Source organism: Curtobacterium sp. 24E2 (genome assembly GCF_016925595.1).
Classification (GTDB): Bacteria; Actinomycetota; Actinomycetes; order Actinomycetales; family Microbacteriaceae; genus Curtobacterium.
Map to the genome: position 1 here is coordinate 3359805 of NZ_CP068987.1, position 115343 is coordinate 3475147.

Annotated in this window: 105 protein-coding genes and 18 pseudogenes (1 of these 123 only partly in view); 61 read left to right on the top strand and 62 right to left on the bottom strand. The window is 71.0% G+C overall.

Features of this window, described 5'->3' with window-relative positions; translation table 11 throughout:
• Window positions 1-31: 31 nt before the first annotated feature.
• On the top strand, window positions 32-331 hold the full coding sequence (locus JN350_RS16440) for an excalibur calcium-binding domain-containing protein (RefSeq protein WP_240347376.1): 300 nt from the start codon (window positions 32-34) through the stop codon (window positions 329-331).
• 81 nt (window positions 332-412) lie between these two features.
• Here JN350_RS16440 and epsC read toward each other — a convergent pair whose 3' ends face one another.
• The 3 genes from epsC to JN350_RS16455 form a co-directional block, all read right to left on the bottom strand.
• Window positions 413-997 carry a serine O-acetyltransferase EpsC gene (epsC, locus tag JN350_RS16445; RefSeq protein ID WP_235035942.1) on the bottom strand — a complete coding sequence of 195 codons (585 nt, stop codon included), beginning with the start codon at window positions 995-997 and terminating at the stop codon, window positions 413-415.
• Window positions 994-1932 (bottom strand): cysteine synthase A, encoded by a 939-nt coding sequence (gene cysK / locus JN350_RS16450; RefSeq protein WP_111084370.1) that lies wholly within the window; start codon window positions 1930-1932, stop codon window positions 994-996. The genes epsC and cysK overlap by 4 nt, the downstream gene beginning before the upstream one ends.
• 260 nt (window positions 1933-2192) lie before the next feature.
• Complete coding sequence (locus JN350_RS16455) at window positions 2193-3230, bottom strand: dipeptidase (RefSeq protein ID WP_205462858.1); 1038 nt, start codon at window positions 3228-3230, stop codon at window positions 2193-2195.
• Window positions 3231-3274: 44 nt separating this feature from the next.
• Here JN350_RS16455 and JN350_RS16460 point away from each other — a divergent pair, with 44 nt between their 5' ends.
• Window positions 3275-3850, top strand: a complete 576-nt coding sequence (locus tag JN350_RS16460) for a GNAT family N-acetyltransferase (RefSeq protein WP_205462859.1) — start codon at window positions 3275-3277, stop codon at window positions 3848-3850.
• A 17-nt stretch (window positions 3851-3867) separates the two neighbouring features.
• Window positions 3868-4230: pseudogene (locus JN350_RS19825) on the top strand (SRPBCC family protein); the annotation flags it as partial.
• Between the two features lie 22 nt (window positions 4231-4252).
• On the opposite strand, the gene JN350_RS19830 reads toward JN350_RS19825, so the two are convergent.
• The 6 genes and pseudogenes from JN350_RS19830 to JN350_RS16490 all read right to left on the bottom strand — a co-directional run bounded on the left by JN350_RS19830 (window position 4253) and on the right by JN350_RS16490 (window position 11451).
• A complete protein-coding gene (locus tag JN350_RS19830; RefSeq protein ID WP_240347377.1) occupies window positions 4253-5152 on the bottom strand; it encodes a MurR/RpiR family transcriptional regulator in 900 nt (299 codons plus the stop codon).
• Window positions 5149-6408, bottom strand: a complete 1260-nt coding sequence (locus JN350_RS16470) for an allantoate amidohydrolase (RefSeq protein ID WP_205462861.1) — start codon at window positions 6406-6408, stop codon at window positions 5149-5151. The genes JN350_RS19830 and JN350_RS16470 overlap by 4 nt, the downstream gene beginning before the upstream one ends.
• Complete coding sequence (locus JN350_RS16475; RefSeq protein WP_205462862.1) at window positions 6405-7637, bottom strand: pyridoxal-phosphate-dependent aminotransferase family protein; 1233 nt, start codon at window positions 7635-7637, stop codon at window positions 6405-6407. The genes JN350_RS16470 and JN350_RS16475 overlap by 4 nt, the downstream gene beginning before the upstream one ends.
• A gap of 43 nt (window positions 7638-7680) precedes the next feature.
• A pseudogene (gene allB / locus JN350_RS16480) lies at window positions 7681-9074 on the bottom strand (allantoinase AllB).
• Window positions 9071-9835 carry an aspartate/glutamate racemase family protein gene (locus tag JN350_RS16485; protein WP_205462863.1) on the bottom strand — a complete coding sequence of 255 codons (765 nt, stop codon included), beginning with the start codon at window positions 9833-9835 and terminating at the stop codon, window positions 9071-9073. The pseudogene allB and the gene JN350_RS16485 overlap by 4 nt, the downstream one beginning before the upstream one ends.
• 56 nt (window positions 9836-9891) lie before the next feature.
• Window positions 9892-11451, bottom strand: a complete 1560-nt coding sequence (locus JN350_RS16490) for an NCS1 family nucleobase:cation symporter-1 (protein ID WP_205462864.1) — start codon at window positions 11449-11451, stop codon at window positions 9892-9894.
• A 176-nt stretch (window positions 11452-11627) separates the two neighbouring features.
• Here JN350_RS16490 and JN350_RS16495 point away from each other — a divergent pair, with 176 nt between their 5' ends.
• Window positions 11628-12383: an SGNH/GDSL hydrolase family protein gene (locus JN350_RS16495; RefSeq protein WP_205462865.1), complete on the top strand. Its 756-nt coding sequence runs from the start codon at window positions 11628-11630 to the stop codon at window positions 12381-12383.
• 116 nt (window positions 12384-12499) lie between these two features.
• The gene (locus JN350_RS16500) at window positions 12500-13087 is read left to right on the top strand and encodes a VOC family protein (RefSeq protein WP_240347379.1); all 588 of its coding nucleotides are present in this window, start codon (window positions 12500-12502) and stop codon (window positions 13085-13087) included.
• Between the two features lie 4 nt (window positions 13088-13091).
• Here the strand turns inward: JN350_RS16500 and JN350_RS16505 are convergent, their stop codons facing one another.
• From JN350_RS16505 to JN350_RS16515, 3 genes and pseudogenes are all read right to left on the bottom strand, one after another.
• Entirely contained in the window at window positions 13092-13595 is a 504-nt protein-coding gene (locus tag JN350_RS16505) for a GNAT family N-acetyltransferase (protein WP_205462866.1), read from the bottom strand.
• 4 nt (window positions 13596-13599) lie between these two features.
• Window positions 13600-14954, bottom strand: a pseudogene (locus JN350_RS16510) (LLM class flavin-dependent oxidoreductase).
• A 112-nt stretch (window positions 14955-15066) separates the two neighbouring features.
• Entirely contained in the window at window positions 15067-15435 is a 369-nt protein-coding gene (locus JN350_RS16515; protein WP_123338764.1) for a VOC family protein, read from the bottom strand.
• Between the two features lie 62 nt (window positions 15436-15497).
• On the opposite strand from JN350_RS16515, the pseudogene JN350_RS16520 reads away from it, so the two are divergent.
• From JN350_RS16520 to JN350_RS16540, 5 genes and pseudogenes are all read left to right on the top strand, one after another.
• Window positions 15498-15961: pseudogene (locus JN350_RS16520) on the top strand (MarR family winged helix-turn-helix transcriptional regulator).
• Window positions 15962-16013: 52 nt separating this feature from the next.
• On the top strand, window positions 16014-16256 hold the full coding sequence (locus JN350_RS16525) for a hypothetical protein (protein ID WP_240347380.1): 243 nt from the start codon (window positions 16014-16016) through the stop codon (window positions 16254-16256).
• Window positions 16257-16308: 52 nt separating this feature from the next.
• On the top strand, window positions 16309-16884 hold the full coding sequence (locus tag JN350_RS16530; RefSeq protein WP_205462867.1) for an HdeD family acid-resistance protein: 576 nt from the start codon (window positions 16309-16311) through the stop codon (window positions 16882-16884).
• A 60-nt stretch (window positions 16885-16944) separates the two neighbouring features.
• On the top strand, window positions 16945-17376 hold the full coding sequence (locus JN350_RS16535; protein ID WP_205462868.1) for a GNAT family N-acetyltransferase: 432 nt from the start codon (window positions 16945-16947) through the stop codon (window positions 17374-17376).
• Window positions 17377-17392: 16 nt separating this feature from the next.
• Entirely contained in the window at window positions 17393-17545 is a 153-nt protein-coding gene (locus tag JN350_RS16540; protein ID WP_165901119.1) for a hypothetical protein, read from the top strand.
• A 7-nt stretch (window positions 17546-17552) separates the two neighbouring features.
• Here the strand turns inward: JN350_RS16540 and JN350_RS16545 are convergent, their stop codons facing one another.
• From JN350_RS16545 to JN350_RS16575, 7 genes and pseudogenes are all read right to left on the bottom strand, one after another.
• Window positions 17553-17807 (bottom strand): GNAT family N-acetyltransferase, encoded by a 255-nt coding sequence (locus JN350_RS16545; RefSeq protein WP_205462869.1) that lies wholly within the window; start codon window positions 17805-17807, stop codon window positions 17553-17555.
• Between the two features lie 110 nt (window positions 17808-17917).
• Window positions 17918-18367, bottom strand: coding sequence for a Fe-S cluster assembly sulfur transfer protein SufU (gene sufU, locus JN350_RS16550; protein WP_123338759.1), 450 nt, complete (start codon window positions 18365-18367; stop codon window positions 17918-17920).
• The gene (locus tag JN350_RS16555) at window positions 18364-19656 is read right to left on the bottom strand and encodes an aminotransferase class V-fold PLP-dependent enzyme (protein WP_205464493.1); all 1293 of its coding nucleotides are present in this window, start codon (window positions 19654-19656) and stop codon (window positions 18364-18366) included. Before JN350_RS16555 ends, sufU begins: the two co-directional genes overlap by 4 nt.
• Window positions 19657-19790: 134 nt before the next feature.
• Window positions 19791-20045 (bottom strand): antitoxin, encoded by a 255-nt coding sequence (locus tag JN350_RS16560; protein ID WP_374102075.1) that lies wholly within the window; start codon window positions 20043-20045, stop codon window positions 19791-19793.
• Window positions 20046-20099: 54 nt separating this feature from the next.
• A complete protein-coding gene (locus JN350_RS16565) occupies window positions 20100-21383 on the bottom strand; it encodes a chloride channel protein (RefSeq protein ID WP_205462870.1) in 1284 nt (427 codons plus the stop codon).
• A gap of 60 nt (window positions 21384-21443) precedes the next feature.
• Window positions 21444-23557 (bottom strand): annotated as a pseudogene (locus JN350_RS16570) (alpha-galactosidase).
• A gap of 14 nt (window positions 23558-23571) precedes the next feature.
• Window positions 23572-24555 (bottom strand): magnesium and cobalt transport protein CorA, encoded by a 984-nt coding sequence (locus tag JN350_RS16575; protein WP_240347381.1) that lies wholly within the window; start codon window positions 24553-24555, stop codon window positions 23572-23574.
• A gap of 490 nt (window positions 24556-25045) precedes the next feature.
• On the opposite strand from JN350_RS16575, the gene JN350_RS16580 reads away from it, so the two are divergent.
• Window positions 25046-25846 (top strand): tryptophan-rich sensory protein, encoded by an 801-nt coding sequence (locus tag JN350_RS16580; protein WP_205462871.1) that lies wholly within the window; start codon window positions 25046-25048, stop codon window positions 25844-25846.
• A 251-nt stretch (window positions 25847-26097) separates the two neighbouring features.
• Here JN350_RS16580 and ald read toward each other — a convergent pair whose 3' ends face one another.
• From ald to JN350_RS16600, 4 genes and pseudogenes are all read right to left on the bottom strand, one after another.
• The gene (ald, locus tag JN350_RS16585; protein WP_205462872.1) at window positions 26098-27198 is read right to left on the bottom strand and encodes an alanine dehydrogenase; all 1101 of its coding nucleotides are present in this window, start codon (window positions 27196-27198) and stop codon (window positions 26098-26100) included.
• Between the two features lie 128 nt (window positions 27199-27326).
• Window positions 27327-28713 (bottom strand): annotated as a pseudogene (locus JN350_RS16590) (FAD-binding oxidoreductase).
• A 52-nt stretch (window positions 28714-28765) separates the two neighbouring features.
• Entirely contained in the window at window positions 28766-29725 is a 960-nt protein-coding gene (locus JN350_RS16595) for an AraC family transcriptional regulator (RefSeq protein WP_205462873.1), read from the bottom strand.
• 48 nt (window positions 29726-29773) lie between these two features.
• Complete coding sequence (locus JN350_RS16600; protein ID WP_240347382.1) at window positions 29774-30736, bottom strand: sugar-binding domain-containing protein; 963 nt, start codon at window positions 30734-30736, stop codon at window positions 29774-29776.
• Between the two features lie 191 nt (window positions 30737-30927).
• Between JN350_RS16600 and JN350_RS16605 the strand changes: the two are divergent.
• Window positions 30928-32669: pseudogene (locus JN350_RS16605) on the top strand (glycerol-3-phosphate dehydrogenase/oxidase).
• Between the two features lie 147 nt (window positions 32670-32816).
• Here JN350_RS16605 and JN350_RS16610 read toward each other — a convergent pair.
• Together JN350_RS16610 and ykgO are read right to left on the bottom strand one after the other, a co-directional pair.
• Window positions 32817-33472: pseudogene (locus tag JN350_RS16610) on the bottom strand (histidine phosphatase family protein).
• Window positions 33473-33500: 28 nt separating this feature from the next.
• Entirely contained in the window at window positions 33501-33623 is a 123-nt protein-coding gene (ykgO, locus tag JN350_RS16615) for a type B 50S ribosomal protein L36 (RefSeq protein ID WP_022905672.1), read from the bottom strand.
• A 57-nt stretch (window positions 33624-33680) separates the two neighbouring features.
• On the opposite strand from ykgO, the gene JN350_RS16620 reads away from it, so the two are divergent.
• Window positions 33681-34364 carry a hypothetical protein gene (locus tag JN350_RS16620; RefSeq protein ID WP_205462874.1) on the top strand — a complete coding sequence of 228 codons (684 nt, stop codon included), beginning with the start codon at window positions 33681-33683 and terminating at the stop codon, window positions 34362-34364.
• Entirely contained in the window at window positions 34361-34708 is a 348-nt protein-coding gene (locus JN350_RS16625) for a CobW C-terminal domain-containing protein (protein ID WP_205462875.1), read from the top strand. The genes JN350_RS16620 and JN350_RS16625 overlap by 4 nt, the downstream gene beginning before the upstream one ends.
• 250 nt (window positions 34709-34958) lie before the next feature.
• On the opposite strand, the gene JN350_RS16630 is transcribed toward JN350_RS16625, so the two are convergent.
• Complete coding sequence (locus JN350_RS16630) at window positions 34959-36491, bottom strand: MFS transporter (RefSeq protein WP_205464495.1); 1533 nt, start codon at window positions 36489-36491, stop codon at window positions 34959-34961.
• A 210-nt stretch (window positions 36492-36701) separates the two neighbouring features.
• Here JN350_RS16630 and JN350_RS16635 point away from each other — a divergent pair, with 210 nt between their 5' ends.
• A complete protein-coding gene (locus JN350_RS16635; RefSeq protein WP_205464496.1) occupies window positions 36702-37226 on the top strand; it encodes a DinB family protein in 525 nt (174 codons plus the stop codon).
• A 198-nt stretch (window positions 37227-37424) separates the two neighbouring features.
• Here the strand turns inward: JN350_RS16635 and JN350_RS21190 are convergent.
• Window positions 37425-38267, bottom strand: a pseudogene (locus JN350_RS21190) (sugar-binding transcriptional regulator); the annotation flags it as partial.
• 69 nt (window positions 38268-38336) lie between these two features.
• Window positions 38337-39164, bottom strand: coding sequence for an SDR family oxidoreductase (locus tag JN350_RS16645; protein ID WP_275897997.1), 828 nt, complete (start codon window positions 39162-39164; stop codon window positions 38337-38339).
• A 105-nt stretch (window positions 39165-39269) separates the two neighbouring features.
• On the opposite strand from JN350_RS16645, the gene JN350_RS16650 reads away from it, so the two are divergent.
• The 4 genes from JN350_RS16650 (at window position 39270) to JN350_RS16665 (ending at window position 43976) form a co-directional block, all read left to right on the top strand.
• The gene (locus JN350_RS16650; RefSeq protein ID WP_205462876.1) at window positions 39270-40400 is read left to right on the top strand and encodes a zinc-binding dehydrogenase; all 1131 of its coding nucleotides are present in this window, start codon (window positions 39270-39272) and stop codon (window positions 40398-40400) included.
• Between the two features lie 95 nt (window positions 40401-40495).
• A complete protein-coding gene (locus JN350_RS16655) occupies window positions 40496-41743 on the top strand; it encodes an MFS transporter (protein ID WP_205462877.1) in 1248 nt (415 codons plus the stop codon).
• Between the two features lie 11 nt (window positions 41744-41754).
• A complete protein-coding gene (locus JN350_RS16660) occupies window positions 41755-43497 on the top strand; it encodes a dihydroxyacetone kinase family protein (RefSeq protein WP_205462878.1) in 1743 nt (580 codons plus the stop codon).
• Entirely contained in the window at window positions 43494-43976 is a 483-nt protein-coding gene (locus JN350_RS16665) for a ribose-5-phosphate isomerase (protein ID WP_123672440.1), read from the top strand. Before JN350_RS16660 ends, JN350_RS16665 begins: the two co-directional genes overlap by 4 nt.
• 164 nt (window positions 43977-44140) lie before the next feature.
• Here JN350_RS16665 and JN350_RS19840 read toward each other — a convergent pair whose 3' ends face one another.
• The 3 genes and pseudogenes from JN350_RS19840 to JN350_RS16675 form a co-directional block, all read right to left on the bottom strand.
• Window positions 44141-44383 (bottom strand): acetate and sugar kinases/Hsc70/actin family protein, encoded by a 243-nt coding sequence (locus JN350_RS19840; RefSeq protein WP_240347384.1) that lies wholly within the window; start codon window positions 44381-44383, stop codon window positions 44141-44143.
• Between the two features lie 112 nt (window positions 44384-44495).
• Window positions 44496-45611 (bottom strand): annotated as a pseudogene (locus JN350_RS16670) (FGGY family carbohydrate kinase); the annotation flags it as partial.
• Window positions 45612-45658: 47 nt separating this feature from the next.
• Complete coding sequence (locus tag JN350_RS16675) at window positions 45659-46543, bottom strand: Abi family protein (RefSeq protein WP_205464497.1); 885 nt, start codon at window positions 46541-46543, stop codon at window positions 45659-45661.
• Between the two features lie 305 nt (window positions 46544-46848).
• Between JN350_RS16675 and JN350_RS16680 the strand changes: the two genes are divergently transcribed.
• Genes JN350_RS16680 through JN350_RS16695 form a run of 4 tightly spaced genes read left to right on the top strand, consistent with a single transcriptional unit; the run spans window position 46849 to window position 49784 of the window.
• Window positions 46849-47421, top strand: coding sequence for a hypothetical protein (locus JN350_RS16680; RefSeq protein ID WP_205462879.1), 573 nt, complete (start codon window positions 46849-46851; stop codon window positions 47419-47421).
• 23 nt (window positions 47422-47444) lie between these two features.
• Complete coding sequence (locus tag JN350_RS16685) at window positions 47445-47924, top strand: hypothetical protein (protein WP_205462880.1); 480 nt, start codon at window positions 47445-47447, stop codon at window positions 47922-47924.
• 44 nt (window positions 47925-47968) lie between these two features.
• Window positions 47969-48925, top strand: a complete 957-nt coding sequence (locus JN350_RS16690) for an ABC transporter ATP-binding protein (RefSeq protein WP_205462881.1) — start codon at window positions 47969-47971, stop codon at window positions 48923-48925.
• Window positions 48912-49784: an ABC transporter permease gene (locus tag JN350_RS16695; protein WP_205462882.1), complete on the top strand. Its 873-nt coding sequence runs from the start codon at window positions 48912-48914 to the stop codon at window positions 49782-49784. The genes JN350_RS16690 and JN350_RS16695 overlap by 14 nt, the downstream gene beginning before the upstream one ends.
• A gap of 51 nt (window positions 49785-49835) precedes the next feature.
• On the opposite strand, the gene JN350_RS16700 is transcribed toward JN350_RS16695, so the two are convergent.
• The 6 genes from JN350_RS16700 to JN350_RS16725 form a co-directional block, all read right to left on the bottom strand.
• Window positions 49836-50897, bottom strand: a complete 1062-nt coding sequence (locus JN350_RS16700; protein ID WP_205462883.1) for an NADP-dependent oxidoreductase — start codon at window positions 50895-50897, stop codon at window positions 49836-49838.
• A 225-nt stretch (window positions 50898-51122) separates the two neighbouring features.
• Window positions 51123-52037 (bottom strand): metallophosphoesterase, encoded by a 915-nt coding sequence (locus JN350_RS16705; RefSeq protein ID WP_205462884.1) that lies wholly within the window; start codon window positions 52035-52037, stop codon window positions 51123-51125.
• A gap of 88 nt (window positions 52038-52125) precedes the next feature.
• A complete protein-coding gene (locus tag JN350_RS16710; RefSeq protein ID WP_205462885.1) occupies window positions 52126-52314 on the bottom strand; it encodes a hypothetical protein in 189 nt (62 codons plus the stop codon).
• Window positions 52315-52337: 23 nt separating this feature from the next.
• A complete protein-coding gene (locus JN350_RS16715; RefSeq protein WP_205462886.1) occupies window positions 52338-52595 on the bottom strand; it encodes a hypothetical protein in 258 nt (85 codons plus the stop codon).
• Window positions 52596-52673: 78 nt separating this feature from the next.
• On the bottom strand, window positions 52674-53015 hold the full coding sequence (locus JN350_RS16720; RefSeq protein ID WP_205462887.1) for an L-rhamnose mutarotase: 342 nt from the start codon (window positions 53013-53015) through the stop codon (window positions 52674-52676).
• Window positions 53012-54367: an MFS transporter gene (locus JN350_RS16725; protein WP_205462888.1), complete on the bottom strand. Its 1356-nt coding sequence runs from the start codon at window positions 54365-54367 to the stop codon at window positions 53012-53014. Before JN350_RS16725 ends, JN350_RS16720 begins: the two co-directional genes overlap by 4 nt.
• A gap of 438 nt (window positions 54368-54805) precedes the next feature.
• On the opposite strand from JN350_RS16725, the gene JN350_RS16730 reads away from it, so the two are divergent.
• The 12 genes and pseudogenes from JN350_RS16730 (at window position 54806) to JN350_RS16780 (ending at window position 70809) form a co-directional block, all read left to right on the top strand.
• Window positions 54806-55816: a LacI family DNA-binding transcriptional regulator gene (locus JN350_RS16730; protein ID WP_205462889.1), complete on the top strand. Its 1011-nt coding sequence runs from the start codon at window positions 54806-54808 to the stop codon at window positions 55814-55816.
• Between the two features lie 77 nt (window positions 55817-55893).
• Window positions 55894-56979, top strand: coding sequence for a LacI family DNA-binding transcriptional regulator (locus JN350_RS16735; RefSeq protein ID WP_205462890.1), 1086 nt, complete (start codon window positions 55894-55896; stop codon window positions 56977-56979).
• Between the two features lie 385 nt (window positions 56980-57364).
• Window positions 57365-58729 (top strand): ABC transporter substrate-binding protein, encoded by a 1365-nt coding sequence (locus JN350_RS16740; protein ID WP_205462891.1) that lies wholly within the window; start codon window positions 57365-57367, stop codon window positions 58727-58729.
• 4 nt (window positions 58730-58733) lie between these two features.
• Window positions 58734-59669 carry a carbohydrate ABC transporter permease gene (locus tag JN350_RS16745; RefSeq protein WP_240347385.1) on the top strand — a complete coding sequence of 312 codons (936 nt, stop codon included), beginning with the start codon at window positions 58734-58736 and terminating at the stop codon, window positions 59667-59669.
• A gap of 5 nt (window positions 59670-59674) precedes the next feature.
• Window positions 59675-60547, top strand: coding sequence for a carbohydrate ABC transporter permease (locus tag JN350_RS16750; RefSeq protein ID WP_205464498.1), 873 nt, complete (start codon window positions 59675-59677; stop codon window positions 60545-60547).
• 120 nt (window positions 60548-60667) lie between these two features.
• Entirely contained in the window at window positions 60668-62074 is a 1407-nt protein-coding gene (locus JN350_RS16755; RefSeq protein ID WP_275897999.1) for a family 78 glycoside hydrolase catalytic domain, read from the top strand.
• Complete coding sequence (locus JN350_RS20320) at window positions 62002-62994, top strand: alpha-L-rhamnosidase-related protein (protein ID WP_461963236.1); 993 nt, start codon at window positions 62002-62004, stop codon at window positions 62992-62994. The genes JN350_RS16755 and JN350_RS20320 overlap by 73 nt, the downstream gene beginning before the upstream one ends.
• Window positions 62995-63423: 429 nt before the next feature.
• Entirely contained in the window at window positions 63424-64596 is a 1173-nt protein-coding gene (gene rhaI / locus JN350_RS16760; protein WP_205462892.1) for an L-rhamnose isomerase, read from the top strand.
• Window positions 64597-64600: 4 nt separating this feature from the next.
• A pseudogene (locus tag JN350_RS16765) lies at window positions 64601-66699 on the top strand (bifunctional aldolase/short-chain dehydrogenase).
• A gap of 21 nt (window positions 66700-66720) precedes the next feature.
• On the top strand, window positions 66721-68196 hold the full coding sequence (locus JN350_RS16770; protein WP_205462893.1) for a rhamnulokinase: 1476 nt from the start codon (window positions 66721-66723) through the stop codon (window positions 68194-68196).
• 128 nt (window positions 68197-68324) lie between these two features.
• Window positions 68325-69518, top strand: a complete 1194-nt coding sequence (locus JN350_RS16775) for an alpha-hydroxy acid oxidase (protein WP_240347752.1) — start codon at window positions 68325-68327, stop codon at window positions 69516-69518.
• Between the two features lie 436 nt (window positions 69519-69954).
• On the top strand, window positions 69955-70809 hold the full coding sequence (locus JN350_RS16780; protein WP_240347386.1) for a family 16 glycosylhydrolase: 855 nt from the start codon (window positions 69955-69957) through the stop codon (window positions 70807-70809).
• Window positions 70810-71527: 718 nt separating this feature from the next.
• On the opposite strand, the gene JN350_RS16785 is transcribed toward JN350_RS16780, so the two are convergent.
• Both JN350_RS16785 and JN350_RS16790 read right to left on the bottom strand, forming a co-directional pair.
• Window positions 71528-72286 carry a GAF and ANTAR domain-containing protein gene (locus JN350_RS16785; protein WP_205462896.1) on the bottom strand — a complete coding sequence of 253 codons (759 nt, stop codon included), beginning with the start codon at window positions 72284-72286 and terminating at the stop codon, window positions 71528-71530.
• Window positions 72287-72300: 14 nt separating this feature from the next.
• A complete protein-coding gene (locus tag JN350_RS16790) occupies window positions 72301-73014 on the bottom strand; it encodes a GAF and ANTAR domain-containing protein (RefSeq protein WP_205462897.1) in 714 nt (237 codons plus the stop codon).
• A gap of 256 nt (window positions 73015-73270) precedes the next feature.
• Here JN350_RS16790 and JN350_RS16795 point away from each other — a divergent pair, with 256 nt between their 5' ends.
• Window positions 73271-73429, top strand: a complete 159-nt coding sequence (locus JN350_RS16795) for a hypothetical protein (protein WP_205462898.1) — start codon at window positions 73271-73273, stop codon at window positions 73427-73429.
• Between the two features lie 162 nt (window positions 73430-73591).
• A complete protein-coding gene (locus JN350_RS16800; RefSeq protein ID WP_205462899.1) occupies window positions 73592-73792 on the top strand; it encodes a hypothetical protein in 201 nt (66 codons plus the stop codon).
• Between the two features lie 117 nt (window positions 73793-73909).
• Here JN350_RS16800 and JN350_RS16805 read toward each other — a convergent pair whose 3' ends face one another.
• Window positions 73910-74446: a hypothetical protein gene (locus JN350_RS16805; protein WP_205462900.1), complete on the bottom strand. Its 537-nt coding sequence runs from the start codon at window positions 74444-74446 to the stop codon at window positions 73910-73912.
• An 83-nt stretch (window positions 74447-74529) separates the two neighbouring features.
• Window positions 74530-75063, bottom strand: coding sequence for a hypothetical protein (locus JN350_RS16810; protein ID WP_205462901.1), 534 nt, complete (start codon window positions 75061-75063; stop codon window positions 74530-74532).
• Between the two features lie 57 nt (window positions 75064-75120).
• Here JN350_RS16810 and JN350_RS19850 point away from each other — a divergent pair.
• Window positions 75121-75792, top strand: a pseudogene (locus tag JN350_RS19850) (NUDIX hydrolase); the annotation flags it as partial.
• A gap of 302 nt (window positions 75793-76094) precedes the next feature.
• Here JN350_RS19850 and JN350_RS21195 read toward each other — a convergent pair.
• Entirely contained in the window at window positions 76095-76973 is an 879-nt protein-coding gene (locus tag JN350_RS21195) for a hypothetical protein (RefSeq protein ID WP_461964501.1), read from the bottom strand.
• A 132-nt stretch (window positions 76974-77105) separates the two neighbouring features.
• Here JN350_RS21195 and JN350_RS16825 point away from each other — a divergent pair, with 132 nt between their 5' ends.
• The 7 genes and pseudogenes from JN350_RS16825 (at window position 77106) to JN350_RS16850 (ending at window position 84280) form a co-directional block, all read left to right on the top strand.
• Complete coding sequence (locus tag JN350_RS16825) at window positions 77106-78182, top strand: ABC transporter substrate-binding protein (protein ID WP_461963240.1); 1077 nt, start codon at window positions 77106-77108, stop codon at window positions 78180-78182.
• A gap of 5 nt (window positions 78183-78187) precedes the next feature.
• Window positions 78188-78361 (top strand): hypothetical protein, encoded by a 174-nt coding sequence (locus JN350_RS21200; protein ID WP_461963242.1) that lies wholly within the window; start codon window positions 78188-78190, stop codon window positions 78359-78361.
• Window positions 78362-78372: 11 nt separating this feature from the next.
• Window positions 78373-79320 carry a carbohydrate ABC transporter permease gene (locus tag JN350_RS16830; RefSeq protein WP_205462904.1) on the top strand — a complete coding sequence of 316 codons (948 nt, stop codon included), beginning with the start codon at window positions 78373-78375 and terminating at the stop codon, window positions 79318-79320.
• Window positions 79320-80225, top strand: coding sequence for a carbohydrate ABC transporter permease (locus tag JN350_RS16835; RefSeq protein WP_123291961.1), 906 nt, complete (start codon window positions 79320-79322; stop codon window positions 80223-80225). Before JN350_RS16830 ends, JN350_RS16835 begins: the two co-directional genes overlap by 1 nt.
• Window positions 80226-80329: 104 nt before the next feature.
• Window positions 80330-81988, top strand: a pseudogene (locus tag JN350_RS16840) (glycoside hydrolase family 13 protein).
• A gap of 145 nt (window positions 81989-82133) precedes the next feature.
• Complete coding sequence (locus JN350_RS16845) at window positions 82134-83060, top strand: ABC transporter ATP-binding protein (RefSeq protein ID WP_123338726.1); 927 nt, start codon at window positions 82134-82136, stop codon at window positions 83058-83060.
• The gene (locus JN350_RS16850) at window positions 83057-84280 is read left to right on the top strand and encodes an ABC transporter permease (protein ID WP_205462905.1); all 1224 of its coding nucleotides are present in this window, start codon (window positions 83057-83059) and stop codon (window positions 84278-84280) included. The genes JN350_RS16845 and JN350_RS16850 overlap by 4 nt, the downstream gene beginning before the upstream one ends.
• Here JN350_RS16850 and JN350_RS16855 read toward each other — a convergent pair.
• The 3 genes and pseudogenes from JN350_RS16855 to pnuC all read right to left on the bottom strand — a co-directional run bounded on the left by JN350_RS16855 (window position 84277) and on the right by pnuC (window position 85766).
• Window positions 84277-84666, bottom strand: coding sequence for a hypothetical protein (locus tag JN350_RS16855; protein ID WP_205462906.1), 390 nt, complete (start codon window positions 84664-84666; stop codon window positions 84277-84279). The genes JN350_RS16850 and JN350_RS16855 overlap by 4 nt on opposite strands.
• Window positions 84663-84986 carry a hypothetical protein gene (locus JN350_RS16860; protein WP_205462907.1) on the bottom strand — a complete coding sequence of 108 codons (324 nt, stop codon included), beginning with the start codon at window positions 84984-84986 and terminating at the stop codon, window positions 84663-84665. The genes JN350_RS16855 and JN350_RS16860 overlap by 4 nt, the downstream gene beginning before the upstream one ends.
• Window positions 84987-85101: 115 nt before the next feature.
• Window positions 85102-85766 (bottom strand): annotated as a pseudogene (pnuC, locus tag JN350_RS16865) (nicotinamide riboside transporter PnuC).
• Window positions 85767-86122: 356 nt separating this feature from the next.
• Between pnuC and JN350_RS16870 the strand changes: the two are divergent.
• From JN350_RS16870 to JN350_RS16895, 6 genes are all read left to right on the top strand, one after another.
• On the top strand, window positions 86123-86677 hold the full coding sequence (locus JN350_RS16870) for an alternate-type signal peptide domain-containing protein (protein WP_205462908.1): 555 nt from the start codon (window positions 86123-86125) through the stop codon (window positions 86675-86677).
• A 152-nt stretch (window positions 86678-86829) separates the two neighbouring features.
• Window positions 86830-87426, top strand: coding sequence for a TasA family protein (locus JN350_RS16875; protein WP_205462909.1), 597 nt, complete (start codon window positions 86830-86832; stop codon window positions 87424-87426).
• Complete coding sequence (locus JN350_RS16880) at window positions 87423-88319, top strand: hypothetical protein (RefSeq protein WP_205462910.1); 897 nt, start codon at window positions 87423-87425, stop codon at window positions 88317-88319. The genes JN350_RS16875 and JN350_RS16880 overlap by 4 nt, the downstream gene beginning before the upstream one ends.
• Complete coding sequence (locus JN350_RS16885; RefSeq protein WP_205462911.1) at window positions 88316-88993, top strand: signal peptidase I; 678 nt, start codon at window positions 88316-88318, stop codon at window positions 88991-88993. Before JN350_RS16880 ends, JN350_RS16885 begins: the two co-directional genes overlap by 4 nt.
• Window positions 88994-89004: 11 nt before the next feature.
• On the top strand, window positions 89005-89532 hold the full coding sequence (locus JN350_RS16890; RefSeq protein WP_205462912.1) for a hypothetical protein: 528 nt from the start codon (window positions 89005-89007) through the stop codon (window positions 89530-89532).
• A gap of 17 nt (window positions 89533-89549) precedes the next feature.
• The gene (locus JN350_RS16895; RefSeq protein ID WP_165901085.1) at window positions 89550-89690 is read left to right on the top strand and encodes a hypothetical protein; all 141 of its coding nucleotides are present in this window, start codon (window positions 89550-89552) and stop codon (window positions 89688-89690) included.
• 49 nt (window positions 89691-89739) lie between these two features.
• Here JN350_RS16895 and JN350_RS16900 read toward each other — a convergent pair whose 3' ends face one another.
• Together JN350_RS16900 and JN350_RS16905 are read right to left on the bottom strand one after the other, a co-directional pair.
• Window positions 89740-90273 carry a hypothetical protein gene (locus JN350_RS16900; RefSeq protein WP_205462913.1) on the bottom strand — a complete coding sequence of 178 codons (534 nt, stop codon included), beginning with the start codon at window positions 90271-90273 and terminating at the stop codon, window positions 89740-89742.
• A gap of 50 nt (window positions 90274-90323) precedes the next feature.
• Complete coding sequence (locus tag JN350_RS16905) at window positions 90324-90935, bottom strand: hypothetical protein (RefSeq protein WP_205462914.1); 612 nt, start codon at window positions 90933-90935, stop codon at window positions 90324-90326.
• A 71-nt stretch (window positions 90936-91006) separates the two neighbouring features.
• On the opposite strand from JN350_RS16905, the gene JN350_RS16910 reads away from it, so the two are divergent.
• Entirely contained in the window at window positions 91007-91504 is a 498-nt protein-coding gene (locus JN350_RS16910; RefSeq protein WP_205462915.1) for a hypothetical protein, read from the top strand.
• Between the two features lie 196 nt (window positions 91505-91700).
• On the opposite strand, the gene JN350_RS16915 is transcribed toward JN350_RS16910, so the two are convergent.
• Window positions 91701-91925, bottom strand: coding sequence for a cold-shock protein (locus JN350_RS16915; RefSeq protein WP_205462916.1), 225 nt, complete (start codon window positions 91923-91925; stop codon window positions 91701-91703).
• A 365-nt stretch (window positions 91926-92290) separates the two neighbouring features.
• Here JN350_RS16915 and JN350_RS16920 point away from each other — a divergent pair, with 365 nt between their 5' ends.
• Window positions 92291-92710 carry a DUF6578 domain-containing protein gene (locus JN350_RS16920; RefSeq protein WP_205462917.1) on the top strand — a complete coding sequence of 140 codons (420 nt, stop codon included), beginning with the start codon at window positions 92291-92293 and terminating at the stop codon, window positions 92708-92710.
• A gap of 78 nt (window positions 92711-92788) precedes the next feature.
• Window positions 92789-92992 (top strand): hypothetical protein, encoded by a 204-nt coding sequence (locus JN350_RS16925; protein WP_205462918.1) that lies wholly within the window; start codon window positions 92789-92791, stop codon window positions 92990-92992.
• A gap of 282 nt (window positions 92993-93274) precedes the next feature.
• Here JN350_RS16925 and JN350_RS16930 read toward each other — a convergent pair whose 3' ends face one another.
• Entirely contained in the window at window positions 93275-93808 is a 534-nt protein-coding gene (locus JN350_RS16930) for a GNAT family N-acetyltransferase (protein WP_205462919.1), read from the bottom strand.
• Window positions 93809-94090: 282 nt separating this feature from the next.
• Here JN350_RS16930 and JN350_RS16935 point away from each other — a divergent pair, with 282 nt between their 5' ends.
• From JN350_RS16935 to JN350_RS16955, 5 genes are all read left to right on the top strand, one after another.
• Complete coding sequence (locus JN350_RS16935; RefSeq protein ID WP_205462920.1) at window positions 94091-94630, top strand: hypothetical protein; 540 nt, start codon at window positions 94091-94093, stop codon at window positions 94628-94630.
• A 27-nt stretch (window positions 94631-94657) separates the two neighbouring features.
• Window positions 94658-95020: a hypothetical protein gene (locus JN350_RS16940; RefSeq protein ID WP_131879510.1), complete on the top strand. Its 363-nt coding sequence runs from the start codon at window positions 94658-94660 to the stop codon at window positions 95018-95020.
• A gap of 38 nt (window positions 95021-95058) precedes the next feature.
• Entirely contained in the window at window positions 95059-96534 is a 1476-nt protein-coding gene (locus tag JN350_RS16945; RefSeq protein ID WP_205462921.1) for a cryptochrome/photolyase family protein, read from the top strand.
• Window positions 96535-96563: 29 nt separating this feature from the next.
• Window positions 96564-97883, top strand: coding sequence for a GNAT family N-acetyltransferase (locus tag JN350_RS16950; RefSeq protein ID WP_205462922.1), 1320 nt, complete (start codon window positions 96564-96566; stop codon window positions 97881-97883).
• 133 nt (window positions 97884-98016) lie between these two features.
• Window positions 98017-99063: a squalene cyclase gene (locus JN350_RS16955; protein WP_205462923.1), complete on the top strand. Its 1047-nt coding sequence runs from the start codon at window positions 98017-98019 to the stop codon at window positions 99061-99063.
• Here the strand turns inward: JN350_RS16955 and JN350_RS16960 are convergent.
• The 13 genes and pseudogenes from JN350_RS16960 to JN350_RS19870 form a co-directional block, all read right to left on the bottom strand.
• Entirely contained in the window at window positions 98996-99994 is a 999-nt protein-coding gene (locus tag JN350_RS16960; RefSeq protein ID WP_205462924.1) for an ABC transporter permease, read from the bottom strand. The genes JN350_RS16955 and JN350_RS16960 overlap by 68 nt on opposite strands.
• Window positions 99991-100926, bottom strand: a complete 936-nt coding sequence (locus tag JN350_RS16965; RefSeq protein WP_205462925.1) for an ABC transporter permease — start codon at window positions 100924-100926, stop codon at window positions 99991-99993. The genes JN350_RS16960 and JN350_RS16965 overlap by 4 nt, the downstream gene beginning before the upstream one ends.
• Window positions 100923-102663: pseudogene (locus JN350_RS16970) on the bottom strand (dipeptide ABC transporter ATP-binding protein). Before JN350_RS16970 ends, JN350_RS16965 begins: the two are co-directional and overlap by 4 nt.
• Window positions 102660-104327 carry an ABC transporter substrate-binding protein gene (locus JN350_RS16975; protein WP_205462926.1) on the bottom strand — a complete coding sequence of 556 codons (1668 nt, stop codon included), beginning with the start codon at window positions 104325-104327 and terminating at the stop codon, window positions 102660-102662. The pseudogene JN350_RS16970 and the gene JN350_RS16975 overlap by 4 nt, the downstream one beginning before the upstream one ends.
• A 173-nt stretch (window positions 104328-104500) precedes the next feature.
• A complete protein-coding gene (locus tag JN350_RS16980; protein ID WP_205462927.1) occupies window positions 104501-105469 on the bottom strand; it encodes a hypothetical protein in 969 nt (322 codons plus the stop codon).
• A gap of 506 nt (window positions 105470-105975) precedes the next feature.
• On the bottom strand, window positions 105976-106440 hold the full coding sequence (locus tag JN350_RS16985) for a DUF2510 domain-containing protein (RefSeq protein WP_205462928.1): 465 nt from the start codon (window positions 106438-106440) through the stop codon (window positions 105976-105978).
• 88 nt (window positions 106441-106528) lie between these two features.
• Complete coding sequence (locus tag JN350_RS19860) at window positions 106529-106888, bottom strand: D-arabinono-1,4-lactone oxidase (protein ID WP_240347387.1); 360 nt, start codon at window positions 106886-106888, stop codon at window positions 106529-106531.
• A gap of 17 nt (window positions 106889-106905) precedes the next feature.
• Entirely contained in the window at window positions 106906-107802 is an 897-nt protein-coding gene (locus tag JN350_RS16990) for an FAD-binding protein (protein WP_240347388.1), read from the bottom strand.
• 17 nt (window positions 107803-107819) lie between these two features.
• Window positions 107820-109347, bottom strand: a pseudogene (gene araA / locus JN350_RS16995) (L-arabinose isomerase).
• Complete coding sequence (locus JN350_RS17000; RefSeq protein ID WP_205462929.1) at window positions 109344-110087, bottom strand: L-ribulose-5-phosphate 4-epimerase; 744 nt, start codon at window positions 110085-110087, stop codon at window positions 109344-109346. Before JN350_RS17000 ends, araA begins: the two are co-directional and overlap by 4 nt.
• 4 nt (window positions 110088-110091) lie before the next feature.
• Window positions 110092-111818 (bottom strand): annotated as a pseudogene (locus JN350_RS17005) (xylulokinase).
• A gap of 760 nt (window positions 111819-112578) precedes the next feature.
• A complete protein-coding gene (locus JN350_RS19865) occupies window positions 112579-113193 on the bottom strand; it encodes a substrate-binding domain-containing protein (RefSeq protein WP_240347389.1) in 615 nt (204 codons plus the stop codon).
• Window positions 113190-113591 carry a LacI family DNA-binding transcriptional regulator gene (locus tag JN350_RS19870; protein ID WP_240347390.1) on the bottom strand — a complete coding sequence of 134 codons (402 nt, stop codon included), beginning with the start codon at window positions 113589-113591 and terminating at the stop codon, window positions 113190-113192. The genes JN350_RS19865 and JN350_RS19870 overlap by 4 nt, the downstream gene beginning before the upstream one ends.
• Window positions 113592-113763: 172 nt before the next feature.
• Between JN350_RS19870 and JN350_RS20325 the strand changes: the two are divergent.
• Together JN350_RS20325 and JN350_RS20330 are read left to right on the top strand one after the other, a co-directional pair.
• Window positions 113764-114894, top strand: a pseudogene (locus JN350_RS20325) (glycoside hydrolase family 127 protein); the annotation flags it as partial.
• 124 nt (window positions 114895-115018) lie between these two features.
• Window positions 115019-115343: the start of a glycoside hydrolase family protein gene (locus JN350_RS20330; protein WP_275898047.1), read on the top strand. The gene runs 488 nt beyond the window's last position; only the first 325 of its 813 coding nucleotides appear in the window; its start codon is at window positions 115019-115021; its stop codon lies beyond the right edge, outside the window.

Genomic DNA, 115343 nt, shown 5'->3' on the forward strand with positions numbered 1-115343 from the left:
GGCGGCCACACACCTGTTCCAGGGGGAACCCGTGCGCATCATCCGTACCCTCGGCATCGCCGCCGCCACCGCAGTCCTCGCCACCACCGTCGTCGTCGGTGGGGCCTCCACCGCGCAGGCCGCCCCGAAGACCTACGCCAACTGCACCGCGGTGCAGAAGGTGTACTCCGGCGGCATCGCGAAGAAGTCCGTCACGCAGAACAAGGTCGTCTCCGGCGGCAAGACCACGACCCGTGCGCTCAAGGGCACGGTGAAGAAGGACGACGCCCTGTACAAGGCGAACGCGAAGCTCGACCGCGACAAGGACGGCATCGCCTGCGAGAAGAGCTGAGCGGAGGCCGCGGGCTGGCGGCGTTCCGCGCGGACGCCGGCGTCTCAGCAAGCCGCCGCACGCAGCAGCGGCGCGCACCCGTCAGAGCGTCGGGACGCCCTCGTGCCCGGACCTCGGGCGGGCGGTCCCGGCGACCCCGGTGACGACCGATCCTGCAGGGACGTCCTTCGTCACCACGGTGTTCGCACCGACGACGGAGTCCTGCCCGATGCTGATCGCCCCGATCAGGGACGATCCCGCGCCCAGCACGACGCGGTCGCCGACCACCGGGTGCCGTCGGGCTCCTGGACCGTGGTCGCCGCCGCGCCCGCCGAGGGTCACCCCGTGGAAGAGCACGACGTCGTCCCCGATCACCGCGGTCTCCCCGATCACGACGCCCATGCCGTGGTCGATGAAGAACCGTCGGCCGATGCGGGCGCCCGGGTGGATCTCGATGCCCGTCACCGACCGCGCTGCCTGGCCGATGACCCGTGCGACGAACCGCGACCCGGGCAGGCCCCTGGCCAGCCAGAGCCGGTGCGTCACGCGGTAGGTCCAGATGGCGTGCAGCCCGGAGTAGACGATCGCGTTCTCGAGGTCACCACGGGCGGCGGGGTCGCCGCGGCGTGCTGCGGCCAGGTCCTCCCGGACCGTCCGCAGCACGCCTCGTCGGACGGGACGACTCACGCAGTGAGTCCCTCGAAGAGCACCGTCGACAGGTAGCGCTCCCCGGTGTCGCAGACGATCGCGACGATGCGCTTGCCGGCGTTCTCGGGTCGTGCGGCGATCTCGAGCGCGGCGTGGATGATCGCGCCGGACGAGATGCCGGCGAGGATGCCCTCGTCGGTCGCGAGCGCCCGCGCCACACGCAGGGCGTCGTCGAGCTCGACGTCGAACACCTCGTCGATGACGGACTGGTCGAGGACCTCGGGGATGAAGTTCGCGCCGATGCCCGCGATCTTGTGCGGTCCGGCCTTGCCCTCGGTCAGGAGCGGGGAGTCCTTCGGCTCGACCGCGACGATCTGCACGCCGGGCACGCGCTCCTTGAGCACCTGGCCGACACCCGTGATCGTGCCACCGGTCCCGACACCGGCGACGAACACGTCGACGTGCTCCTCGGTGTCGCGCAGGATCTCCTCAGCGGTGGTCTTCCGGTGGATCGCGGCGTTGGCGGCGGTCTCGAACTGGTGGGCAAGGATCGCTCCGGGCGTCTCGTCGACGATCGCAGCTGCTCGTTCGACCGCGCCCTTCATGCCCTCGGGACCCGGGGTGAGCACGATCTCGGCCCCGTAGGCGCGCATCACCGCACGCCGCTCGACGCTCATCGTCTCCGGCATCGTGATGATGACCTTGTACCCGCGGGCCGCTCCGACGAGCGCGAGGGCGATGCCGGTGTTGCCCGACGACCCCTCGACGATGGTGCCGCCCGGCTGCAGGTCGCCGGACTGCTCGGCCGCGTCGATGATCGCGACGCCGAGGCGGTCCTTCACGCTGGCGCCGGGGTTGTAGAACTCGAGCTTGGCCAGCACCTCAGCGCCGCCCGCCTTCGGCAGCCGGTTCAGCTTGACGAGCGGGGTGTTGCCGAACGCCTGGGAGATGTTGTCGTAGATCGTGCCGCTCATCCGGTCCGTCCTCATCGGGTCAGGTCGCGCATCGCTCTTCCTGGAGGCGCGGTGTGCGCCCGATCCTAGCGACCGGACCCCAAGTGGTCCTGTCCACGGCCGTGCACCCACACCGCGTTCGCCGCAGCTCGCTCCGCCGCGGCGCGCTCCGGCAAAGCGACACTGTGCCGCCAACCTTTCGCGGGAGTGAGTCGCTTTCGCGGGACAGACAGGGGTCACGAGCGCGAAACCGTCGCTTTCGCGGCGCGGACCGGCCGGGGTCAGCGCACGAACGCCGTCCGCGCGAACCGCTCGTCGGTCGCCTCGAGCACCCGCAGCACGTTGCCCCCGGCGAGCGCCCGCAGGTCATCCGCTCCCCACCCGCGCCGCTGCAGCTCGGCGGCGAGCACCGGGTACCGCGACACGTCGCCGAGGTCCGGCGGCAGCACCGGGGTGCCGTCGTAGTCCCCGCCGAGGCCGATGTGCGCTGCGCCGGCGAGGTCGCGGGCGTGCTCGACGTGGTCCGCCACGTCCGACACCGTCACGAGCGGCGGCTCCCCCACCGAGCCGGCGTCCTCCCAGTCCGCCCAGTCGCGTGAGACGAACTTCGGCACGAACGTGATCATCACGATGCCGCCGTTGTCCGACAGCCGGGCGAGCACGTCGTCCGGCACGTTCCGCGGGTGGTCGTCGACCGCGACGGTGGAGGAGTGGCTGAAGACGACGGGCTGCGTGGCGACGTCGAGGGTGTCCCGCATGGTCGCCGGCGCGGTGTGGGACAGGTCGACGAGCATGCCGATCCGCTCCATCTCGGCCACCACCTGGCGGCCGCGGTCGGTCAGCCCGCCGTGCGGGCGCGAGCCCGTCGCCGAGTCAGCCCAGGGGGTGTCGTCGTTGTGCGTGAGCGTCATGTAGCGCACGCCGAGTCGGGCGAAGTCGCGGAGCACCGCCAGGTCGTCGCCGATGGAGTGCCCGCCCTCGGCGCCGAGCAGCGACGCGATCCGGCCGGACTCGACCGCCGCCCGCACCTCGGTCGCCGTCCGGGCCAGTGCGAGCGACTCCGGGTACCGCTCGATGATCCGGTGCGCCAGGTCGATCTGCTGCAGCGTCGTCCGCACGGGGTCCGGTTCGTCGACGGGCACGAAGACCGACCAGAACTGGCCGACGACACCACCGGCGCGGAGCTTCGGCAGGTCGGTGTGCAGCGAGTCGACCTCGGTGTCGATGCCCTCGACCCCGGAGTCGTGGGTCTCGCGGCGCTCCCACGGCAGGTCGTTGTGGCCGTCGATGACCGGGAACGAGATCGCGTCGAACGTCATGCCCCCGACGCTACCGCGCACGTCCCCGTGGCTAGGCTCGGTGCGTGGACCCCGTCACCCTCCGGACCGATCGCCTGGTGCTCTCCGTGCCGGTGCCCGCCGACACCGAGGACGTCATCGCCTACGCGAACGACCCGGACGTCATCGCGTTCATCGCGATGCCCGAGCCGTACGGGCACGCTGAGGCGCACCGGTGGCTCACCGCGGTGGTGCAGGACGGCTGGGCGACGGACACCCGCTACGAGTTCGGCATCCGTCGCGCCGGTGACCCGCGCCTGCTCGGCACGGTCGGGCTCTTCGGCATCGACGGTGGCGGTGCCGAGATCGGGTACGCGACGCACCCGGACGCCCGTGGTCAGGGCCTGGTGACCGAAGCGGCCGAGCGGGTGCTGCAGTGGGCGTTCGCACCGGCTGCGCAGGGACTCGGACTCGTCCGGGTGCAGTGGCGGGCGAAGGCCGAGAACACCGGCTCGATCGCGGTGGCCCGCCGACTGGGCATGCGGTACGAGGGCCGACGGCGCTCAGCGGTCCTGCACCACGGCGTCCGGCACGACGAACTACTCGCCGCGGTGCTCGTCGACGACGACCGCTCGGCCGGGACGGACTGGCCCACATCGTGACGGTGACGTTCCGCGTGGTGACCGAGCTCGCGGCACCGCCCGAGCGCGCGTTCGCGCTGTCGCTCGACATCGGCGCGCACGAGCGGTCGATGGCTGCGACCGACGAACGCGCCGTCGCCGGCACGACGTCCGGCACGATCGGCCTGGGCGAGTCGGTCACGTGGCGCGCACGGCACTTCGGGATCGTCTGGCGGATGACGAGTGAGATCACTGCTCTGGAGGGTCCGCACCGGTTCGTCGACGAACAGGTGCGTGGGCCGTTCGCCCGCTTCCACCACGAGCACCGGTTCGAGCCGTCGGCCGGCGGCACGCGCATGGTCGACACCATCACGTTCCGCGCTCCGTTCGGCCCGCTCGGTCGTCTGGCCGAGGTCGTCGCCCTCGAGCGCTACCTGCCGCGGCTCATCCGGGAGCGCAACGCGTCGCTCGCCACCGAGCTGCACGTCGACGGCCGCGACGGCCGCGACGGTCAGGGCGCTGCGAGCTCCCCAGCGCGTCGTAGGCACTCGCCACCGCGTCGACCCGCGCGCGGCCGGCCGGCCCCGAGGCTTCGTACACGTCGTTCGCGATGGCCGCGACGACCGCGAACAGGGCCGCCATCGAGTCGAACGCCGCCGGCGAGTCGACCGGGCACAGGATCGCGGTGTTCGCCGGTGCCGCGATGACGGCTGCGGTCGGGTCGCCCAGCACGACGACGTCGGCGCCGGTCGACACGCAGTGCCGCACGATCCGGTCGACCCCGGCGGTGTGCCGACGCACGGTCACCAGGACGACGAGGTCACGGCGGTCGAGGTCGGCGACCTCTTCGCCGAGCCGCTGCCCCGGTGCCGGACCGACCCGGACGTCGGATCGGACCTGGGCGAGCTGCGCGCGGAGCTGCAGCGCCACCGGGTAGGCGCCACGCTCCCCGAACACGAGCACGCGACGGGCGCGGACGATGCGGCGCGCGAGTCGCGGTCGATCGGCACGGGCCAGCGAGGCGAAGGCCGCGTCGAGGTTGCGGGCCTCGACGGCGCGCTGGTCGACGTGGGCGGCGTCCTCCGCCACCCACGGCAGGCCGGAGCCGCGTGCGGACATCAGGTTCTGCCGGACCTCGGCCGCGTCCTGGAACCCGAGCGACCGGACGAGCCGGGACACCGTGGCCTTCGACGTGCCCGACTCGGCGGCGAGTTCGGCCGAGGTGCCGACGAGCAGGAGTTCCGGGTCGTGCCGGACCATCGCGGCGACGCGTCGTTCGGCGGGCGAGAGCTGCTCCCAGACGGAGTCGATGCGGGCGCGGACGTCCGGTCCGGCGGTGCTCATGCCCGGGCCACCTGCTCCACCGCGACGGCGAGCGCGTCGAGCCCGAGGGCGATGTCCGGCGTCGAGACGAACTCGTCCGGGTGGTGGCTGATGCCGTCCGGGTTGCGCAGGAACAGCATCGCGACGTCGGTGACGAGCCCGAGCGACATGGCGTCGTGGCCAGCTCGCGAGAACAGCTCCATCGGCGCGGCCTCGCCCGTCGACTCGATGCCGGCGCGGACGGCGTCCATCAGCCGCGGCGCGCAGAACACCGCCGGCGCGCGGTGCACCTCGGTCGGCGTGACGCTGACCCCGCGTCGTTCCCCGATCAACGCGAACGCCTTCGTGAGCTCGTCCCAGACCGCGTCGCGGCCGTCGTCGAACTCGCCGCGCAGGTCCACCGAGAACCGCGCGAGCCCGGGGACCACGTTCACCGCGCCCGGTTCGACGGTCATCGTGCCGACGGTGCCGACGTGGTGCGACGCCCGGCAGATCCGTTCGACGGCCAAGGCAGCCTCGGCCGCGGCGAGCAGCGCGTCGTGGCGACGCTCGTAGGGTGTTCCGCCGGCGTGCCGGGCCTCGCCGACGGCCTCGACCGAGAAGCGTCGGGCGCTCGCGATGCTCGTGACGACGCCGAGCGCCTGACCGGCCTGCTCGAGGTACGGGCCCTGTTCGATGTGCGCCTCGAGGTACCCGGCGAGCGTCGTCGGGTCGACCGCCGCATCACCCACCCGGGCCGGGTCGAGCCCGAACCGGGTGAAGGCCTCGCGTAGGGTGACGCCGTCGCCGTCCGCCAGGTCCCACCAGGACTCGTCCCACACCCCGGCGACGGCGGACGACCCGAGCAGGGCCTTGCCGAACCGGGTCCCCTCTTCGTCGGAGAACGCGATGACCTCGAGCGCGACGGGCAACGGTCCCGCGGCCGTCAGTCGCGCAGCGGTGCGGACGGCCATCAGGACCCCGACGATCCCGTCGTAGCGGCCGGCGTCCACCACGGTGTCGAGGTGCGAGCCGAGCAGCAGCACGGGGGCGTCGGGCGTCGCGCCGTCGACCCGTCCGTGCAGGTTGCCGGCGGCGTCCTGCCAGGTGGTGAGTCCGGCGTCCTGCATCCACCCGGCGACGATCCCGTTGACGCGGGTGTGCTCGGGCGACAGGTACACGCGGGTGATCCGACCGGTCTCCTCGGTGACCAGGGCCAGCTCGTCGCACCAGCGCGCCACGAGCTCGGCATCGGCGGTGCCCAGGGCGGTGGCGGTCACGACCGGGGCCGCGCTCACGCCGGCACCCCGACCGGCGCACCGGAGAAGACGTCGAGGGCCGCGTCGACCCCACCGCCGTGCGGGACGGCGTGCCCCGCCCGGCGGAGCGCGTGCTCGAGGGCGGCGAGGGTCGTCACGACGGTGTCCTTGCGGGCGTTGTAGCCCATGGTGCCGATGCGCCAGACCTTGCCGTGGAGCGGTCCGAACGAGGTGCCGATCTCAATGCCGTGGTCGTCGAGCATCGAACCACGGACCTGGTCGCCGACGACGTCGGACGGGATCTCCACCGCGACGACGTTGTGCATCTTGTGCGCGACGTCGCCGAACACCCCGAGCCCGAGCGCCTGCACGCCCTGCAGCATCGCGCGCCCCGCGAGCTCGTGGCGTGCGATCGCCTGCTCGCGCCCTTCGTCGAGCAGGATGCGAGCGCACTCGTTGGCGGCGTAGAGCATCGACGCGGCCTCGGTGTGGTGGTTCAGCCGCCGCGGACCCCAGTAGTCCAGGATCATCGCGAGGTCGAGGTAGTTCGAGCGGATCGGCTCGTCGGCGACGTCGTCACCGGGTTCGCGGATGCCCGCCTCGACGCTGCGGCGCTCGTCGAGCACGGCGGTCGCACGCGGCGAGACGGTGACCGGCGCACTGCCCGACGGCCCGCCGAGGCACTTCTGCAGGCCGGCGCTGACCGCGTCGATGCCCCAGGCGTCGACCTCGAGCGGGTTGCCGCCGACGGTCGCCGTGGCGTCGGTGTAGAACAGCACGCCGTGCCGCTCGCAGATCGCGCCGAGTTCGTCGAGCGGCTGGTTCATCGTGGTGGAGGTGTCGCCCTGCACGATCGCCAACACCTTCGGCCGGACACGGACGATGGCGTCCTCGATCGCGGACGGTGTGAAGACCTGACCCCACGCGGTCTCGATGGTGTGGACCTCGGCCCCGGCACGTCCGGCGATCTCGGCGAGCAGGTGTCCGAACCGGCCGAACACCGGCACGAGCACACGATCCCCGGGTGCGAGGAGCGACACGAGCACCGCCTCGATCCCGGCGCGCGAGGTGCCGTCGACGAGCACGGTGGCGTCGTTCCTGGTGCCGAACACACCGCGGTAGAGCTCCTGGGTGTCGTTCATGGCGGAGGTCATCCACGGGTCGTACTGCCCGACGAGCGGGGTCGACAGGGCGCGGAGCACACGCGGGTCGGCGGTGATCGGGCCGGGGCCCATGAGGAGGCGGGCTGGCGGGTTCACGGGGTACATGGTTGGTCCTTCCGTTCCGGTCACGAGCGTACCGGAACGATCGTTACAGACGTGTTTCGGTGACCCGAGCGTCCGCGGTCACGGGAGCAGCGACGAGCTGCCCCTCGACGGAGGGGACGCCAGACGCGGTGGACGCCACCACGCGCCCGCGCAGCCAGGTCTCGGTGACGCGGCCACGGGCCTCCAGGCCGGCGAACGCGGAGACCGGGTTGCGGTGTGCGAGGCCGGCCACGTCGATGACCGCCGTGGCGGACGGGTCGAACACGGCGAAGTGGGCCAGCGCGCCGGGGGCGATGACCCCGCGGTCGGCGAAGCCGACGAGCGCTGCCGGACCGGTCGTGAACAGTGGCAACAGCGCCTCGAGCGGGACGCCGCGGCGGAGGGCCTCGGTCCAGACGGCCCGGAAGCCGACCTGCAGGCCGGCGATCCCACCCCAGGCGAGGCCCCAGTCGTCGACCTTGAGGTCGGCGGTCGACGGCGAGTGGTCGGAGACGATCATGTCGATCGTGCCGTCGAGCACGCCGGCCCACAGGGCGTCGCGGTTCGCGTCGTCACGGATCGGTGGGCAGCACTTGTACTCGGTCGCGCCGTCGGGGATGGAGCCCGCTTCGAACGACAAGTAGTGCGGGCAGGTCTCGACCGTGATCCGGACGCCGTCGTCCTTCGCGGCGCGGATCATCGGGATCGCTCCGGCGTCGGACAGGTGCAGGATGTGCACCCGCGCGCCAGTGGCCCGTGCGCCGTCGATGACCCGCGCGATGGCGGACCGCTCGGCGTCGACCGGGCGGGTGGCGAGGAAGTCCTCGTAGTGCCCGCCGAGCGCGGCGTGGTCGACCAGGAACTCGGGGTCCTCGGCGTGCACGATGAGCAGGGAGTCGATCCGGGCGACCTCCTCGATCGCGGCGCGCAGTTGGTCGGCGTCCAGGTGCGGGAACTCGTCGACCCCGGACGGCGCGGTGAAGCACTTGAACCCGAAGACGCCCGCGTCGTGCAGTGCGCCGAGCGCGCCGGCGTTGTCGGGGACCGCCCCGCCCCAGAACCCGACGTCGACGGCGACCCGCCCCTCGGCACTCGCGCGCTTCGCGGCGAGCGCCTCGACCGTCGTCGTCGCGGGGATCGAGTTGAGCGGCATGTCGATGATGGTCGTGACCCCGCCGAGCGCGGCGGCCCGGGTCGCGGACGCGAACCCTCCCACTCGGTGCGTCCGGGTTCGTTGACGTGCACGTGGGTGTCGACGAGGCCGGGCAGCAGGACCTGGTCGTCCGGCACGGTGCGGTCGTCGACGGCGGCCACGGGTGCGTCGACCGGCAGGACGGTGTCGACGCGGCCGTCGCGCACGACGACCGCCGCTGGGCGGAAGGCTCCGTCGATCCACGCGCGGTCGGCGCGCAGGACGAGGTCCGCGATGGTGCCGGCGGCGGCCGGGAGGCCCGTCATGCGCCCGCCCCGACCGTCGCGCCCGCCGTCGGCTGGCGTTCGAAGCCCGCCAGCAGACCCGACATCGCCTTCGTCGGCGGGGTGGCGTACTCGCCGTGCTTGCCCGTCGAGAGCCCGAGCCGCACGAGCGACTCGGCGAGCACGGTCGCCGCGGCGACGCCGTCGACGACCGGCGCCCCGATCGCCCGCGAGACCTCGGCGCAGAAGTCCGCCATCCCCGCGCAGCCGAGCACGACCGCGTCGGCTCCGCCGGCGATGACGGCCCGGCACTCCTCGATCACCAGGGCTCGTGCTCCCGAAGCGGGGTCGTCCAGTTCGAGCACCGCGACCTCACACGCCCGGATCTCGGTGACGAGCGAGGCGAACCCGTAGCGCTCGGCGAGCTCGTGGGCCCGGCCGGTCGTCCGCGCCAGGGTCGTCACGACGCCGAACCGGCGCCCGAGCATCGCCGCCGCGTGGAAGCCCGCCTCGGCGATCCCGATGACCGGCCCGGAGGCGAGCTCCCGCGCGGCGTCGAGCCCCGGGTCACCGAAGCAGGCGACGACGTGGGCGTCCACGCCGTCCTGCTCCCCGAGCGCGATCTGCTCGAGGAGCCCCGGCACCGCGAGCGCCTCTTCGTAATGGCTCTCGATCGACGCGGGGCCCATCGTGGGGTTCACCGCCTCGACGATGGTGCCCGGGCCGGCGACCGCGGTGGCGGCGACGCCGATCGAGCGGGTCATCGAAGCGGTGGTGTTCGGGTTGACGACGCGGATGCGCATCGGGGTCCTTCCGGCGGTGCGGGCGGTGCGGGTGTCGCTGGTGGTGCGGGGGCGTCTCAGGCTCGCCCGATGGCGGCGCCGTCGTCGACCGTCGGGTCGTCCGAGGCGAGTTCCGGCATGCTCGGCCGGATCCGCTCGAGGCCCCAGAAGACCACGAGTCCCAGGCCACAGCCGATGAACCAGCTGTAGTTGTTCAGCCCCGGCAGGATCCCGAGCGCGGGCGGCAGGACCGCACTGGCGACCGAGACCACCCCGGTGACGACGAGGGTACCGATGGCGTTCGGGTTGAAGCCGCCGCGGTACCAGTACCGGGCCGAGGTGTCCTTCGTGTACATGTCGTCGACGGCGATACGCTGCTTCCCGACGATGTAGTAGCCGGCGATCAGGATGCCGAACAGCGGGCCGATGAGGGCACCGAGCACCCCGAGCGTGTACAGGATGGCCTGGTCGTTGCCGTACCAGTTCCACGGGGTCAGCAGCACGGAGCCGACCGCGGCGATCATGCCGCCGGCTCGCCACGAGATCCGGCGCGGCGCGACGTTCGAGAAGTCGAACGCGGGGCTGATGAAGTTCGCGACGATGTTGATGCCGACCGTCGCCGTGACGAAGGTCAGGCCGCCGAGCAGGATCGCGAACGGGGCGCCGATCGCCTGCACGGTCTCGATCGGGTCGGTGATGAGCTTGCCGAACACCGGCACGGTGGCACTCGCACACAGCACGGTGAGCGCCGAGAAGAACAGGAAGTTGATCGGCAGGCCCCAGAAGTTGCCCCGCTTGACCGCCGCGAAGGACTTGCCGTAGCGCGAGAAGTCACCGAAGTTGAGCATCGGGCCGGAGAAGTAGCTGACCACCAGGGCGACCGCGGAGAGCATGACCGGGATCGATGCGCCGAAGGACAGCGGCTCGCCCACCGACAGCGTGAACGAGATGTTGCCGATGCCGGCCTGGCTGACGAGGTAGATCGCCAGGGCGATCATCACGACGTACACCGCCGGGCCCGCCCAGTCGATGAACTTCTTGATGGCCTCCATGCCCATCCAGAACAGGGCCCCCTGCGCGACCCACAGGATCGCGTACGAGATCCACCCGAGTGCCGACAGCCCCAGGAACCAGTGGTCGAGCAGCCCGGCCGAGGCGGGGATGAACTTCAGGAAGATGATGTTGAGCGACTGCGCGGCGAGGAACGTCTGCACGCCGTACCAGGCCATCGCGATCAGCCCGCGGATGATCGCGGGCACGTTCGCCCCGAGCACCCCGAACACCGCACGGTTGATGACCGGGTAGGGCACGCCGGTGCGCTGCGACGGCTTGGCGACGAGGTTGGCGAAGACCTGCACGATCAGGATGCCGACCACCAGGGCGATGAGCACCTGCCAGCTTGCGATGCCGAGTGCGAAGAGCGACCCGGCGGTGACGTAGCCGCCGACCGAGTGCACGTCGGACATCCAGAAGGCGAAGAAGTTGTAGCTCGTCCAGCTCTGCTTGCGCAGCGGGGCGAGGTCCTCGTTCGTGAGCGCCGGGTCGTACCCGGGCTTGACGACGCCGGCACCGGCGGGTGCGGCGGTCGTGGTGGGGGCGTGGGGCGCTGCGACGGGTGTCACGAGATCGGTAGCCATGGCGTCCTCCGAGGGAGTGGGGTGGGGAGGCGGTGATCGCCTCCACCGAAGAAGCTGAGGGAGCCTCTTCGCGCCCGCCGTTTCCCTCGTGTAACGGTCGTGTGTCGTGGGTGCCGTCCTGAAACGCTCGTTCCGACTCGCGGAACCTGCACAGGCGTGTGCAGGAAGATGCGTCCATGCCCGACACCATCCGTTACGTCGCGATCGGCGACAGCTTCTCGGAGGGCATCGGCGACGCCGGCGCCGTTCCGTTCCCCGGTTGGACCGGCCGACTCGCGAGCGGCATGGCCCGAGCGCACGACGCAGACGTCCGGTACGCCAACCTCGCCGTCCGCGGTCGCCTGCTCGCCGGGGTCCTCGGAGAGCAGCTCGACGCGGCGCTCGCACTCGACCCCACACCGACCCTGATCACGTTCTGCGCGGGCGGCAACGACCTGCTCCGGCCACGGTTCGACGCCCACGCCCTCATCGCCCCGCTCGAAGCGGCGGTCGCCACGGTCCTGAGCCGCGGCGTCCGGCTGGCGCTGCTGAGCCCCGCCGACCCGAGTGCCCGGCTCCCCCTCGGACGCCTCATCAACGCGCGCGGCGACGCCTGGGCGGATGCGCTCGCCGACCTCGCCGACCGGTACGACCTGCCATTCGTCGACGTGTCCCGTGATCCACACCTGCGCCGTGCAGAGTTCTGGTCCGACGACCGACTGCACATGAACGCGACCGGCCACCAACGCGTCGCCGACCTCGCCCTGCACGCGATCGTGAACGGCCCCCTGCCCGGAACGCCGGTGTCGGAGCCGACCGGTCGCACCCGACTCCCCGAGGAACTCCGCTACTACCGCGAGCACGTCCTGCCGTGGGTGCAGCGTCGCGTGACCCGACGGTCGTCGGGCGACGGGCGCTCGGCAACGTACCCGGCATGGACCGCCGTCGACTGATCGCGCACGATCGCGGCGGTTCTCCGCAAGCGACTGGTTGCCCGCTTGTCGCGCGGCAGACTGAGCGCTCTACTCGGTGGGATCACGTCCGAGCCGAACTCAGGGGAGACGGCACCATGACCACTGCGCCACGCCCATCCGGCACCACCGCGACACGCACCCCGACCGTCAGCACCCCGACGGGCACGCCCAGCACCGCACACGGCATCGACCACATCGGGCTCACCGTGCCCGACATCGACCAGGCCACCGACTTCTTCGTCCTGGGACTCGACGCCGTCCCCCTGTACGACCGGTTCCTCCGGAGCGAACCGCTCCGCGGTGAACCCGACGTCCAGCGCCGCCTCGGCATCCCGAAGACCATGGCCCAGGGTGCGCTGCGGATGCTCGCGCTGCCGAACGGTCCAGGGCTCGAGCTGTTCGAGTACCACGGCCCGGACCAGCGATCGGCAGCTCGGGCCAGCGACCTCGGCTGGCAGCACGTCGCGTTCTACGTCGACGACATCGACCACGCGCTGTCGCACATCGAGACGGCGGGCGGCCAGCGGTACGCCGACCCGCGGGACCTCGGCGGCAACGAAGGCGGATCGGGCAACCGGTTCGTGTACGTCGGGACGCCGTGGGGATCCACGATCGAGTTGATCACCTACCCGACCCGGCAGTCGTACGAGGACCACGCCCCGCGACCGAAGTGGCGGGTCTGAGCGGTCAGCGCACCGAGGCCGCGGCGACGTAGGTCCGCGTCGGCTTGCCGGTGAGGGCATGCGGGAACTCGACTCCGTCCGCCCGGAACCCGCCGGCTTCGTAGAGCCGCAGCGCCCGCTCGTTGCCGGCGAGCGCGTGCAGGACGACCGCGGAGTGTCCCGCCGCCGCTGCTGCGTCGACCGACGCGGCCAGGAGCGCACGCCCGACACCCCGCGCCTGCACGTCCGGGCGGACGGCGAGCAGCGACAGGTATGCGGCGTCGGACGGGTCGGTCGACCGTCCGGACCCCGGCGCCGTCACGAGCGCGAAGCCGTCGACCGCGCCAGCCGCTCCGGTGGCGACGACCAGGGCGACGCGCGGCACGGCGAACTTCGACGCCGCACGGGCACGCACCGCGTCGGATTCCGGGACGCCGTCCCGTGCCGCGACCGCTGCGACCCACAGGTCGACGCAGGCCGACACCTCGTCCGGGGCCGCTGGACGCACGGACACGGACGGTTCGATCACCCGGTCAGCCTACGACCGCGCTGCTGTCGATCCTGAACGACGCCCCACGGTGCTCGTCGGGCAGCCGGTCGCCGCGGCCGTGCAGCTTGTGCCGCAGCGATCCGGGCTCGTAGCCGGTCGGGTACGCCCCGCGGGCACGGAGCTCGGGGATCACGAACTCGATGACGTCCTCCCACGTGCCCGGGGTCACCGCGTACGCCAGGTTGAACCCGTCGACGTCGGTGCGTTCCTGGATCTCCTGCAGCCGGTCGGCGATGGTCGCTCCCCGCCGACGGCGACCGGCCCGAGGCCGCCGATCGCGGTGTGCCGGGCGAGGTCGCGGATCGTCCACGAACTGCCGTCCTCGCCGGTCGCCGCTGCGATGTTCGCCGCTGCCGACTGGATGGCGTTCGACTCCACGTCGCCGAGGGGCTCGTCGAGGTCCCACTGCGACAGGTCGACGCCCATCCAGCCGGAGTTGAGCACCAGCGCACCGAGCTCCGACGCGTACGACAGGTAGTCCTCGTACTTCGCCTGGGCCAGCTCGTCGGTGGCGTCCGTGATCACGGTGAGCAGTGTGTAGACGCGAGCGGCGTAGCGGTCGCGACCAGCTGCCTCCAGGGCGTCACGGACCTTCGCGACGGTCGACGCGAGCTGCTCGACGGTCGGTGCGCCAACGAAGACGGCTTCGGCGTTCTCCGCTGCGAAGCGGATGCCGCGCGGCGACGCGCCCGCCTGGTAGATGACGGGCGAACGCTGCACCGACGGCTCGGACAGGTGGATGCCCGGCACGTCGAAGTGCTTGCCGTGGTGCTCGATCGGGTGCACCTTCGCCGGGTCCGTGAAGACGCCGGACGCTCGGTCGGCGACGACCGCGTCGTCCTCCCACGAGCCCTCCCACAGCTTGTAGAGGACCTCGAGGTACTCGTCGGCAACGTCGTAGCGGTCGTCGTGCGACAGCTGGTCGGTCTGGCCCATGTTCCGCGCGGCGCTCGGCAGGTACCCGGTGACGACGTTCCAGCCGACCCGCCCCTTGGTCAGGTGGTCGAGCGTGGAGATCCGCCGGGCGAACGGGTACGGGTGCTCGTACGCCGTGCCGGCCGTGATCCCGAAGCCGAGGTGCTCGGTCACCGACGCCATCGCCGACACCAGCAGGATCGGATCGTTGACCGGCACCTGCGAGCCGGTGCGGAGTGCGGCCTCGTTCGAGTCGCCGTAGACGTCGTACGTGCCCAGGACGTCGGCGATGAAGATGCCGTCGAACGCCCCGCCCTCGAGCGTCTTCGCCAGGTCCGTCCAGTACGTCAGGTCGCGGTAGTCGCGCGATCGGTCGCGCGGGTGCCGCCACAGCCCGGAGGACTGGTGCGCGACGCAGTTCATGTCGAACGCGTTGAAGCGGATCTGCCGGGGTTCGCTGCTGCTGGTCACGCCGTGACGCTACGTGCGGGGTCTGCGTCCGTCATCCATCGTGACGAAGCGTGACGCCCGCAGCTCAGGCGCGGTCGTGCAGCGTGACCTGGTAGCCGTCCGGGTCGGCGAAGGTGAACGTCCGACCGAACGGGCCGTCGATCGGCGCCGCGACGATGGTGTGGCCGTCGGCCACCAGGGCGTCGTGGATGGCCTGCACGTCGGTCGCGTGCAGCCAGATCGCCGCGCCGATGCCCGGCTGCGACACCGCGTCGAGGTCGGTGCCGGGGACGACGTCCCGCAGCGCGAACGCGATCGGCGTGGTCTCGAAGACGACGGCGTGCGGCGGGCCGGCCTGCGAGCGGACCAGACCGAGGTACTGCTCGTAGAACGCCTGCGACGCCGTCAGGTCGCGGGTCTGCAGGGAGATGAAGTCGGGGCCGGTGACGGGCATGTGGAGCTCCTTCGTTTCGTGTCAGTCTTCTGACACAGAGCAACCTATGTCAGACTCCTGACATGAGTCAAGACGGAATCGACCTCGAGACGTCCCTCGGGTACCTGCTCAAGGAAGCCGCGAGCGCCCTCCGCGCCGCGATGGAGGCCGTGCTGCGCCCGCTCGGCATGACGATGACGCACTACTCGTGCCTCGAACTCCTGGCACAGCGCCCCGGACTGTCGAACTCCGAGCTCGCACGCGGCGCCTTCGTCACGCGGCAGTCGATGAACGTGCTGCTGCAGGCGCTGGAACGGGACGGCTTCGTGACGCGGGCCACCGAAGCACCGGTCGGCAAAGCGCTCCCGACGCGGTTGACAGCGAGCGGCCGCGCGAGCCTCGAGCGTGCGAGTGCGGCGGTCCGTGGCGTCGAGGTCCGCATGCTCGACGGACTGTCGGACGAGCAGCAGGTCGCGGCGCGGGGGCGTTGCGCAGCATGGTGCGCTCCCTCCGTCGCACCACCGACGACGGGGCCGCCACGGTCTGACGACGCGCTACCCTTCGGCTCGTATTGACGTATCTCTCGAAGGGAACTGTTCGTGCACGAGGACTTCACCGGCCTGTACCTGTCGAGCCTCTGGCTCAGCGTCGCGATGCTCGCCGGTGGGTACGCCCGGACCCGGAACCGATCGGCGTGGACCTGGTTCCTCCTGACGCTGCTGTTCGGCCCGCTCGCGGTGCTCCTGCTCGTCACGTGGCCGGCGCGCCCGCCGAGCCGGACCGACCCCGCGCGGACCGATGCGTCCGCATGGGCACCGGACACGAGCGGTTCCGAGGAGTAACCCTGACGCAGAAGCGCGCAGGACCAGATCCTCTCAGGGAAGGGCGGACACCATGGCGCTGCAGGACGACGTCGTCGCCGACGTCGGCGGGGATCGACGACTGCGGACCGCGCTGCTGATCGTCGGCATCGTGGCGATCCTCGTCGGTGTCGCGGCGCTCGTGCTCCCGCACGCGACGCTGTTCGCGGTCGCGTGGGTGTTCGGCATCTATCTGCTGGTGTCCGGCCTGTCGATGATCGTCCGTGCGTTGGCCCGCGGGATCGGCACCGGCCGCCGCATCGGCTTGGTCGTCCTCGGTGCGCTGATCCTCGCCGGGGGCATCGTGGCGCTCGTCGCCCCGCCGGTCGGGGTGCGGTGGATCGCGTTCGCGATCGGCTTCGCCTGGCTGGTCGAGGGCATCACCCTGCTCTACGCCCCGACACCGACGAACCGTGCCCTGACGATCGGTGCCGCGGTGCTCAGCATCGTCATCGGCGTGCTCGTCATCAACCTGCCGTCCATCGGGGCAGCGCTCGCCGTCGTCGCCATCGCGGGCTTCCTGATCCTGTTCGGCATCGTGCAGATCGCCCTCGGGATCACCGTCGGACGCACTGACCGATCCGCCGCGACCGCCGGTCGAGCGGCCTGACCGCAGCTCCTGCGCAGGGGTCCGTCACGGATCGGTGCCGACGACTCCTAGGCTCGACGGATGCACGTCGCACTGCGGAACAGCATCCCCGAGGACGTCGAGTGGCTCGTCGAGCTGCGTGCGCAGGTCCTCCGCGCCGACCTCGAGCGTCTCGGCCGCTTCGACGCGGTCCGGGTCCGCCGACGGATGCGTGATGCCTTCGCGCCCGAGCACACCCGGGTCGTCGTGGTCGACGGGCGCGACGTCGGCTCGATCACCACGCGGGTCGACGACGACACCCGCTGGGTCGAGCACTTCTACCTCGCGCCGGAGGTCCAGGGGCGGGGCGTCGGATCGACAGTGCTCCGGACCGTCCTAGCCGAGCCCCACGCGGGTGCGACGCGACTCAACGTCCTGCAGGGCAGCGCCGCGCGCCGGCTCTACGAACGGCACGGTTTCGTCGTCGACACCGAGGACGACATCGACGTCTTCATGACGCATCGTCACGTCTGAACGATAGGTTCGACGCATGAGCCACGTTCTGCGATCCATCGGCCGGGTGGTGCTGACCACGCTGCAGTACCTGGCCGCCGTACTGAGTGCCATCGGTTCCGGCGGTGCCACCGCCCCGGCCCAGCCACCCACCCGATCCACGAAGCCGCGGGACGAGTACCGCCCCTGAGCAGGGCCTACAGCACCTTGGCGTACCACCGGCCGGAGTACGGGTCGTCGTTGAACTGTGCGACCCGTACGAACCCGAGCCGTTCGCAGAGCGCGCAGGCCTCGGCGAGCTCAGCCCGGGTGTCGAGACGCAGCGACATGGTCCCGCGCTCCCGGCAGACCGCCTCCACGTGTCGCAGGAGCGCCGATCCGACACCCCGACCGCGGCGCTCCGGCAGCGTGAAGACCTTCGTCAGCTCACCGACGGCACCCACGAAACGCACGCCGGCCTTTTTGGGCCCGGTCGGCGACCAGCTGCGGACGGGAGGCGCGGGGCGGGCCGGCCACGGGCCTCCTGGCCGTCACGTGGTCGCGATCGCGAGCCGCACCCGGCTCAGCGGGACGCCGTCGCCTCACGCGCGGCGGCTTCCGCCGCGACCCAGGCGAGCATGCCGCACTTGACCCGCATGACGAACTTCGAGACGCCGTGGAAGGCGATGAGGTCCTCGAGGACGTCCTCGTCGGGCTCGCCGACGCCGCGGGAGCGCATCATCGTGCGGAACTCGTCGGTCAGTGCGAGGAGCTCCGGGACCGTGCGACCCACGGCCATGTCGGTGAGGACCGATGCCGAGGCCATCGAGATCGAGCAGCCGTCGCCCTGCCAGGCGAGACCGGCGATCCGGTCGGTGCCCGGTTCGAGGCGGATGCGGACGGTGATCTCGTCGCCGCACGTGGGGTTGCGCTCGAAGTGCGAGGCGTCGGCGTCGGGCAGGTCGCCGTCGCCGTGCCGGGCCTTCGCGTGGTCGAGGATGACCTGCTGGTACAGGCTGTCGAGGGCGTTCACACCGTCGCTCCGAAGTAGCCGCGGACCTCGCCGACGGCCGCGATGAACCGGTCGACGTCGTGCTCGGTCGTGTAGACGTAGGTGCTCGCGCGGCTGGTGGCGACCAGGCCCAGGCGGCGGTGCAGGGGTTGGGCGCAGTGGTGCCCCGAGCGGACGGCGATGCCCTGCGCGTCGAGGTACTGCGACACGTCGTGGGCGTGCACGCCGTCGACGTCGAACGACACCAGGCCCGATCGCGGGACGCCGACCGGCGGACCGACGACGCGGATGCCGGGGACGGCGGCCAGGCCGTCGAGCATGCGCCGGGCGAGGTGCTCCTCGTGCGCGCGGACACGCTCCATGCCGATGCCCTGCAGGTAGCGGACGGCCTCGGCAAGGGCGACGGCCTGCGACACGGGCTGCGTGCCGGCCTCGAACCGCTCGGGCGCCGGCATGAACTCCGACGCCTGCATGGTCACGGTGGTGATCATGGACCCGCCGGTGCGGAACGGCGGCAACGCGTTCAACAGCTCACTGCGGCCCCAGAGCACGCCGATGCCGTTCGGACCGAGCATCTTGTGCCCGGAGAACGCCGCGAAGTCGACGCCGAGCTGCTGCACGTCGAGCGGCCGGTGCGGCGCGGACTGGCAGGCGTCGAGCACGACCAGTGCGCCACGGGCGTGGGCGAGCCCGACGATCTGCTCGACGGGGGCGACCATGCCGGTGACGTTCGAGACGTGCGCGAACGCGAACACCTTGGTGCGGTCGGTGATCAGGGCCGCGGCGTCCTCGGCGGTCCAGGTGCCGTCGTCGGCGACCGGGACCCAGCGGAGGGTCGCACCCGTCAGCGCGGCGAGTTCCTGCCACGGCACCAGGTTCGCGTGGTGCTCGGCCTCGGTGACCAGGATCTCGTCGCCCGGTCCGATGCGGAAGCGAGCGGCGTCGACCCCACCGCGGCCACGACTGGCGTTCGCGATGCCGTAGGCGACGAGGTTGAGGGCGTCGGTGGCGTTCGCGGTCCAGACGACCTCGCTCGGACCGGCAGCGCCGATGAAGTCGGCGACGGTGGCACGGGCGTCCTCGTAGGCATCGGTGCTCAGCGCCGCGAGCGTGTGCGCCCCGCGGTGCACGGCGGCGTTGTCGTGCTCGAGGAACCGGCGTTCGGCGTCGAGGACCTGGGTCGGGCGTTCCGCCGTCGCCCCCGAGTCCAGGTACGCCAACGGTTGCCCGTTCACGTCCTGCGCGAGGATCGGGAAGTCCGACTTGATCGTCTCGACCTCGGCCTCGGTGAGCGGCTGGTTCGGCGCCACGACTGTCACGTCTCGTCCTCCTGGTGTTGCTGTCCGGAGCAACCCGTCAATGGTGGCCGTTGTTCCCGACGGCGTCCAGTCGGCACGGCAACGGCCCAGGACCGCGCCGGGTCCTGGGCCGTCGCACGGTGGGGCTACTCGTTGCCGATCTTCTTGTCCGCAGCGTCGCGGGCACCGTCGATCTTGTCGTCGTACTTGCCGCCGGTGGCCTTCTTGACCGCGTCGGCGACACCCCCGAGGACCTTGTCGCTGATGTCCTCGGCCTTCTCGCTCTTCAGGGCGTCCTGGACCTTGTTGTCCTTCAGGAAGTCCTGGGCCTTCTTCGTGATGTCGTCGAACCCCGCCATGGCCTGCTCCTCAGCTCGGTGCGGAGCCCGTCGCTCCGTCATGCCGCAGATGGTAGGCCGCGGAGCCGTCGTCTGTCCCGGAAGGTGACGAAGTGTTCACACCATCTGGGCGCTGCGTCGACGCGCCAGGACGTACCCGACCGCGACCGCCCCCGACACCGCGAGGAGCGACGGGATGAGGATGTCGGTGCCCTCCTGCGTGAACTCGACCACCAGGACGAGCGCCGTGAACGGGGCCCGCATCGTGGTCGCCAGGAACGCCGCGGCGCCGACGAACGCGAAGGCCGCCAGGCCGGCGCCGTCAGCGGGCCAGAGCAGGAGCCACGCGCCACCGAGGCCGCCGCCGATCGCCGAACCGATCGCGATCGACGGCGTCAGGGTGCCGCCGACCGCGCCGGCACCGATGGTGGCCGACGTGGTGATCGTGCGGACGACGCCGAGCAGCAGGAGCAGCACGATCGGCGCCAGGCCGGCGACGGTGCCGTCGTCGAGCGAGGCGTTCATGGCGACGAGGCCCAGCGCCCGCCCGTTGCCGAGGATCTCGGGGAACGGCACCGCGATGAGCCCGACCATCGCGAACACCACCGGCAGCACGACGAGCAGGTGCCAGCCCTTGGGCGCGATGCCCTGCAGCCGGTTGGTGAGCTTCACGAACCCGACGCCGGCCAGGCCGAGGACGGGCCCGACGACGATCGCCCAGACGAGCAGTGACGGCGACATGTGCATCGCCGGCACGTGGTAGAGCACCTCGTCCGGGATCACGAGCCGGGCGACGAACGCGGCGACGGCACTCGTGGCGAACGCGGGCAGGGCCGTGGCGAAGCTGATCTCGCCGAGCAGGACCTCGACGGCGAACAGCGCCCCACCGAGCGGGACGTCGTACACCGCGGCGAGGCCCGCCGCCGCTCCGCAGGCGACCAGGATCTTCGTCTCGCGCGGGGTGAGACCGGCACGACGGGTGACGAGCTGGGAGAGCCAGGCGCCGACCTCGCGCGGAGCGACCTCCTTGCCGATCGAGGCACCGAGACCGACCGCCAGGATCTGCACGCCGGCGTTCGCCAGGGTCGCGAGTGCGGGCATCCGCTTGCCGCCGACCGCCGCGGTGACCGACACGATCGGACGCCCCCAGCGCCGGAGCGCCCACCAGGCGAAGCCCGTCAGGACACCGGCGGCCACGAGCGCGAGGAACCGGTTCAGCGCCGACGGTGCGTCCGCCGCCTCGAGGTGCCCACCGAAGCCGTACCCGAAGGCCACGAACTGGATGAGCTGCAACGCGAGCCACACGGCGATGCCGGCGATGCCGCCGGAGACGCCCACCAGGGCGGTGACGACGGCGAGCTTGAGCGCCCAGACGGGGGTCGCGTGTCCGGAGCGCGGCATGTCGAGAACCCTAGCGGCTCCGATCACCGGCACCGGGCCTCCCGGTCGTCCCATCTGCCGTCAGACGGCCGTGAGACGGAACGGGACCACGCAGTCGGCGGGCATGAGCGGCGGGTGCAGGCCGACCGTGCCGAGCACCCGACCGCTGAACACCCGTGCGCCGCTCCACCAGTCCGGTCGGACGATCCCGTGCCCGTCACCGACCACGATCGGGTCGACGCGGTGCGAGACGTCCGGGTCGAGGTCGCGGAACGTGACCCGACCGGTGCCGGACACCTCGGACCGCCCGATGCTCGCCAGGAAGAAGACCGCCTGCTGCCGGTCCGGTGTGACCGTGCCGTACACGAGCCGGGAGTCGTCGACCTCGTCCATCCGCACCAGGTCGCCGCCGTGCAGCAGCCCGCGCAGCTCCTTGTACAGCGCGATCCACTCCGCCAGCGACGCCGACTCCTCCGCCGTCGCCTCGGTGAGGTCCCACTCGATGCCCAGGTGCCCGACGAGCGCGGTACCGGCCCGGAAGGCCAGGTCGTGCACGCGGCCCGTCGAGTGGTTCCTGCCGCTCGCGATGTGCGCGCCGAGGAGTTCCGGGGGCAGGAGCTGCTGCGTCCACCGGTGCATCTGCTGCCGCTCGAGGGGGTCGATGTCGTCGGACACCCAGACGCGGTCGGTGTGCTCGATCACGCCGAGGTCGACCCGTGCGCCACCCGACGCGCACGACTCGATCTCGAGCGTCGGGAAGCGATCCTTCAGGGTCGCCATCAGGTGGTACGTCGCCAGGGTCTGCTCGTGCACCGCCGCGCCGCCACCGGGGAACCCGGCCTCCACCAGGTCGCGGTTGTGGTCCCACTTGACGTACTCGATGCCGTACTCGCCGATGATCGCCGTCATCCGTTCGAGCACGTGCTCGTACGCCTCGGGGATCGCCAGGTCGAGCACCTGCTGGTCGCGGGACCGCATCGGCAGTCGGCCGCCCGCCTGCATGATCCACTCCGGGTGGGCGCGGGCGAGGTCGCTGTCCTCGTTCACCATCTCGGGTTCGAACCACAGGCCGAACTCCATGCCGAGGGCCCGGACGCGGTCCACGATCGGCCCGAGCCCGTCGGGCCAGACGTCCTCGTCGACGTACCAGTCGCCGAGCCCGAGGTGGTCGTTCCGGCGCCCGCGGAACCACCCGTCGTCGAGCACGTACCGCTCGACGCCGAGGGCCGCGGCACGCTCCGCCAGGTCGGTCAGCCGGGCGAGGTCGTGGTCGAAGTACACGGCCTCCCAGACGTTGATCGTCATCGGCCGTGGGGTCGTCGGGTGCTGTGGGCGGCTGCGGAGCCACCGGTGGAAGCGTCGGGCCTGGTCGTCGAGCCCGTCACCGTGGGCGAACCACACCCACGGACCCTCGTACGTCTCGCCCGTGCCGAGCCGGACCTCGCCCGGCAGCAGCAGTTCGCCGCCGCCGATCACCTGGCGCCCGGTCGACAGGCGTTCGGCGTGGTGCCGGTGGTTCCCGCTCCACCCGGTGTGCACGCCCCAGACCTGACCGCCGGCGAAGCCGAAGCCGGGCTCCCCACCGTCAGGACGGTCGCGGCGTCGGCACCGGTCCGGCCCTTCCGGCTCTCGCGCTGGTGGGTGCCGACGACGAGCTCGCGGCGCTGCGGAGTGCGTTCCTTGCCCCATCGACCGGCGAAGTCCAGGACTTCGCGCGCACCGGACGGGATCGGCATCGCCACCGTCAGGTCGTCCACCGTGTAGACGCCGTCGGCGGTGTTCGTGACCGCAGCCCGGGCACGGACGAGTCCGGAGACGAGCACCTCGATCGTCAGCCGGACGGCGAGCCCCGCGGTGTCGTCGGCGGCCTCGGCGGTGACGGTCGAGTCGGTCACGTCGAGCGACCGCACGGTGAACGCCGGCGACCAGTCGTGGCCCTCGCGGTGTCCGGCCAGGCCGGGTCGTCCGCTCCACCCGCGGTTCGGCTCGGGCAGCACGGCGACACGGACGGGGTCGTCCATCTCGTTCTGGGCCACGGGGGCGACGTCCGCGTCGGCGAGTGCGACGAGCGCGTCGTCGTCGAGTGGCCCGAGGGCTGCTCCCCAGTGCACCACCACGGGCAGCGCGTGGTCACGGCAGTCGAGGACGAGGGAGACGCCCCCGGCGGTCAGGTGGACGAGGTCGTGCGAGGTCACGGCCCCAGTCTTCCTCAGAACCAGCGCTTGACCTTGAACACGACCCACAGGATCGCGGCGAACAGGATCATCCCGACGATCGACAGCGGGTAGCCCCAGGTCCACGTCAGCTCGGGCATGTGCGTGAAGTTCATGCCGTAGATGGCGGCGATGAGCGTCGGGGCGAACAGGATCGCCGCCCAGCCGGAGATCCGCTTCGTGTCGTCGTTCTGCTTCTGCGCCGCCAGGGTGGAGTCGACGGTCAGCGCGTTCTGCAGCAGCTGCCGGAACGTGTCCAGCCGCTCCACCGTGCGGATGGCGTGGTCGAGGACGTCACGGAACCGGCGCTGCATCTCGATCGGCAGGTGGTACTTCTCGGCGCCGCGGTGCAGGTTCTCGATGATGTGGATCAGCGGGCGGGCCGCGCGCTGGAAGTCGACGACCTCGCCGAACAGTTCGTAGATGCGCCGCGAGACCCCGGCCTCGCCCGCGAACAGCTGGTCCTCGATCTGGTTGATGTCCTCTTCCAGCCCGTCGATCACCGGCACGTAGCCGTCGACGATCGTGTCCATGAGCGCCCAGAGCTGCGCCTGCGGTCCGACCGTCACCAGGCCGGGCTTGCCGCTCATCCGCTGCAGCGCTCGCGGGACGGTCGGCTTGCCGCGCGGGTCGGCCTTCACCACGACGAGGAAGAAGTCCTCGCCGACGAAGGCGTGCACCTCGCCGAACGCCACCTCTTCCTGCCCGTCGTTGTAGAGCGCGGGCTTGAGGACCACGAAGAGCGTCGAGCCGTACCGCTCGAGCTTCGGCCGCTGGTGCCCCTCGGCGGAGTCCTCGACCGCGAGCTCGTGCAGGCCCAGGGCGACCGCGACGTCGCCGAGCTCCTGCGCGTCCGGTTGGTACAGCACGATGCACGCGCTCGCACCCTGCTCGTCGAGCATCCGGAAGGTGTCGTCCAGCGACGGACTCGCCATCGGGGCGATCCGGTCGACGTACACGGTGTTCATCTCGACGCTCACGCGACCACCGTACGGCTCAGCGGAGCGAGCGGTAGCGCGCCGTCCCTTCGGGGGCGAACAGGACGGTGCCGTCGGCCGTGACGAAGAGCGCGAAGTACCCGTCCACGATCCGATCCGCCGCGACGTCCAGCGCGAGCCTCGCGCCAGCCCGACCGTTCGAGGGACCAGACCACGTCGCCGGACGCCGAGTCGCGGAGCGCCGCTGCCGCGTGGGTCGAGACGTCCTCGACGCGTACGGGTCGCCACCAGCCCGCCTTCGACAGCCGCTGCTCTGCCTTGTCGTGGCGCCCGCGGGTGAGGAGTCCGTCGATCCGGTCGGCGTGCTGCTGCGTGGCGATGGCGACGACCGCTTCGACGAGGGAGACCATGCGACCTGTCTACGCCGCGCCGCGGATGCCCGCCGTCCCCGCAGCCTGAACGCACGCTGCGCGCCCGAACCGACCACCCGCCTACGGTTCAGGTCATCAGCATGCTGACGAAAGGAACGGTCATGAAGAGGATCTGGAAGCGCATCGCGGTCGCCGTGAGTGCCGTCGTCGCGGTGGTCGGGGCGTTCGTCGGGTCCGGAGCAGCCGGCGGGACGCCGATCCAGGACGCTGCCGGCGGCGCGCTGTCCGCGTCGTCGACCGCCATCGCACCGGACGGCCCGGCGTTCTCGATCTGGAGCGTCGTCTACGTCGGCCTCATCGCCTACGCGATCCGCCAGCTCTTCCGCACGTCCGACGACGCCCGGCACGCGACGCTGGTGGTACCGGCGATCCTGTCGCTGCTGCTCAACGCGGCGTGGATCCTGTCGGTGCAGTTCGGGTTCCTGTGGGCGAGCGAACCGATCATCGTGGCCCTGCTCGCGGTGCTGGTCTGGACGTTCACGATCCTGCGGCGGACGAAGCCCTCCGGCGTCGTCGAGGCGATCGTCACCGACGGCACGTTCGGCCTCTACCTCGGGTGGGTGTGCGTCGCGACGGCGGCGAACACGGCCGCGGTGCTGACCGCAGCGGGTTTCCGGGGCTTCGACCTCGGGCAGGACGTCTGGGGTGTGCTCGTCGCAGCGGTGGCCGGGCTCGTCGGGCTCCTGTTGGCGGTGTGGGGACGGGGCCGTCTGGCGCCGATGCTGTCCCTGGCCTGGGGGCTGGCGTGGGTGGCGGTCGCCCGACTCGACGGTCCGCTGGTGTCGACGCCGACCGCCGTCGCTGCGGTCGTCGCAGCCGCCGCGGTCGTGGTGGTGACGGTCGCCGTGCGGGCGCGGGCGGGCTGGTCCGGCGCGCGTGGGCTGGCGGCGCGCACGGCCTGAGCGGCGGGTCGGTCCGCCGCGGTCCGCCGCGGTCCGCCGCGGTCCGCCGCGGTCCGCCGCGGTCCGTGCCGGCAATGCGACACTTCTCGCGGCGCCGAGCCGTTCGGTGCCGCGAAAGCGACAGTCTGCCGCGGATGTTCTGCGGCAGACTGTCGCTTTCGCGTTCAGCGGCCGGGCCGGGCCGGGGCCGGGGCCGGGCCGGGCCGGGCCGGGGCCGGGGCCGGGGGCCGGGGCCGGGGCCGGGCCGCGGCCTACCGCGGGGACGCCACGAGCCCGTGCGCAGCCGCCACGGCCTCGTTCGTGACCTGGCCGGCGTGCACGTTCAGCCCGAGGGCGAGCGACGGGTCGGCGGCCAGCGCTGCCTCCCACCCGTGGTCGGCGATCGCGACGGCGTACGGCAGCGTCGCGTTCGTCAGCGAGATCGTGCTCGTGCGCGGAACGGCACCGGGCATGTTCGCCACGCAGTAGTACACGGTGTCGTGCACCGCGAACGTCGGGTCGTCGTGGGTGGTCGGGTGCGAGCCCTCGAAGCAGCCGCCCTGGTCGATCGCGATGTCGACGAGCACCGATCCCGGCCGCATGTCCGCGACCATGGCGTCGGTGACGAGCTTCGGCGCGGACGCCCCGGGGATGAGCACGGAACCGATCACCAGGTCGGCGTCGCGCAGGGCCCCAGCGATGGCGTGCGCCGACGACCGCAGCGTGGTGATGCGTCCGTCGAACCGGGCGTCGAGCGCACGCAGCCGCGGCAGGCTGATGTCGAAGACCGTCACGTCGGCCCCCATGCCGAGCGCCATCGTCGCGGCGTGCTCGCCCGCGACACCACCGCCGATCACGACGACGCGGCCCTTCGGCGTGCCGGGCACCCCACCGAGCAGCAGTCCGCGTCCGCCGTTCGTGCGCATCAGGTTGAAGGCGCCGACCTGGGCGGACAGCCGTCCGGCGACCTCGGACATCGGCGACAACAGGGGCAGCGAGCGGTCCGGCAGCTGCACGGTCTCGTAGGCGATCGCGGTGGCCCCGGAGTCGATGAGTGCATCGGTCAGGGGACGGTCGGCCGCCAGGTGCAGGTACGTGAAGAGCACCTGGCCGGGGCGGATGAGCGGGTACTCGGACGCCACCGGCTCCTTGACCTTCAGGATCAGCTCGGCGCGCGCCCAGACCTCGGCGGCGGTGTCGACGATCTCGGCGCCGGCGGTGCGGTACTCGTCGTCGGGGAACGCCGATCCGGTGCCGGCACCGGCCTGCACCAGGACCTGGTGGCCGTGCAGCGCCAGCTCGGCCACACCCGCCGGGGTGGCCGCCACGCGGTACTCGTTGTTCTTGATCTCGGTGGGGACGCCGATGCGCATCGCAGACTCCTTCGTGGGTGGTGCTCTCGTCCACACCATTCAGCGCCGGATTCGTTGCGGTGATGTTACGGCCGAACATCCGGATGAGCCAGCGCGAATCCGTGCGATGAGATTCGGTTGTCGACCGCTCAGAAGACCTTACCCGGGTTCAGGATGCCCGCCGGGTCGAACACCCGGCGGATCCCCCGCTGCAGCTCGAGGACGTCGTCGCCGAGCTCGTCGCCGATCCACCGACGCTTCAACACCCCCACGCCGTGCTCGCCGGTCAGGGTCCCGCCCAGCTCGATCGCCGCCCGGAACATCGCATCGGCGGCGTCCCAGACGTGAGCAGGCACCTCGTCGCCGTCGAAGACGAAGTTCGGGTGCAGGTTGCCGTCGCCAGCGTGCGCCACGGTCGGGATCGAGACCCCGTGTTCGCGGCCGATCTCCTCCACGCGGGCGAACATCTCGGCGAGTCGGCTCCGCGGCACAGCGACGTCCTCGATGAGCACCCGGCCGCGCGACTCCATCGCGGCGTGGAAGGACCGACGGATCGTCAGCAGGCGCTCGCGTTCCGCCGCCGACCCGGCAAGCTGCACGGTTCCGCCCTCTGCCTGGAGGCGCGGCACGGCTCCCAGCGCGGCCTCGGTCGCGCCCGGGCCGTCGAACTCCACGAGCAGGAAGACCCCGCCCGCAGCGGTGCTCCCCACCGTCTCGACGATCACCTCGGGTCCCAGGTACGCCGCGATCCCCTCGAGGGCCAGGGCATCCAGCAGCTCGACCGTCGACGGCCGATCCGCTCCCGCCACCACGGCCGCTGCCGCGGCCGCCGCCTGCTGCACGGTCGGGTAGACGGCCCCGAGGGTCGCGGGCTCCCCGCCGGGATCGGGACGAGTCTGACCGTTGCGCCGACGATGACGCCGAGCGTGCCCTCGGACCCGACGAGCAACGCCGTCAGGTCGAGACCGGTCACCCCTTGACGGTGCGGTGGCCGGTCGACACGAGCCGGCCGTCCGCGAGCACGACGTCGAGTCCGAGAACGGCCTCGCGGGTGACGCCGTACTTCACGCACCGAAGGCCACCGGCGTTCGTGGCGATGTTGCCGCCGATGCTCGCGATCGCCGCACTCGCCGGGTCCGGTGCGAAGCGAAGCCCGTGCTCGGCGGCGACGGCGTTCAGTGCGCCGTTGAGCACCCCGGGTTCGACGACGGCGAGTTCGTCCTCGACGGACACCTCGACGATGCGGTCCATCCGCGCCACGCTGAGCACGACCGTGCCCGCGGTGCCGTTCGCGCCCCCGCCAGGCCGGTGCCGGCGCCGCGCGGGACGACGGGGACGCCCAGGGCCGAGCAGGTCCGGAGTGTCGCCTGCACGTGCTCGACGGTGCAGGCCTCGACGACGGCGACCGGACCGCCGGGAGCGATCCAGCCGGACTTGTCGGTCCGCGCGGCGTCGAGCCTCGCCCGGATCGGTCCGGACGACGGTGCCGTCGGGGTCCTGCAGGGCGGAGCGGAGCGCGGCGACGACGGTGTCCATGTCGTCACGCTACCGCCGCCGGGTGGACTCCCCGGCTCGGTGCCCGCGGCGGTCAGCGCGTGCGGAGCGACTCGCTCGGCAGCTCGCCGAACCGGGCACGGTACGTCGCCGAGAACCGCCCGAGGTGCCCGAAGCCCCACGACCGGGCGACGTCGGCGACCGAGGTCTCGTCGCGCGTACCCCCGAGCAGGTCCGCCCGCGCACCGTCGAGCCGCACGCCGCGCAGCAGGTCGCCGGGGGTCTGGTCGAGGTGCCGTCGCAGCGACTGCTGGAGCCCGCGCGGGCTGAGGCCCGCGGCCGCGGCGATCTCGGGTGTGCCGATGGGCTCGCGGGCGTGCTCGTGCACGAAGTCGAGCGCCCGGCGGACCCGGCCGTGCTCCGGACCGCCGCCGGCCACGGTCGACCGCCAGCGGTCGCGCTGCGGGAACGCACGGATCGCGGCGGTCGCGAACGCCTCGGCGATGTCGCGCTGCGCGATCGGGTCGAGGTCGTGGTCGACGTCGAGCCACGTCGACGAGTACGTCCGGACCACGTCCTGCCACACGGCTGTGCCCGCAGCCGTCGGACGCTGCATCGACTCGAACGCGAAGTCGTCCTCGCCGACGAGCGACCGCACGAAGTCGCGGTCCAGATGGACGAGGTTCAGCGCGATGTCGCGGTGGTGCAGGGAGTACGGCTCGGCGAACGGCAGCACGACGGGCACGCCGGCCTCGAGCTCCCAGGTCTCGCCGCCACAGGTGATCCGGCTGGAGCCACTCCGCATCCAGGCCACCAGGAACTCGTCGTCGACCTGGCTCTCGCTGCGCAGGTCGACCATGAACCGCGACGACCGCAGCGACATCCGGTCATCGCCGACGCCGGCGAAGTCCCAGTGCGCCGTGGGGCGGGTGCGCCGGACCGCGGGTGCCCGGAAGTCGTAGTCGCGCCCGAAGAAGGCGAGCGCCTGGTCGACGTCAGTGCCGACCACGCGACGGGAGTACCGACCGCCCGGCCGGTCCATGGAGAGCGTCATGTCCGAGAACCTACGACGGACCACCGACAACTCGCGACACATCGCGATTCAGGGCTGCAGGATCGCCTGCCCGACGCTCTCGTCCAGGATCAGGTCGGTGATGAGACCGGACGCCAGCGCACCCCGCAGGGACGCTGCCTTCGACCGGCCTGCGACGACGCAGACCCGACGCGGAGCGCGCTTAATGGTGTCGAGGTCCGGCCCGCCGGCGCGTGCGTTCACGCCGATGTCCCGCCACGACCCGTCGGCCCGGTAGAACACCGTCGAGACGTCGCCGACGACCTGGGCCTTCGTGAGCTCGTCGCGGTCAGCGGGGTCGAGGTAGCCGCCGGAGTACACGTGCGACGGCACCGGGGCCTGCGGGGCGCCCACGCCGAACACCACCAGGTCCATCCGCTCGTGCAGGTCGAGCACGCGCCGGATCGAGCGCTCCCGGAACAGCGCCTCCTTCGTGGCCGGGTCGTCGAAGAACGCGGGCACCGGGAACTGCTGCACGAACGCGCCGTAGGCCTCGCCGAACCGCCGCAGGATCTCCGAGGCGTAGACGATGCCCGTGGTCCGGGTGTTCGCGGCGCCGTTGATCTGCACGACGGTCGACCCGTGCGTGGTCTTCGGCACCAGGTACCGGCTGACCGCGCTCACCGTCGAGCCCCACGAGATCCCGATCACCATGTTCGACTCGACGTACTGCGTCAGGATCCGGGCGGCGGACAGGGCGACCCGTTCCAGGCGGTCGACGTCGCTCGTGTGGTCCGGCACCGGCACGACGTGCGCGTGCACCCCGAACCGCGAACGGATGCTGCGGCTCAGCGCGGCGGCCTGGTCCAGGGGCGAGCGGATCTGGATGTCGACGAGACCGGTGTCCCTGGCGTACTTCAGCAGCCGCGACACCGAGGAGCGTGAGGTCGCGAGTTCGTCCGCGATCGCGTCCATCGTCAGGTCCTGCAGGTAGTACAGGTGGGCGGCGCGCAGCGCCTGCTGCGTGCGCATGGGCTGAGCCGCATCGCTCATGGTGCTCCGATCTGTCGAACGCAACCATGCACGGACGTGCACGGCCTCTGCAACCCCTGTCGCGCCTCCCGGCCCCCGGATCGGAGCGCACGACACGTGTGCTGCACGTTCGTGCACGCAAGTTGCCCGACCTCCCAAACCGGCGCACGATCGATCCTGACCACGAGAACCGACGAAGGAAGCGACGAACCATGTCGAAGAAGACACAGCCCCGGAACACGGTGACCGCCCTCACCGAGCGCCCGAACGCGCAGGTCCTCGTCGTCGGCGGCGGCATCAACGGCATCGCCACGTTCCGCGACCTCGCACTGCAGGGCGTCGACGTCGCCCTGGTCGAGCGCGGCGACTACGCCTCGGGTGCGTCCGCTGCGTCGAGCCACATGATCCACGGCGGCATCCGCTACCTCGAGAACGGCGAGTTCCGCCTGGTGCGCGAGAGCGTGCAGGAGCGCAACGGCCTCATCCGCATCGCCCCGCACTACGTCAAGCCGCTGCAGACGACGATGCCGATCTTCTCGACGTTCTCCGGCATCATGAACGCTCCGCTGCGCATGCTGACGCACAAGCAGCGCTCCACCAAGGAGCGCGGCGCCATGCTCATCAAGATCGGCATGACGATCTACGACTCCTTCTCGCGTGACGGCGGCTCCGTCCCGAAGCACGTCTTCCGCACCAAGAAGGCCGCGCTCGAGGACATGCCCGCCCTCAACAAGGACCTGAAGTACACGGGCACCTACTACGACGCGAGCGTGCACGAGCCCGAGCGCCTGGCCCTCGACGTCCTCAAGGACGGCATCGCCGCGGGCACCGGGACCGGCTCCGCCGCGACCGCCCGCGCGACGAACTACGTCGAGGCAGCCGGCACCCGCGACGGCGGCGTGCTGCTGCGCGACCGCGAGACCGGCGAGGAGTTCGCGTTCACCGCCGAGGTCGTCATCAACGCGTCCGGCCCCTGGACCGACCTGACGAACGAGGCGTTCGGCGGCGAGACGAAGTTCATGGGCGGCACGAAGGGCTCGCACATCGTCGTCCAGAACGACGAGCTGCTCGAGGCCACGAAGGGCCGTGAGCTGTTCTTCGAGAACGACGACGGACGCATCGTCCTCATCTACCCACTCAAGGGCCGGGTCCTCATCGGCACGACCGACATCGACGCCGACCCCTCGAAGCCGGTCACGACGACCGACGAGGAGATCGACTACTTCTTCGGGCTCGTCAAGCACGTGTTCCCGCAGATCGACGTCACCCGCGACCACATCGTCTACAGCTACTCGGGCATCCGCCCGCTCCCCGCCACGAGGACACCGCCCCCGGCTTCGTGTCGCGTGACTACCGGATCGTGGACACCCAGATCGCCGGGCTGCCGGACTCGACCGTGCTGTCGCTCGTCGGTGGCAAGTGGACGACGTTCCGTGCCCTCGCCGCACACCTGTCGACCGAGGCCACCACGAAGCTCGGCATGACCCGCAAGGTCGACACCACCGGCATGCCGATCGGCGGTGGCAAGGAGTTCCCGACCACCGACGCGCAGCGCGCCCTGTGGATCACGTCACACCGTGACGGCCTGGACGAGTCCCTGGTCGAGGGCCTGCTCGAGCGCTACGGCACCCGTGCGGCCGAGGTCGTGGACGTCCTGACCGACGGCCCCGTCGAGGCCCTCGAGTCCGACCCGTCGCTCACCCGCGCCGAGGTCGCGTACTTCGCCGAGCACGAGCAGGCCGTCCACCTGGTCGACGTGGTGCTGCGCCGAACGAACCTCGCGTTCGTCGGCGGTGTCACGATCGACCTGCTCGACGAGCTGGCCGACGTCCTCGCGGGAGCGCTCGACTGGACGCCCGAGGAGCGCGCGGACGAGGTCCAGCGCACGCTCGACGTGCTGCGCGAGGCGCACCGCGTGATCGTGCCGCTGACGTCGGCGTCGCAGCTCGCGTAGTACACGCAACGACAGACAGACAGACGGGAGGCGCGGTGCCAGATGGCACCGTCCCTCCCGTCTCGGCCGTCACCCCGCTGGCGCGGTGCGCCGGTACCGGCGGGTGGGGCCCACCTCCCGTCCGTCACGCGGTTGCGTTCTCGTGCGTCAGTAGCGCTCGCCGGTCGGGTCCAGTGCGGTCCGGTCGATGAGCTGGTCACCACCGATCGGCTCACCCTCCCAGTCGACCAGGTGCCAGCCGTCGGCGAAGGACCCCTCGAGCTCGACGATGCCGGTGTTCTCGAGGTGGCGCTTCGTGCCGAAGTGGTCCGGGGTGTTCTGTGCGGCCGCGCTGGCCCACGTGCGGATCGCCGCCCCGTGGCTGACGGCCGCTGCGACCTGCACTCCCGAGGCCTCGATCTGCCGCACGGCGTCGTCGTACCGCTCGAAGAACTCGAGCCCGCTCTCCGCCCCGGGCATCCGGGTCGTGCGGTCCCCGCCGGACCAGCCGTGCACGGTGGAGATGTACAGCTGCACGGACACCGTGTCGCTCTTGCCCTGGGTGTCGCCGGCCTCGATCTCACGGAGACCGGGGAGCACGACGGGCTCGAGCCCGAGCGACGCCGCCAGGGGTGCCGCGGTGATCTGCGTCCGCACCATGGTCGAGGCGAAGAGCCGCTCGATCCCCGGTCGGCCAGGGCTGCCGGCAGGGCGTCCGCCTGCTGCTGGCCGAGCTCGGTCAGTCCGGGTCCGGGCACCACGGCGTCGAGGACACCGTTCACGTTCGCGGGGGTCTGGCCGTGGCGGATGAGCAGCAGTCGCATGGATCCACCCTACGGAAGGCCGCCGACGTCAGCCCTGGCGAGTGTTCCAGCGGGGGTTCTGCTTGTTGATGACGTAGACCCGGCCGCGGCGCCGGACGACCTGCGAGCCGGGGATCTTCTTCAGTGCCTTGAGCGAGTTGCGGACCTTCATGGTTCTCCTCCGTCGGCGCTCTCTTGTTGAGAACGGTTTTCAGGTAGGGTACCCGACATGCGTGCTGCTGCCATCACCCTCGTCACCGCCCTCCACGAGGTCGACGCCGACCGCGTCGCCGCCCGGATCACCACCGGGCACCGGATGCACGTCGACGGGAGCGCCTTCGCAGCGGCCCGCGCGGTCGCCGAACGGGCCGACCACCTCGACCGCGTGTGCGGCCCCGACGCCGACCACGGCCTCGTCGTCACCTTGCGACCCGGCTCCGACGCCCGCGCCGTGGGCATGATGCTCGCGAACGCCGCCCGGAGCGAGACCGGCGACGACCGGGTGCTCCGACACGTGGTCGGGGTGCTGCGCGCCGACGACGTCGCCCACCTGCTGTGGTCCGACGTCGACGACGCGTTCGTGGCCGCCGACCGGGTCGCATCACTCGCCGAGTACGCGACCGTCATCGCGCTCGACCGTCTCGCGCCACTGTCCCTGCGCCGCCGTCGCGCACTGGTCGCACTGCTGCACCGGCTCGCGCCGCAGGCCGTGATCGTGGCGCTGCCCGCACTCCGGACCGCGCGCGACCTGCCCGCGTCGAACGGCGGGGCCGCTCGGGTCCTGGCCTCGGGCGCCGGGTGGATGCGCGCCCTGTCGAGCGGCGCCGACACCGGCCGGGACGCCCGCGACGACCTGGTCGCGATGCGCTACCGGGAGCCGCTGCCGTTCCACCCCGGCGACTGGCCACCGTGATCGAGCGGGACCTGGCCGCCGGCAGCTCGGGCCGGGTGCTGCGCTCGAAGGGGTTCTTCCGGCTCGCCTCACGCCCGGACCACGTCGGCTCGTGGTCGAGCTTCGGGGCGATGCTCGCGCTCGACCCCACCGCGAACCCGTCGTGGGACGCCGACGCCCCGATCGGGCAGGCGCTGTGGTTCGTCGGCGAGCGGCTCGACGTGCGGGCGATCGAACGAGCCCTCGACGGCGCGCTGCTCACGCCGCCGGAGCTGCTGGCCGGGCCGGACCTGTGGCGCGGGTGGGCGGACCCGTTCCCCGTGTGGCCGGCGGTGGACCCGGCGTCCGAGCACCGGCACGAGTGAGGGCGGGAGCGGCTGGGGCGCGTGCGTGCGTGCGTGCGTGCGTGCGCATCTTCCGACAGAACACGAGTCGATCGACGCGTGGATCGTCGCACCATGCGCACGCATCCGGTGCGTGCGCATCTTCCGACAGAACACGAGTCGATCGACGCGTGGATCGTCGCACCATGCGCACGCACAGACGGGAGGCGCGGTGCAGGTCGGACCTGCACCGCGCCTCCCGCCCGTGGTCGCGTCGCGAGCGCCCCCAGCGTCAGCGGGCCGGCACGACCTCAGCGTCGGCGGCGTCGCGCGCGGCCCGGGCTGCGGCGTCCTGCGCGGCGAACGGCAGGTCCCCCAGATCCAGGTGCGGGTTCGTGTCCTGCGTGAGCACGAGCTCCTTCGCCTCGGCCTCGGTCTCGACCGCCGGCATCGAGCCCGGCAGCGGACGGCGCGAGGACTCCTTCATGCAGAAGACACCGATCGCACCGACCACGCTCATCGCCATCAGGAAGTACGCCGGGGCGAGTTCGTCCCCGGTCACGGTCAGCAACGCCTGCACGATCAGGGGCGTGGTCCCACCGAAGACCGCGATGGCGATGTTGTAGGCGAAGCCCATGCCGCCGTACCGCGTCGAGGTCGGGAACAGCGCCGGCAGCGACGCAGCCTGGTTCGACACCCACAGCGCGGTCATCAACGCGAGCAGCCCGAGCCCGGCCAGCGTGGACCACTGCGCACCGTGCCCGATCAGCATGAACGCGGGCACGACGAGCACCACGGTCGTCGCGGCACCGATCCACATCACGACGCGTCGACCGAGCTTGTCGGACAGCTTGCCGGTGAGCGGGAGCATGACCGCCAGCAGCAGGAGCACCGGGATCGTCAGCAGTGTGCCGTCGAGCGGGGAGTACCCGAGCGAGTCGGTCAGGTAGGTCGGCATGTACGAGGTCAGGGCGTACCCGACGGTGTTCGACGCCGCGACGAGCATGATCGCGATGACGATCGGCCGCCAGTGGTCTCGGACCATCACGAGCACGTTCGCGGGACGCTCCCCGTCGAAGGACGCGCGGGTCTCGGACGCAGCCTCCTGCGCGGCCTGGGTCGCCTGGAACACCGGCGACTCCTCGATGCGCAGACGGAACCAGATCGCGACGACGCCGATCACACCGGCCGCCAGGAACGGGAAGCGCCAGCCGTAGGCGACCATCGCGTCCTCGCCGAGGGTGATCTGCAGCACCGAGACCACGGTCGCACCGAGCGCGAAGCCCAGGTAGCTGCCGAAGTCCAGGATGCTCGCGAAGAACCCGCGGCGACGGTCCGGGGCGTACTCGGTCACGAAGGTCGTCGCGCCGGCGTACTCACCACCGGTGGAGAACCCCTGCGCCAGCTTCAGCACGACCAGCACGATCGGTGCGAACACCCCGATCGTCGCGTAGGCGGGCAGCGCACCGATGAGGAACGTCGACGCCGCCATCATGATGAGGGTCGTCGCGAGCACCTTCTGGCGCCCGATGCGGTCGCCGAGGCGGCCGAAGACGATGCCGCCGAGCGGACGGGCGATGTACGTCGCAGCGAAGACACCGAGGCTGAACAGGATCTGCACGGCGGGCTCGGCGGTCGGCAGGAAGACCTTCCCCATCGTGACCGCCAGGTAGCCGTAGACACCGACGTCGTACCACTCCATCGTGTTGCCGACGACCATGCCGCTCACCGCGCGGCGCATCATGCTCTTGTCGACCACGGTGACGTCGCTCTCGCGCAGGCGTCGGTGCGGCCGGGTCGGGGTACGGCTGGGATCGGAGCCCATGTCTCTCCTCGAGGATCGTGACGAGCCGGCAGGGACCGGCTCGGGCCGGCGGAGACCGGCTCGGGAACAGCGAGCGACGTTACCGAGCAACCGAAATGTCATTGGCCGGTGATTCTCAGGCAGCGGCGTGTCACCCGAATGGGGGTGGGGCCCGATCCCCGTGCGTCTGCGGATCCGCAAGGCTGAGTAACGGGGACGTAACATCGGCGCATGGCGATCGAACCCGAGACGAAGAGCTGGACCTGGGTCATCGAGGGCACCTGCCCCGAGTGCGGCTACGACGGCGCCACGGTGTCGATCCGCGACGTGCCGGGGATCATCGACGCGAACACGACCGCGTGGCCGACCGAACTCGGCCGGGATGACGTGCGCGAGCGTCCCGACGACCACACCTGGTCGGCACTCGAGTACGGCGCCCACGTGCGCGACGTGCACCGGAAGATGACCGAGCGGCTCGCCCTGATGCTCGCCGAGGACGCCCCGACGTTCCCGAACTGGGACCAGGACGCCACCGCGGTCCAGGACCAGTACGGCGAGCAGGACCCGGCCGTCGTCGTCCGGGAGCTCGGCGAGGCCGCACACCGGGCAGCGCGGGCGTTCGACGAGGTCCGTGACGACCAGCTCGAGCGCACCGGGCTGCGGTCGGACGGCAGCGCCTTCACCGTCGCGACGCTTGCCACCTACTACGCGCACGACCCCGTCCACCACCTCTGGGACGTGCGGCGCACGCACTAGACGCGGCGACGGGCGGACGGGAGGCGCGGGGCGGCGCTGCCCCGCGCCTCCCGTCCGCCTCGTGGTCGCGGCAGACCGCTCAGGCGAGCGCGTCGAGCAGGGCGCGGGCCGTCGCGGCGTCCGACACCAGCTCGTTGACGAGTCCCCGCGCACCGCGCCGACGATGCTGCCGATCTTGGCACTGCCGACGGCGACGCCGACGGCGTGCGGCACACCGGACAGGACCTCGCGTGAGGTCCGGACCATCCGGTCGCTGCCGGGGAACTCGATGGGCGAACCGTCCGCGGCGTAGAAGTTGAGGCAGACGTCACCAGCGGCGTGGTCGAACGCGGCGTCCTCGACGGGGACGCCCCGTGCCAGCGCATCGCGCGTCGGGGTCGGGGCCCCGATGCCGAGGATCGCACCCTTCGCCCGACCCCAGAGCCCGACGACGTGCTGGAAGGCCGGGTCCTCGTCGAGCGAGGAGCGCATCGCGGGCGACGGCAGCGCCTGCGCGAACAGGAAGGCGGGAATCGCGCCGGAGTGCTCCGCGGCGGTCCGGGTGATCTCGTTCGTCTGGAACCACGGCATCGGGTCGGCCTGGCCGCCCACCGTCGGGACGAGCTGCACGCCGGGCAGGCTCGGCATCCCGGCGTGTGCGACGTCGTACACCGTGCGGCCCGACGACATCAGGACGGCGTCACCCGGGACGAGTCCCATGCCCTCGACCGCAGCGGCCAGGGGTGCGGCGAGGTCAGCGCCGAGCGTGGCGGTGTGCGTGACGGCGGCCAGGTGCACCGCTCGGATGCCGAGCACGACCTGCAGCCGTTCGGCGAGCGCGACGGTCTCGTCCTGGAACGGGTCGACGACCTCGATGCGGACGAGTCCGGCCTTGCGCGCCTCGGCCACGAGTCGCGACACCGTCGGACGCGAGACACCGAGGCGCGACGCGATCTCGACCTGGGTGGCGTCCTCGAGGTAGTACATCCGCGCCGCCTGGTACACGGTGTCGAGCGGGAACCGGGTCCGGGCACCCTCGGCGGCAGGGTTCTCGGCGGACATGCGCCGATCGTATCCCTGGCACACCTCAGCGGATCGTGAACCCGCCGTCCACCCGGAGGTCGGTGCCGTTCACCATCGCGCTCGACTCCCCGCCAGGAACAGCACCGCGGCGGCGATCTCGTCGGGAGTGGCGAAGCGGCCGGTGGGGATCTCGTCCTGGTGCCGGATGCCGTTCTCGTTCGCCCACGCGGCACGGCCGAGGTCGGTGAGCACGACGGTCGGCGACACGGTGTTGACGGTGACGCCGCGACCGCCCCACTCGAGCGCGAGGACCCGGGTGAGTCCGATGACGCCCGCCTTCGAGGCGCAGTAGGCGGCGTGCCCGTCGATGCCCACGTGCGCGGCCTGCGAGGCGATGTTCACCACGCGCCCGTACCCGGCGGCGAGCATGCGCCGACCGACGGCCTGGGCGACGCGGAAGGTGCCGGTCAGGTTGACGTCGATCGTCCTCGACCAGGTCTCGGCGGACAGTTCGTCCGCCGGAGCGAGCGCGGCGATCCCGGCGCAGTTGACGAGCACGTCGACACGACCGAAGTGTGCGACGACGTCGGTGATGGTGCGCGCCACGGACGTCTCGTCCGTCACGTCGCAGCCGAACCCGGCATGGAGGCCCGTGGCCGCGCCCGGCGCATCAGCTGCGCCAGGTGCGTCGGTCGCGTCCGGTGCGTCGGTCGCGGCCGGCAGGTCGGCCGCCGCCGTGGTGGCGCCGTCCGCACGGACGTCGACGATCGCGACCCGCGCACCCCGTGCGGCGAGCGCCCGCGCGATGGCGTTCCCGATGCCGGAGGCGCCGCCGGTCACCACCGCGGTGCGGCCGGTGAAGTCGTTCGCCAGGTCGACGGCGTCCGGGCCCGAGCGCAGGGCTGCGGCGAAGTCGGTGGTGGTGCTGGTCGTCATGTTCGCTCCCTTGCGTCGGGTCGAACGTAGCAGAAATTGTGTTCTGGACAAACGTTCTGTCAGGTGTACAGTCATCGCCGAAGCCATCCAACGAAGGAGCAGCGCATGTCGACGACGACCGAGAACGCGGCCACGACCGCCACCACGACCATCCCCACGACGATGCGAGCCGTTGTCGTCCACGGCCCGGGCGACTACCGGCTCGAGGAACGCCCCGTACCGACGCCCGGCCCCGGCGATCTCCTCCTCCGCACCGACGCCGTCGGCATCTGCGCGAGCGACCTGAAGTGCTACCACGGCGCCGCGAAGTTCTGGGGTGACGAGAACCGCGCCGCCTGGGCCGAGACGGACCGCATCCCCGGGCACGAGTTCGTCGGCACCATCGTGTCCGGCGACGACGACACCCTGGCGAAGCGGAAGGTCTCGCTCGGCGACCGCATCGCGTGCGAGCAGATCGTGCCGTGCTGGGAGTGCCGCTACTGCCTCGAGGGCGCGTACTGGATGTGCAACGTCCACGACATGTTCGGGTTCAAGGGCTACGACGGCGCGATGGCCGAGTACGTGCTCGTGCCCGCCAAGGCCCTGACCCACCCGGTGTCGAGCGCCCTGCCCGGTCAGGTCGCCGCGTTCGCCGAGCCGCTGTCCTGCGCGTTCCACGCCGTCGAGCGCGGCGACATCAAGTTCGGCGACACCGTCGTGATCGCCGGCGCCGGACCGATCGGCCTCTCCGCGATCGCCGGTGCTCGACAGAAGAACCCGCTCCGGATCATCGCGCTCGACGTGGTCGAGGCGAAGCTCGAGCTGGCCCGCAAGGTCGGCGCGGACCTGACGATCAACATCGCCGAGGACGACGCGGTCGCCCGGGTCAAGGAGCTCACCGACGGGTACGGCGCCGACGTCTACATCGAGGCGACCGGCCACCCGTCCGCGGTCCCGCAGGGCCTCAACCTGCTGCGCAAGCTCGGCACCTTCGTCGAGTACTCGGTGTTCAAGGACGCCGTCTCCGTCGACTGGTCGATCATCTCGGACGACAAGGAGCTCGACGTCCGGGGTGCCCACCTCGGCCCGCACACCTGGCCGGCGGCGATCAAGCTGCTCGAGGCCGAGACCCTGCCGATGTCGGAGATCTGCACGCACCAGTTCCCGCTCGAGCGGTTCCAAGAGGCCCTCGACCTGGTCGGCGACTCCGCCGGCGCGAGCGTCAAGGTCTCGATCCTCCCGTCCTTGCAGGCCTGAGCCCGCCGACCCCTGGAGTCAGCAAGCATGTCAACGACGACACAGCGCGCCACCGGTGCGCCCACGACCCCCGCGCCGAGGGCCGCCTCGACCGGATGGGGATCCCCCGCCCGCTCGCCCTCGGGTTCGTCGCCGTCCTGGTCTTCATGACCGGGAACGGCGTCGAGTCGAACTTCATCACCCCGCACATGGTCGCGGTCCTCGGCAGCCCCGAGGCCACCGTCGCGACCATCGTGACCTTCTACAGCCTCGCCGCCCTGATCGGCAGCTATGTCTCCGGCGCCCTCTCCGACCTGATCGGGCCGCGCCGGGTGATGATCCTCGGGTTCGCCGTCTGGGTCGTCTTCGAGGTGCTGTTCCTGCTCGCGCTGAACATCGGCAGCGTGCCGTTCGCGGCCGTCGCCTACGCCGTCCGGGGCTTCGGCTACCCGCTCTTCGCCTTCGCGTTCCTGGTCTGGGTGAACATCACCACTCCGGTCGAGCGGAACGGTTCGGCCGTCGGCTGGTTCTACGTCGCCTTCACGGGTGGCCTGCCGACGCTCGGTTCCCTCTTCGCGATCGGTGCCATCCCGGTGTTCGGCGGCGACACGATCGGTGAGACCGGCGCGATGGTCGCCTCGATCGGCCTGGTCGTGATCGGCTTCCTCATCATGCTGTTCGGCGTCCGGCTGCCGAACGGGTTCTCCCGCATCGCCCCGGCCGGTGAGAGCGCCTGGCAGGTCCTGACGAGCGGCATCCGCCTCACCGTCACCCGGCCGAAGATCCTGATGGGCTTCCTGGTCCGCCTGATCAACACCGCGCCCGAGTTCGGCATGTTCGTCGTCCTGCCCGCCGTGATCGCGAACGAGCGCGGGTGGGGCCAGAGCCGCTGGCTGCTCATGACCGTGTGCGTCTACGCGACGAACATCCTGGTGAACGCCCTGTTCGGCTGGGTCGGCGACAAGATCGGCTGGCAGCGCACCGTCAAGTGGTTCGGCATCGTCGGGTCCGCCCTCGGCCTCATCGCCTGGTGGTACGTCCCGCAGCTCGTCCCCGCCGGGTCGGACTGGGGCTACGTGCTCTCCGTCGTCGCCGGTTGCGTGTTCGGTTGCCTGCTCGCCGGCTTCGTGCCGATGGGCGCGATCATGCCGGCGCTCGCCCCCGAGCACAAGGGCGCCGCGATGGCGATGTACACGACGGCAGCCGGTGGAGCGGCGTTCCTCGGCACCGGCGTGGTCGCCGCGGTCTTCGCGCTCGGCGGTGGCGGTCAGGCCGCGACCTGGACGTTCGTCGGCCTGTACGCCTGCGCGTTCGTGATGATCCACTTCCTCAAGGTGCCGCAGGGCACCCGTACCTCCCACTGAAGGACTCCAGCATGACCACGATCCACGACGCCCCCGACGAGTTCGCCGAGGACCAGCTCGCCGGCTGGCTCGCGCTCTACGCCGACCGCGTCCGCGGCGTCCACGGCGGCGTCGTCACCCTGCCCACCGAGGGCGCCGACCCGCAGGTCGCGGTGGTCGTCGGCGGCGGCTCCGGCCACTACCCCGCGTTCTGCGGGATCGTCGGCCCGGGGTTCGCCACCGGCGCCGTCGTCGGGAACGTCTTCACCTCGCCGTCCACCGCGCAGGTGTACTCGGTCGCCAAGGCCGCCGACCAGGGGAAGGGCGTCGTGCTGTCGTTCGGCAACTACGCCGGCGACACGATGAACTTCGGGCTCGCCGCCGAGCGGCTGCGCGCCGAGGGCATCGACACCCGGATCGTCGTGGTCACGGACGACATCGCGAGCGCCGACGAGGAGTCGAAGCGCCGTGGCATCGCCGGGGACTTCTCGGTCTTCAAGGCGATGGGTGCGGCCGCCGCCGCGGGCGCGGACCTCGACGAGGTCGAGCGCCTCGGCAACGCATCGAACGTGGCGACCCGCACGATCGGTGTCGCGTTCTCCGGGTGCACGATGCCCGGCGCGACCGAGCCGCTCTTCACGGTGCCCGACGGCCACCTCGGACTCGGGCTCGGCATCCACGGCGAGCCCGGCATCGAGGACGTCCCACTGCTCCGCGCGACCGACCTCGCGGCGCTGCTCGTCGAACGGCTGCTCGCCGACCGACCGACGAACGCGGGCACCCGGGTCGCCCCGATCCTCAACGGCCTCGGCGACACCAAGTACGAGGAACTGTTCCTGCTCTGGGGCCGCGTGCTCCCGCTCCTTCGGGACGCCGGCCTCGAGATCGTCGAACCCGAGGTCGGCGAACTCGTCACGAGCCTCGACATGGGCGGCTGCTCGCTGACCCTGCAGTGGCTCGACGACGAGCTCGACGCCCTGTGGCGCGCCGACACCTACACTCCCGCGTACCGCAAGGCGGCGGCGCCGATCGCAGCGTTGCTGCCGGCCGACGCCGTGGACGACGCCGAGGACGAGGCGACGGTCGTGCCGGACGCGAGTGATGCCTCCCGGCAGGCCGCGCAGACGGCACGCGACGCGATCGAGGCGATCGACGCGCTCCTGCGGGAGCACGAGGAGGAACTCGGCCGCATCGACGCGGTCGCCGGCGACGGCGACCACGGACGCGGCATGGTCAAGGGGATCGGTGCGGCCCGCAGGGCGGTCGACCGGGTCGGCCGGGAGGCAGGGGTCGCCTTCGTCCTCGGACGCGCCGGTGACGCGTGGGCCGAGTTCGCGGGCGGCACCTCCGGGGTCCTGTGGGGTGCAGCACTCGAGGCCTTCGGCCGGTCGCTGCGCGACGACCGCTCCGCGTACGAGGCGTCCGACGTCGTCGAGGCCGCGCAGGCCTTCGCCGACTCGATCGTGCACCTGGGCGGGGCGTCCCGCGGGGACAAGACGCTGCTCGACGCACTGCTGCCGTTCGTCGACGCACTGCGGACCTCGGTCTCGGCTGGTTCCTCGCTCACCGACGCGTGGCAGGCTGCAGCGGAAGTCGCTCGTGACGAGGCCGACAAGACAGCGGACCTCACACCGAAGGTCGGACGTGCCCGGCCGCTGGCGGAGAAGAGCCTGGGGACACCCGACGCGGGTGCCACCTCGATGGGGATGATCCTCACGCGGGTCGGCGAGGTCCTCGCTGCCCGTGCGAACGAACTGGAAGGAACACACGCATGACGTACCGTCTCGTGATCGGGTCCGACGATGCCGGGTTCGACTACAAGGAGATCATCAAGCAGGACCTGCAGGCAGACCCGCGCGTGGCGTCGGTCGTCGATGTCGGCGTCGACGCGGACGGGCACACCGCGTACCCGCACGTGGCCGTCGACGCAGCGCGACTCGTCGCGTCGGGTGAAGCGGACCGCGCGATCCTGATCTGCGGCACCGGACTCGGCGTCGCGATCGCGGCGAACAAGGTCCCCGGCATCCGGGCCGTCACGGCGCACGACTCGTTCAGCGTCGAGCGTTCGGTCCTGTCGAACGACGCCCAGGTCCTCTGCATGGGCCAGCGCGTCGTCGGCGTCGAGGTCGCCCGCCGGATGGCGAAGGAGTGGTTGGGCTACGAGTTCGACCGCTCCAGCGCCAGCGCGTCGAAGGTCCAGGCCATCTGCGAGTACGACGGCAGCGCGCCGGCAGGCGTCGACGCCCCGGCCTAGGCGCCGCGCGGCGCGCAGCGGCGCGCAGCGGCGCGCAGCGGCGCGGACCGGCGCGGACCGGCGCGGCGCGGCGCGCAACCGTTCTGCACAACCAAAGTGAGCCCGAGCCACGTGATCGCGCGGTTCGGGCTCACGTCGGTTGTGCGCGCCGCGGTCGCGCCACCTCAGCTGCGCGCGGCCAAGCGGTGCACGACGGCCTTCGTCGCCTCGTAGAGCTCGCGGTAGTCGCGGTACCCCGGCTCGTAGGCGGCGGCTGCGACGGGGTCGGGCTCGATGACGGTGGCCGGCGGGTTCCACTGCCGGATGTCGACGTCGGCCACGAGCGCTGCGGCCAAGAACGCCGACCCGTACGACGCCCCCACGGTCACCGACGGCACCGTCTGCCGCAGCCCGGTCACGTCGCTCACGATCGTCGGCCAGAGCCGTCCGAGCAACCCACCGCCCGCCCCGACGAGCCTCGCGGACCTCGACCCCGGCCGCACGCAGCACCTCGATGTTGTGCCGGACCGCGTAGGCCGTCGCCTCGAGCGTCGCCCGGTAGATGTCCCCACGCGTGTGCCGCACCGTCAGCCCGGCGATCACTCCACGCGCGTCCGGATCGGCGATGGGCGTCCGCTCTCCCGCGAAGTACGGCAGCATCAGCAGCCCGTTCGCGCCGATCCCGGCGCACCGTGCCTCTTCGAGCATGGTCGGCCACTCGCCGTCGACCAGCCGTCGCAGCCAGTCGGTGATCGCCCCGGAGGTCGCCATCCCACCCGACACGCTCGGCTGTCCCGGGTGCGTCCCGACCGTCGTCCACATGCCCGGCACCGGCGTCGGCTCGGCGGTCGGCGCGATCATGAACATCGTGGTGCCGTACTGCAGGAACATCCGGCCCGGCACGGACTCCCCGACGCTCACGCCCTCCGCCCACGCGTCGATGGTGCCGGCCGTCACGGGGATGCCGACCGGGAGGCCCGTGGCCGCGGCCGCCTCGCGCGTCACCACGCCCGCCTGGTCACCCGACCACAGCAACCGCGGCAGCGGCAGGCCGGGCGCGAGCTGCTCGCACCACTCCGGGATCCACGCGTTCTCGTGGACGTCGTAGAGCGGGGTGGTCTGGCTGGCCGAGTGGTGGTCGAGGACGTACTCGCCCGTCAGCAGCTCCACCACACGTGACGCCGGCATCGTGAACCGGACCGCCCGCGCCCAGACGTCGGGCTCGTGCCGGGCGATCCAGGCGAGCTTCGCCCCGGCGGCCTGGGTGCTCAGTGCAGAGCCGCAGCGTGCCCGGATCGCGTCCTCGCCCCCGAGTTCCGCGGTCACCTCGTCGAGCAGGTCGGCCGTCCGGGTGTCGACGCCGTACAGGACCGCCGGGCGCAGCGGATCACCCGCGTCGTCGGTCAGCAGGACGCAGGGGCCGATGCCGCTCACCCCCACCGCCTGCACGACGGCATCGGGGACGAGCGCGAGGAGCTCGTGCGTCAACGTCGTGAACTCGTCCCACCACACGGCCGCATCCATCTCGACCAGGCCCTGTGCAGGACGGTCGACGTCGTGTCGGCAGCTCACCTCGGCGATCACGGTGCCGTCGAACCGAGCCAGCAGCGCCTTCGTGCTCGACGTCCCGATGTCCAGACCGAGCACCGCCCGCATGCCGCCTCCTTCGCCGCCACACGACCGCCGTCGGTCGCGTCCCGAGTCTACGAACCTTCCGCGGGCCGCCAGATCGACTCCAGATCCCAGCGCTCCGGCGCGCCGAGATCCGCAGTGCTCATACCCGGAACGTCGGGGAAGTCGTGGAGCAGGGCGGTGGCGCGCTCACGCCACGCGCAGTCAGCATCGATCCGACGCAGCAGGAAGGCCATGACCACCAACACTCCGTAGACCCCGAACACCACCTTCGCATGTTCGGTTCGTCGAAGGTGGTCGAACTCGGGAACGTTCGCGGGGCGTTTCGGAGCAACCACGAGCTTGCGGTTGAACAGCCTGGCGTGATGCGCCGCGACGTTCCGGACGTAGTTGATCGAGGCGAGCCAGCTGCCGAGGACACGCTTCGACGGCGCTCCGAGCGCCATCGCGATCTCCGTCCCGAGCACGTTCGAGAGACCGCCGTACAGTCGGGCGACCTGTCCGAACTCCAGGATCTCGGTCAGCGCCCAGACCGGCAGCTGTCCGTCGTACCTGGTCCGGAAGTGCGCGACGAAGACCTCGTCCGATCGGTCCTGCCGGGCGCGCACCCGCTCGATCCATCGTTCGTGACCGCTCGTTCCCGCTTCGCCCACCTGGAGGAACGACGGAGTGAACGAGACCGGATCCCGATGCGCGAACGGTCCGTTCCGGCCGAGCACGTGGGCGATCTTGGTGCGTACTGCGACCTCGATCCGCTCGACTCCGTCGAGCACGAGGAGCCGCAGCGCGCGGTCGTAGTCCATCAGGGAACGGGCGTGCACGATCGACGCTCCGGTTCGGTACGTCTCACGCAGCGAGATGTGCCCCGCGACCTCGCATCCACCATCAACGGAATCGGGCTGTCGGAGCGGGTGGAGATAGCCCGTCAGGCGGTAGTAACCGACTCGGTCGAGCATCTCGGCAGCCGCCCGGTGGGACTCGACGACGAGCCCACGGCTGCGAAGCTGCTCGACCTGCTGATCCAGCGTGAGCCAGGGCTTCGAGTACTCGACCACCACACCCCCAGGTGAAAAGAAAATCAGCCCGGGCCGAATGGCGACGGGCTGATCGTGATGGGTTCGATCATACCCGAGGTCGACGACGCGGTGGGGTCCGATGAACGAGTGTGGACAACATGTTCTCCCCAGTCGAGACGCCCAGCGTCCTGTCGGGGGCCGGACGTACCGTACTCACGACTCCGATGCTCCACGAGGGGAACCCGATGAAGAAGTCAGCCTGGCTGCCAGCAGTCATCGCGCCGGTGGTCGTCGCCGGCGCCGTCGCCGCCCCGATGATCGCGAACGCCGCGAACGACCCGATCGCGGGGACGAACCCGACCGCGGCCGACGTCATCGCCAGCATCGCGAAGTCGTCGGACGCGCAGTACTCCGGCAAGCTCACGCAGTCGAGCGACCTCGGGCTCCCCGAACTGCCGACCGGCTCCGGCGGCTCCTCGCTCGAGGGCGACGCCTCGGACGTGCTCGGGCTGCTCACCTCGTCGCACACCGCCCGCGTGTACGTCGACGGCGCCGACAAGCAGCGCGTGCAGTTGACGCAGCAGCTCGCCGAGCAGGACGTGGTCCGCAACGGGTCCGAGGTCTGGACCTGGGACTCGAAGGAGCGCACAGCCACCCACGTGACCCTCCCTCCGACTCGGCGAAGGACCCGCAGGACGGAACCACCACGCCGACCGACATCGCCGAGCAGGCCATCGACGCCATCACCCCGAGCACCACGGTCTCGAAGCCGACCGAGGTCAGCGTCGCGGGTCACGACGCCTGGCAGATCACGCTGACGCCGAAGTCCTCCGACACCCTGGTGGGCACCGTCCGACTGGCGGTCGACCAGCAGACCGGCCTGCCGCTGCGCGCGACGATCCAGGCCGCCGGGCAGGACGACCCCGCGGTGCAGGTCGGGTTCACGAGCCTCGACTACGGCGCACCGGCCGCGCGGCTCTTCGACTTCACGCCCCCGTCGAACGCGAAGGTCACCGAGAAGGACCTGTCCGACGCCGAGCACGGTGCGCACGCGAAGGGCGACCACGCCCGCGGAGCGCACGACGGTGACGAGCCGACCTTCACAGGCGAGGGCTGGGGCACGATCGCCGAGCTCCCCGCCGGCACGGTGGACCAGTCGTCCCTCGGCGACGAGGCCTCGGGCCTGCTTGGCCAGCTCACGAAGGCCGTCGACGGCGGCCGTGCAGTCCAGACCTCGCTCGTGTCGGTCTACCTGACCGACGACGGCCGGGTCCTCGCCGGCGCCGTGCCGGTGTCGTCGCTGGTCGCCGCCGCGAAGTGAGCGCACCGGAACCTGCGTCCACGGCGGAACCGGCCGCCGTGGACGTGACCCGTCCGACCACGGCCACCGACCTCGCGATCCGCACCACGGGCCTCCAGAAGGTCTTCCGCAAGCAGCGCGCCGTCGACGGCATCGACCTGTCGGTGCCGCGCGGCGCGGTGTTCGGGTTCCTCGGGCCGAACGGCTCCGGCAAGACGACGACCATCCGGATGCTCCTCGGGCTGTCGAGCGCGACCGGCGGCACGATCGAGGTGCTCGGTCAGTCGATGCCGAAGGCACTCCACCACGTGCTGCCGCGCGTCGGTGCCCTGGTCGAGGGGCCGGCCTTCTACCCGTACCTGTCCGGGCGCGCGAACCTGCAGCGCTTCGACGCGGCCGACCCCACGTCGGACCCGCGCACCCGCAAGGCACGCGTGGCCCACGCCCTCGACCGGGTCGGCCTGACGCACGCGGCGGACAAGAAGGCACACGCGTACTCGCTCGGCATGAAGCAGCGACTGGGCCTGGCGAACGCCCTGCTCTCCCCGCGCGACCTGCTGGTGCTCGACGAGCCGACGAACGGCCTCGACCCGCAGGGCACGCGCGAGGTGCGCAACCTCATCCGGTCCCTGGCGGACGACGGCACGACGGTGTTCGTGTCGAGCCACCTGCTCGCCGAGATCGAGCAGGTTTGCACCCACGCCGCGGTGATGCGCACCGGCAAGCTCGTCGCGCAGGGCGAACTCGACGAACTGCGGTCCGCCGGGGCGCGCACCGTGACGGTCCGCACGCCCGACGTCGGGCAGGCCGGCAGCGTGCTGACCCGACTCGGGCTCGTCCCCCGGCACGAGGGTGGCGCCGACGTCTTGGTCGCCGACCTGCCGCACGAGTTCCTGCCCGAGACCATCACCGCCGAACTCGTCCGCGCCGACGTCCGCGTCCGTGGGCTGACGGTCGGCGGCGGCACGCTCGAGGACCTGTTCGTCGCGCTCACCGGAGAGGGCTTCGATGTCGCTGCCTGACACTGCCCCTGCACTGCCCGACGCCGCTGCCGAGACACCGCGCCGGCAGCGTCCCTTCGCACTGCTCGGCTCCGAACTCGCACTGGTGTTCCGACGTCGCCGCACCTGGGCGATGCTCGGGGCGCTCGCCCTGGTGCCGATCCTGATCGCGGTCGCCGTGAAGCTGACGACCGACGGTGAGGACGGCGGCCCGGCGTTCCTCGGCGACATCACCAACAACGGCCTCTTCGTGGCGTTCACCGCGTTGACGGTGTCGATCCCGCTGTTCCTGCCGCTCACGGTCGGCGTCGTCGCGGGCGACACCGTCGCGGGCGAGGCCAGCCACGGCACCATCCGCTACCTGCTCGTCGCACCGACCGGCCGGGTGCGGTTCATCCTGGTCAAGTTCGCCGGCGCGGTCGCGTTCTGCCTGGCGGCCACGCTGCTCGTCGTGCTCGTCGGTGCGGCGATCGGTGCCGTGCTGTTCCCGATCGGTCCGGTCACCCTGCTGTCCGGCACCCAGGTCGGCGGAGCGTCGTACGCCGGTCGGGCACTGCTCCTCGCCCTCTACGTGGCGCTGTCCATGCTCGGACTCGTGGCGATCGGCATGTTCGCGTCGACGCTGACGAACGTACCGGTCGGGGCGATGGCCGCGACGGTGGTGCTGGCCGGGGCCTCCCAGGTCCTCGACCAGCTCCCCCAGCTCGACTGGCTGCACCCGTACCTGTTCTCGCACCAGTGGCTGGGATTCGGCGACCTGCTCCGCGACCCGATCTCGTTCGACTCGTTCGGGTCGAACGCGCTGCTGCAGCTCGGCTACGTCGTCGTGTTCGGCGCACTGGCGTACAGCCGGTTCGCCTCGAAGGACATCCTGAGCTGAGCCCGACCGCCGGGCCCGATCGCCAGGCCCGACCGCCGGGCCCGACCGCCGTCAGCCCGCCGGAGTCGCTGAGCCGCCCGCCATCGTCTCCGCCTCCGAGCCGCGCGCATCCGCGTAGCGGTCCCGCAGGTCGCGGGCCTTCTCGGAGCGGTACCAGTCGAGCCGCGCTCCGGTCTCGACCGTCTGCATCCCGATGACGACCTTGCCGCGTGACTTCATCTCAGCGAGGTCCTCGTACGCCTCGACGATGTACTCGAACGGGTAGAAGCCCGAGATGAGCACCTGGAAGCGGCGCTCCTGCAGGGCTTTCGCCAACGTGGTCAGGAGTTCCCGGGTCTCCTCGTCCTCTGCCGGGGCGCGCAGGAAGCGGAGCTCGATGTCGCGACGCTCGTCCGACGACACGAAGCGCTCGGACCCGACCCCGAGGCGTTCCGCCAGGAGCTCGGCGTTGCTCTCCCCGTGGTTGTCGATGAAGGCGGTGATCGGCCGGCCGTCCGCGATCGCTCGGATCCGGTCTTCCTCACCCTCGCCGTACACGACCGGCAGCGTCCCGATCTGCCGCAGGTAGTCGTGGTTGCGCGCACTACCGAGGGTGATCACGGTGGCACCGGCGTCGTGCGCCAGCTGGCTCTCGATGTGGCCGACGCCGCCCGCTGCAGCGGTGATGACGACCGTGTCGTCCGGTCCGAGGCGGAGCGATCGCACCACCGACACCGCCGTGCACCCGGCCAGGTACAGGCCACCGGCGACCTCCCACCCGACGTACTCGGGCTTCTTGATGACGGCACCACGCGGCACCGCGATCCAGTTCGCGTGCGAGCCGCCCTGCGGCGCGTGCCCCATGACCTCGTCGCCCACCCGCAGGTCCTTCACGCCGTCGCCCCGCGCCCGGACGATGCCGGCGAAGTCGACGCCCTGCCGTGCCGGGAACTCGAGCTCGATGTGGTCCCGGAGCTTCCCCTCGCGCAGGAAGCGCTCGATGTGGTTCAGCCCGGCGGCGACGATCTCGACGACGATCTCGCCGGGGCCGGCCGCCGGCTTCTCCTGCGGGACGAGCTCGACGACGCTGAAGTCGCCGTACCGGTCGTACTGGACTGCCTTGCCGTTCCGCATGGGTGCTCCTTCGCTGGCGTGTGGGTCCGGCCTACTCGGTTTCCCCGCGTGCAGCCCGAGCAGGCGGGGTACCTGCCGTGGGCGGAACCGACGAGCGGACGGGACGCCCGTGGCGGCGTCGCCACGGGCCTCCCGTCCGTCGGTCGCGCACGTCCAGTGCGGCCCACGCACCCGGTGCGCGTCGCGCGCTCAGCGCTTGCCGGCCGCTCACTGCACGCCGGCCGCTCAGTGCTTGCCGGCTGCCGCGATGACGGACGCGACGGTTTCGGCGTCGAGGTGGAACGCGAGCGGGTCGGCGTCGGGGTGTGGGACGCGCAGCGGTGTCGACCAGACGGAACCGTCCTCGGCGACGTCGACGACGAGGGCGCCGCTGTCGGCGGTCGCCGATTCCTCGTCGTACGCGCCGGTGACGTCCGTGTCGTTCGCGACCCCGGGGGCGACGAGGACCGGGACGCCTGCCAGCGATCCGGCGAAGTGGTGGTGGTAGTGCCCACCCAGGACCACGCGCACGTCGGAACCCCGGATCACGTCGGCGAGTGCGTCGGGGTTCTGCAGCCGGAGCGCCTCGTGCAGCTCGGTCGGGGCCGGCAGGGGCGGGTGGTGCAGGACGACGACCGTGCCGTGCGGGGCGTGGTCCCCGGCGAGCGCGGTGCGGAGCCGTTCGAGGCTGGCGTCGCTGAGCTCGCCGTAGCCGGCACCCGGCACGCTCGTGTCGACCGTGACGATCCTCCGGCCGGCGACGAGGGACTGCCCCCACACCGGAACGGTCGGCGGGTGGTACTCCATCGTGTGCATGACGGGGCGGCCGCCCTCGCCGAGGACGTGGCCGTTGGACAGCACCTGGCGGAAGCCCTCGCGCAGGTCGTGGTTGCCCGGGACCGCGATGAGGGCAGCGCCGTGACGTTCGGCCCAGCCGCCGACCCGCTCGAGGACGGCGGCGTAGGACTCGGGGCTGCCGTCCTCGGACACGTCGCCCGAGATGACGACGAGGCCGATGCCGGGTACCCCGTCGACGTGGGCGAGCACGCCGTCCAGCGCTGCGGTGGTGTCGACGGATCCCTGGTGCAGGGCGCCGTCGCCGGTCAGGTGGGTGTCGGAGAGGTGGAGGACGCGGAGGGTTCCCGCTGCGGGCGGCTGCATGGGTCCCACGGTAGCCACGGGGGCGATGGGTGGGCTGGGCGGGGCTGGGCTGGGGCGCTTCGTGAGCAGGAATGGTCGGGTCGGGGTATCAGACTCGACCGTTTCTGCTCACGAAGTCACCCGGGCACGCACCGGCGGACGAAGCGCGCGTAGCCGCCTGCTCCTGCCGGATGGGCCGGCCGAAGAGCATGCTCGCGAGGAACCACCGGTAGAGCTGTTGGGGCTTGCCGTCGGACAGGTCGATCCCGAGGTCCGCGGCGTGGGTCACGTCGGCCATGGACCGGACGCTACCCGTGGTGGTCAGCCGTCGGTGCGCCGCGGCCCCCAGTGCAGCGCGCCGACGACGAGCCACCCGACGAACGACAGGATCGTGACGAGCTCGACGACCACGATGAACGGCAGGTCGATCGCGACACCGGCGCCCGCGATGTACGCGTAGCTGTACGTCTGTGACGAGACGGCGCTCACGATCCACCGCACGACGACGATCACGGCGCCGATCGCCGCGAGGGCACCGAGGGCGAACTGGAACGGGTTTCGGCCACGCAGGAATCGCATCCCGCCACCGTAGAGCCGCGGGCCGACGGCGCACGACTCCCCGTCCGAGGTGTCCAGCGCTTCGTGTCCGCGCGGGGCTCACTCTGCGGCGGCGGCCAGCTGGTCCTCCAGGTTGAACACCTCGGGCAGCACCCGCGCAGTCTGGTCCGCCCGGCCCGTGGCGCCGTCGAACAGGTCCTGCATGTGCGCCTCCCACGCGGCCGCGACCTCGGAGGCCGCGAGCGACGCGTCGGCATCGGCCACCGAGTCGGTCTCGTAGTAGCCGATCAGCAGGCCGTCGTCGTCGAGGAACAGGGAGTAGTTCCGCCGCCCCGCCGACGCGATCGCCCGGAGCATCGCCGGCCAGACCGCGGCGTGCCGCTCGCGGTAGGCGTCCAGGTGCTCGGCCTGCACCTGCAGCCGGAAACAGACGCGGGTCACCGGTCGGCCTCGGCGCGGCGACGCTGCTCGGCGTCCCGCACGGCGCGCTCGTCGGCGGTGCGCACGGTGCCGGTGACGGTGGTCACGGTGCCGTACCGCTCGGCCTCGATCGCCTCGAGCGTCTTGCCCTGTGTGCGTGGCGCCCAGATGGTCCCGACCAGGAACGACATCGCGAGGAGCCCCAGGATGAGTCCGCCGAGTGCACGGAGTCCGATGTCCGACAGCAGCAGCGGGAACCAGATGCTCAGCAGACCGACCATGACCCGCGCGGCGAGGAAGAGCACACCCTGCGCACTGGCCCGGTACCGGGTGGCGAAGAGCTCGCTCGTCCAGAGGCCGTAGAACGCCTGCGCGCCGATGCCCGACGAGATGCCCCACGCCACGGCGAAGAACAGCAGCGTGCCGAGGTTCGCGGGAGCGTAGATCAGGACGGCCCAGGCGACGATCGCGAGCACCGCGCCGAGGGCGAAGAGCAACCGTCGACTGACCCGGTCGCCGTAGCGCATGAAGCCGAAGTAGGTCGCGGCGACGGTGCAGCCCCACACCAGGATCTGCAGGCCGTACTGCTCGGTGACGCTCGTGACCCCGGTGGCCGAGTACACCCGCGGCTGGAAGATGCCGGCCTGCCCGGCGACGGTGTTCCAGAGCGCGTAGACGCCGAACAGGAACAGCATCGCGGTCAGGTTCCGGCGTCGGCTGAACAGCTGGGTGATCCCGTGGAAGAAGTTCGCGGTGCCGGTCGCGGCGCGCTCGTCCTTCCAGATCGCCGACTCCGGCAGCCCGCGGCGGAGCCACCAGACGACGGCGGCGACGACGAACAGGTGCGCGAAGATGAGCCGGCTGCCGAGCAGTCCGAGGGGCGCGGCGGCGATGGCCAGCGCGAAGCCGACCATCGGGCCGATCGACCAGGCGAGCTGCGCGGTGCCGACGTGGGCGGCGCGCTTGTCCGGTGGCGCCTGCTCGGCGATGTAGGTCCAGCTCGCCGGCACCCCGGCGCCGACCGCGATGCCGGTCAGGATGAAGCCGACCAACAGCATGCCGTAGCTGCCGGCGAAGACCGCGAGCAGGATGCCGAGCATGTACAGCAGCAAGTCGTAGGTGTAGATGAACTTCCGGCCGTAGCGGTCGCACAGCGGTCCGCCGATGATGGCGCCGGCGGCCGCGCCGAACGCGTTCGCGGACAGGCTCGCCAGCAGGCCGACCTCGAGGTTGCCGACGTGGAACTGCGCTTGCCACAGGCTGAGGCTCGTGGCGATCGCGATGATCGACCCCGACTCGATGTAGTTCGACATGGCGACCGAGACGGTCGCCTTCCAGCCCGTGGTGCTCCGGGCTCCGATTCGGACCGCCATTGGTCCTCCGTTCGCGTGTTCGTTAGTGAATCGTTTCAACGGGACAGCGAGACGATAGTGCGCTCCGGCGGGCATTGGCAAGTCCGCCCGTGCGTCCGAGTCCGCGCCGAGCGGTGCGGGCCCGCGTCCGCGTGCGGCGCGCCCGCGTCCGCACGGTGCGCGGTCGCTCACTCGGTGCGAGGTTGCACGCTCCGTGCGGCGCTGCAAGCGCGCACCGAGCGGGCAACCTCGCACGCGTCGGCGCAGCACGCACGGTGCGACGCCGGGGACGAGGGCGCACGGGCGCGGCCGCACCCACGATCTCGCACCGTGCGGTGGACCTGCGCCCCACCGGACGGGAGGCCCGGGTCCAGCCCGCAGCGCGCCTCCCGTCCGCCGTTTTCCACAGATCACGGCGCGCACCACCCCGAAGCGCAGGTGCGATGCCAGGATGGCCACATGGCGGTCAGTGTGCGAGAGGTGGCAGCGCTCGCCGGCGTGTCCTTGGGCACGGTGTCGAACGTCCTGAACCGCCCCGACAAGGTGGCCCCGACCACGGTCGACCGGGTGCAGTCGGCCATCGCCACGCTCGGGTTCGTCCGCAACGACTCCGCACGCCAGCTCCGGGCCGGCCGCAGCTCCACCGTCGGCCTGATCGTGCTCGACGGCGGCAACCCGTTCTTCACCGACGTCGCGCGCGGTGCCGAAGACGCTGCGATGGACAAGGGCCTGGCGGTCCTGATCGGCAACTCCGACGAGTCCACCGACCGCGAGCGCACGTACGTCGACCTGTTCGAGGAACGCCGGGTCGCCGGCCTGCTCATCTCCCCCGCCGGTGACGACCTGTCCCGCCTCGCCCGCCTGCGCGACCAGGGCACCGCCGTCGTGCTCGTCGACCGCCGCGCCGACGACGAGCACTTCGCCTCGGTGTCGGTGGACGACGTCGCGGGCGGTCGCATCGCGGTCGAGCACCTCGCGGCCATCGGGCGGACGCGGATCGCCTTCGTCGGCGGCCCGTCCACCATCCGCCAGGTGGCCGACCGGCATGCCGGGGCACTGTCGGCGGCTCAGGTAGCGGGCATCGGGCTCGAGGTCCTGCCGACCGCGTCGCTGTCGGTGCTCGAAGGGCGTCGCATCGGCGAGGAACTCCAGGCACGCCCTCGTGCCGAGCGGCCGGACGCGGTGTTCGCGGCGAACGACCTGCTCGCGGTCGGCCTCGAACAGGCGTTCATCATGCGCGGCACGATCGCGGTGCCGGACGAGATCGCGATCGTGGGCTACGACGACATCGCCTTCGCCGAGGCAGCCGTCGTCCCGTTGACCTCGGTGCGCCAGCCCGCCCAGGACCTCGGGCGCCAGGCGATCGAGCTGTTGACGAAGCAGGTCGAGCTCGGGCAGGGCATCGACCTGGAGCACGTCGAGTTCACGCCGGAGCTCGTGGTCCGGCAGTCCTCCGTCGCCGACGCGTAGCCGAGCCTTCGCGCCTCCCGCCACCCTGCCCGGCCCTGCGGCACGGACCGGCCGCCGCTGCGGCCTACGATCGGAGCATGGTGCATGTCCCCCGGCGCGACGGCCCGCCGAGCGTGCACCACGTCGCAGCTCGCGCCGGCGTCTCGCTGGCGACGGTGTCGAACGTGCTGAACCACCCCGAGCGGGTCGCCGAGTCCACGGCCGCACGCGTGCACGACGCGATCGCCGAACTCGGGTACACGCCGAACCGCAACGCCCGGGTGCTGGCATCCGGCAGCAGCCGTTCGATCGGGCTCGTCGTGATGTCGCTCCGGAACTCGCTGTTCAGCGACATGGTCAACGGTGCGCAGCTCGCGGCCCGGAAACGCGGGTTCACGCTCCTCATCGCGAGCAGCGAGGACGATCTGCAGGCGCAGGGCGAACACCTCGCGTACCTCGAGAGCGCTCGGGTGTCCGGCATCCTGCTCGCCTCGATGACCGAGTCGCGCGATCAGGTCGAGCTCACCCGCCGGCACGGTCGGCCGGTCGTCTACGTGAACTTCGCACCGGCGACGGTCGACGCTTGCTCCGTCGTCGTCGACAACGAGCAGGCGGCCTTCCTCGCCACGGAGCACCTGATCGCCTGTGGGTGCCGACGCATCGGCTTCGTGAGCGCGCGCGCCGAGCTGCAGCCGGTGTCGCTCCGCCGAGCCGGGGTCCTCCGGGCGATCGCAGGTCACCCAGGGGTGGAACTCATCGACATCGACGCCGGTGACATCGACCCGCCCGGCGGCACCGACGCCGGTGCGCGCATCGCCGCGATGCCGCTCGCCGAGCGGCCCGACGGCGTCCTGGGCGTCACCGACCTGCTCGCGATGGCGGTCGTCTCCGAGCTCCGCGCCGCCGGCATCCGCGTACCGGAGGACATCCCGGTGTCGGGGTGCGACCACAACTCAGTGGCATGGGGCGGCGCGGTGCCGCTGACGTCGGTGACCATGCACGGTGCGGAGATGGGCGCGGCGGCGGTCGAACTGCTGCTCGAGGAACTCACCGACCCGATGCACGTCCACCGCACCGTGGTGCTCGGCAGCGAGCTCGTCCCCCGCGAGAGCACGCTCGGCCGCGCCGATGCGGCAGCAGCGCGGGCCACGGCGCCGAGCGACCCGCGCCGTACCGAGGCCTGAGCGCCCGAGTCGGTCGCCCCGAGTCTCGCGGTGTGCGCCCGCACGCCTGAGCACCCGCACGCCCGAAAGCGACAGTCCTGCGGCACGGGACGCCGTCCGGTCCGGCGAAGCGACAGATCCACGCGAACAGTTCGCGGCACAGTGTCGCTTTTGCGGGCTGCGGGCAGGGCGGGGCAGGGCGGGGCAGGGCCGGGTCTCGGACCGCGCGTCCCCGGCATGCGCGTTCCCGTAACGAAAACGGCACAGCGATTGACACGCTTCAATCGACGTGGTTCCATCCTGATTGAAACGTTCTAAACAGCAGCAACCGGAGCCCACGACGACGCGGGATCCGGGTCCGTTTCACCCGGGGTACCCCGCCCCGGGCCTTACGAGGAGGTAAGGAATGTCAGCTCGTTCCCTGACCACGAGGACGCTCACCACGAGGACGCTCACCACGCGCGCCGTCGTCAAACGTCTCGTCGCCATCGGCGGCGCCACGGTCCTGATCGGCGGGCTCGCGGCGTGTTCGTCCGGCGGTTCTGCCGACGAAGGCGGCGGCAAGGTGCAGATCACCTACCAGGCCGACAACTCACCCGCGACCGCAGCCACCGCGAAGCCGCTCATCGAGGCGTTCGAGAAGGCCAACCCGGACATCACGGTCAAGTTCGACACCCGTCCCCAGGGCACCGACGGCGACAACCTGGTGAAGACCCAGTTGTCGACCGGCGAGATGGCCGACGTCTTCAACTACAACTCCGGTTCGCTCATGCAGGCCCTCAACCCGGACAACACCCTGGTGGACCTGTCCGACGAGAGCTGGACCAAGGACGTCGACGAGCAGTTCACCAAGGTCGTCAGCACCGACAAGGGCGTCTACGGCGCCCCGTTCGGCACGAGCTTCGGCGGCGGCGTCATGTACAACAAGAAGGTCTACGCGGACCTCGGACTCAGTGTCCCCACCACGTGGGACGAGTTCATCAGCAACAGCGAGAAGATCAAGGACGCCGGCAAGGTCGCCCCGATCATCCAGACGTACGGCGACACCTGGACCAGCCAGCTGTTCGTGCTCGGCGACTTCGCCAACATCACGGCGCAGCAGAAGGACTGGGCGGAGAACTACACCGCCAACAAGGAGTCCTACGCCAAGGAGCCTGCACTCGCCGGCTTCGACCACCTCGCCGAGGGCAAGGACAAGGACCTCTACAACGAGGACTACGCCTCGGCCACGCAGGCGAACGGCCTGAAGATGCTCGCCGACGGCACCGGGGCGCAGTACCCGATGCTGACGAACGCGATCTCGACCCTGCAGCAGGACAGCCCCGACGCGGTCGAGGACATCGGAGCGTTCGCGCTGCCGGCCGAGGACGCCGACGACACGAACCTGACCATCTGGGAGCCGAACGGCCTGTACATCCCGAAGACCACCGAGGGCGACGAGCTCGCCGCGGCGAAGAAGTTCATCGCCTTCGCGAACTCGGCCGACGGCTGCAAGGTGCAGAACGACACCGGAACGCCCGGTGGCCCGTACGTCATCTCGACCTGCTCGCTGCCGGACGACGTGCCCCCGATGATCGACGACCTGCAGAAGTACCTGGACGACGGCAAGGCGAGCCCGGCACTCGAGTTCCTGTCCCCGATCAAGGGCCCGAACCTCGAGAAGATCTGCGTGCAGGTCGGCTCCGGCATCACCAACGCGGCCAAGGGTGCTGACCAGTACGACGACGACGTCGTCCAGCAGGCGCAGCAGCTCGGCATCAAGGGCTGGTGACACGGTGACCGCGACACTCACGACGGCACTCGAGCCGGCGAAGACCCGAGCGGGTTCCGGCGGGTCCGGTCCCGCGCGCAAGCGGATGCGCTCGTTCTACCCCGCGTGGTTCTTCATCCCCGCGATCGCGCTGTACGTCGTGTTCTTCGCGGTCCCCACCTTCGCCGGGTTCTACTTCTCCCTCACCCGCTGGACGCTGTTCGACCAGACCTTCATCGGTTTCGACAACTTCGTCCGGTTCTTCCAGGACCCGCAGCTCGTCTCCGGGTTCGTGCACACGTTCCAGTACGGCTTCGTGACGAGCGCGGCGAAGGTGGTCATCGGACTCGCTCTCGCCCTGCTCCTCACGTCGCCCGTGCTGGGGCGCGGCTACCTGCGGGCAGTCGTGTTCTTCCCGGTGCTGGTGTCGACGATCGGCATCGGCATCACGTTCAAGGCCCTGATGGACCCGTTCCACGGGATCATCAACGGAGTCCTCGGCTCGGTCGGCCTCCCCACACCGGGGTGGCTGACCGACCCGGCCCTCGCCCTGTGGAGCGTCGCCGCGGTGGACGTCTGGAAGGGTGTCGGCATCGCGACGCTCATCTTCATCGCCGGCATCGTGGCGATCCCGCAGGAGTACTTCGAGGCCGCACGGGTCGACGGCGCGAGCGCGTGGTCGATCTTCCGGAACATCACCCTGCCGCTGTCGCGTCCCGCGATGGGCACCGTCATCATCCTGTCGCTGATCGGCGGGCTGCGGTCCTTCGACCTGATCTGGGCGATGACCGGCGGTGGGCCAGGGTTCACCAGTGACGTCATCGCGAGCGTCATCTACAAGCAGTACCAGGCCGGGTTCTACGGCCTGTCGACCGCCGGCAACGTGGTCCTGTTCGTGGTCGTGACAGCGATCATGGTCCCGATCTCGTGGCTCCTCAACCGCAAGGAGGCGGACCTGTGACCGCCATCGTCGACCAGCGACCCACCCCGGCCGCTCCCCGCGGACGCCACCCGGGCCGGGCCCGACGGTGGATCATCGGCTCGATCGCCATCGTCGTCAGCTTCGTGGTCTTCCTGGTGCCGTTCGTCTTCGTCCTGCTGCAGGCCGCGAAGAACCCGGCCGAGGCGAACCAGCTCGGCTTCAGCCTGCCGACCGAGTGGCAGCTCTGGCAGAACCTGCAGGCCGTGTTCGGGTCCGGCGACGGTGTGATCGTCCGCGCGTTCCTGAACAGTGCGGTCCTGACCGTGGGCAGCGTGATCGTGATGGTCGTGTTCTCCGCGATGGTCGGGTACGTGCTGCAGCGTCGTCCGAGCAAGTGGAACGGCGTGATCAACTTCTTCGTCTTGGCGGGCCTCATCGTCCCGCCCGCGATCGTCCCGACGATCTGGGTGTTGCAGGGACTCAACCTGTTCAAGACCATGGGCGGGATGATCCTCATCGAGGCGACCTTCGGCCTGTCGTTCTGCATCCTGCTCTTCCGCGCGTTCGTGGCGACGATCCCGAAGGAGCTCGACGAGGCAGCCGTCCTCGACGGTGCCGGACCGATCCGCCTGTTCTTCGGCGTCGTGCTGCCGCTGCTCAAGCCGGTCATCATCACGGTCGTGCTCGTGCAGTCCGTCACGGTGTTCAACGACTTCACGAACCCGCTGTACTTCCTGCCGGGGTCCGAGAACGCCACGGTGCAGCAGACGCTCTACTCGTTCCAGAGCCAGTCGGTCAGCCAGCTCAACCTGCTGTTCACCGACGTCCTGCTCATCACGATCCCGCCGCTGATCCTCTACATCTTCTTCAACCGCCAGATCGTCGCCGGCATGACCAGCGGCGCCGTCAAGGGCTGACGCCCGACCCCCGGCCTGGAGGCGCGACCCGCCTCCGCCGCACCGCCCACCCGGGCGGGCGGCCGGGCCCATGACCCCGCTCCGGTCGACGACGACCGGTCGCGTGAAAGGACACACCCCATGACCGCCTGGACCGCACCGTTCATCACGAGCGACGCCGACCTCGGGAGCGCACCGATCCTGCGCCGTGAGTTCACCCTCGACGACGGCCACGGCGCCGTCACGAGCGCGACCCTCGACGTCAGCGCCCTCGGCGTCGTCGAGGCGTGGCTCGGTGGCGAACGCGTCTCCGACCACCTGCTCGAACCGGGGTGGACGAGCTACGAGTGGCGCATCCGCGTCGTCTCGCACGACGTCACGGCGCACCTGGCCGAGACGGCCGCGGGCAGCGCCGCCGTGCTCGCCCTCGTGCTCGGCAAGGGCTGGGCCGCCGGTCGGCTCGCCTGGGGCGGTGGCGGCGGCTGGTACGCCGACGAGCCCGCCGGGTTCGCCGAGCTCCGCATCACGTTCGCCGACGACCACGAACAGCTCGTCGCCACCGACACGGACTGGCAGGCCCTGTCCAGCGCGATCACCGCCGACCAGCTGTACGACGGCGAGGACATCGACGCACGGCTCCGCGACGGCTCCTTCCTGACGCCCGGCGAGGTCACCACGCCGAGCGTCGACGGCCACGAGGGACGCACCAGCGCCGTACGCACCGTCGACATCGGCGAGCGCGAACTCGTCGCCGACACCGTGCCGCCGGTCCGGCCCCTCGCCGAGATCGCCCCCGTCGAGGTCTGGACGAGCCCGTCCGGCGCGACGCTGATCGACTTCGGCGTGAACCTGGTCGGCTGGCTCCGTGTGACCGCCAGCGGACCGGCCGGCACCGTCCTGACCCTCAAGCACGCCGAGGTGCTCGAACACGACGAGCTCGGCACCCGCCCGCTGCGCACCGCGAAGGCGACGGACCACTTCACCCTGAGCGGCAGCGGCGCGGACGGTTCCGGCACCCCGGACGTGTTCGAGCCCCGCTTCACCTTCCACGGCTTCCGGTACGCCCAGGTCGACGGGTGGACCGGCACGCTCGACGAACTCCGTTCGGCCGTCACCGCGGTGCAGGTCGGCTCCGACCTGACCCGGACGGGCACGTTCGAGTCCAGCCACGAGCTGCTCAACACGTTCCACGACAACGTCGTCCGGGGCATGCAGGGCAACTTCCTGAGCGTCCCGACGGACTGCCCGCAGCGCGACGAGCGCCTCGGTTGGACGGGCGACATCGCGGCGTTCGCGCCGACGGCGTCCTACCTGTTCGACACCCGCGCGTTCCTGGGCGACTGGCTCCGCGACGTGTGGCTCGAGCAGCAGCACGCCGACGGGGTCATCCCGTTCGTGGTGCCGGACGTGCTCAAGTACTCCCCGCCGAGGACTTCGGCACCCCCGATGCCACCGCCATCTGGTCGGACGCCGGCGTGTGGGTGCCGTGGACCCTGTACCAGGCGTACGGCGACACCGCGGTGCTCGAGGAGCAGCTCGACTCGATGACGGCGCACCTCCGCCGCATCGAGGGCCGCCTGTCACCGGAGGGCCTGTGGGACACCGTCTTCCAGTTCGGCGACTGGCTCGACCCGGACGCCCCGCCGGAGGACGCCGCCAAGGCGAAGGCCGACCCCGGCGTCGTCGCGACGGCGTGCGCGTACCGCAGCGCGACCCTGGTGGCGCAGGCGGCGCGGTTGACGGGCCACGAGGCGGAAGCGACGGAAGCCGAGGAGCTGGCCACGGGCCTCCAGGCCGCCTTCACCGAGCACTACGTGACGGACGGTCGGATCCGCTCCGACTGCACGACCGTCTACGCGCTCGCGATCGTGTTCGGCATCCTCGACGAGGACGACGAGCGCCGTGCGGGCGACCGCCTGGCGGAGCTGGCCGAGCAGTCCGGGTACCGGATCTCGACGGGCTTCGCGGGTACGCCGTTCATCACCGACGCGCTGACGCAGACCGGCCACCTCGACGACGCCTACCGGCTGCTGCTGCAGACGGAGTGCCCGTCGTGGCTGTACCCGGTGACGATGGGTGCGACGACGGTCTGGGAACGTTGGGACTCGATGCTGCCGGACGGCACCATCAACCCGGGTGAGATGACCTCGTTCAACCACTACGCGCTCGGTGCCGTGGCGGACTGGATGCACCGGGTGGTGGGCGGCCTGTCGGCGCTCGAACCGGGGTACGCCTCCGTGCTCATCGCGCCCCAGCCGGGCGGCGGCCTGACGTGGGCGTCGACGTCGCTCGACTCCGTGCACGGGCACATCGCGGTGCGGTGGGAGCTCGTCGACGGCGAGCTCCTCGTCCGTGCACAGGTGCCGGAAGGCGTCACCGCAGTGGTGCGCCTGCCGGGTGCTGCGGAGCAGCGGCTCGGCGCCGGCTCGCACGAGCTGCGCGCGCCGGCTGCGGTGCCGGCGGCGTAGCGGGCCTGCGGACCTGCGGGGCGGAAGATGGGGCGGTCACGGTGGGCGCGCGGGACGCCTGACGGCGTCCGCCCGGCGTCGCGCCCCCGGGCGGTCTTCGCACCCCGACTCTTCGGGGCGCGAAGGCCGCAACGGGGCGCGCAGCCCGCAACCGCAGTCCGCCCCCTCGCTCCGCGAGCAACCCGCTCGTCCCGCGCTTACCCTGCGCTTACCCTGCGCTCGTCCCGCGCTCGCCCCGCATCGCGCCCCCGTGCGCGCATCGCCCCGCGCCCGCCCCGCATCGCGCCCCCGTGCGCGCATCGCGCCCCGACTCTCCGGGGCGCGAAGACCGCAACGGGGTGCGCGACGCCACACACCCCACACGGTTGCGGCAGCCCGCCGCTACCCGTACTGTATGAAACGATTCAATCGCACACGAGGAAGTACACGATGACATCGACCCCGACCTTCGCCGGCATCGCCGACCAGCTCGCACGACAGCAGATCGAGCTGCCCAGCTGGGCCTTCGGCAACTCCGGCACCCGCTTCAAGGTGTTCAGCACGCCCGGCACCCCGCGCGACCCGTACGAGAAGATCGCCGACGCTGCCCAGGTGCACCGGTACACCGGCCTCGCGCCGACCGTGGCGCTGCACATCCCGTGGGATCTCGTCGACGACTTCAGCGACCTCAAGCGGCACGCCGAAGAGCACGGCGTCGCGCTCGGGACGATCAACTCGAACACGTTCCAGGACGACGACTACAAGTTCGGTGCCCTCACCCACACTGACGCGAGCATCCGGCAGAAGGCGATCGACCACCACCTGCGCTGCATCGACGTGATGGACGCCACCGGCAGCCGCGACCTGAAGATCTGGCTCGCCGAGGGGTCGAACTACCCCGGCCAGGCCGACATGCGCGAGCGCCAGGACCGCCTGCACGAGTCGCTCAGCACGATCTACGACCGGCTCGGAGCCGACCAGCGCCTGGTGCTCGAGTACAAGTTCTTCGAGCCGTCGTTCTACCACACCGACGTGCCGGACTGGGGGACGAGCTACGTGCAGACGGCGGCACTCGGCGACAAGGCGATGGTCTGCCTCGACACCGGCCACCACGCCCCCGGCACGAACATCGAGTTCATCGTGATGCAGCTCCTGCGCCTCGGCAAGCTCGGCAGCTTCGACTTCAACTCCCGCTTCTACGCCGACGACGACCTGATCGTGGGCGCAGCGGACCCGTTCCAGCTGTTCCGCATCCTGGTCGAGGTCATCCGCGGCGGCGGCTACGACAACCACGACGTCGCGTTCATGCTCGACCAGTGCCACAACATCGAGGACAAGATCCCCGGTCAGATCCGCTCGGTGCTGAACGTGCAGGAGATGACGGCCCGGGCGCTGCTCCTCGACCGCGTGGCACTGACGGCAGCACAGGAGGCCCACGACGTCCTCGGCGCGAACGAGGTCTTCATGGACGCGTACCAGACCGACGTCCGGGCGGACCTCGCCGCGTGGCGCGAATCCCGCGGCCTGCCGGCGAACCCGATGCGGGCGTACCTGGACTCCGGGTACCAGCAGTCCATCGCCGAGGACCGCGTCGGCGGCGTCCAGGCCGGTTGGGGCGCGTAGACACATGGCACACACACTGGAGGCTCGGGTGAACCCCGCAACGCACGGCACCGACGCAGACACCACGATCAGTGCCCTCATCGCGCGCTCGAACGCGCTCGGCTCGGATCCGCGGATCACGAACTACGCCGGCGGGAACACCTCGGCGAAGGGCACCGACACCGACCCGGTCACGGGCGAGCCGGTGGAGCTGCTCTGGGTGAAGGGCTCCGGCGGCGACCTCGGCACCCTCACCCCGGCGGGCCTCGCAGTCCTGCGCGTCGACCGCGTCCGTGCACTCCGGGACATGTACGCATCAGACACAGGCCCGGGGGTGGAGCGCGAGGACGAGATGGTCGCCGCGTTCGACTACACGCTGCACGGCAAGGGCGGTGCGGCACCGTCGATCGACACGGCGATGCACGCCCTGGTCGACGCCGCGCACGTCGACCACCTGCACCCGGACGCCGGCATCGCCATCGCGACGGCGGCGGACGGACCAGCCCTGACGTCGACGATCTTCGGCGACACGGTGGTGTGGGTGCCGTGGCGCCGGCCCGGGTTCCAGCTCGGGCTCGACATCGCCGCGATCAAGCGGGACAACCCCAGGCGATCGGCACGGTCCTCGGCGGCCACGGCATCACCGCGTGGGGTGCCACCAGCGACGAAGCCGAGGCGAACTCGCGCTGGATCATCAACACCGCCGAGCAGTACATCGCCGAGCACGGCGCCGGCCAGCCGTTCGGTGCGGTCCGACCGGGCTTCGAAGCACTGCCGACCGACGATCGCCACGCTCGTGCGGCGGCGCTCGCACCGACGGTCCGCGGCATCGCCGGGCACGACAAGCCCGTGGTGGGTCACTTCACCGACAGTGACGTCGTGCTCGACTTCCTGGCGTCGTCGCGCGCCGAGGAGCTCGCCGCGCTCGGCACGAGCTGCCCGGACCACTTCCTGCGCACCAAGGTGAAGCCGCTCATCCTCGACCTGCCCGCTTCGGCGAGCATCGACGACACCATCGAGCGGCTGCGGACGCTGCACCAGCAGTACCGCGAGGACTACCAGGCCTACTACGACCGTCACGCCGACGAGACGAGCCCGGCGATCCGCGGCGCCGACCCGCTCATCGTGCTGGTGCCCGGCGTCGGGATGTTCTCGTACGGCAAGGACGCCCAGACCGCCCGCGTCGCCGGGGAGTTCTACGTCAACGCGATCAACGTCATGCGCGGCGCCGAGTCGCTGAGCACCTACGACCCCATCGACGAGGCCGAGAAGTTCCGCATCGAGTACTGGGCCCTCGAAGAGGCGAAGCTGCAGCGGATGCCGGCCCCCAAGAAGCTCGCCACCCGCATCGCCCTGGTCACCGGCGCCGCCAGCGGCATCGGCAAGGCGATCGCGAAGCGCCTGGCCGCCGAGGGCGCCGCGGTCGTCATCGCCGACCTCGACCTGACGAAGGCGCAGGAAGCGGCAGCCGAGATCGGTGACCCGGACCAGGCGATCGGCGTCGCGGCGAACGTGACGGACGCCGGCGCGATCGACCAAGCGGTCCAGCAGACGCTGCTGCACTTCGGCGGCCTCGACCTCGTCGTCAACAACGCCGGACTGTCGCTCAGCAAGAGCCTGCTCGAGACCACCGAACAGGACTGGGACCTGCAGCACGACGTCATGGCGAAGGGGTCGTTCCTGGTGTCCAAGGCGGCGGCGAAGGTCCTCATCGAGCAGGGCCTCGGCGGCGACATCGTGTACATCTCGTCGAAGAACTCGGTGTTCGCCGGTCCGAACAACATCGCGTACTCGGCGACCAAGGCCGACCAGGCGCACCAGGTCCGGTTGTTGGCGGCGGAGCTCGGTGAGCACGGCGTCCGCGTCAACGGGATCAACCCCGACGGCGTCGTCCGTGGCTCGGGGATCTTCGCGAGCGGCTGGGGAGCGAACCGCGCGAAGACCTACGGCATCGAGGAGCAGGACCTCGGCGCGTTCTACGCCCAGCGCACGATCCTCAAGCGCGAGGTCGTGCCGGAGAACGTCGCGAACGCCGTCTACGCCATCTGCACCGACGACTTCTCGCACACGACCGGGTTGCACGTGCCCGTCGACGCGGGCGTCGCCGCCGCGTTCCTGCGCTGATGTCCGACAAGAGGTAGTCACATGTCCACCAGCGGTACCGTCGCCGCCGTCGACCTCGGGGCCACCAGCGGCCGGGTGATCCTCGGGCACGTCGACACCGACGGTGTCCGGATGGAGCACGTCGCCCGGTTCCCGAACGGCTCCGTGACCCTGCACGAGCACGACCGCGAGGCCCTGCACTGGGACGTCGTCGAGCTCCACCGGCAGGTGACCGACGGCCTCCGTCAGGCGTTCGCCACGCATCCGGCGATCGTCAGCATCGGCATCGACTCGTGGGCGGTCGACTACGGCCTGCTGCGCGACGGTCGGCTGCTCGGGCTGCCGTACCACTACCGTGACGAGCGGCACGAGGGCGGCGTCGACCGTGTGCACCGACGGATGGACGCCGCCGAGCTGTACGCCCGGAACGGTCTGCAGCACCTGCCCTTCAACACGGTGTTCCAGTTCGCCGCCGACCCGTCGCTGCAGCTCGCGCAGCGGGCGCTGCTCGTCCCCGACCTGCTCGGCTACTGGCTCACCGGTGTCGAGGCGGCCGAGCGCACGAACGCCTCGACGACCGGGGTCCTGAACGCGACGACCCGTGGATGGGACCCGGCGTTGCGGGCTGCTGCGGGCCTCCCGGCCGGCTTCCTGCCCACCCTGCGCGACCCGGGCGACCGACTCGGCCCCCTGCTGCCGTCCGTCGCCGACGCCGTCGGCGGGAAGGCAGCCGTCACGCTCGTCGGCTCGCACGACACGGCCTCCGCCGTCGTCGCGGTCCCCGCGACCGACCCGGACTTCGCGTACATCTCGTCCGGCACCTGGTCGCTCGTCGGCGTCGAGCTCGACGCACCCGTCCTGTCGGACGCGGCGCGCGACGCGAACTGCACCAACGAGGGCGGGGTCGACGGCCGCGTCCGGTTCCTGAAGAACGTGTCCGGCCTGTGGCTGCTGTCCGAGAGCGTCCGCACCTGGGAGCGTGACGGCGCTCCGCTCGACCTGGAGGCCCTGCTCGCCTCCGCCGCGGCCGTCACGGCCCCGGTCCCCGTCTTCGACCCCGCCGACGAGTCGTTCACGGCGCCCGGCGACATGCCCGCGCGCATCGCCGCCTGGTGCGGCGACCACGGGCTGAGCGCGCCCGCGTCGCGGGCCGAGTTCGTGCGCTCGATCCTCGAGTCGCTGGCCGCCGCGTACGCGGAGACACTCGCGACGATCAGCACCATCACGGGCAAAGACGTCCGACAGGTGCACATCGTCGGCGGCGGATCGCAGAACCGGCTGCTCTGCCAGCTGACGGCCGACCGCACCGGACTGCCCGTCCTGGCCGGGCCCGTCGAGGCGACGGCGCTCGGCAACATCCTGGTGCAGGCGCGGGCTGCCGGCCTCGGCGGACTCGGCGGCGCATCACTCGAGGCCCTCCGCGCGACGATCGCGCGCACCGTCGAGCCCGTCCGGTACACCCCTCGGGCTTCCCACACCTCCCCACAATCCGCTCCGAGACGTAGGATGTCTGCATGACCTCGATCGACGACCAGCACCGAGTCGACCCCGCGACCGGGGCTCCGGCAGCGACCCCAGGGGCACCGTCGACCCGGCGCACACCGATCAAGCGGCAACTGCCGACCGTGCGCGACCTCGCGCCGCTCATGCAGTTCAAGAAGCCCTCGCTGCCGGGTCGGCGACAGCGTCTCGAGTCGGCGCTGACGATCTGGGACCTGCGCGACATCGCCGCACGCCGCACGCCGAAGGCCGCGTTCGACTACACCGAGGGCGCCGCCGAGGCCGAGATCTCACTCGCGCGCGCCCGCCAGGCGTTCGAGGACATCGAGTTCACGCCCGCGATCCTGCGCGACGTGTCGTCCGTGGACACCTCGCGCTCGGTGTTGGGTGCACCGGTCGCGTACCCGTTCGGCATCGCCCCCACCGGGTTCACGCGCATGATGCAGACCGAGGGCGAGCGTGCCGGTGCCCGGGCAGCCGGACGCGCGGGCATCCCGTTCTCACTCTCCACCATGGGCACCACGGCCATCGAGGACGTCCGCGATGCCAACCCGAACGGCCGCAACTGGTTCCAGCTGTACATGTGGAAGGACCGCGAGAAGTCGATGGCGCTGGTCTCCCGCGCCGAGAAGGCCGGGTTCGACACGCTGCTCGTCACCGTGGACGTGCCCGTCGCCGGCGCGCGCCTGCGGGACAAGCGCAACGGCTTCTCGATCCCGCCGCAGCTCAGCGCCCGGACCGTGCTGAACGCCATCCCGCGGCCGTGGTGGTGGTTCGACTTCCTGACCACCGAGCCCCTGGCGTTCGCGTCGCTCGACCGCTGGTCCGGCACCGTCGGGGAGCTCCTCGACCACATGTTCGACCCCACCGTCACCTACGAGGACCTCGCCTGGATCCGCGACCAGTGGAAGGGCAAGGTCGTCGTGAAGGGCGTGCAGTCCCTGGCCGACGCCCGTCGCCTGGCGGACATGGGCGTCGACGGGATCACGCTGTCGAACCACGGCGGACGCCAGCTCGACCGGGCACCCGTGCCGTTCCACCTGCTGCCCTCCGTGGTGAAGGAGGTCGGCATGGACACCGAGGTGCACCTCGACACCGGCATCATGTCGGGCGCCGACATCGTCGCCGCCGTGGCGCTCGGTGCGAAGTTCACCATGGTCGGCCGGGCGTACCTGTACGGGCTGATGGCGGGCGGTGAGGCGGGCGTCGACCGGATGATCCAGATCCTGTCGGAGCAGATCGAGCGCACGATGCGGCTGCTCGGGGTGACGTCGCTCGACGAGCTCGAGCCCGGGCACGTGACGCAGCTGCAGCGGTTGCAGCCGGTGCCGCGCGGCTGAGGCTGCGGGCTGACCCGAGACTCGGGGTGGGCGACGGTTCCCGCGGCTTCGGCCGCGAGTCCGGTCGCCCACCCCGAGTCTCGTGTGCTCGCCGTTCACCGGGCGTTCGCGCGCGGATTCGGGCGATTACCCCCGAACGGGGCACAAATGATGCAAGATGTCCGTGGACGCGTCACCGAACCCCTCGGCATCCTGCCCCCTGGCGCGCCCGTCCCCTCCCCGCATCCTGCGCCCGAGCACCACGAGGAGCCCAACATCTCGACCCGAAGCACGTGCACGCCCATGCGCGGCACGACCCCCGCGACCACCACGCCCATCACCTCCACCACCGAACGGCACACCCGATGAGCCGCCGTCGCGCGATCCTGGCGGCAGCGACCGCCGGTTGCCTGGCACTCGGAGTCCCCACCGCCTCCGCCGCCTCCGCCGACAGCTGGTGGGGCTGGGGCGGACACCGCCACGGGCAGCACGCCCCGGTGACCCCCACTCCCACCCCTCGGACACTGCGACCCCGGCCCCGTCGGACGACGACGAGTCGGACGCGACGCCGACGGAGACGCCCGCGCCGACCGCCGAGGCCGCGCCGATCGAGGACACCACCCCGACCGAAGCCGCGGAGCCGGAAGCCGAGGTCTCGGCCGAACCGCAGGACGAGGTCGCCGACACCTCCGCTGCGCCCGCCGCCTCGTTCGTCGAGGACTTCACCACCGACGCCGTCACCGGCCTCGTCTCGCGGCTCTACCCGCAGTCGTGGCAGCCCTACCCCGACGGCACCTCCGGTATCTACGCGCCGAGCAAAACCGTGTCGGTGCACGACGGCGTCATGGACGTCGCGCTCGGCACCGGAGCCGGAGCGGCCGGCACCTTCGGGTCCTCCGCCGGAGCCTGGGACCACGTCGGCGGCTCGTTCTCCGTCCGCGCCAAGGCCACCGGTGGCGACGGCAACGGCGCGGCGTTCATGCTGTGGCCGACGTCGGGCACCTGGTCCGACGGCGAGATCGACTTCCCCGAGGGCAACTTCGAGGACAGCCCCTCGGCCTTCCACCACTCGATGACCCCGGGCAAGGAAGCCGACCGCGTCCAGATCGGCACCGGCGTCTCGTGGCGCGACTGGCACACCTACACGGTGGATTGGGTGCCCGGAGAGTCGGTCACCTACAGCGTCGACGGCAAGGTCCTCGACACCGTCACCCACGACGTGCCGACGACCCCGCACCGCTTCATGTTCCAGGTCGGCAACTGGGGCGACCAGGGCAACCTGCTCATCGACTGGGTCTCCACCACGGAGTGAGCGCTCGGCCCACTGAGTGAGCAGAAGACGTCGGGTCCCTCGCGGGTACCCGACGTCTTCTGCTCACTGGGTCCTGTCCCGTCGTCATCGATGCCGGGGTCGGACTCGGGACGGATGCACGTCGCGTCGCCCGGATCGCACGACGAAGGGCTCCAGGAACGAGCCGGGAGAGGTGTTGTCTCGATCCCGGCCCGCCAGGGTCGCAGTGGTGAGCTGGCCCTCGTCGGGTACCGTTCCGACCCGATCGGTTCAGCACCCGATCTCACCGTCCTCAGGGCACATGGGCACGAGCACAGACACCCGCACGATCCGGCCACGGCCGGCGCGGGGTAGACCCACCGGCGAGCGACCTCGGTCAACGGCGTCGCGGTGTCGGACGCGTGCAGTTCGGCGCCGTACTGCTGCGTCATCAGGCCGGGTGGCCACGCCTCGTGGTGGGGTGGGAAGACCGGTCGGGCATGCGTTCGGGTCGATGCCCGACCGGTGGTACGGGACGACTCGACGGCAACACGTCGAGCGAGAGGCTGCGCGCAGATCGTTGCTCCTTGGTCGTCATCGGAGACGTCAGATGTTCCGGCGACCAAGGGCTGGGGCAGCTGCTCGCAACCGTAGGGGTGCGGCGTTTCGAGCCGCAAGGCCAGCTCGGCGTCCTGCGCAATGCGGCTGCACGCTCAGTGGCGGACCAGATGGGAACGGCAGACCCCTCGATCGTCCCCCGTCACGAACTGTGCTGCTGACCCGCGGACTCGGTGGCGGCGGCGGCGGCGGGCAGGATGGTGTCGCGCGCGACCACCGCGCGGGCGAGTTCAGCGAGGGGCTGTTGGTGGGAGCGTGCGTGCTGGCGGAGGAGCTGGAACGCGGTGTCCATGTCGACCTGGTGCGTGTGCGAGATGAACCCCTTGGCCTGCTCGATCACGACACGGGTGTTCAGCGCACGTTGCAGCTGCTCCTGCGCGAGGGCGGCGTGGTCGACGCTGCGCTGCTGCAGGATGCTGATCGTCGCGACGTCCGTCAGTGCCCGCGCGGCGATGGCATCCTCCTCGTTGAGCTCGCCCGGGGATTCGCGGAACAGGTTCATCGACCCGAGCGTGGTGTCGCGCAGGCGGAGCGGGATGGAATGCACAGATGCGTAGCCAGCCAGCTCGGACGCTGCAGCGAAGTGCGGCCACCGGCGGCGCATCTCGTCGGCGTTCGCCACGGACACAGCCGCACCGGTGGTGAACGCTTCCACGCACGGGCCCTCGCCGGCCTCGAGCTGCATCAGTCCGATGAGGTTGCTGCGTTCGCTCGTCGACACGATGACCTCGAGCTGCTGCCGCGGATTGGCGAGCATGATGCCGGCAGCAGAAGCGTCGAACAGGTCAGTGGCGTTGTCGACCAGGGACTGCAGCAGTTCGACGACGTCGTACTCGGCGACGAGCGTGTCGGTGACGGTCACGAACGCGTCGACGAGTCGGTGCTCTCGGGTGTGGGTCATGTCTGCTTCCTTCCCTACGGTGCAACGTCGTTGCGGTCGGTGAAATCGACGACCCGGGCGACGACGTCGGCGGCGAGGCTGCGAACGGGACGACCGGCGGCGAACGCATGACCTCGGAGGATCAGCAAGGCGTCGTCTGCGTCGGCGCCGGTCTGCGCTGCGAGCATGCCCGATGCTTGATGGACCTCACGGCGAGAGTATGCCCCGGCGGCCGCGTCCGAGCCGCCGTCTGCTCCGGATTCGACGCGCAGCAACGCACGGCGGAGCACTTCGCGGGCCGCGGCCTCGGTCAACGCGAGCGCCTCCTGGACCGGCTGATCTTCCAGGGTGCCGGGGACGCGCATGTAGAGGTCCACGACGCCGATGTCGAGCGTGTCGAGGCGCATCGGGAACGCGAACACCGCCCCCAGCCCGGCCTCCCGCATCGCTTGCAACGCGACCGGCCACCGCGCGGAAGTCGCGGCCTGCACGTCGGGTTCGAGGACCGGCGTGCGAGTGCGCACCGCTTCCCAGCAGGGTCCTTCGCCGAGATCGAGCTGGATCTCGTCCAGCTGCGCCGCGGTCGCGTCGCTGGCGCACACGGTCTCGGACCCGAACGGGTTCCCCACCGTGGAGATCGCAACACCCGTCACCGGCAGCGCCGACAGGAACGGTGCGCACAAGTCATCACCGACGTCGGCGCCGTGCAGTGCGGCGGCGGCGCGGGTGAAGTCGTCGCTCGGGGGCATCAGCTCGCACCTCGAACACCCTGGATGCTGCGCAACCGGTCCTGTCCGCGCACGGCTCATCTCCTCGCTGTCACCAGCGCGGGGTCCGGGCACCGTGGTCGCCGCCCACCGTACTGCCCTGCACTGCATGCGGTGCATCCGGAACACGCGGTGTGCCTTGCGACGCACACGTCCCGGCCCTACGTTGGCTGGCAGCTGCCCCAGCCCCTGGTCGCCGGAACCACCCGGATTCTCGATGACGAACAGGGATGACACCGTGACCACGCAGCGCTTCGACCTCAGCGGTTCGCCGTTTCCGCACCATGGACCACCGGTCGGGCGCGCCCCTGATCCCGTGCCCGACCGGTACACCTTCCCCGACAGCCGCTGGCCCGACTTTGCGCCCATCGTGCGCGCGGTCGAAGAGGCGCCGTGATGCCGTCCACGTACGCGCCGCCGGCGCGCTTCGATGAACACCCGACCACCCGTGAGACGTGGCGTCGTCGGACCGGCCTGACCGATCCGGCTGTGATCGCTCGTGCGGTGCAACGCAGGGTGGCAGCCGTTCCCGGCGAGCCGCGGTACGTGGACTTCTTCCATGCATCCTGAACCGCACACCACGCACCACCGAAACGGGCCAGCACTCACAGCCACCGCGATCATCGCGGTGCTCATCGGGGCGGTACTCACCATCGCCGCGTGGGGCACGCTCTTCAGCGTCGCCGGCGTCGCGGTAGGACTCCTCGGACTCCTCACCGCGCTCGTCGGCCTCATGATGGTCCGCTCGGCCTCCCGCTGACCTGACCGGTCCCGACATCCAGAGCGGTGCTCGCGCCGTCCGGCACGGCATCGAGCACTCGGGAATGGAAGTGCGTGTTGTGGTTCCAGCGCCGCTCCGGACCCGGGACGCCCTGGCTCACGGACTGCTGGACTGCTGCACGGTCCAGGTTCCGCGCAGGGCTGTCAGCAGGTGGTCGATGTTCCGCAGTGCCCGTCGGGTCTCCCAGACGGAGTACGCGCACATCCCCACGAACAGCCCCAGCAGCAACCACCACCACGGGCTGATCACGAGTGCTGCCCAGACCGAGAACGCTGCGAACAGCACGCCCGCGATCGGGACGACCACCCGGTTGTTGCGGTACCGCCACCGGGTCGAGTCGAGCTCGCGTGCCCACACCACGGGATCGGCAGACTCCGGCAGGACGCCGGTCCGGACGGCGCGCTGGATGCCCACCGCCGTCTCAGTGCCGCCTGCTCGACGTCGTCGGATCGCGATCGCGATGCCGAACCCCGCGGTCGCGATCGTCGCGTACGCGATCGCACCGATCGCCCGCTCGAAAGGCACGAAGTCATCGGAGCCGGTGAGGAGGCCCGTCGCGAACCACACCGACCACAGCACCACGAACAGGATGGGCAGCAGCGCCGGCAACGGCAGCCTTCGGAAGCGGTCCACGGTGTCCCCTCGTCGTGTTCGAGTCGTCCTCGGTTCTTCCACGATGCCGACGACATCCGGGAGTCCGCTGGGTACTCGCGCTGCTACTGGCCGCTGCGCTCCCGCCGGCGGACCACGAGCGTGCCGATGCCCTGCACGACGAAGAACAGGCCGCTCGCGATGACCAGCACCGCTGTCAGGAGCCCGGCAACCGTTGCACCGTCGAACACGAGGGGCGCGACGCCCACGGCGACGAAGATCCCGCCCATCACGATGACCACGACCGGGTTCGGGGCGATGAAGAACCGGCGGCCACCGTTCGCATCGGCGATGGCACGGTCGCGAGCCTGCGGGACGGCGTCCGGCGACCGACCCGCGATCCGGTCTGCACGGCGCCGCAGCGCTCGGAGGACGAGCCACACGACGAGGCCGATCACGATGCCACCGAGGAGCGCGGCCCACTCGGCCAGGCCGAGGAAACCGAGGACGACCCGCGCGAGGAAGCCGGCCACGATGCCGACGACCATCGCCGTGGTGGTCCGGTCGGTTCGACCGTCGACGCCCGTCACGTAGCCGGGGCGGCGGGCGTAGGGATCGTGCTCGTCGGCGGGTCTCTCATCGACACGTTCGGTTGCCATGGGTCGAACCTACCGATCGCCGGACGGCTCGTGGCCAACGCCTAGGGTGGGCGGGTGATGGACGACGGGCGCGCACGGGCGGCACTGGCGGGGGTCGCGGCGACCGGGTGGGGCGACGCCGAGCCGCTCGTCGAACCGGGCGGCACGGCCAGCCCGCGGCACGCCGCCGTCCTGATGCTCTTCGGCGCGCTCGACCGCACCCCCAGCGACCGCCCGGCCGTCGCCGCCGACGTCCCGCGTGACCTGGACGTCCTGCTGCTCGCCCGCGCCACGACCCTGCGCGCGCACCCGGGCGAGGTCGCGTTCCCCGGTGGACGGATCGACCCGGGCGATGCCGACGCCGTCGCCGCTGCCCTCCGCGAAGCACACGAGGAGACCGGGCTCGACCCGATGGGCGTCGAGGTCCTCGGCACGCTGCCCGCGGTGCCGCTGGCGTTCTCGAACCACCTGGTGTGCCCGGTGCTGGGGTGGTGGCGGGAACCGTCGCCGATCCGGGTCGTCGACGAGCGCGAGTCGGCCGCGGTCTTCCGGGTCCCCGTGGCGGACCTGCTCGACCCGGCGAACCGCGGGGTGACCGTGATCCGCCGGGGCCGTCAGGAGTGGCGCGGACCGGGCTTCACCGTGGACGACCACGGCGGCCACCTGGTGTGGGGGTTCACCGCGATGCTGCTGGATGCGCTGTTCGACCGGCTCGGGTGGACCGAGGACTGGGACCGGACGCGGGAGCTTCCCTCGACCGTCGGCACTGACGACAGCAGGGTCGACCAGCGGGAACGACAGCGGATCAGCACGGACGGCGTCCACCGCGTGGGCGACGGCCCCGATGACGACGACGTCGCCACCGAGCGTCGACGCCACCAGGTCGGGCACGGGGTCGAAGTGCCAGCCGTCGAGCAGCGCACGGGCCCGGTCGATGACGGCGACCGCAGGCTGGGCGATCGCACCGGCGACCACCACGCGGTCGATGTCGAGCAGGCTGGCGAGCAGGACGCAGACGCGGGCGAGCCGATCGCCGAGCCGGTCGACGATCGTCAGCGCCAGGGCGTCGCCGTCCTGCGCCGCTCCGAACACGGCGGAGGCACCGGCGTCCACCGCGAGCGGACTGCCCGGGCGGACCTCGCCCGCAGCGACGGCCTCGGCGACCAGCGTCCGCGCCGTCGCGCCGATGCCGTCCGACGACCCCACGCCCTGGACGATGTCGAGCACGCGCATCTCCCCCGCGCCGCCGTGGGTACCTCGGAGCAGCACTCCATCGACCACGAGGCCGCTGCCGAACCGCTCGCCGGAGAGCAGCGCGGCGAACGAGGCGTCCCCGAGGACGGCCGCTCGGCGAGTGCGGCGAGGTTCGCGTCGTTCTCGACGACGACGCGGCCGTGCGGGACGGCGCCGGCGAAGCCCGGGTTCATCCGGTCCCAGAAGCCACCGTCGCCCGGCGATGCGCCGCCGGCGTCGACCGGCGCGGGGATGCCGACGACGGTGACCAGGACGCGGGAACGATCGGCACCGGCGGCGGCGAGCGCGTCGTCCACGGTGTCGGCGAGGACTGCGAGCCGGACGGGGACCTCGAGTCCCGACTCCCCGAGTGCCCCTTCGGCGCGACCGAGCACGGTGCCGCGCGGGTCGGCGACGATGGCGGTGACCCGGTGCTGTCCGGCGTCCACCCCGACGACGACCCCGGCGGCGGTGTCGAGTTCGTAGCGACGGGCAGGCCGACCGATCCGGTACTCCCCGGCGGCACGGGCGTCGTCGAGCTCGTGGAGCCAGCCGAGCCGGACGAGTTCCTCGCACGCGGCCAGCACGGTCGAGCGGGTCAGGCCGGTGGCGTCGATGGCCTCGGTCGCGGTGAAGGCGCCAGCGTCGAAGGCGTGCGCGAGCAGTGTCTCGGCGCTCGTTCGACGGGGTGGCGGCATGCCGTGACCTTATCGCGCAACGAGTTCCTTGCGTAATTAGATTTTGTCGATAGATTTAGTCTCGCAGTCGGCATCGGAGCCGATCGCAGGACGGAACGGCAGGGCTGCCGGGTCCGGACGGACGGAGACGACGTGCAACCACACGCCACGACCAGGACGGCGGCATCGGTGAGTCGACGCTCGTTCCTGCTCGGAGCCGGCGGCATCGCCAGCGGGCTCGCGCTCGCCGGGTGCGCCCCGATCGGGTCCTCGAGCGCCAAGCCGGAGACCATCACGTTCTACGTCTCGAAGCCCGAGGTCATCGGGTACTTCGACGGCGTCATCGCGCAGTTCCACGACAGCCAGTCGAAGGTGCGGGTCGTCCGCGACTCGACCTCGAGCATGTCCGCGAACTTCGTCCGGAACCGGCCGCCGGACCTCGGCTGCTGGAACTACAACTTCTCGGTCGTGCCATTCGTCGAGCACGGAGCCCTGACGGACCTCTCCGACCTGTCGCAGGCCGACACGATCAACCCGGACCTGTGGCCGCTCATGCAGCAGACCGCCGACTACCCGGGCCGCAAGAGCGCGCTGCCGTACTCGGTGACCGCCGCCTCGGTGATCTACAACAAGGCACTGTTCGCCGACCTCTGCGAGCGCCTGCAGCAGGCCGGCATCGCCCCGATCTACGGGACCTTCAAGGACAACTGGACGATCGCGCAGGGCATGTTCGACTACACGGTCGGCGGTGCGATCGACACCCCGAAGACGTTCGACGCCCTGCGACGCGAGGGCACGAGCGTCGGCAAGGACTCGTCGGTCTCGTTCGAGAAGGACCTTCGGACGCCGATGGAACGCATGACCCAGCTGCGGGCGTGGCACCAGGACGGTGTCGCCAGCCGCGGGTACGGCGACGGCAACCTCGCGTTCGCACAGGGCAAGGCCGCGATGTACCTGCAGGGGCCGTGGGCGCTCGGCGAGATCGCCAAGACGAACAAGGACATGGACCTCGGCACCTTCCCGCTGCCCGTCACCGACGACGCCGCGGACAACAAGGTGCGGGTGAACGTCGACCTGGCGCTCTGGATCCCGGAGGCGTCCCGCAAGCAGGAGGCCGCCCGCGAGTTCCTGACGTTCCTGATGCAGTCGAAGGTCAATGACGAGTACAACGCCGACAACAACGGCTTCGGTGTCCGGAAGGACGCTCCCCGGCGTCGAACCCGGCGCTGACCGGCATGCAGTCGTACTACGACGACGCCGCCTTCTACCTCGGTGCGTCGCAGCTCATCCCCGCCGAGATCCCGGTCGCGAACTACGCGCAGTCGATCGCCTTCGGCGGCGACCCGCAGCGCCAGCTCCGCACCCTCGACGCCGACTGGGCGCGTCTCGCGCTCCGCACGGCCGCGTAAGGAGACGTCCCATGGCAACCACGACCACCGAAGCCATCACGACGGCGGACCGCCGCCGACGTGGCGGAACCGCCCCGGGCCTCCAGTCCGTCACCCACAAGCGGAAGCGGATCGAACCGCTCTTCCTCGCCTTCCTGCTCCCCACCCTGCTGCTCTTCACGCTCGCCATCACGCTGCCGGCCGTGATGGGCATCGTGCTCAGCTTCACGAACTCCGTCGGCTTCGGTGAGTTCCGCTTCATCGGTCTCACGAACTACGTCGCGGTGTTCTCCGACCCCGCGATCCTGCAGGCGTACCTGTTCACCCTCGGGTTCTCGCTCGTCACCGTGATCGTCGTCAACGCGGTCGCGTTCCTGCTCGCCATCGCCCTGACTTCGAAGATCCGCGGCAAGATCGCCCTCCGCGCGGTGTTCGTGCTGCCGATGGTCATCTCGGGCATCGTCATCGCGTACGTGTTCTCGTTCCTGTTCGCGAACAGCCTGCCGGCCCTGGCCAGTGCGATCGGCTTCGGTCCGCTCGAGCAGAGCATCCTGGCGAACCCCGACCTGGCGTGGGTCGCCATCGTGATCGTCACCGCGTGGCAGGCGATCCCGTCGACGCTCCTCATCTACATCGCCGGGGTGCTGTCGATCCCCGGCGAGGTCTACGAGGCAGCGGCCCTCGACGGCGCGAGCGCGTGGCGTCAGCTGATCTCGATCACCGCGCCGCTGACGGCCGGCTACATCCTGATCAACCTGGTGATCGGGTTCAAGAACTTCCTGAACTCGTACGACATCATCGTCGGCCTGACCGACGGTGGCCCCGGCACCTCGACCACGAGCGTCGCGATGTCGATCTTCAAGGGCTTCAACGGCGGCGACTACGCCTACCAGATGGCCAACGCCACGATCTTCTTCATCATCGCGGTCGTCATCGCCGTGATCCAGCTGCGGGCGACCCGCGGGAAGGCAGCGCTCTGATGACCATCCAGACACCCCTCCGTCCGGGGACGACGAAGACGGGCAGCATCAGATCGGTCGACGCCGACCGAACCGCCGGCCGCCGCGGCGGCAACGCCAACTGGCCCGTCACCGTCGTCCTCGTGCTCTGCGCGCTCTCGATCCTGGTGCCGCTCTACGTCACCCTGACGATGGCGTTCAAGACGACCGGCCAGGCCGTCGACGGCAACGCGTTCTCGCTGCCGGCACCGTTCAGTGTCGACGGATTCGTGCAGGCGTGGGAGCTCACCGACTTCCCGCGGGCGTTCGGTGTCTCGGTGCTCGTCGCCGCGATCACCGTCGTCGGCACGATCCTGCTCGCGTCGTTCACGGCGTTCGCGATCGCCCGGAACTGGGACCGTCGGCTGTTCCGCTGGTCGTTCTTCTACCTGCTCGCCGCCATGTTCCTGCCGTTCCCGGTACTCGCGCTCTCGCAGGTGAAGCTCACCGGACTCGCCCACCTGGACAACCCGTTCGGCGTCGCACTGCTGCACGTCATGTTCCAGCTGTCGTTCAGCGTGCTGCTGTTCACCGCGTTCCTGCGGTCGATCCCGGCCGAGCTCGAGGAGAGCGCCCGCATCGACGGCGCGAGCACCGGTCAGGTGTTCTGGCGGCTCGTGTTCCCGCTGCTGGCACCGATGAGCGCCACCGTCGGCATCTTCGCGTTCCTGGCGTCGTGGAACGACTTCGTGATGCCGTCGCTGATCACCTCGGACCCGGCGTTGCAGACCCTGCCGGTGCTGCAGCAGATGTTCCAGACCCAGTTCAGCAACAACTACAACGTGTCGTTCGCCTCGTACCTGATGGCGATGGCCCCGGCGATCATCGTCTACCTCGTCACCCAGCGATGGGTGATGGCCGGTGTGACCCAGGGGGCCATCAAGTGAGCAAGACGACCGACCCGGCCGGCACGACCGACCCGGCCGGCACGACCGAACCGACCGTCACCGCCACGAACCCCGCGAACCCCACGAACCACGAAAGGCCCGTCGTGACCGACACCCTCGCCCAGCCCGCCACCACCAGCGCCGACGAGACCTGGTGGCGCCAGGCGAGCGTCTACCAGATCTACCCCCGCTCCTTCGCGGACGCGAACGGCGACGGCATCGGCGACCTGCCCGGCATCACCGAGCGCGTGCCGTACCTGGCGTCGCTCGGTGTCGAAGCCGTCTGGCTCAGCCCGTTCTACCCATCCGCGCTGGCCGACGGCGGGTACGACGTCGACGACTACCGCGACGTCGACCCGAGGCTCGGCACGCTCGACGACTTCGACCGGATGGTCGAGGCGCTGCACACCGCCGGCATCCGGGTGATCGTCGACGTCGTGCCGAACCACACGAGCGACCGGCACGAGTGGTTCCGCGAGGCGCTCGCCGCGCCGAAGGGCTCCCCGCCCGCGACCGCTACGTCTTCCGCGACGGCACCGGGCCGTCCGGCGAGCAGGCTCCGGCCGACTGGATCTCGATCTTCGGCGGCCCGGCGTGGACCGCGGTCGGCGACGGCCAGTGGTACCTGCACTCCTTCGCCAAGGAGCAGCCCGACCTGAACTGGGCGAACCGCGAGGTCCGCGACGACTTCCTGCACACCCTGCGCTTCTGGTCGGACCGCGGCGTCGACGGCTTCCGCATCGACGTCGCCCACGGGCTCGCGAAGGACCTGCCGTCCGGAGCCCTGCCGACCTGGGCGGAGCTCGCCGAGATCCCGAAGGACGGCTCGCACCCCTGTGGGACCGCGACGACGTGCACGAGATCTACGCCGAGTGGCGGACCGTGTTCAACGAGTACACGCCGGCACGCACCGCGGTCGCCGAGGCCTGGGTCGCCGCCGACCGCCGCGCCCGGTACGCCAGCGCCGACGGTCTGGGGCAGGCGTTCAACTTCGACCTGCTCGAGGCCGACTTCGACGCCGGGTCGTTCAAGGAGATCATCGAGTTCAACCTCGGTCTGGCCGAGCAGTCCGGCTCGTCGACCACGTGGGTGTTCTCGAACCACGACGTGGTGCGGCACGCGACCCGCTACGCGCTGCCGGCGCGGAACGGCTCCCCGACAAGCAGGGCGGCGCGTGGCTGCTCGCCGGCGGGTCGCAGGACGCGCTCGACCGCTCGCTGGGGCTACGCCGTGCGCAGGCCGCGACCCTGCTCGAGCTCGCGCTGCCGGGCTCTGCCTACCTGTACCAGGGCGAGGAACTCGGCCTGCACGAGGTCGGCGACATCCCCGACGCCGACCGCCAGGACCCCGCCTTCTTCCGCAACCCGGGCGTCGACGTCGGCCGCGACGGCTGCCGTGTCCCGATCCCGTGGATCCGGTCCGGCCCGTCGTTCGGCTTCGGTTCCGGGACCGCGCACCTGCCCCAGCCGGCGTGGTTCGCGGACGCCAGCGTCGAGGCCGAGGACACCGACCCCGACTCGACCCTGAACCTGTACCGGAAGGCCCTCGGGCTGCGCGGGCAGCTGCAGTCCGAGGAGCACCTGGAGTGGCTCGAGACCGGCCGCGACGACGTGCTCGCGTTCCGACGCCCGAACGGGTGGACGAGCGTGACGGTGTTCGGTGACGAGCCCTACGAACTCCCCGCCGGCGAGCTGCTGCTCGCCTCGGCGCCGGTGGCAGACGGTGCTCTCACGGGCGTGGGGACGGCCTGGTTGCGTTCCTGACGCAGGGTGCGCGTCGTGGACGCGACCAGGTGGCGGACGGGAGGCTCGTGGTTGGCAGGCCACGGGCCTCCCGCCCGCAGTGGGGTCACCATCTCGGGTCGCGACCGGCATCCGAGACGTCAGCCGCTGCCGGTAGGGTCGCCGCATGAGCGGGGCGACCATCAGCGTGCAGGACTTCGTCATGCGGTTCGGGGACCGGAACGTGGTCGACGGACTGTCGTTCGACGTCGCCGCCGGCGAGACGTTCGGCCTGCTCGGCAGCAACGGTTCCGGCAAGACCACGACGATCCGTGCCCTGCTCGGCATCACCACCCCGACCGCGGGCACCCTGACCATCGACGGCCAGCCGTACCGGCCCGCCACCGGCGGCATCGGGTACCTGCCAGAGGAGCGCGGGCTCTACCGCAAGGAATCCGTCATCGACGTGATGTCCTACTTCGGACGGCTCCGCGGGCTCCGGGGTCCCGAGGCGACGGCCTGGAGCATGGACTACCTGGCACGCGTCGGCCTGGCCGACCGTGCCAAGCTCCGCGTCGACAAGCTCTCCGGCGGGCAGCAGCAGAAGGTGCAGCTCGGCATCACGATCATGGACCGGCCGCGGCTGCTCATCCTCGACGAACCCACGAAGGGCCTCGACCCCGTGAACCGACGGCTGCTGCTCGACCTGGTCGACGAGCGGAAGGCCGACGGTGCGACCGTCATCCTCGTGACCCACCACATGGACGAGGTCGAACGGCTCTGCGACCGGATCCTGCTGCTCAAGGACGGCACCGCTGCCGCCTACGGGTCGATCCCCGACGTGCAGGACGCCTTCGGCGGCGCCGTCGCTCGGGTCGGCCTCGACGGACCGGTCCCCCGCTCGCCGCTGTACAAGCTCGCGCGGCACGAGGGGCACGTCGCCTACCTCGTGCCGACGTCCGCCGCCGCGCCGGACGGTGCCGACATCCTCGCCGCACTCGTGGCGGACGGTGTCCGCGTCACCGCGTTCGAGATGCGTCGGATCCCGCTCGACGAGATCTTCGTGCAGGTCTACGGCCACGACGCGCTCGCCGCCGCGGGGGCAGCAGCGTGAGCCGCCTCGGCACCGTCGTCCGGTTCGAGTTCGTCCGCGCGGTGAAGAAGCCCGCGTTCTGGATCGGCACGCTCGCGCTGCCGGTCGTCATCGTCATCGTGTCCCTGCTCGTCGGCATCGGACAGGCAGCCGGCACCGACTCGGTCGTCTCGGGCTCGTCGGCCACGAAGACCCCGTTCCGCTACGTCGACCACTCCGGGCTGGTGTCCGAGTCCGTCGCGGCGAAGTGGGGCGGGTCGCCGTCCACCGACGCCGACGCCGACCGAGCCGCCGTGCGTTCCGGCACCCTCGATGCGTTCATCGAGTTCCCCGCGTCACCCTCCTCCGCCGCGATCCGGGTCGACGCCGCCGACCGCGGCCTGTTCGCGAACGGCGGCTACTCGTCGCTCGCCGAACGGGTGCTCGAGCAGAGCGTCGCCGCGACCGTCGACGACCCCGAGACCGTCGAACTCCTGCGCTCCCCACCGGCCACCGACGTCACGACCTACGCCGACGGGCAGGTCGCGCCGGGCTGGCTGTCGATCGTGCCGCCGTTCCTGTACGTCGCCGCCTTCTTCGGACTCGTCATCCTGCTCGCGGCACGCATGGTGACCGTCGTGGTCGAGGAGAAGGAGAACCGCATCTCCGAGATGATCCTGACCGCCGTCACCGCCGGCGACCTGATCCGCGGCAAGGTCATCGCGATGCTGCTCGTCGGGTTCGTGCAGGTCGGGGTGTTCGTCATCCCGGGGCTGGTCGGGATGCTCGCCGTCCTGCCACTCGTCGCCTCGCAGCTCGGCGGGCTGACGATCGACCCGTGGCGCATGCTCGTCGGCGCGCTGCTGCTCGTCGGCGGCGTGCTGTTGGCGTCCGGGCTGTTCGTCGCCGTCGGTGCCGCGGTGCCGTCGATCAAGGACGCCTCGGCACTGCAGTCGGCCGCGATCTTCGCCCTGATCATCCCGCTCTACGCGGCGTTCTTCGTGATGACCACCCCGACGTCGCCCGTCGCCGCGTTCTTCACGTACTTCCCGACGTTCACACCCATCACCGCCATGGTGCGGAACGCGGTCGGCTCGTTGAACGTCGTCGAGTCGGTTGTCTGCATCGTCGAGGTGTTCGTCGCCGCCGGCCTGCTGCTCTGGTTCGCCGAGTACCTGTTCCGGCACTCGGTCGCGCAGTACGGGTCGAAGGTGACGCTGCGGCAGATCGCGTCGTGGCGACGACGGTCGGTCTCCCGCTAGGGACGGCTCTGGGGTTCCCGCTCGGGTTCGCGTGCGGCCTGCTGGTGCTCCGCCGATCGCTGGCGCTGCGGCGTCTCGCGCTCGGGAACGTCGGCGTCGAGGTCCCACGACGGCAGCTCGTGCTGCTTCCAGCCCTGTCGGAGCGTCCGGACCGACCGGTCGAACTCCACCATGACGTCGATGTGCGGCCGGACGAGCATCTGGATCTGCAGTCCCTCGTACACCGCGAGCAGCTGCGTGGCCGCCTGGTACGCCGGGATCGCCGACTCCTCGGTACCGTTGTCGAAGTCGCGCTGCAGACCGTTGCTGAGCTGCTCGACGTACTCGTCGAAGCGTTTGCGGAACAGCTCGGCGAAGCCGGACTCCGAGCTCGCGACGGTGATCACCCCGCGAGGACCCGGACGAGCCCCGGGTCGGCGACGTCCTCGGCCAGGGTCAGCCGGACGTGGTCGATCGTGCACGCCGGCGGAGCCTTCCGACGGGTGCCACGCAGCTGTGTCCACCGGTCGTACGTCACCAGCAACAGGGCTTCCCACGCGGGGAACAAGCGCTCCACGGTCTCGAGCGGGATGCCCGCGACCTCGGCCACGACCGAGGCGTCGACCGCGTCGAAGGGGTGCAGCCGGTAGGCGCGGATCGCTCCGCGGACGGTGCGCTCGGCGAGGGATTCATCGTCCTCGACGCGTTCGCCGTGCAGGGGTTCCATCCGACCATCCCATCGTGTGCGGTACCCCATTGTCTCGTCCCAGAGCGGGGGCCGTCACATCCGCGCCGGATCGGCGTGGACCGGATCGAAGTGGGCGGGCCGTTCAGCCGAGTCTTCAGCCGACCGTGACGGGGGCCGCCGCGGGCTTCACCCGCTGCTTCGCCCAGACGAAGAAGCCGGTCAGCGTGAAGACGCCGTAGAAGACGTACATGAGGCCCGACGCGTAGTACCCGGCCGAGAACAGGAGCGGGACACCGACCAGGTCGACCGCGACCCAGATGAGCCAGAACTCGACCCAGCCCTTCGCCATGCCGTAGGTCGCGAGCAGCGAGCCGACGAAGATCCACGCGTCACTCCACACCGGCTCGTACGACCCGAGGGCGCGGAACACCGGGGTGAGCAGGGCGGTCCCGCCGACCATGCCGACGACCAGCAGGAGGCGGGTCCGCCACGACGCCCAGTGCGGTTCGATCACGGTGGACGTGTCGTCGGGGCGGTGGGTCCAGCGGTACCAGCCGTAGATGCTCACGATGATGAACATCACCTGGCGGCCAGCCTGCCCGAGCAGGTTGACCGGGTTCGGGGTGTCGAACAGCGCGCCCATGAAGACGGTGAACAGGAGCGCGTTGCCGACCAGACCGACCGGCCACGCCCAGACCTTGCGGCGCATCCCCCGAGCGCACTCAGCAGCCCGAAGACGTTGCCGATCACCTCGCGCCAGAGCACCGTCTGGTCGCCGATGACGATCTGCGCGTCGAACAGCCAGCGCACGATGCCCATGGGCCCTCCTCGTTTCCGGTCGGTGCAACGGCCGGGGGACGTCCCGCATTCCAGTGACGATCGGGGTACAAACATGTCCTCCACAGGGTGGACAAAAATCACCCCCGTTTTGGGTCCATGCGAAAGCATGTTCCCACTTGTCCGCACTTTGGGGGACGAGTAGCGTCGTCACCAGAGCGAGTCCAGCCCGCCCGAGCAGCAGATCTGCGCTCCGGAGCCCGGCGACCGTTCTCGGCAAAGGTCAGCCGCGACCCCTCACCCGCGAGGTCGATGACACCGTCCCACCGGCACGACGACCCGAATCACGAGCCGGTGGTGCTCAGCGCGCCCCGAAGCGCAGAACGGACCACTCCCCCATGCACAAGATCGTCACCGGCACCATCGCCGGCGCAGCCGGCATCGCCCTCCTCCTCGGTGGAGCAGGCACCTTCGCCCTCTGGAACGCCAGCGCCTCCAGCGCCGCGTCCTCGGTGAGCTCCGGCACGCTGACCCTCAGCGCGAACAACGACGGCGCCTGGACGGACATCACGAACGGCCGCTCGACCGCGATCAACCCCACCACCGCCCTGATGGTGCCGGGCAACACGTTCCAGTTCACGCAGACGCTGAACATCGGCGCGACCGGCCAGGACCTCAAGGCGAACCTGACCTACGCCAGCCAGTCCATCACCGGCGACTCCGCACTCCTCGCCGCGACGCAGAAGACCCTCGCCGTGACGTCCTCGAGCGCCACCGTCGTGCAGTCGACGTCGAACGCGAACACCTTCGTCGTCTCGCCGTCGGCGTCCACCTCGGCCGTCAAGGTCGTCTTCACGATCACGCTGCCGTCCTCGGCGACGACCGGGCAGAACGGATCGATCAACGTCGGCGCCCTGGCCTTCACCCTCACCCAGACCGCGATCGGTTCCTGATCCACCGATCGCACTGACGCGGGCCACGACCGGCCCCTGATCCGCCGGTCGCGGCCCGCCCGGGTCCTTGTGGCCCGTCTGGGCCCCTTGTGGTCCGTCTGGGCCACGTGTGGTCCGCACCAGCAGAGGCTCACGAGCACCAGGGGACGCACATGACCGGGACACCGACGACGGCGGGCCGCCACCGCGCGGCGCGACGCCACCGGTGGGTCCTGCCCGTCGCACTCGCCCTGGTCGTCGCGGTCGCCACGGCACTGCTCGGCGTCGGCGGGACCTACGCCCTCTGGAACGGCACCGCCAGCACCGCGGCCACCACCGTCAAGTCCGCGACGGCGACGATCACCGTCGGCACCCTGTCGACGATGAACACGACCGTCCTCGGACCGGGTACCGGAGTCACCGGCACCTTCGCCGTGAAGAACACCGGCTCGATCCCGCTGTCGATGCGCGTCGCCACGACGTCCACGAAGGTCGCCTCCGCGACGAACGCGTCGTCGGCGGCCGTGCTCGGCGAGCTGACGCTCCGACTGACCAACGTGTCGTCGGCGGCGGCCTGCACCGCCGGGCTGTCCGGCGCGAGCGGCCGTCTCGCCGCCTTCGACACCGGCGCCAGTTCGTTCACGCTGCAGCCCGGCGCGAGCACGGTCGGCTGTGTCGAGCTGGTCCTCGACGCCGACGCGCCGCAGAGCGTGTCCGGAGCCGTCACCGACTTCACCCTCACCGTCACCGGAACGCAGGTCTCCGCATGAACCGCCGCCTCCGACTCGTCGTCGCCGTGCTGCTCACCGCCGTGTTCGTCGGCGGCGGATCGAGCGCCGCCTGGGCACTGTGGAGCGCGTCCGGCACCACGGCCGCGAGCGTCACGATCGGCAAGGTCTCCGCCTCGATCGCCGGCACGAGCGCGCTGACCACCACCTTCTCGTCCACGGTGACGTCGGTCACGAAGCCGATCACGCTGACCAACTCCGGTTCCCTCGCTGGCACCGCGACGACCACCGTGTCCGTCGTCTCCGGTAGCTCGACCGCACTCGCCCAGGCGGTCACCGTCGTCGCGTGGCCCGTGGCCTCGACAGCAGCGTGCACGACGAGCACCGCGGTCGGCAGCGGCTCGGTCACCGGCACCTGGGCGTCGCTGCCGAGCATGACGTCCAAGCTCGCCGCCGGCGCCTCGGCCATCTGGTGCACTCGCAGCACGCCCAAGTCCTCGGCGCCGGCGTCCGCCACGGCCACCGTGAACGTGAACCTCACCGTGGCGAGCGGCAGCTGGACCTCGGGCGTCGTGCAGGGCGGCTTCACCCTGACCACCCCGGCGACGGCCGCGGACACCGGTCCCGCTCTGGTCTGCACGGACCACGACGGCTGGTACGTCGAGGTGCGCTGGGACGCCGCGAACCGACCGAAGGACACCTGGTACGGCGCCTTCGTCGGCACCACCGCGGTCGGCCAGAAGGCGCAGGACTACTCGGCGTTCATCACCATCGCCCCGAACGACGTCCCGGCGAGCGCCGGCACCTCCGGGACGCTCACCGTGACCGTCAAGGTCCTCGACAGCGCCGGCAACCCGACCTCGACCGTCGCTGGCAGCGGCCCGGTCACGCTCTTCACGCAGAACAACGGCGCGGCGATCCGGTGTGGCGCATGACCCGCGCGACCGCCCGTCCCGAACGTGCCGAGCGCTCCGGCGCGCGCGCCGTCGTGCACGCCGTCGTCCTCGGCGTGAGCACCGGACTGCTCCTGCTCGTCGCGGCCCTCGCCGTCGTGCTCATCGTGGTGCCCAAGGCCACCGGCTCGATGCCGCTGACGGTCTTGACCCAGTCGATGGAGCCGACGCTGCCCCCGGGCACCCTGCTCGTCGTCCGTCCCACCGCCGTCGACGACATCGAGGTGGGCGACGTCGTCACCTACCAGATCGTCTCCGGCCAGCCTGCCGTCATCAGCCACCGCGTGGTCTCGGTGTCCTCGGCGTCGAACGGCGAACGCACCTTCGTCCTCAAGGGCGACAACAACGCGGAGGCCGACCCGCACCCCGTCTCCGCCGCGCAGATCCGGGGCCTGGTCTGGTACAGCATCCCCGAGATCGGTGTCGTCAACCAGCTCGTCAACGGGTCGCGGAGCTGGCTCATCCCGACCGTCGCCGGGGTCCTGTTGGCGTACGGCGGCGTGATGATCACCATCGGCACCGTCGCGGCCGCCCGCCGGCGACGTTCGACGACCGGCCACGGGCGACGTGCGACGTCCGGTCGCGGGCGGCGTGCGACGTCCGGTCGCGGGCGCCGCAGCGCATCGCACCGGGGCTCAGGGCAGGCCCCGGTCTAGGCTCGGTGGACGTGACCGACGGAGTGCAGCGAGCGAGAGAACTGCTCGACGACGCCGCACGACGGCTCCGTTCCGCCGGGGTACCGGACGAAGCGCTCGGCGAGTACGCGCAGCCGAGGGCGGTGCTCGGCATCCGCCGCGAAGCGACCATGCGGTCCCTCGGCCGTGTGTGGCGCGTCGGTGCCCTGCTCATCGGTTCGTCGCTCGAGTCCGGCGGTCGGGTCTGGGCCACCGGGTCGATCACCCGTGTGACCGATCCAGGCCGAGCGCAGTTCCAGTCGGTCTCGGCCGAGGTCCGTCGGGCCTACCGCGCTGCTGCGGCGAAGGGACACTTCGCGGCCGGCGACACTGTCAACCACGGCGCCACGGCGGTCGCGTTGGACGGAACGCTCGTCGGCTCGACCGGGGTGCTCTTCGTCGAGGACGACGTGCCGCTCGTCCGCTGGTCACCGGCCGCGGGCTCCGCCGTCCCGCTCGCCGACTACCTGGCCGATCGCGTCGGGTTGCTCGTCGAACCGCCCCGGGGTGCGACCGACTGACCCGCTATCGTGAAGGCATGGACGGACAGCAGCCGCGCGAACGACGCAACCCCTGGTGGGCGGTGCTGCTCGTCTTCATGTTCGGGGGCGTGCTGTCGCTGGTCGCCGGCCGGATGCTGCCCTGGCAGGACCAGGATCGCCAGGACCCCGACTACTGAGGCGGGACAGCGGCCGGAGCAACGATGCGGTGCTCCAGCCGCTCGGGCTTCAGTGCACGCCCCTGGGCGGCGGGTTCACGTCGTCGTCGGAGCGGACGCTCCGCCGGAAGGCTCGGGGCAACCACGTGATCGCGGCACCGACGATGACCGCGACGATCATGCCGACCGCGATCACGCCGGTCGACCCGGCCCCGTAGTTCGACCACGGCAGCCCGAGCGCCCACTGCGCCGCGGGGCCGAGCACGAGCAGCGCGGCGGCTGGGACGACGACGACGAGCAACGACCGGGTGCCGCTCCAGGCCGGGTTGCGGAGCACGAGGATGCCGGCCAACGCCGCGGCCGCCAGGGCGCCGTAGAACCAAGAAGCGCCGGACATGCGCCAGCCGTCGTACGCGAACCAGTCCCGGACCGAACGAACTGTCTGAGCCCATGCGTGCCGATCCGGGCCGCCTCGCCCCGAGACCAGGGGCAACGGCCAACCGATGACAGCGAGGAGCCCCGTGATCGCGCTCCCCACGCCGAGCAGCACCATCCAGAACCGCGGCCCGACGGCGGGCTCGACGTCGAAGTCGGGGATGCTCACGCGGAAGACGCTACCGGGCAGGAGGCGCGATCCGGCCGCACCGGGTGCGTTCAGTCGGACTCGTCGTGCCGGTACGGCCCCGATGCGCCGGCGAAGAAGACGACCTGGGCGCCAACGCCGACATCGGCTTGGATGCGCGCCGCCGTCCGGAGCCCGACGGCGCGGGTCTCGGCATCACCGAACGGCGTCCCGACTCGTTCGGTGAGGGCACGCCAGTGCACGATCGCCTTGGCGGTGCCATCACCAGTGCCCGCGGCGCGTGCCGACCGGACGTCTCGCTCCCCGTCACGCAAGAACTCGACATCGGTTCCGAGTCGTGCACTCGGCAGCACGACGGCAGTACCCGCCTCGGCCACCGTGTCGATGCCGCCGCCGGCTCCGCACCAGACATGAGCGTTGTCACCGAGCTCGAGTTGCACACGGCTCGCGAGCACGAACGCTTCGACGCGATGAGCGTCACGGACCGCTCCGGACGGCCAGTCGAAGTCGGGCTCCCCGCGGGAATCGAAGACGTCGTTCCACGCCCTGAGGTCGTCGCGTAGCGGCCTGCTCAGCCCGAGACCTCCCGCATCAACGCTCCCGATGCACTCGCGCGACCCGCGGAACCAGAGCGGGGAGTCGTCGACCATGTACTCGGCCATCACGAGGACGATCGCGCTCACCACTCGCCCAGCGTACGACGCCAGAACGGGAGGGTGCGGGCGCGGCCGGCGTGCACGACACTGTGATCGACATGAATGCCTCGTCTGTGCACGACCGCCTTCGCCGCCGCCGATGGAGTTGCGTCATCGGGCTGACGCTCGTGATCGTGGTGTCGCTCACAGCCTGCTCCGGCCGTGCGACGCCGGTCGACGACGCTTCCGCCTGGATGGAGAACGTCCAGGATCGGTGGGCCGAACAGCCCGGCGAACTCGGCGCTGGTGCCGGGACCAACGACGCGTCGAGTCGGCTGTCCCTGGGCATCGCAGACGGCGGCGAGCGCGCACACGTCCGCGTGTCCGTCGCCTGCCAGGGACACGGAACCATCCGTATGGCCGTCTGGGGCGGTCGCATCGCCGACGGCGCAGACACCGGCAGGGAGCTCGCCGCGCGCTCGGTCCAGTGCGGCCACGACGAAGACCTCTACGTCGAGACGTCGGCCGACTCGATCACCATCGGGCCCACGTCGGGCGACTCGACTGTCAGCTGGTACGCCGCCGCCTACGCCGACCGCGCAGCCGCGGCGCGCTGAGCGGAGCGTCCACCAGCCGATCGGCTCCTCGACGGACCAAGTGGATCGCGACCACCGCGACATCGTCTTCAGTGACGACGTCGCGACCCGCGACGGTCAAGCCGAAGGCGAGGCTCCACCGCGTGAGCCGAGCTTGTGCAGACTGCGGAGGCCATGGATCCACCGGCGCGGAACGGTCTACCCGTCCCCGCACGGCTCAGACGGGCGTGACGTCGTGCGCACGGAAGAAGTAGCCGTCCTGCCCCGGTGGGTACGGCTCGACGTCGAACCGAACGCGATCCCCGGGCTGGAGCGTGTGACACCCGTCCATGCTCAGGTTCGAGAAGTGCGCGAACACCTCCGACTCGACATCGTCCGAACGGAGCGCACCCCATCCGTCTTCATCGCTCCACCAGACGCACTCGCCTTCGACGTTCTGCACGAGGGCACGTTACCGCGCAGCGTGGTCCGGGCAGATCGCCGATGCTCGCCTCAAGGCCAGTCTCCTCACGCAGTTCGCCGCTGATCTGACGCGCATCTGGCTGGCGCACCACGAAACGCCCGGCCGTGCTGCACAGCCCGGCGTCGCGGTGTCCCGATCGACGATCGGCAGCCGGACGGTTCGGCTGCTTGGGCGGGCTTTCGTTCGTTGGGCAGGCTTAGGCTGACGCCATGCGCCCAGAGGACGAGCCGGAGCGCCCGCGGTCGGACAGAGTCGTGATGCCCCGGCGCCTGTACGAGTCGATCTTCGGGTCCGCGTCGGGAGTCACTCGTCCGTCACTTGTCCCACGAACGCCGACGCCGCCGGTGCCGCCCGAGGACACGGTGCCAGCCCTCAGGGAAGGGGAGACAGACGTCTGGCTCACCGAGTGGCAGATCGAGGAAGACGGCTACGTCGCAGCGGTCGGCGATGAGATCGCCTGGGCGTTGTACGCGATGGACCAGCTGTGGGTCGGCCGCATCCTCAAGGTGCCCCGAAACGTCCCGCTGCAGCTCGACTTCTCCGCCGACGAACTCACCGAAGTGGATCGAGCGTCTCGGAGAGACCTCCGCGGAACCATCCTTCGCATCGACCAGGTCTCGGTGCGGTTCGTCAACGATCCGGACAGCCGTGGCGTCTCCGTGCCCGAGACCCATGGCGGACAGCAGCACAGCGTTTCGTCACTGTCCGACCGCCGACCGCACCGCGGCGAGATCATCGGATGGATCGTCCGCGTCCGAAGCTGATGAGTACCTCGTCCGCGGCGACGCTGCCGTCCGGAAGCCGGTTGCTCGCCGAGCGCTCGGAAGCAGTAGCTTCAGCGAATGGACACCGTCAGCGCGAAAGTACTGGGCACAGGTGCGATCGTGTTCGGGCTCATCTTCATCGTGACGTCGATCGTGCGCTTGAGTCGTCCAGACCTCGACGTCCTGCTCGCGGTTCTGAACATCGTCTTCGGCGCCCTCTTGCTCTACACCGGCTTCAGACTGTGGCGGTCCGCTCTTCGCGGAACGAAGCGCGACCGTTAGGCGATCCTGGTGACCTCCTCCAGGTAAGAGGCCAAGCCGATCCTGTCGATCTGTTCGAAGCCACCACACCCCGGTCGCGTTCAAGATCGTGGTGATGACGAAGAATGCCACGACGACGCCGATGACGACCCAGGCGCCGGGAGTCAGCTGTCCGCGAGGCTCATCGTCTTGGCCCACCTGGAAGCAAGGATGTAGCTGCAGCCAATGCACAGAAGCACCGCAAGGATGCCGAGCACTGGACTGCCCTGCCCCTCCGTGGAGGATGTTGCAGAGAGCATGCGGTCACGCTACAAGGTGGATGCGGCGGGTTGTTCGGTCGATCAGCGGACGAGTGGGACGGTTGTCTCGATGGGGCCAGAAGCTGGACGTGCTGCCGTCAGGTGTGAAGCCGTTCCGTCGGTAGAACGAATGAGCGCGCGGGTTGTCGGCGGCGACCCAGAGCGATGCCGGTCGTCCACCGAGCGTGGCGTCGAGAAGCGCCTGACCAGCTCCGCCTCCGTGCGCACGCGCGAGGACGTAGAGCATGGTGAGCTCTTCAGGGCGGCCAGCGTCGGGCTCCGGGGTGGCTTGTACGGCGGCGAACCCGACGACGCCCGTCTGGTCCACCGCGACTGCGGTGGAGAACGTCGCGTGGTCGAGGTTCGAGCGCCACATCTCGCTACGCCGATCGACGTCGAACCAAGGGTTGGCATCTGGGTCGTCGACGAGGTGACCGTAGGTCTCCCGCCAGGATGCGGCGTGGACGCGTCCGATGCTCTCCGCGTCATCGGCGACTGCCGGTCGGATCACCACGGCGCGCAACTGGCGTTCTCCCATGTCCTGACCGTATCGATCACGGGTGTCTCGGGGTGGGAATGCGTCTCACACGCCGGTGGGCCGCCGGGACGGCGGCCGCCATTGTCTGCGTGACCAACTGGCTGACCCTATTCAGAATCGCAAGGATGATCTTCGGCCCCGCCGATGCTGCCGGGAAGGTCATCGTCGCGGTGGCCCTCATCGTCCCCGGGTTGCCCGGGAGCGACGTCGCGGCCACGCTCCCGCATCACGATCCGGTGACGAGCTCCGTGCGCTCCCCCGCGCTCTGTCAGGATGCCGCTCATGGGGGACCACAGAACGACCGCATCGGTGACCGGAGCGCTGCTCGCGCTGATCCTGCTGACGGGCTGCGCCACCGAGAGCGGCCCGGCCTCCGGCGGCCCGTCGACGAGCAGCGCGCAGACCGGCACCACGACCAGAGAGCCGACGGGCGCCGCGGGCACGTACGCCGCTTCCGGGGACGGCGCCGGCCCCGGCGCCGACAGCCCACCGCAGTACGGGCTCAACGAGCGGCACCACGACCGCACCGACCTGAGCGCGGAGTCGGCGGCAGCGCTCGACGTCGCACGTGCTCAGGTGGTGCGGGAGGTCGCCGCGGAGCCGACCCCGGTCCTGCAGCCGGCGATCGAGGGGATCCTCGACGGCGTCGGAGCACCGAACCGCTGGATCGTGACGACGCAGACCGGCGAGAAGGTGCTGTTCGAGGCACAGGTCGAGATGTCCGGGTGCCTGATCGGCGAGGTCCAGCGGGACGGCACGGCCGAGGTCACGACCGCGGGCTGGGTCCTCGACGGCGGATGCCACGCCCTCGACGGGCACTGAGCCCCCGACAGAACCTACTCTTGTCGGATGCTCTCCCGACGCGACGCCGCCGTTCGACTCGACATCACCCTCGAGATGGCGACCCACCACGGAATCCCCTCGCGTCTCAGCGAAGCCGAACTCGACGCGATCGAACAGGATCCGCCCGCATGGCTCGCGCAGTCGCGGGCGAACCGGACGGGTGCCAAGAAGGTCTGGGTCCGCCTCGAGTGCGTCGTCTGCGCGTTCGCCGAAGAAGCGCGGCCGAAGAAGTGGTGGCCCGAGTGGGACTACCTGATGTGCGACTACCACGAGCCGTACCAGGCGCCGGAACCGACCGCGGGGCTCACCCGGCGTGAGGTCGAGGGGATCGGCAGCCGGTTCATCGCCCTCGTCGACGAACGCCCCTGACTGACAGTTCGACCCGACCCGCTGGGTACGGTCCACCCATGCCCACCGAACGTCGTCGCCTGGTCCTGCCGGGCCAGTACGGACCCCTGTTCGACGACGGTGGCCCAGCCCTCGTCGTCGAGGCACGCGAGTTCTTCACCGCTCGCCCTGTCCACCGGGCGAAGGCCCACCTGTGGCTGAGCGCCCTGCGCCACCGCGCCCACGAACTCGGTGACCGTGCCGAGCACGTCCAGGTCGACACCCTCCGCGAAGCGTTGACCGGCCGCGACGACCTCGAGGCGATCGATCCGCCGTCCCGCACCCTCCGCGCGCAGATCCGGCACTGGGGCCGGGGCACCGTGGTCCTGCCGAGCCGCGGCTTCGTGACCGACGAGGACGAGTTCGCGGAGTGGGCGACCCAGGGCACGGGTCGGTTCCGCATGGAGGACCACTACGAGCGTGTCCGGCGCCGCGAGGGCTGGCTGCTGCGCGACGGCAAGCCGATCGGCGGGAAGTTCAGCCTCGACGACCAGAACCGCGAGCCGCCGCCGAAGGGCTCGACGACCCTCGGGCTGCCCGAGCCCTGGTGGCCGGAAGAGGACGACATCGACGACCAGGTGCGGCACGATCTGGACCGGTGGGAGCGGGACGGCACCGCCCGGTTCGTCGGCCGCGACGACACCCGTCGGTTCGCGGTGACGGCGGACGAGGCCCAGCGTGCGCTCGACGACTTCGTCGCGGTGCGCCTGGGCGACTTCGGGCCGTTCGAGGACGCCACGTTGACGAACGACTGGACGATGGCGCACTCGCTGCTCAGCGTGCCGATGAACCTCGGAGTGCTCGATCCGCGGCAGGCGATCGACGCTGCCCTCGAAGCACACCGCACCGAGGCCGCCCCGCTCGCCAGCGTCGAGGGCTTCGTCCGCCAGGTCGCCGGATGGCGGGACTACGTCTGGCACCTCTACTGGTGGTTCGGCGACGACTACGGAGCGTCCGAGAACGCCCTCGGCGCGCACGGACGGCTGCCCGACTGGTGGCGCGAGCTCGACGCGTCCGAGATCGACGCCGTCTGCGTGCGGACCGCGATCGAGGGCCTGCACGACCACGGCTGGCTGCACCACATCCAGCGCCTCATGGTGCTCGGCAACTGGGCACTGCAGCGGGGCTACGACCCGGTGCACCTGACGGAGTGGTTCACCGACGTGTTCGTCGACGGCACCGACTGGGTGATGCCCGCGAACATCATCGGCATGTCCCAGCACGCCGACGGCGGGATGGTCGCCACCAAGCCGTACACGTCGGGCGGTCGTTACATCGACCGGATGTCGGACCACTGCGGGGGCTGCCGGTTCGACCCGACGAAACGGGTCGGGGATGACGCCTGCCCGTTCACGGCCGGGTACTGGGCGTTCCTGTCGCGGGTCGAACCGGCACTCCGTGACAACCACCGGATGGCCCGCCCGCTGCAGCAGATGCGGTCGCTGGCGGACCTCGACGAGGTCGTCGCGCAGGAGGCCCGTCGCACCTTGCCGTGACGTCACCCGGTCCCGATAGGGTCGTGAGCGTGAGCAACGAGGCATTCGACGACCGCTACGAGCTGCGCGAGTTCGCGCCCGGGACGGATCACGAGGGGGCACCGAACGCCGAGACGGCTGCGTGGATGCAGGCCGTCGGCCTCGGCTTCCACGAAGCCGATCCGGACGCCGAAGGTGCAGCGCGCATGGCGTCCCACTTCATCGCCGACGAGGAGACCTTCCTGGGCGTCTACGTCCGGAAGCCCTTCCCCGGTTCCGTCGACGAGACCTGGCCCGCCGGCACCTTCACGTGGTTCCGCAAGGCGCTGAGCTGGGGCGACGGTTCGTCCGTCGACACGCAGGCCATCTCCGCGGTCACGGTCCGACCCACCGAGCGTCGCCGCGGCATCCTGCGCCGCATGATGACGCACGCGCTCGAGCGCGGTGTCGCCGAGGGCTACGCCGTGGCGTCCCTGACCGCGTCCGAGGGCACGATCTACCGCCGCTTCGGCTTCGGCAGCGCGATCCGTGAGCGTGCGGTGCGCGTGCGTCGCGAACGCGCACTCCCCCTCCTCGCCCCGACGTCGGGCTCGGTGTCCGTCGTCACGCCGCAGTGGCTCGCCGACGGCCCCGGCAAAGCGGTCTTCGAGCGCTTCCACACGCGCACGCCCGGCTCGATGGTCCGCAACGCGGGCACCTGGCCGGTCGTCTTCGGACTGCTCGGCAACGACGGGCAGAAGGCGAAGGACGTCCGTGCGGCGGTGCACCGTGCCGAGGGCACCGACGAGATCGACGGCTACGTCACCTGGCGCGTCAAGGAGGACCGGGGTTCCGACACCGCACTCGAGATCGTCGACCTGGTCTACGCGGACGACCAGGCCTACACGGCACTGTGGGAGTTCCTGCTGTCGATCGACCTGAACGACGTCGTGAAGTACAACCGCTCGCGGCTCGACGACCCGATCGTCGCGGCCCTCGGCGACAACCGCGCCTACGACGTCGACCACGAAGAGGACCACGTCTGGCTGCGCGTCCTCGACGTGGCCGCGGTGCTCGAGTCGCGGCCGTTCGCCGTCGACGGCTCGCTGACACTCGCGGTCACCGATGCGCTCGGCCACACGACCGGCACGTACCGGCTGGACGTCCAGGAGGCCCGTGGCAGCGTCACGCGCATCGCCGACGACGCCGACGTGGCCGGTTCCGACGTCCAGCTCGACGTGGCAGAACTCGGTGCGCTGCTCATCGGCTCGGTCTCGCCCGTCACCCTGGCCGCCGCCGGCCTGGTCCGCGCTGCCGACCCCGCGTCGGTCGAGCTGCTGCGCGCGATGCTCCTGCCCCCTCGGACCCCGCACGGCATCACCTACTTCTGATCCACCGCCGGGGTCGTCGCTCGGTGCCGAGTTGTTCACTCGGTGCGAGGTTGTTCTCCCGCACGGAGTGAACAACCTCGCACCAGCCGCCCCCACACGACCGCGCGTGCGCCTTCGGCGTAGCCTCCGCGCCATGAGCGACGACGCGGTGGTCGAGTGGCTGCTCGACGCGGACCCGGCACTCCGGTGGCAGGTCGAGCGGGACCTGACCGGTGCGCCGCCGTCCGTGTGGCAGCAGACCCGGGCACGGGTCGCGACCGAGGGCCTCGGGGCGGCGATGCTCGCACACCAGGACCCCGACGGGCAGTGGGCCGGCGGCGCGTACTTCCCGGCGGACTTCGACTTCGACGGTCCCGAGGCGGACGAGCCCGGACAGCCCTACACGGCGACGACCTGGTCGCTGAACGCCCTGCGCGACTGGGGGCTCGACTCCGCGGTCCTCGGGGACACGGCCGCACGGCTCGCGACGAACAGCCGCTGGGAGTACGAGGACCTGCCCTACTGGAGCGGCGAGGTCGACTGCTGCATCAACGCCTTCACCCTGGCGAACGGCGCCTGGCTCGGTGCCGACGTCGGTCAACTGGCGGACTGGTTCCTCGACCACCAGCTCGACGACGGCGGCTGGAACTGCGAGTGGATCGAGGGGTCGACGGTGTCATCGTTCCACTCGACCCTCAACGTGATCGAGGGGCTCCTGCAGCACGAGCAGCTGACCGGCGGCACCCACCCGCGCGCGGCGGAACTCCGAGCGGCTCGACACCGCGGCACCGAGTACCTGCTCGAACGAAGACTGCTGTTCCGCAAGCACGACGGCGAGCTCGTCGGGCCGTGGGCGACCCGGTTCGCGTACCCGCTGCGGTGGATCTACTCGGCGCTGCGGGTCGCCGACCACCTGCGCGTGGCCGGGCTGCAGGACGGCACCGCGCCGGACCCTCGCGCCCCCGAGGCGATCGAGGTCGTCCGTGCCGCCCGCAACGAGGACGGGACGTGGACCCAGGGCACCCGGCCGCCGGGTCGGCAGTGGTTCGAGGTGGACGTCCCCGAAGGCGAGCCGTCGAAGTGGCTCACGCTGTACGGCACCCGTGTGCTGCGCTGGTGGGACGCGCCCGGAGCTACGCCCGGCGCCGCACCCGCGGGTCGACGAACGCGTAGACCACGTCCACGATCACGTTCGCCGTGACGATCAGCAGTGCCGAGAACAACGTGAAGCCGACGACGACCTGCAGGTCGAGGGTGTGCACGGCATCGATGAGCAGCGCGCCGAGGCCCTGCATCGAGAACACCTTCTCGGTGATGACCGCGCCGCCGAGCAGTGACCCGAGGTCGAGCCCGAACAGCGTCACCACCGGCAGGATCGCGGTGCGCAGTCCGTGCCGCACGACGACCTGGCGCTCCCGAAGCCCCTTGGCCCGAGCGGTGCGCACGAAGTCCTGCGACATCGACTCGAGCATCTCGCCACGGGTCAGACGGGCGTAGATCGCGGCGCTGATGAACGCGAGCACGCACCACGGCAGGATCAGGTGGGTGAACCAGCCGACCGGGTCGTCCGTGAACGCGACGTACCCGCTCGTCGGCAGGATGCCGAGCACGAACCCGAACAGCAGGATGCCGAGCAACCCGATCAGGTACGCCGGCGACGAGACCCCGGCGACCGCGACGGTCATCACGGCCCGGTCGACGAACGTGCCGCGACGGAGTGCCGAGACGGCTCCGCCGAACACCCCGGCGACGAGCCAGAGCACGGCGGCACCGACGGCGATCGACGCGGTGACGGGCAGGCGGGACAGGATCAGCTCGGTGACGCTCTCGTGCAGCTGGAACGAGTACCCGAAGCACGGTGCGGCGCAGGTGATCACGGACGCGCCGCTGCCGAACGTCCGACCGGTGAAGATCCCCGCCAGGTAGGCGCCGAACTGTGCAATCCACGGCTTGTCGGTGCCCAGGAACGCCTGTACCTCGCGCAGGCGGTCCGGCGTGCAGGGCTTGTCGCAGATCGCACGCGCAGGGTTCGTCGGCAGCAGCATGAACAGTGCGTAGGTGATCGCGGCGACGACGAGCAGCACGACGGCTGCACCGAGGACGCGGATCGCGATGAAGCGGAACGTACTCATCGGCGTGCTCCTCTCGGATCGAGGGCGTCACGCAGGGCATCGCCGAGCACGTTGAACGCGAGGGTGATGAGGAACAGGGCCACTCCGGGGAACACGAGGTACATGGGGTCGGTCTGCACCCAGCCGACGGCGTCGCCGATGCTGCGGCCCCACGACGGCGTCGGCGGGGTCACGCCGACGGCCAGGAACGACAGCGCCGCCTCGGCTCCGATCATCGACGGGATCGAGATCGTCGCGTAGACGGTGATCGTCGCCGCCAGGTTCGGCAGCAGCTGGGTGCGGATGACGTGCCACCGGCCGGCGCCCATCGCGGTGGAGGCGACGACGTAGTTCCGGCTGACGAGCGACAGTGTCTGGCCGCGGACCACGCGGGCGACGGACGGCCAGCCGAAGAACCCGATGACGAGCACGACCAGGACGGGCTTCGGGAACGACGTCGGCACGATCGCGGTGAGGGCGATCATGAAGACCAGCGACGGGAAGCCGAAGATCACGTCGACCACACGGGAGAGCACCCGGTCGTACCAGCCGCCGAAGAAGCCGGTGGTGACGCCGACGAGCACCCCGATCACGATCGACAGGAAGGTCGCGGCGAGCCCGATGCCGAGCGACGTCCGGGCACCGTAGGTCACGATCGCGAACAGGTCGCGACCCGTCAGCGGCTCGACGCCGAACCAGTGCTCGCCGCTGATCCCCCCGCCGAAGCCCTTCGGCGCTCCGAACGAGTTGAGCGCGTCGATGTTGTACCCGTACGGGTCCTGCCCGGTCACGGCACTGATGAGCGGCGCCGCGACGGCGACCACGAGGAACACGACGATGACGACGGCCGAGGTCACGGCCCAGCGGTCCTGCCGGACGCGGCGCACCACGGCGCGGAAGCCGGTGGTGCGTCCGGACGAGGCCACGGGCCGCTCGACGACGTTGGCGGTCACGAGGACACTCCTTCCCAGACGCGCCAGGCTTCGCGGCGGGCCGCCTGTCGCACGGGATCGGCGACGGGCGCCGCTGCGAGCAGCATGCGTGTGTAGTCCTGCTGCGGGTCGTCGAGCACGGCGTCCGTGGTCCCCGCTCGACCACGCGACCGTCGTGCAGGACGAGCACCTGATCGGCGAGCTGCCGGACGACGGCGAGGTCGTGGCTGATGAGGAGCATGCCGAACCCGAACTCGTCCTGCAGCTGCGCGAGCAGGTCGAGCACGGCCGCCTGCACGGTGACGTCGAGCGCCGAGGTGGGTTCGTCCGCGATGACGAGTGCCGGACGGAGCGCGAGCGCCCGTGCGACGGCGACCCGCTGGCGCTGCCCGCCGGAGAGCTGGTGCGGGAACCGCTCGGCCCACGACGGGTCGAGCTGCACGGCGGTCAGCAGGTCACGGACGCGTTCCGCACGGTCGGCCGCCGAGGCGGTCCCGTGCACGAGCAACGGCTCGGCGATGCTCCAGCCGATGGTCTGCCGCGGGTTGAGCGACGATGCCGGGTCCTGGAAGACGATGCCGACGCGGCTACGGAGCTCGCGGAGCCGTCGCCCCCTGGCGGTCCGCAGGTCGCTGCCGTCGACCTCGACCGAGCCCTCGACGACGGGCACCAGGCCCGCCAGCGCACGTCCGATGGTCGACTTGCCGGACCCGGACTCCCCGACCAGCCCGACGGTCTCGCCGGCCCGCAGGTCCAGTTCGATGCCCGAGACGGTCGGTCCGCCGCGACGCGAGTACCGCACGGCGACGTCGCGCAGGCGCGCGACCAGCGATCGGGAGGCGCGGCTCGCCTCCGCGAGACTCGCTTCCACCGGTCCGAGACTCGCCTTCGACGACACGGCGTGCGTCCCGGGGGCCGCGTCCTGTCGTCCAGGCCGAGTCTCGGGGTCCGCAGCCGGCGTGGCGGACGCGGTACGGGCCTCCAGGCTGGGGACTGCGGCGAGGAGCTCGCGCGTGTAGTCGGCGAACGGGTGCGCGAAGACCTCGGCGACGGTGCCGTGTTCGACGGGGTCGCCGCGGCGCATCACCAGGAGTTCGTCCGCGACGTCCGCCACCACACCCATGTCGTGCGTGATGAGCAGGACGGCCAGGGAGCGCTCGCGACCGAGCCGGCGCAGCAGGTCGAGGATGCCGGCCTGCACCGTGACGTCGAGGGCGGTCGTCGGCTCGTCGGCGATCAGCGCGACCGGATCCCCGGCCAGGGCCATCGCGATCATGGCGCGCTGCAGCTGCCCGCCGGACAGTTCGTGCGGGTACGCCTTGCGGATCCCCTCGGGGTCGGTGAGGCCTGCGGCACGCAGGAGCTCGTCGACGCGCGCCGAGACCGCCGCACGATCGAGGCCCGTCGGGTGCGCCCGGATCGCCTCGGCGACCTGCGTGCCGATGGACAGCACCGGCGTGAAGGAGTTCATCGGTTCCTGGAACACGACGCCGATCCCGGCACCGCGAACGGCACGGAGCGTGTCGTCGGAGGCGCCGACGAGCTCCTCGCCGCGGAACCGGACGCTGCCGGAGACCCGCGCCTCGGGCGGCAACAAGCCGAGCACGCTCATGGCGCTGACGGACTTGCCGGAGCCGGACTCCCCACGAGGGCGAGCACACGACCGGGGGTCAGGGTGAAGGAGACGTCACGGACGACGGGCTCCGCGTCGCCGAACGCGACGCGGAGCCCCTCGACCTCGAGCAGCGGCGAACTCACTTCGCGAGCGAGACCTTGAGGTAGTTCGGGTACGCCGGGAAGTCCGCGACCTGGAAGTTCTGCACGTTCGAACCAGCGAGGAACGACTGCTTCGCGTACGTCAGCGGGACGATCGGCGCGTCGGCCATGATCGCCTTGTCGGCCTCGACCCAGAGCTTCTGCGCGTCCTGCTGGTCGACGGTGGCGCTGGCCTTCTCGATCAGCGCGTCGACCTTCGGGTTGCTGTACTTCGAGACGTTGTAGCCGCCGCCACCGATCTGCGACGAGTCGTAGAGCGGCTGGATGTTGGCGTTCGCGCTCGGGAAGTCCGGCTGCCAGCTGAACAGCGCGAGGTCGAAGTCGGTGCCGTCGGTCGTGGCGGTGTAGAACGAGTCCGTGTCGAGCGGCTTCAGCGTGACGGTGATGCCCGCACGCTTCAGGCCGGCCTGCAGCGCCTGCGCCTGCGCGAGGTAGGTCGGGTCGTTCTGGGTGGCCAGGGTCAGCTTGAGGTCGGACACACCCGCTTCCTTGAGCAGCTGCTTCGCCTTGGCGACGTCACCGCTCGCACCCGGCTTGTACAGGTCGTAGTCCTCGCGGCCCGCGATGCCCGGGGTGATCAGGGTCGTGGCGTACGAACCGGCGAGCGCGCCACCCGCAGCGATCCGGTACGACTTCTTGTCGACGGCGTACTGCAGGGCCTGACGGACCTTGAGGTCCTTCAGCGAGCCCTTCTGCGTGTTGATCGCCATGTAGTTGATCGGGCCGGCCTTCGACGTGACGAGGCGGTCCTGGGCGGCGGGGTTGCTCCGCACCTGGTTCAGCTCGGCTGCGCCCAGGTAGCCCGCACCGAAGGAGTCCTTCGCGTCACCGTTGTCGGCGATCAGCGTCTGCGTGACGGTCGACGGGTCCTGGCTCTCCTTGAAGACGATCTTCGACGGGCCGGCCGTGCGGACGTCGTCGGTCTTCGCGCTCCACTCCTTGTTGCGGACGAGGGTGACCTGCGTGCCCTGCGTGTTCGACTGCACCTGGTACGGACCGGACGCGACCGGCTTCAGGTCGTAGGCGCCCGTGTCCGTGCCGTCGCCCTCGGGGACCGGGGTGAACGCGGGCATCGAGGCCAGCCAGGGCCAGTCACCGTAGGCGTTGTTCAACTTGAAGACGATGGTCTTGTCGTTCGGGGTCTCGATGCTGTCGAGGGTCTTGCCGTCGAACGGACCCTTATAGCTGTCGCCGCCGACCAGGAGCGACTTGTGGTAGCTCAGGCCGCCGGTCAGCGTGGGAGCGAACGAGCGCTCGATGCCCCACTTGATGTCCTTCGTGGTGATCGGGGTGCCGTCCTGGAACTTCAGCCCGTCCTTCAGCGTGTACGTCCACGTCTTGCCGCCGTCGCTGGACTTCCCGGTGTCCGTCGCGAGGTCCGGCACGACCTTCGCGGTCTTGCCGGGCTCGACGTCCCACGTGGTCAGGCGCCGCGCGACGAGAGCGAGTGACGTGATGCCCAGGCTCTGGCTCGTCGCCGGGTCGAGGTGGAACGCCGTCTGCGGCAGCAGGATGTTCAGCGTGCCGCCCTTGGCCGTGCCGTTCGCCGCGTCGTCCGAGGAGCTGCCGCCCGAGCAGCCGGTCAGGACCAGGGCTGCTGCTGCGGCGACGGCCGCGGTGATCGTCAGGCGGTTCGGGCGTCTCATGACGGTGGTGCTCCTCGTGGGAAGGGTGGTGGCGACCGTGCTGCAGCCGCTGCGGTTGCACGGACCGGGTCGCCGGGCGGCGTCCATCCTGACACCGCGGCGGTCGCCCGTCCGAATCCCGCGTGCGACAGACGTCGCACGACGAAACAATCCAAGTGCCGTGCGACGTCCGTCTATTCCCGATGGATCTGCACCGAGTCCACCCGAGGGCGTGGGTCAGCGGTCGAACAGTCCCCCGAGGAAGTCGTTGCCCAGGTTCGAGGCCTGCTCGCCGAGTCCCGACGCCTGCTCACCGAGGCCACCGAGGAGCTGCTCGCCCTCGCCCGCGATCCCCTCGAAGCCGCCGCCGAGGTCGGCACCGAGGTCGGCCAGTCCGAGGTCGCCGATGCCCGAGGCGATGCCCTCGAAGTCGACGCCGAGGTTCGCGGCCTCTGCGAGCACGGGTCCGGCGGCGGCACTGAGGACCGCTCCCCGGCGACCGCGACACCGATGCCCCCGAGTGCCATCGCACCGGCACCGACCGCGGCACCGCCGGCGAAGGCGCCACCACGCCCACCGCCGTTGCCGTTGCCGTTGCTCGAGCCACCGAGGACACGGCGGATCAGGCCCGGACGGCGGACCTCGCCGCGAGTCATCGCGCGCGCCATGCCGCCGGCCGAGTCGTCGCGCAGGTGCTCGTGCGGCGGGAGTTCGGAGTTCAGGCGGTTGCGCACCTGCTGCCGCTGCGCAGGGGTGAGGCGGGCGAAGGCGTCGTGGTGGACCTGCTCGAGCTGGTCCGGCGACGAGGTGCGGAGCAGGTAGTCGTACTTGGCCAGCGCGACCTTGTCCGAGTCGGCCGGACTGTGCTGCTGCGGCTGGCCGTGCTGCTGCTGCGGCTGGCCGTACTGCTGCGGCTGGCCGTACTGCTGCGGCTGCGGCTGGCCGTACTGCTGCGGTTGACCGTACTGCTGCTGCGGCGGCCGCTGCTGGCTTCGGTCGTCGCCGGTCAGCCGGTCTGCCGCGCCGCGGACGACGTCACGCCAGTCGGTCCCGCCGGCGCGCTGCGCACCGTTGCCGGGCGCACCGTCCCCCTGCCCACGCTTCTGGAGCTGCTTGTCGATGACCTTCGAGGCCATGCCGAGGATGCGGTTGAAGTTCGCCATCCCCCGACCTTTGTGGATGCACATGTGCGCTCCCAGCGACGAACCGGCGGGTCGCCCCCACATCCGACGGGAAACCGCTGTGAGCGACGACCGGAATGTCACCGGACAGTTCGTCGTAGGCTTGACCCCGGTCGCGCCACAGCCGGAGCGCGATCCGGGCGAAAGTACGAAGCCCGGGACTGCGACAACAGTTCCGGGCTTCGATTCGCCTTCCGAGTGGAAAGCCAAGGGATGCACCAACCATCCCGAGTCCAACGCTCGGAACCGATGGTAGCCGAGCACGCTCGGCGACGCATCCCTCGGTCGAAGCTCCTCGTGTCAGCCGGCGACGACACCAGGAGGTCACCGATGTCGAACGACACCGATGATCGGTCCAGGCGTCGGGTGCCCTGGCTGGGGATCGCGAGCTTGCTCGTGACCGTGGTCAGGCTCCTGATCGACCTGTCCCGCAGGGACTGAGGACCCGGGTGTCCCGCATCGCGCTCGACGGTGCGGGACACCTGTCGTCACGCGAGTAGCTGTGCCGCTCGGACGACGAAGGTAGCCGATGCCGCCAGCCCGAGGATGACCGCTGCGAGTGAGACTCCGAATCCGGTGATCCGTTGCCCGGTGAGCTGCCCGGCGCGTGCCAGGCCGATCGCGCCGAAGACGATCCCCAGGACGCCGGGGATCGCGAACACGTTGACGATGAACCCGAGCAGCGCGAGGACCAGCCCGGCGTATCCGAACGGATTCGCTGCACGGGTCGCCCGGTCCTTGGCGATCCGTGCCTTCCGCCCTCGGAGCGGTTGCTCGGTGACGGCCGCGCGGTACTCCGACGGCGCGGGCGGACGCGGTGCCGGCTCCCACTGTGGTGTGGGGACAACTGCAGCAGGTTGGGGTGCGAGTGCTCCCCAACGTGCTCCGTCCCACCACCGTGTGCGGTTCGAGTCTTGCGGGTCCGGGTACCACCCGGCGATCGGCAGCGTCACTGTGCTCCCCTCCGTTGCCTCCGAGGAGGCTACGGAACCGGTGTCGTCACGCGCACGCCCCAGTCGTGGTGCCACGCGGCACGCCCCGTCAGGACAGGACGCGCGCCAGGTACGCGTTGCGGAACCGGCCCGTGGGGTCGACGTCGCGCGCGACCGCGGCGAAGTCCGACAGCCTCGGGTACGTCTCGTGCAGACGCTCGACGCTCATGCCGGAGACCTTGCCCCAGTGCGGCCGCGGGTCGAAGGGTGCGAGCGCCTCCTCGATCCGCGACACCGCGGCCGCCACGGCGGCAGCGTCCCGGCGGAACGTGAAGTGGATGCCGACCGACTGCCGACCGGACGACGGTGCGAGCCAGGCGGTGTCGGGCGCGATCGTGCGGATCTCGGCGGCGATGAGGATCGGCGCGAACACCGACGCGAGTGGACGGAGGGCCTCGAGCGCCGTCACGGCCGAGGCCGCGGGGATCAGGTACTCGGCCTGGATCTCGGCACCGGTCGACGGCGTGAACGAGGACCGGAAGTGCGGCAGCCGCTCGGCCCACGGCCCGGGGACGCCGCCCTGCTCGGTGACGCCGGCGGGGTCGTTCTCCCCGGGTGCACGGGGCCGGTGGCGGGCCGCGCTCCGAGGGCGACGAGGTTGACGGCCGGCGCAGCCTCGTCCACGCGGTGCTTCACCCAGACCTGCCGGGCGCCGCGGTGGTCGAACGAGGTGAACATCGACACCGAGTACGCGTCGGACATGACCTCGTCGAAGTGGGCGGACACCGCGTCCCACGGCAGGTCGAGGTGCACCGTCGTGGCGACCTGGAACGTCGGCTCGATCGCGAGCTCCACCGCGGTGACGACGCCGAGCGCGCCGATGGCCACGCGGTGGGCGTCGAGGGCCCCGTCCGGCGAGGACGCATCGACGTGCTCGATCGCGCCGGAGGCGCGGACGACGTCGAGCCCGACCACCGCCTGCGCGAGCGACGGGTTGCGGACGCCGGAGCCGTGCGTTCCTGTGGCGACGGCCCCGGCCGTGGAGATGTGCGGCAGGGACGCGAGGTTCCCGAGTGCCCAGCCACGAACCTCCAGACCGGCCGCGACCTGACTGTGCGTCATGCCGGCGGCCACACGGACCACGCGACGCGACGTGTCGATGTCGAGCACCGGCGGCAGGTCCTGCAGCGACACCTGCACGGCGTCGGTGTCGGCGATGGTGTTGAACGAGTGTCGCGAGCCGAGCGCCGTCAAGCGCGGCGTCGCCGCGACCAGTTCCTGCAACGAGGCCACCGACGTCGGGTGCGTCAGCGCCGAGGCACGGTAGGTGACGTTGCCCGCCCAGTTCGTCCGGGTGCGCTCGGTCGCGATCACGTCGCTCATCGTGGGGTCCTGACTCCTCAGAAGCCGCGGTCGAGACGGTGCCACGTCTGCTGGAGACGCAGCTCGTCGCGGAACCCGCGCGCGGTGGTGTGCTCGTCGATGACCAGGAACTCGGTGCCGACCATGGTCGCGAGGTCCTCGACCACCTGCAGACCGACGGCCGTCGTCATCACGGTGTGGTGGGCGGCACCGGCGGTGAGCCAGGCCTCGGCGGCGACGGGGAACGACGGACGCGGCTCCCAGACGGCACGGCCGACGGGGAGCTTCGGCAGGGCTTCAGTCGGCGGCACCACGTCGACGACGTTCGCGGTGAGCCGGAAGCCGTCGCGGGTGTCGGAGAGGGCGACGACGACGGCTTCACCGGAGTCGGCGGTGAAGACCAGGCGCACCGGGTCGTCCTTGCCGCCGATGCCGAGCGGGTGGATCTCCAGCGTCGGCTTCGTGGTGGTGAGCGTCGGGGAGACCTCGAGCATGTGGGCACCGAGGATCTTCTCGGCCCCGGGCGTGAGGTCGTAGGTGTAGTCCTCCATCAGGCTCGCGCCACCGGGGAGCCCCGCACCGGCGACGTTCATCGCGCGGACCAGGACGGCGGTCTTCCAGTCGCCCTCGGCACCGAAGCCGTAGCCGTCGGCCATCAGGCGCTGGACGGCGAGGCCGGGCAGCTGCTTGAGCGTGCCGAGGTCCTCAAAGTTGGTGGTGAAGGCGGCGGACCCGTTCTGCGCGAGCAGGGTGCGGAGGCCGATCTCGATCGCGGCGCCGTCGCGGAGCGCGGCACGGCGTGGTCCGCCGTCACGCAGGTCGTCGACGACGTCGTACTGCGCGTCGTACTGCGCCACGAGCGCGTCCACCGCGGCCGTGTCCGCCGCGGCGGCGTCCACCGCCGCCGCGAGCTCGTTCACCGCCCAGGTGTTGACCTGCACGCCGAGCTCGATCTCGGCCTCGGTCTTGTCGCCCTCGGTGACGGCGACGTAGCGCATGTTGTCGCCGAAGCGGGTGAGCTTCCAGCTCGCGGACGGCGGCGGCACCGGCCGCGGCACGGGTCCAGTTCGACACTCGCTGCTGCACGCGGGGGTCCGAGACGTGCCCGACCGCGGTGGCGTGCCGGACGCCGAGGCGCGCGAGGGCGTAACCGAACTCGCGGTCGCCGTGCGCGGCCTGGTTGAGGTTCATGAAGTCGAAGTCGATGTCCGCCCACGGCAGGGCGACGTTCGCCTGCGTGTGGAGGTGCAGCAGCGGCTTCGTCAGCGCCTGCAGACCACCGATCCACATCTTCGCGGGGCTGAAGGTGTGCATCCACGTGGTGACGCCGATGACCTTGTCGTCGGCGCTGGCCTCGATCAGGGCGCGGCGGATGCCGTCGGCGTCCTTCAGGACCGGCTTCCAGACGAGCTTCACCGGCAGGGCGCCGGCCAGCTCGGCGTGCACGGCCTTGCTCTGCTCCTCGACCTGGCGCAGGGTCTCCTCGCCGTACAGCCCCTGGGAGCCGGTGAGGAACCAGACCTCGTAGCCCGCCAGCGTTTCGGCGGGGTCGACGACGTGCGTCATGAGAGCGCTCCTTCGGGGTTCTGTCCGTAGACGTTCTGGTAGCGATCGAAGAGTCGATCGATGTCTGCTTCGGCGATCGGGACCACGTCCCCGCCCTGCTTCGCGATGTGCACCGTCCGGGCGACGTCCTCGCACATCACGGCGGCCTTGACGGCGTCCTTCGCGTCGCGGCCGATGGTGAAGACGCCGTGGTTCTGCATGAGGACCGCGCGGGATCGGTGGCCGGTCAGCGTCTCGACGATGCCGTGGCCGATGGAGTCGTCGCCGATGATCGCGAACGGCCCGACCGGGATCGGCCCGCCGAACTCGTCCGCCATCGCGGTGATCACGCACGGGATGGGCTCCGCTCGTGCGGCCCACGCCGTCGCGTACGTCGAGTGGGTGTGCACGACACCGCCGACCTCGGGCATGTTCCGGTACACGTGGGCGTGCGCGGCGGTGTCGGAGCTCGGCCCGTGGCTGTTCTCCCAACCGTCGGCCGGCTCGCCGTCGAGGGTGCAGACGACCTGGTTCTCGGGGGTCAGGTCGTCGCTGGACACGCCGCTCGGCTTGATGACGAACAGGTCGGTACCGGGCACGCGCTCGGAGACGTTGCCGCCGGTCCAGATGACCAGGCCGTAGCGGACCAGTTCGCCGTGCAGTCGGGCGACGCGTTCACGGGTGGCCGCGACGGCGGCCGCGGTCCCGTCGGTCCGGGTCGCGTCGGTCTCGGCCGCGTCCTGCTGGGTCGCGTCGGTCATCGGGTCACTTCCTGCTCTGCCGGGAGGCGCGGCTCGGCTCCCGCCGTCCCCTCGCCTCGGTCGGTGGTCGCGTCGGCGCCGGGGCGGCTGCCGCACCGGTTCCGGTCGCGTCTGGTCGGGTCGCCGCTGCCGCCACGGCCTGGACGGGCAGGGCAGCGCGGTACCGGCTGAGGTACGTCTGGAAGCCCGCGACGTCGCGCGGCTCGGGCTCGGCCACGTGCACGGCGTCCCCGCCGAACACGGTCTCCGACAGGAAGTCGGCGAGCTGCTGGTCGGTGTGCTCGAGGTACGCGGCCAGGACGGCGATGCCCCAGGCCCCGCCCTCGCCCGCTGTCTCCTCGAGGGCGATCGGCACCCGCAGTGCCGCGGCGAGCAGTCGCTGCGGAGCACCGGGCGTGCGGAAGAGCCCCCGTGCGCGGTCATCCGGTCGACCTGCACCTGCTCGCCGTGCAGCACGTCCATGCCGATCGCGAGGGTGGCGAACGCGCCGTGCACCTCGGAGCGGACCAGGTTGCCCAGGGTGAAGCGGGCTTCGGGGGTGCGGAGCAGCAGGGGCCGGCCGTCCTCGACGTGGGTGACGGGTTCACCGGCCAGGTAGTTGAACGAGAGCAGGCCGCCGGCGTCGGGGTCGGTGCTGCCCGCGATCGATTCGGTGAGCAGTGTCGCGTAGACGGTGTCGACGTCGAGGGGCTGCCCGGCCGCTTCGGCGAACCGTCCGAAGACCTTCCCCCAACTCGCGATCTCGCTCGCGCCGTTGTTGCAGTGCACCATCGCGACGGCGTCGCCCGCCGGGGTGGTGACGACGTCGAGTTCCTCGTGCGGGGTGCTGAGCTGGTGTTCGAGGACCACCATCGCGAAGATGCTCGTGCCGACGCTGACGTTGCCGGTGCGGGGTGCGACGGCGTTCGTCGCGACCATGCCGGTGCCGGCGTCACCCTCGGGCGGGCAGAGGGGCGCGCCGGGTTCGAGCGTGCCGGTGGGGTCGAGCCACGCGGCGCCCTCGGGGGTGAGCGATCCGGCTTCCTCGCCCGCGACGAGCACCTCGGGCAGGACCGCGCGGAGGTCGGGGACGTGCTCGCCGAGCAGGCCCTGCGTCGTGGCGAGCATGTGCCCGTCCCAGTCGCGGGAGCCGGGTTCGCCGGGACCGCTGTCGACGGGTCCGCCCTCGATCGGGAACACGCCGGAGGCATCCCCGACGCCGAGCACGTTCCGTCCGGTGAGTCGTCGGTGCACGTAGCCCGCGAGCGTCGTGATGCCCGCGACCTCGGCCACGTGCGGCTCCTCGTCGAGGACCGCCTGGTACAGGTGTGCGATCGACCAGCGGAGCGGGATGTTGAACGAGAGTGCTTCGCTGAGCTGTTCGGCCGCGGGCCCGGTCGAGGTGTTCCGCCAGGTCCGGAACGGCACGAGCAGGTCGCCCGATGCGTCGAACGCCAGGTAGCCGTGCATCATCGCGCTCACGCCGACCGCGCGGAAGGTGGTCGGACGCACGCCGAACTGCGCTTCGACGTCGGCGACGAGCGCGGCGTACGCGGCTCGGAGGCCGGTCTCGACGGCGTCGAGCGAGTAGGTCCAGCGGCCATCGACGAACTCGTTCTCCCATTCGTGGGAGCCGGCGGCGATGGGGACGAGGTCCTCGTCCACCAGGCATGCCTTGATGCGGGTGGAGCCGAGCTCGATCCCGAGTGTCGTGCGGCCGTTCGCGACCTGCTGGGTGGGGTCGTCGCCCATGCGTTCCTCCAGAACTCCGTCGTCCTCCGTGAGCGCTCACATCCTGGCACGTGAGCGCTCACTCTCGCAACGTCCGGGCGCGCCGCTGGTCTCGGCTGCCCCACCGGTCGAGACACCCCGCTCAGTTCCCCCGGCCGGTCACGAACCGTCGTCCGGAGCAACTGCAGTCGACCGTTCCTGACCGGTCGACGTCCTACGCACGACAGGTCGTGACCGCGCGACGGACGAGGGCGGCGACGACGTGCGACCCACTGGCGCCCCACACCCGCGCACGTCTCGACCAGCCGCCGCCCCACACCCGCGCACGTCTCGACAACCCGCCGCCCCACACTCGCGCGTGTCTTGACCACCCGCTGCCCTGCACCCGCGCACGTCTCGACAACCCGCCGCCCCACACTCGCGCGTGTCCTGACCACCCGCTGCCCTGCACCCGCGCACGTCTCGACAACCCGCCGCCCCGCTCCCGCGCATGCGGGGCTCGCCGAATCGTGCCACTCCGAACGACGGCACCGGGTACGGTCACGACACCTCGTTGCCTTCCCACCGCGCGGTCACGAACTGTCAGCTGGAGGCACGCCGAGCGACGAGTCGTGACCACTCGGCGACGGGCGGCGGGGTGTCGTGACCACTCAGGGCCGACCGCGACGCGAACCGGCACCGGGCACCGGGCACCGGGCACCGGGCACCCGGCACCGGGCACGGGCACGGGGCACGGGGCACCGGGCACGGGGCACGGGGCACCGGGCACGGGGCCCGCGGGCTACGCGCCGGCCGTGCTCTCGCGGACGACGAGGGCCGGGGTGACCGTCGCCGAGGCCGCCGCGCCGCCGTCGATCAGACCGAGCAACGCCTGCCCGGCCACGCGCCCGAGCTCCTCGAGCCGCAGGTCCACCGTCGTCAGCGGCGGCCTCGAGGCGAGCGCCATCACGTCCCAGTCGTCGTACCCGGTGACTGCGACGTCCTCGGGGACCGATCGTCCGAGCTCGCGGAGCCGGTCGCACACGCCGCGGGCGATCTGGTCGCTGCCGCACACGATCGCGTCGACGTCGGGTGACTGCCGCGCGAGCACGTCGACGGCCTGGCGCCCCCACCGCTCCGACCACTCGCCGAACAGCGGCGGCGTGACCAGTCGTGACCCGAGCACGGATGCCGCCCCCACCACCCGACGTTCGGCGGAACGGTGCCGCGCGGGCCCGGTGACGACGGCGACCCGCTGCCGCCCGAGCGCCAACACGTGCGAGGCGACGAGTGCGGACCCGGCGGAGTCGTCGAGGGTGATCGACACGTCGTCGGCCGAGGTCGACGGCGTGAACGCGTACACGACCGGGATCGCCACGTCGATCGGGGGTCGTGCGTCGGCGGACCGTCCGGTCACGATGATGCCGTCGACCCCGCGGGCCGCGAGGAGCGGAGGTAGTGGGCCTCGCGGACGTGGTCGTCGCGGGTGTCGCAGAGCAGCACCGCCATCTGCCCGGCGGACAGGGCGTCCTCGGCGCCGAGGAGCACCGGGATCGAGAACCGACCGAAGGAGTCGGTGGTGATCATGCCGACCGTGTAGGTCCGGCCGGAGGACAGCGCGCGGGCCCGGGCGTCACCGACGAACCCCAGCTTCTCGGCGGCGTCCTTGACCCGTGCCCGCGTGGAGTCGCGGAGCTGTCCGGTGCCGTTGAGCGCCTTCGACGCCGTCCCGATCGACACCCCGGCGAGCGCGGCGACGTCGGTGATCCGGACGGGCTGCGTGCCGCGGTCGACACCGGTGCGCTCGAGGGTCACGGCAAGTTCCTTTCCGGATCGCGGGACGTGACGATGAGCATACGCAGAAAAGCGATCCCAACACTTGCGCACGCCGGATCGATGTCGTAGCGTCCCCGCCAGAAACCGTTTTCCGGAGCGCTGCACGAACGGCGGCACCGGGACGGTCCCAGTCACATCGCAAGGAGGCGACATGACCACCACGCTCGCGACCGACAGCCGTGCGCACACCGCGACCCCGGTCCTCCCGACCGCCGACGCGCACCTCACGCTCCGGCCCCTGCCGACAGGCGACGCCCGGATCACCGGCGGCTTCTGGGCACTCCGACAGGAGCGCAACGGCCGTGACGCGGTCCGCGGCGGGTACGCCCTGCTCGAGACCGCCGGCAACTTCCGGAACCTGCGGATCGCCGCCGGGCTCGAGGAGGGCGAGGCCACCGGCCCGATCTTCATGGACTCCGACGTGACGAAGTGGCTCGAGGCGGTGGCGTGGGAGTACGGCCGCGCCCCGTCCGAGGACCTGCTCGAACTGCAGCGCGAGGTCACGGCCCTGTACGCCCAGGCGCAGGCCGACGACGGCTACCTCGACTCCGTGCAGCAGATCCGTGGGAAGGGCGAGCGGTACACGGACCTCAAGTGGAGCCACGAGATGTACTGCGCCGGGCACCTGTACCAGGCCGCCGTGGCGCAGCACCGCGCGACGGGCGACACCGGTCTCCTCGACGTCGCGGTCAAGAACGCCGACCACCTGGTCCGCACGTTCGGCGACGGAACCGCACCGGACGGCACGCCGAAGACCCGCGACGTCGACGGCCACCCCGTCGTCGAGATGGGCCTCGTCGAGCTGTACCGCGAGACCGGCAACCGCGACTACCTCGACCTGGCGCACTGGTTCGTCGACGCCCGCGGCACGGGCATCATCGAGCGCGCCGGCGGCGAACCGACGTACTTCTCCGACCGGGTGCCGAGCCGGCAGGCCACGACCGTCGAGGGCCACGCGGTCCGCGCCGTCTACCTGGCAGCCGGCGCCGTCGACGTCGCGATCGAGACCGGCGACACCGAGCTGCTGGCCGCGAGCGAGCGGCAGTTCGCCGACATGATGGCGACGAAGGCGTTCATCACCGGCGGCCTCGGCGCGCGCTGGGACTGGGAGGCGTTCGGCGACCCCTACGAGCTGCCGACCGACCGTGGCTACGCCGAGACCTGCGCGGCCATCGGCGGTGTCCAGTGGGCGTGGCGCCTGCTGCTCGCCACCGGCAAGCCCGTCTACGCCGACGCGATCGAGCGCCTGCTGTACAACGCGTTCCTGGCCGGCGTGAGCCTGGCGGGCACCGAGTACTTCTACGTGAACCCCTGCAGCAGCGGGACCACGCGCACCAGGACGAGAACCGCTCCCCGCCCACGGGCGTCGCGGCTGGTTCGACTGCGCCTGCTGCCCGCCGAACATCATGCGCACGTTCGCGAGTCTGGACGGCTACCTGGCGACCGCGACCGACGGCGGCCTGCAGATCCACCAGTACGCGACGGCAGAACTCGGGCCGGTGTCGGTCGAGACCGGCTACCCGCACGACGGCCGCGTGGTCGTCACGGTCACCGAGGACGGCCCGCTCGCCCTCGGCCTGCGGATCCCGGTCTGGTCGGACACGACGACGGTGCAGGGACCGGACGGTGCCGCGCACCCGGAGCCGGGCACGCTGCACGTCGTCGACCGGCACTGGACCGCCGGCGACACGGTGGAGCTCGTCTTCGACACGACGCCACACCGGTACGTGG

Coding starts and splice junctions, on each gene's coding strand:
- cysK (WP_111084370.1), bottom strand. CDS start 1,932: ATGAGCGGCACGATCTACGACAACATCTCCCAGGCGTTCGGCAACACC.
- JN350_RS16455 (WP_205462858.1), bottom strand. CDS start 3,230: ATGACGTTCGACGCGATCTCGTTCCCGGTCATCGACGGCCACAACGAC.
- JN350_RS19830 (WP_240347377.1), bottom strand. CDS start 5,152: ATGAGCACCGCCGGACCGGACGTCCGCGCCCGCATCGACTCCGTCTGG.
- JN350_RS16475 (WP_205462862.1), bottom strand. CDS start 7,637: ATGTACCCCGTGAACCCGCCAGCCCGCCTCCTCATGGGCCCCGGCCCG.
- JN350_RS16485 (WP_205462863.1), bottom strand. CDS start 9,835: ATGCGCATCCGCGTCGTCAACCCGAACACCACCGCTTCGATGACCCGC.
- JN350_RS16490 (WP_205462864.1), bottom strand. CDS start 11,451: ATGGCTACCGATCTCGTGACACCCGTCGCAGCGCCCCACGCCCCCACC.
- JN350_RS16495 (WP_205462865.1), top strand. CDS start 11,628: ATGCCCGACACCATCCGTTACGTCGCGATCGGCGACAGCTTCTCGGAG.
- JN350_RS16500 (WP_240347379.1), top strand. CDS start 12,500: ATGACCACTGCGCCACGCCCATCCGGCACCACCGCGACACGCACCCCG.
- JN350_RS16515 (WP_123338764.1), bottom strand. CDS start 15,435: ATGCCCGTCACCGGCCCCGACTTCATCTCCCTGCAGACCCGCGACCTG.
- JN350_RS16530 (WP_205462867.1), top strand. CDS start 16,309: ATGGCGCTGCAGGACGACGTCGTCGCCGACGTCGGCGGGGATCGACGA.
- JN350_RS16535 (WP_205462868.1), top strand. CDS start 16,945: ATGCACGTCGCACTGCGGAACAGCATCCCCGAGGACGTCGAGTGGCTC.
- JN350_RS16540 (WP_165901119.1), top strand. CDS start 17,393: ATGAGCCACGTTCTGCGATCCATCGGCCGGGTGGTGCTGACCACGCTG.
- JN350_RS16560 (WP_374102075.1), bottom strand. CDS start 20,045: ATGACGGAGCGACGGGCTCCGCACCGAGCTGAGGAGCAGGCCATGGCG.
- JN350_RS16565 (WP_205462870.1), bottom strand. CDS start 21,383: ATGCCGCGCTCCGGACACGCGACCCCCGTCTGGGCGCTCAAGCTCGCC.
- JN350_RS16580 (WP_205462871.1), top strand. CDS start 25,046: ATGAAGAGGATCTGGAAGCGCATCGCGGTCGCCGTGAGTGCCGTCGTC.
- ald (WP_205462872.1), bottom strand. CDS start 27,198: ATGCGCATCGGCGTCCCCACCGAGATCAAGAACAACGAGTACCGCGTG.
- JN350_RS16595 (WP_205462873.1), bottom strand. CDS start 29,725: ATGACGCTCTCCATGGACCGGCCGGGCGGTCGGTACTCCCGTCGCGTG.
- JN350_RS16600 (WP_240347382.1), bottom strand. CDS start 30,736: ATGAGCGATGCGGCTCAGCCCATGCGCACGCAGCAGGCGCTGCGCGCC.
- ykgO (WP_022905672.1), bottom strand. CDS start 33,623: ATGAAGGTCCGCAACTCGCTCAAGGCACTGAAGAAGATCCCCGGCTCG.
- JN350_RS16620 (WP_205462874.1), top strand. CDS start 33,681: ATGCGTGCTGCTGCCATCACCCTCGTCACCGCCCTCCACGAGGTCGAC.
- JN350_RS16630 (WP_205464495.1), bottom strand. CDS start 36,491: ATGGGCTCCGATCCCAGCCGTACCCCGACCCGGCCGCACCGACGCCTG.
- JN350_RS16635 (WP_205464496.1), top strand. CDS start 36,702: ATGGCGATCGAACCCGAGACGAAGAGCTGGACCTGGGTCATCGAGGGC.
- JN350_RS16645 (WP_275897997.1), bottom strand. CDS start 39,164: ATGACGACCAGCACCACCACCGACTTCGCCGCAGCCCTGCGCTCGGGC.
- JN350_RS16650 (WP_205462876.1), top strand. CDS start 39,270: ATGTCGACGACGACCGAGAACGCGGCCACGACCGCCACCACGACCATC.
- JN350_RS16655 (WP_205462877.1), top strand. CDS start 40,496: ATGGGGATCCCCCGCCCGCTCGCCCTCGGGTTCGTCGCCGTCCTGGTC.
- JN350_RS16660 (WP_205462878.1), top strand. CDS start 41,755: ATGACCACGATCCACGACGCCCCCGACGAGTTCGCCGAGGACCAGCTC.
- JN350_RS16665 (WP_123672440.1), top strand. CDS start 43,494: ATGACGTACCGTCTCGTGATCGGGTCCGACGATGCCGGGTTCGACTAC.
- JN350_RS16675 (WP_205464497.1), bottom strand. CDS start 46,543: ATGCTCGACCGAGTCGGTTACTACCGCCTGACGGGCTATCTCCACCCG.
- JN350_RS16680 (WP_205462879.1), top strand. CDS start 46,849: ATGAAGAAGTCAGCCTGGCTGCCAGCAGTCATCGCGCCGGTGGTCGTC.
- JN350_RS16695 (WP_205462882.1), top strand. CDS start 48,912: ATGTCGCTGCCTGACACTGCCCCTGCACTGCCCGACGCCGCTGCCGAG.
- JN350_RS16700 (WP_205462883.1), bottom strand. CDS start 50,897: ATGCGGAACGGCAAGGCAGTCCAGTACGACCGGTACGGCGACTTCAGC.
- JN350_RS16705 (WP_205462884.1), bottom strand. CDS start 52,037: ATGCAGCCGCCCGCAGCGGGAACCCTCCGCGTCCTCCACCTCTCCGAC.
- JN350_RS16710 (WP_205462885.1), bottom strand. CDS start 52,314: ATGGCCGACGTGACCCACGCCGCGGACCTCGGGATCGACCTGTCCGAC.
- JN350_RS16715 (WP_205462886.1), bottom strand. CDS start 52,595: ATGCGATTCCTGCGTGGCCGAAACCCGTTCCAGTTCGCCCTCGGTGCC.
- JN350_RS16725 (WP_205462888.1), bottom strand. CDS start 54,367: ATGGCGGTCCGAATCGGAGCCCGGAGCACCACGGGCTGGAAGGCGACC.
- JN350_RS16730 (WP_205462889.1), top strand. CDS start 54,806: ATGGCGGTCAGTGTGCGAGAGGTGGCAGCGCTCGCCGGCGTGTCCTTG.
- JN350_RS16735 (WP_205462890.1), top strand. CDS start 55,894: ATGGTGCATGTCCCCCGGCGCGACGGCCCGCCGAGCGTGCACCACGTC.
- JN350_RS16740 (WP_205462891.1), top strand. CDS start 57,365: ATGTCAGCTCGTTCCCTGACCACGAGGACGCTCACCACGAGGACGCTC.
- JN350_RS16755 (WP_275897999.1), top strand. CDS start 60,668: ATGACCGCCTGGACCGCACCGTTCATCACGAGCGACGCCGACCTCGGG.
- rhaI (WP_205462892.1), top strand. CDS start 63,424: ATGACATCGACCCCGACCTTCGCCGGCATCGCCGACCAGCTCGCACGA.
- JN350_RS16770 (WP_205462893.1), top strand. CDS start 66,721: ATGTCCACCAGCGGTACCGTCGCCGCCGTCGACCTCGGGGCCACCAGC.
- JN350_RS16775 (WP_240347752.1), top strand. CDS start 68,325: ATGCAGTTCAAGAAGCCCTCGCTGCCGGGTCGGCGACAGCGTCTCGAG.
- JN350_RS16785 (WP_205462896.1), bottom strand. CDS start 72,286: ATGACCCACACCCGAGAGCACCGACTCGTCGACGCGTTCGTGACCGTC.
- JN350_RS16790 (WP_205462897.1), bottom strand. CDS start 73,014: ATGCCCCCGAGCGACGACTTCACCCGCGCCGCCGCCGCACTGCACGGC.
- JN350_RS16800 (WP_205462899.1), top strand. CDS start 73,592: ATGCATCCTGAACCGCACACCACGCACCACCGAAACGGGCCAGCACTC.
- JN350_RS16810 (WP_205462901.1), bottom strand. CDS start 75,063: ATGGCAACCGAACGTGTCGATGAGAGACCCGCCGACGAGCACGATCCC.
- JN350_RS21195 (WP_461964501.1), bottom strand. CDS start 76,973: ATGCCGCCACCCCGTCGAACGAGCGCCGAGACACTGCTCGCGCACGCC.
- JN350_RS21200 (WP_461963242.1), top strand. CDS start 78,188: ATGCAGTCGTACTACGACGACGCCGCCTTCTACCTCGGTGCGTCGCAG.
- JN350_RS16830 (WP_205462904.1), top strand. CDS start 78,373: ATGGCAACCACGACCACCGAAGCCATCACGACGGCGGACCGCCGCCGA.
- JN350_RS16835 (WP_123291961.1), top strand. CDS start 79,320: ATGACCATCCAGACACCCCTCCGTCCGGGGACGACGAAGACGGGCAGC.
- JN350_RS16845 (WP_123338726.1), top strand. CDS start 82,134: ATGAGCGGGGCGACCATCAGCGTGCAGGACTTCGTCATGCGGTTCGGG.
- JN350_RS16860 (WP_205462907.1), bottom strand. CDS start 84,986: ATGGAACCCCTGCACGGCGAACGCGTCGAGGACGATGAATCCCTCGCC.
- JN350_RS16870 (WP_205462908.1), top strand. CDS start 86,123: ATGCACAAGATCGTCACCGGCACCATCGCCGGCGCAGCCGGCATCGCC.
- JN350_RS16875 (WP_205462909.1), top strand. CDS start 86,830: ATGACCGGGACACCGACGACGGCGGGCCGCCACCGCGCGGCGCGACGC.
- JN350_RS16880 (WP_205462910.1), top strand. CDS start 87,423: ATGAACCGCCGCCTCCGACTCGTCGTCGCCGTGCTGCTCACCGCCGTG.
- JN350_RS16885 (WP_205462911.1), top strand. CDS start 88,316: ATGACCCGCGCGACCGCCCGTCCCGAACGTGCCGAGCGCTCCGGCGCG.
- JN350_RS16895 (WP_165901085.1), top strand. CDS start 89,550: ATGGACGGACAGCAGCCGCGCGAACGACGCAACCCCTGGTGGGCGGTG.
- JN350_RS16910 (WP_205462915.1), top strand. CDS start 91,007: ATGAATGCCTCGTCTGTGCACGACCGCCTTCGCCGCCGCCGATGGAGT.
- JN350_RS16925 (WP_205462918.1), top strand. CDS start 92,789: ATGGACACCGTCAGCGCGAAAGTACTGGGCACAGGTGCGATCGTGTTC.
- JN350_RS16930 (WP_205462919.1), bottom strand. CDS start 93,808: ATGGGAGAACGCCAGTTGCGCGCCGTGGTGATCCGACCGGCAGTCGCC.
- JN350_RS16935 (WP_205462920.1), top strand. CDS start 94,091: ATGGGGGACCACAGAACGACCGCATCGGTGACCGGAGCGCTGCTCGCG.
- JN350_RS16940 (WP_131879510.1), top strand. CDS start 94,658: ATGCTCTCCCGACGCGACGCCGCCGTTCGACTCGACATCACCCTCGAG.
- JN350_RS16945 (WP_205462921.1), top strand. CDS start 95,059: ATGCCCACCGAACGTCGTCGCCTGGTCCTGCCGGGCCAGTACGGACCC.
- JN350_RS16955 (WP_205462923.1), top strand. CDS start 98,017: ATGAGCGACGACGCGGTGGTCGAGTGGCTGCTCGACGCGGACCCGGCA.
- JN350_RS16960 (WP_205462924.1), bottom strand. CDS start 99,994: ATGAGTACGTTCCGCTTCATCGCGATCCGCGTCCTCGGTGCAGCCGTC.
- JN350_RS16975 (WP_205462926.1), bottom strand. CDS start 104,327: ATGAGACGCCCGAACCGCCTGACGATCACCGCGGCCGTCGCCGCAGCA.
- JN350_RS16980 (WP_205462927.1), bottom strand. CDS start 105,469: ATGGCGAACTTCAACCGCATCCTCGGCATGGCCTCGAAGGTCATCGAC.
- JN350_RS16990 (WP_240347388.1), bottom strand. CDS start 107,802: ATGAGCGACGTGATCGCGACCGAGCGCACCCGGACGAACTGGGCGGGC.
- JN350_RS17000 (WP_205462929.1), bottom strand. CDS start 110,087: ATGACCGACGCGACCCAGCAGGACGCGGCCGAGACCGACGCGACCCGG.